Below are 110,788 nucleotides of genomic sequence, written 5' to 3'. Positions count from 1 at the left end.
ACTTTTTTTATGGAGTGAAAACTATTTTTGCTCTTGCTTTTTTACTTCAGCAACATACTTGGTCAGCTTTTTTCCGTAAAGTGATTGTGCTACTTTTGGTGTCATTGATTTTTGAATAGTATCAAGAAACTTCACGTTGATGTCGTAGATTTCGGCTAAAGCGATATAAGGTGCTATTTCGTAATCTTTATGGTTCATAGCAAAGTTTGTTGCATACAAGTATTTTCTTTTGATATTTGATTGCTGTTTTGCGTCAAGACTATCAATTGCTTTTTGGTCTTGTCTTTTGATCGCTTTAAATCTTGGTTCTACCATTGCAAGGTTTTCATCATTAAAACGAGAGTTTATTTTTTTGTATTCTTCGTATAATTCCTGATTTTTAGATCCAGTGATTTTAGCACCATAAATAAAATTATCCAAATTAGTTTCGATGTTGATGTTTCCTGGTTCTGCAAAAAACAGAATATTGTTATCCATTGAGTTTGTTACTCCGCGATCAAGGAATAAGTAAAGCATTTCTGGAGATTCTAATTTAATATCACGCTCAAAAGTTGAGTTTCCGTCGATTTTTACACTGTCTATTGCAACAAGTGAAGTGTCAACAATTCTTTGAATATATAAAGTTCCGTTTTTTAATCCTTTAATGTTTCCTGTGATGTGCAGGTTGTCAGCAGATTCTTTTTTGTCGCATGATGCTAGTAGTGCAAGTGCAACAAAGGCAATAATAGATTTTTTCATTGGTTTTTAGATTTTGGTGCAAAATAAAGAAAATAGTTTGAATGTAATGATTCGTACTTTAAATTTTAATAAAAAATAAAATCCCAATTTATTTCTAAATTGGGATTGCTGTATTTTTATAAAAATGAGCTTTTTACATTGATAAATTATAGCTTACTCCTGTTTCGTGAGTATAGGTGAATTTGTTGTCGCATTCGTTATTTCCGTAGTCAATAACTCCTTTAAGAAATCCGCCTTCTATTTTTAATTTTCCTTTTGAAACATAAATACAAGAATATTTTTTAACCAGGGCTTCCTGAACTGTCAACGTTAGTGTTGCACCTTTTTCTGTCGTTACAGTATGATTTCCTTCTGTCATTTCATAAACATTATCTTCTAAAACATAAGGAGTGTCAACACCTGCTGTTTGTTTTACAGTATGCATTCCTGAATTTGTATAAACTCTTCCTTGTAAATCTGTAAATTTTCCGTTTGTTACTTTTCTGCTCCATTGTGGTACAGTTGCCACAGTTGTTGTGTTGGTGTATTCAATTGTTCCTTCCAGTTTAATTCCGTTAATAGAATAATCGATTCTTTCGATAGTTAGTTTGCTTCCTGTAGTGATAATTGGTCCCGAAAGTGTGATTTTTAATTTCCCTTTCCTTGTAAGCTGACCATCTGCACAACCCGCTGTTCCAAAATCAACGGTGAATACCTTTGGATAAGTTGCTCCTGTTGGTGTAGTAATAGTGATTGTAGCACAAACTCCGGCTACATTTGTTGCTGGTTTTGCAGTTGGTGAACTGTTTGTTATTAGTAATCCCGTATTAATGTCCATTTCATCGGCCGCATCAATTGCAACGGAAGCCGCAACAGAAGTAGTGTCGGTTTGATTGACCACATTGTCATTAGAACAGGAAACATAAATTAATGCTGTAGCGCAAATACCCAGAAATAAAAAAGCTGTTTTTTTCATAGTAGTTTTAGTTTAAGATTAGATTAAAAGGCAATCAAATGTAATAAAAAAAACGAATTCCAATAAAAAAATCCTGTGAGTCTGACTCACAGGATTTTAAAAATTATTCTTTTTTGTAAAAAACCTTATTTGATCATTTCAAAACTTCTTTTTACGAAAGCAGTTAAAGCTTCGCCTTTTAATAGGTTTTGCGATAATTTTGCTAAATCTAAAGCTTGTTTTACCAAGTGTTCCTGATGTGTTTTGTCTTCTGTATTCAAAATACTTGTTGCCAAATCAGAATTTGTATTTACTACCAAATTGTACATTTCAGGCATATTGCCCATTCCGAACATTCCGCCACCACCTGACTGACTCATTTCTTTCATTCTACGCATAAATTCTGGTTGCGTTATAATGAAAGGAGCAGCCTGGCTATCCATAGCTTCTAGTTGGACAGAATACGCTTTTGGAATGTAAGCTTCCAATGAAGTTTTTAATGTTTCTTTTTCTTCATCAGATAATTTAGAAATGGTATTTTCGTCTTTCTTGATTAAGTTGTCAATATGATCAGAATCCACACGAACAAAAGTTACATCTTTATTATCGCCTTCAATTTTTTGGATTAAGTGCGAGATGATAGGAGAATCTAAAAGCAATACTTCGTATCCTTTTTCTTTTGCTGTTTCAATATAAGAGTGTTGAGCATCTTTATTTCCAGCATAAAGAACTACCAATTTTCCGTCTTTATCTGTTTGGTTTTCTTTTAATTTCTCTTTTAATTCTTCTAAAGTAAAGTAAGTGTCGTCTACTGTTGGATACAATACAAATGCACCTGCTTTTTCGTAGAATTTATCTTCAGAAAGCATTCCGTACTCTAAAACAATTTTAATATCGTTCCATTTTGCTTCAAAATCAGCACGGTTTTCGCTGAATAAAGCTTTTAGTTTATCAGCAACTTTACGAGTAATGTAGTTGGAGATTTTTTTCACTGCGCCATCAGCCTGTAAACCTGAACGGGAAACATTCAAAGGAATATCCGGAGAATCAATCACACCTTTTAACATGGTCAAAAACTCAGGTACAATTCCTTCTACGTTATCGGTAACGTAAACCTGGTTTTGGTACAATTGAATTTTATCTTTCTGAATTTGCATATCTGTACCCAATTTTGGGAAATACAAAATTCCAGTTAAGTTGAAAGGATAATCTACATTTAAATGAATGTTGAATAATGGCTCCTCAAACTGCATTGGATACAATTCTCTGTAGAAATTTTTGTAATCTTCCTCAGATAATTCAGACGGTTGTTTTGTCCATGCCGGATTTGGGTTGTTGATGATGTTGTCAACTTCAACAGTTTCGTTGATATAGTCTTCAGGAGCATCTTCCGGTTTTGGAAGTGTTTCTGTTTTTGTTCCGAATTTAATCGGAATAGGCATGAATTTATTGTATTTATTCAATAATCCAGCAATTTTAGAATCTTCTAAAAATTCAAGAGAATCTTCAGCAACATGAAGAATGATTTCAGTACCACGTGAAGTTTTGTCAGCTGGCTCTAAAGTAAATTCAGGACTACCATCGCAAGTCCAGTGTGCAGCTGGTTCGTCTTTATATGATTTTGTAATGATTTCTACTTTTTCAGCAACCATAAACGCAGAATAGAAACCAAGACCAAAGTGACCAATAATTCCAGAATCTTTAGCAGAATCTTTGTATTTATCAAGGAATTCTTCAGCTCCTGAAAAAGCAACCTGGTTGATGTATTTTTCAACTTCATCAGCCGTCATACCTAAACCCTGGTCAATAATGTGGATTTTTTTACCTTCCTTATCAACTTTGATTTCAATAACCGGATTTCCGTATTCAACTTTAGCCTCGCCAATGCTAATAAGGTGTTTTAATTTTAAAGTAGCATCGGTTCCGTTTGAAACGAGCTCACGCAAGAAAATTTCGTGATCGCTGTACAAGAACTTTTTGATTAAGGGAAAGATGTTTTCTACTGAAACATTAATTTTACCTGTTGTCATATTTTTTATTTTTTTAGTTTAATGAGATGATTGTCATTCCTTCAAATAGAATACCAATTGTTTTTGGTGTGACAAAATGACCGAAGTGTTAATTTTGAAAGAAAATAATTAGATTTTGGAACTGTTAATATTTCAATGAATCGTATATTTGTGGTACACTAATTGTTAAACGTGTAAGTATTAACTTAAAAAATGTATAAAATGAAGAAAATTCTTTTCATTTGCATGATCGCCATAATGGTATTTGCGTGTAAATCAGCTTCGTCTACAACAGCTTCAACAGAAGCACCAACGCTATCGACTAAACTTGACAAATCGACTCAAGTAGCGCTTAAAGGAAATTGGGTTCTAACCAATGTGTCTTATCCAGGGTCAGATTATATTAAAGTAACTTCATTTGATCTTGCCGATTCAAAATGTTTTATTGGCAGCACCTGGAATTTTATTTCTAATAATAATAAAGGTACTATGACTTTAACTGCTCCAAGCTGTACAGCATTTACTTCTCCAATAGTATGGAGTATTAATAATCAAGGACTTTTAGTACTTAAGATTGTTAATCCGGGAACAAAATCGAAAAACGTTAAAGAAGGCTATTTACTAAAAGTTGCAGGTGTAACAGATAATTCTTTTGAGTTAATAGACAACATTAATGTAGGTGGACAAACTAAAGATGTTACTTACCAATTTCAAAGAGCCAATTAATATTAAAATATATACACATGAAAAAGATAACAGTTTTAGGGTTGAGTAGTTTACTTGTATTAGTTAGTTTTTTTACAAGCTGCGATTCAGTTAAAAATGCAAATAACACACAAAAAGGAGCCGGAATTGGAGTAGTTGCCGGTGGTCTTATTGGTGGTATTTTAGGAAATAATTTAGGGCATGGCGGAAATGCTGCTTTAGGTGCTGCAATTGGTGCTGCCGTTGGTGGTGGAACAGGAGCACTTATTGGAAACAAAATGGATAAACAAGCTCGTGAAATCGATCAGGCATTACCTGGTGCAGATGTTGAAAGAGTAGGAGAAGGAATTCACTTAACTTTGAACGAAAATGCAGTTCGTTTTGATACTAATAAATCAACTTTGACAACTCAGGCGAAAGCTAATTTAGATAAATTAATTCCTGTATTCACAGAATACGGAGATACTAATATCGAAATTTTTGGTTACACTGATAATACAGGAAAACCAGAATATAATTTAACACTTTCAGGACAGAGAGCTGCATCTGTGCAATCTTATTTAGTGGCAAAAGGATTAAAATCAAGCCGTTTCAAAACTTCAGGTTTAGGTATTGCGGATCCAATTGCAACAAATGATACTCCGGAAGGAAGAACTCAAAACCGCCGTGTTGAGTTTGCAATTACTGCAAATGACAAAATGGTAAATGATGCTAAAACAGAGGCTGGAAAATAGTTTCTAATGCAATAAAAAATTTTAAAAGCTGTTTCTTAATTGAAGCAGCTTTTTTTTTGACTTTAGGATTTAAACATTGTAAATTTGGACTCTCAAATACAACCCATGCTCGACATTCAGAATATTTCTTTCTCTTATACCGATAAACCCGTTATTAAAGACGTTTCTTTTACTATAAATAAAGGTGAAAACATTGCTATTATTGGCGAAAGTGGCTGCGGGAAAAGTACGCTTCTTAAGCTACTGTACGGCTTGTTTGATCTAAATGAAGGTAAAATTTTTTATAATGAAAAACCAATTTTAGGTCCAAAATACAATTTGATTCCCGGAATGCCGTACATGAAATATCTGGCACAGGATTTTGATTTGTCTCCGTACGAAACAGTTGCTGAGAATGTTGGAAAATTTCTTTCGAATGGTTTTGCCAACATGAAAAAATTGCGTGTGCAGGAATTATTGGAAATGGTAGAAATGGAACAGTTTTCTAATGTTAAAGCTAAATTTTTAAGTGGAGGACAACAACAGCGAGTAGCTTTGGTAAGAGTTTTGGCTTTGGAGCCGGAAGTGATTTTACTTGACGAACCTTTTAGCCAAATTGATGCTTTTCGTAAAAATGCTTTACGCCGAAATTTGTTCCGATATTTAAAACAAAAAGGAATTACGTGCATCATTGCAACTCATGACAGCACAGATGCATTATCATTTGCAGACGAAGCGATTGTAATGCGTAATGGTGAACTTATTGTAAAAGATAATCCAACCAGGATTTATGAAGATCCTGAAACTAAATATGTCGCTTCGTTATTTGGTGAGGTAAATGAAATACCAACTCATTTGTTACTTGATTACGAAGATGAAACTCATAAAACATTAGTGTACCCGCATCAGCTTAAAATGCTTACCGAATCAAAATTGCCGGTTAAAATCAGAAGAACTTATTTTAGAGGAAATCATTTTTTAATAGAAACTGTCTATAAAAGGCAATTGGTCTTTTTTGAAAGCGAAATTGATTTGCCGCTTGAACAGGAAATTTTCTTGGGATTGAATTATTTGTAATTAGAAAGTGTGCCAATTAGATCATTTTCTGGACCGTTAAAAATAGTAAACCCGACAGTTTTTTTAAATCTTGTTGGGTTTTTTTATACATTTCATGATTAACGGTTTTTTAAAATACTTATCCAGGAACTTCTGTTTCTAAATATGGATAGAAATTGGAGCGGTAGTAATTAGTTGTTTTTTCATATTTTTTATTTTTTCAATGTAAAAACTGTTTTTTCAAAAGAGAAATAGTTTTAATCAACTATATAATTAAACTATATTAAATTGCTAATAACGAAAAAAATAGTAATTTGGGCGCTTATGTTTTAAAGTATACGTAAATTTGCAATCCAATTTTTTAACAAATAATAAAAGAATATGTATCATTCAAAAATAGCGGGCTTAGGATATTATGTTCCTTCAAATGTTGTGACCAACGATGATTTGTCTAAGATAATTGATACTAATGACGAATGGATTCAGGAACGTACCGGAATTCAGGAGCGCAGACACATCATTCGTGGAGAGGATACCACAACTTCAATGGGAGTAAAAGCAGCTAAAATTGCAATAGAACGTTCTGGCGTAGCCAAAGAAGATATTGATTTTGTAGTTTTTGCTACATTAAGTCCTGATTACTATTTTCCAGGTCCCGGAGTTTTAGTACAACGTGATTTAGGTTTAAGAACAGTTGGAGCATTAGATGTTAGAAACCAATGTTCTGGTTTTGTTTATGCAATTTCTGTTGCCGATCAATACATTAAAACCGGAATGTATAAAAACATTTTGGTAATTGGTTCTGAAGTGCATTCAACCGGATTAGATATGACAACTCGTGGACGTGGAGTATCGGTAATTTTTGGAGATGGAGCGGGAGCGGCAGTTTTGAGCCGTGAAGAAGATTTATCAAAAGGAATTTTATCAACTCACCTACATTCAGAAGGACAACATGCTGAAGAGCTAGCATTGCAGGCACCAGGAATGGGAGCACGTTGGGTAACAGATATTTTGGCTGATAATGATCCAAATGATGAAAGTTATTATCCATACATGAACGGGCAGTTTGTATTTAAAAATGCAGTAGTTCGTTTTGCTGAAGTAATTAACGAAGGTTTAGAAGCAAATGGTTTGCAGGTTTCAGACATTGATATGTTGATTCCGCATCAGGCGAATTTAAGAATCTCACAATTCATTCAGAATAAATTCAAATTGAGTGATGATCAGGTTCATAATAACATCCAAAAATACGGAAATACAACGGCAGCCTCTATTCCGATTGCTTTGACAGAAGCTTGGGAACAAGGAAAAATTAAATCTGGAGATACAGTTGTTTTAGCTGCTTTCGGAAGTGGATTTACTTGGGCGAGTGCTATTATTAAATGGTAATTTTATTCATCCTGCATTATATTTCAAACCTGTTCTGTTAAGAGCAGGTTTTTTTATAATTTAGTGTTCTATTATGCGGTTTCTGTCATTGCGAGGAACGAAGCAATCTCATTTGTTGAGTCTGTAGATGGTAGTGCGGTTGCTTCGTTCCTCGCAATGACAAACTTTGAGAAAATATAATTTAATCAAAATGAAAAAAAATCAACTCGAAATAGCCTGTTTCAATTATGAATCGGCAATTATAGCTCAGGAAGCGGGTGCGGACCGAATCGAATTATGTGATAACATGAAACTTGGCGGAACAACACCAAATCCAATCCTGGCAGTTAGAGTGCGCGAAAAGTTATCTATTAAAATGCATGTCATTATAAGACCTCGTGGTGGCAATTTTATTTATAGTGATGATGAATTTGTTGAAATGAAGCAAGACATCAAACAATTTAAAAAACTAGGAGTTGACGGTTTTGTTTTCGGAATTTTGAAGGAAAACGGAAATGTCAATAAAAGACGCAGTAAGGAACTGGTTAATCTGGCGCACCCACTTCCGTGTACCTTTCATCGTGCTTTTGATGTTGTAAAAGATGTCAAGAAGTCTCTCAAAGATATAATTGATTGCGGTTTTACAACTATTTTGACATCAGGACAGGGAATAAATGTTGAAGAAGGTATTTTTGCTTTGGAGAAAATTCAAAAATGGACAAAAGACAAAATCGAAATTATGCCTGGCGGAGGTTTAAGATCGTCTAATATTAAATTATTGCAGGATAAATTAGAACCAACATTTTATCATTCATCGGCCATAACGGATAATACGGAAACGGCAAATCCGGAAGAGATAAAAGAATTGCGCAATTTTTTGTAACCGTAATTAATAAAATAAAAAAGCCTGGAGTTGGCATACTCCAGGCTTTTCTTTTCTACAAGAACTATTAAAATCTACTAATAAAAGTGGGATTAAAACATTCCACCACCACCTTTGTTAGTGTTATCTTCTCTTTGTTTACGTTGAAGGTTTTTAATTTTTGCTCCTCCAAAGTTATAAGTCAATCCTACATAAACCGTTTGGCTTTCCCATGAAAACTGTCCTGTTTGCGGATAAGGATAAATTCCGTCAAAAGAATATTTCATGGTATTGAAAACGTCATTGAAACGTACACTGATATTCATTTTGTTGTCTAACAATGTATAACGTGAACCTATGTCCATTTTGTACATTTCATTTCTATGTTGTTGAATTTCGTCAACCGGACCTCTGAAAAAACCGAATAATAAAAAGCTTAAACGTTTTGTAGGTTTGAAGTTTGAGTTCATACGCGCATTAAATGCCGAAGTTGTAACACTTCTTTGAAGCGGTGAACTTGTACTTGTTGCCGGATCAAATTCAAAAACAACACCTTCCTGGTTTATGCTTGAGAAATCAATAGAAGGTTGAATGTCCCACCATTTTGCAATTTTATAGTTAAGAGAAACATCAAAACCATAAGCACTGTTGTGATCGTAATTCGTGAAACTTAAAATTTGTTTGTATCCTGAAGGATCATTAGGATCAGGACTTAAAGTTCTGCTGATTTGATCATTGATGCTTCTTACGAAAACTCCGGCAGTTATACTTCCTTTTTCAAGAGTTTTGGTGTAATTTACTTCTACAGAATTTGTAAACTGAGGTCTTAACTCAGGATTTCCGTATGATGTTACTAACGGAGTAGAAAACTCACGAATAGGTTTTGTTTGCTCTAAACTCGGGCGGTCTACACGACGGCTGTAGCTTAATTGCAATACATTTTTCTCATTCAAATTATACGTTAAATAGGCTGATGGATATAAGGTGATATAATCGTCATCAAATTTTGTTTCGCCATGATTTAAATTTGCAGCAACTTTATAACTCTCAAAACGAGTTCCTAATTGGTAACTAAATTTTTTGAATTTCTGACCAAAAGTTACGTATGCAGAATAGATATCGGTGTCATAAGTATAATTAGAAATTCTGTCTTCAGCAGCAACTAAAGGATTTCCGGTATTGTAATCATTATTTGATCTTGTTATTCTTGCTTCGGCACCAGCTTCAAGAGTTGTTTTGTCGTTTAACGGATTTACATAATCAACGTTAATTGTACTCAGTTTTCTTTTATCTCCAATAAAATCACTGTAAATGATATCATTCTTTGTATAGTCAGGTCTTGTTGTTTGCGTGTCAAAACTTGCATCTTGAGAAACTTTAGTATCACTGTAGTTTCCTTCAAAATCTAAAGTATGTCCTTCTTTTTTAAAGATATGTTTGAAAGCTAAATTATAAGTTCCGGTATTGCTTGGACCATGATATTTTGAATTTTGATAGATGTTCAAAATGTTTGGATCACCATTGTTATAATCAATATCTGTTAGTACAATTCCGGTTCCGGTAGATTTATTTTGATTGGTATAAAAAGATAAAGTATTGTGATCATTGATTAAATAATCCATACCAATTTTATACAAATAATTATCATTATCGTTCGAAATATCTAAATTTTGATTTACCGGTTGATCTAATCTTACGATGTGACCTTCATTTTGATAAGTACCAAAATTTTGCCCTGCGTTTCCAAAGAAATTTACTTTTCCGGTTTTGTAGTTCAAATCTAGTGATTGATTGTATTTTGCTGTTTTTCCGAAAGTGATACCACCACTGTAGCTTCCGTTAAAACCAGTGTTAGCGTTTTTGTGTAAAATAATATTGATGATTCCAGACATTCCTTCCGGATTGTATTTAGCGCTTGGGTTTGTAATCAACTCAATTTTTTTGATAGAAGTAGATGGAATTTGTTTTAGCAATTGAGCAGGATCAATATTAGATGGTCTACCGTCAATTAATACACGCACGTTGTCGTTTCCGCGAAGTGAAAGTTTTCCATCCTGATCTACGTTTACAGATGGAATATTACTCATAATATCAGATGCAGAAGCTCCGGCAGTTGTCAAATCTTTACCTACAGTAATTACTTTTCGGTCAATTTTTTGTTCCATTGTAGAGCGTTCAGCAACAATATTTACACCTTTAAGTTGTGTTGCTTCTTCTTCAAGAGAAACGTTAATAGTTGCCGTTTTTTTATTATCGCTTAAAATTACGGAGCCAATGTATTTTCTAAATCCAATGTATTGAACTTCGATGGTATAACTTTTTAAACCCAAATTTTTAATTGTAAAGTCTCCATTGTCATCTGTATTGACTCCTGAAACAACTTTTCCATTTTCTTTGATAGAAACTGTCGCATAAGAAATTGGTGCATTATTCGATTTTTCAGAGATTTTTCCAGACACTGTTCCGGTGTTCTGGGCCTGAGCTGTTGCGATTACTCCCAGTAATGCAAACAGAAAGAATTTTAATTTCATAATAGTGTTACTTGATTATTTTGATTTGATTGATGATGATTGTTCTTTTTGTTTTTGTTAGATTTTTTTGGCTTTAAATAAATTCAAAGTTCCTATTAAGACTCTTTTATTGTGAATATGTTACAGAAAAAAAATAAAAAAAATCATTTTTGATTCTATTTGCTCTGTTTTGTAAGAGATTAGCGTTTTAATTTTTTGATAATTTTAACATTCAAAACAAATGACTTTTTATGAAATTCTAAACGTTTTGTTCAATTTTATATGTTTTTCATTTTCTGTAATTGATGAATAAGCAGTATCTTTGCTCACTTTAAAATAAGTTTACATGTCATTATCACAAATTCTTACACCTTCTATACAAAGCGCCATTCAGGCATTATTTGATGTTACTGTTGATAAAATTGAATTTCAAACTACCAGAAAAGAGTTTGAAGGCGATATTACAATGGTGATTTTCCCATTATTAAAAGTGATTAAAAGTAATCCAGTGGAACTTGGAAATAAAATTGGAGATTATTTAGTTGAAAATGTTTCAGAAGTTGCTCGTTTTAATGTGGTTTCAGGTTTCCTGAATATCGTAATTGCAGATAGTTATTATTTGAATTTCTTTAATGAAATAAAAGACAATACAAAGTTTGGCTATGTAACGCCAAATCCAGAAGACAAAGCTATAATGGTCGAGTATTCTTCTCCAAATACCAATAAACCTTTGCACTTAGGTCACGTTCGTAACAATTTGTTGGGATATTCTGTTGCAGAAATTATTAAAGCATCTGGTAAAAAAGTATATAAAACACAAATCATCAACGATCGCGGAATCCATATCTGTAAATCGATGTTGGCCTGGGAGAAATTTGGAAACGGAGAAACTCCTGAAAGTTCAAATTTAAAAGGAGATAAATTAGTTGGTAAATATTATGTTGAATTTGATAAAGCCTATAAAGCTGAGATTAATCAACTAATCGAGACGGGTAAAACAGAAGAAGAAGCAAAAAAACAAGCACCGATTATTGTTGAAGCACAAGATATGCTGAAGAAATGGGAAGCTGGTGATGAAAAGGTAATCACGCTTTGGAAAATGATGAACCAATGGGTTTATGATGGTTTTGCGACAACTTACTCTAATCTTGGAGTTAATTTTGATCGTTATTACTACGAAAGCAATACTTATTTATTAGGGAAAGATGTTGTTCAGGTTGGATTGGATAAAGGTGTTTTTGAAAAAGATCCTGATGGGTCGGTTTGGATAGATTTAACAGATGAAGGTCTGGATCGTAAAATCGTATTACGTTCTGATGGAACTGCGGTTTACATGACACAAGATATTGGAACTGCAATTCAGCGTGTAAAAGATATGCCAGATGTTGGAGGTATGGTTTATACGGTTGGAAACGAGCAGGATTATCACTTTAAAGTGTTGTTCTTGATCCTGAAAAAATTAGGTTTTGACTGGGCTTCAAGTCTGTATCATTTATCGTACGGAATGGTTGATTTACCTTCCGGAAAAATGAAAAGCCGTGAAGGAACTGTTGTAGATGCTGATGATTTGATGCAGGATATGACGGATACAGCAAAACAAATTTCAGAAGATTTAGGGAAACTAGACAGTTATTCTGCTGAAGAAAAAGCGAAATTGTACAAAACGATTGGTCTTGGAGCATTGAAATATTACATCTTAAAAGTAGATCCTAAAAAACGTATCTTGTTTAATCCTGAAGAATCTGTTGATTTTGCAGGAAATACAGGCCCGTTTATTCAATATACTTACGCGAGAATTCAATCGATTATCCGTAAAGCTGATTTTGATTTTTCAGCAAAAACAAATACTGAAGAATTACACGAAAAAGAAAAAGAATTGGTAAAACAAATCGAACTTTTTCCTGAAGTAATTCAAAATGCAGCTCAAAATCACAGCCCGGCTTTAATTGCAAATTATACGTACGATTTGGTAAAAGAATACAATTCATTCTATCAATCTGTACATATTTTAGGTGAAATTGATTTGACTAAAAAGATTTTCAGAGTACAACTTTCTCAAAAAGTGGCAGAAGTTATAAAATCTGCTTTTACATTATTAGGAATTGAAGTTCCGGAGAGAATGTAAACGTTTAAATATAAAAAGTAAAGAGCCGTTAATTTTATTATCGGCTTTTTTTATGCTCAGATTTCTCATGAAGCTTGAGGTTTAAAGCTTAAAGAAGAGGAGATAATAAGGATATACTAAATTTGTTAAGAATTTGTTAGGCTGAATTTTCTTCTAAAAAAAGCAGCTTTAGATTTGTATATGGGATTATTATACTTATGTTTACAGTAAGAAAAAGATTTAAAAAAATCTTCTGAAAAGCCAATAAACAGAGGAGATCCCCAGATCTTTAATGATTTAAATAATCGAGGTAGCTGAAAATCGTAAGAGTAAGCAAAACCAAAAACAAGAACAAAATGATTAAAAAACCTTTTTTCGTACTGGCATTTTTATTTGCGCTTAGTACAATGAATGCACAAGATTTAGTTAATCCTTCTTATGGATTCTCTCACAGTAAAACAGCCTACATTACTTTGGCAGATGGTACAGAAATCAACGGAACTATCAAAGATATTGATAGAGAAAAAGGATTGATCGAGTATATTAAATTACAAGACGGAGCTGGAAAAAAACACAAACTAAAACCGGAAGATATTAAGTTTATGTACTTGCCACCAAGCGGATTGGATAATTTAACGAAAAGCTTAGATTTTATTTCTGATTATCAAAAATGGAGCGATGATAAATTGAATCAAGAGTACATAAAAGAAGGTTACGCCTATTTTGAAACTGCTGATGTACAAATCAAAAAGAAAAAAGAAAAATTATTAATGCAACTTCTAAACCCGGGATTTAGTAAAGAGTGCAAAATATACTGTGATCCACATGCTAAAGAAACTACTTCATTAGGAGTTGGTGGAGTTAAATTTGTTGGTGGAGATGCAAAATCTTACTATGTAGCTAAAAAAGATGCACCAGCGGTTTTATTAAAGAAAAAAGAGTATAAAAAAGAATTTGCACCATTATGGGGTAGCTGTGAAAAAGTAATTTCTGGAAACCCTGAGCCTAAATGGACAGATTTAACAAAACATGTTATTACGTACTCTGAGTGTGCAGAATCAAAATAATTGTTTGTTTAAAAAGATATAGAATAAGAAAAGCCGATAGCAGTAAACTATCGGCTTTTTTACAACTAGCACAAACTGTTTTTACTTTATGAACTTGTCGATAATTTTGTCTGTTTCTGCTTTTGAAGCGTCTGGTTTTAAATCAAACAAAAGAGAATACAACGCTTTTCTGTCCACTTTAGCTTCTAAGTTTAAGTCCTGGTGTCTGTCAAACAATGTTTGCCATTTATCACGAACATTTTTCCAAAGTGCGTTATTTTCTTTCCACCATTTTTGAGCGGCAGCACATTTAATATCCGGAACTTTAGTATAAACATCAAACCCTTTTTCTTGCGCTAACAATACATCTTTTCCGCTGTCATCTCTGACCAATTTGTCATTGTCTTGCTCATGATTCCATCCCGTAGAAGTGATTTCATGGATGTTTCTTCTTTTTAAAACATTATAATCATTACGTTTTGTTTGCTCTCTTCTTGGAAGCGGAGCATCAGCAACGTTTGCCCAGTAATCTTGTCCGTCAACATGAACCCATGTTGATGATCCTTCGTATCGTGGACTATCATCTACCTGATAAACTTTTTGAGTCCACTGTCCTTTAACAGCTTTCTTGTCTAATTTTTTGTATTTCCACGATGTTCCTTTATCGAAAGAATATAAGTCTGTGTTTTCGTAAAGCCAATCTTGTCTCCAGTGTTTGATAATCATATCATCACTTACTATTAATAAGTGCTGCATCACAATTTTGTTTGGTGTATCTTCTAGTAAATCAACCCATTCCAAAGCAGATTCATGCTTAGTTTCAGATGATTTATAAGTAAGAGAATCTTTTGGATATGAAAAAGTTTCAGTAAAATTAAATTTCACTTCATAACAACCACACATTGATTTAATTGATTTGATGTCTTGTTGTTTTTTATCCTGGCTGAAACCAAGAGCACAAGTCAAAGCCATTACGGCCGAAAAGAAGAGGCTTTTTGTAATCATAACTTATTGTTTTGTTTTAAAATTTTTTGCAAATATATAAATTTTATTTAGAACAAATAAAAATAGTTACTATATTTGCGCCATTATTAAGACTGAATAAAAATAATGAAAATTAAAATTACCCTTTTTGTACTGTTCGTTTTTTGTCAAATTTCTTTTGCGCAACAAGATAGTATAGCATCAAAAGAAAAGCTTTCAGAAGTAGTTGTGACAGGACAATTAGAGCCACAATCGATTAAGAAATCTGTATTTAATGTTCGTGTTATTTCAAAAGAAAATATAAAGCAGCTGGCCGCAAACAATTTAGCTGATGTTTTAAATCAATATTTGAATATTACAGTGACATCAAATGGTGATGATGGGCGTTCAAAGGTTTCAATGTTCGGATTAGATTCGCAGTATTTTAAGATTTTGGTTGATAATATACCTTTAGTAAGTGATACAGGTATGGGGACAAATGTTGATTTAACGCAGGTTAATCTTGATGATGTCGAGAGAATCGAAATCATCGAAGGATCAATGGGTGTAACTCATGGAGCAAATGCTGTAACTGGTATCCTAAACATTATTACGAAAAAAGGAGGAGGATATAAATGGCAGATTAGTGCCACTGTTCAGGAAGAGACCGTTGGAAAGGAATTTGCATTTTTTGATAAAGGCCGTCATATACAATCAGCTAAAATTGGTCATAATTTTAATGAAAATTGGTTTGTTAACATAGGCGGAAATCGCAACGCAATGTCTGGTTTTTATGATAATAGACAAGGTAAAGATTACGATAAAAATGACGGACTGAGAGGATATACACAGCTTCCGAAAGAACAATTGGTAGGAAATGCAGTTTTGGGTTACCAAAAAGATGCTTTTAGAATTTTTTACAAATTTGATTATTATGGTGAAGATGTTCATTACTACAATCCTCTTGTAAATATCCAAGATAATTATCCATTTCCAGACACCTATTTTTCGAGAGATAAAAGATATATTACCAATCGTTATTACCACCATTTAAACACCAGTGGAAATCTTTTCTCGAAGTTAAAGTACAATGTTTCGGTTTCTCAGCAAAAACAAGAACGTGATTTAGAGAATTTCGTTTATCATATAGATACAAAACAAGAGGTAGATAACAAGAGAGACACTTATCAATCAAAAAAGGTGTTTTATTCAACGGGTACACTGAGCAATTTCTTTGATAATAAAAATGTAGATTTTCAACTTGGTTATGAAATTACAAACGAGAATGGTTTTTATGATTCTTCAGTTGGAGCTTTTAGAGATGATAATCAGCAGGGTGTAGATATTAGAAAGAGATTGGAAAATTATGATATTTATTCGGTTGCTGAAATTGGTGTAAATGATAAATTTTCCATTCGTCCAGGGCTTCGATTTTCATTTCAAAGTGCTTTCGACAATCAATATGCAAGTTCTTTAGGTTTAAGATATCTTTTTGATAAAGGATTAGAAGCAAGAGTTTCTTTGGGGAAATCGTATCGTACTCCAAACTTTGATGAGCTTTATACTTATTTTGTCGACTCTAACCATAACATGCAGGGAAATGCAGATTTGATTCCAGAAACAAGTACTTCTTATGAGGTTAGTTTTAAGAGAGCCTGTAATTTTGATTCGGGTGCTCAAATCACAAACAACTTAGCTGTTACGTATCTGGATGTTGATGATAGAATTGACCTGGTTACAATTCAGGTAAATCCTTTGCATTATAAATACGTTAATATCAATAGATATAAAATGTGGAACATTTCAACAGTAGAGCAATATATTTACAAAAATTGGAATGTAATGTTAGGTGCCGCTGTAGTTGGAATTTCCAGAAGACTTGATTTAGCGGCTGAAAACTTAGTGTCTGATGATAAATTTTTCTACTCGTTCAGATTAAATTCAAGTATCTCTTATAATATTACAAAATGGAATACTTTGTTAGCTGTTTTCTATAAATATAACGGACAGCAGCAACAGTATGTTGCGGGGACAGGAAGTGATGGGAAAGCTGGTTTCTTTTTAAATGAATTGCAGCCTTATAGCTGGATGGACGCTTCTATTCGAAAAACATTCTTTAAAAATCAATTTGAAGTTACTGTTGGAGCCAGAAACCTACTTGATGTTACTAATTTACAATCTGTTCAAAATGGAGGTGGAGGCGATGCATCTGGAGGAGCGCATGGAGGAGGAACAAGTACTGATATGATGTTAGGATATGGCCGATCTTACTTCTTAAAACTTACGTATAATCTAAATTTTAATTAATATATAAATACCATGAAAAAAAACTTTATTTTAATACTATCTTTTGTATTACTAGCCATTGGGGCTTGTAGCAGTGATGATGATGTGGCGTTGCCAAATGCAGTAGCTTTTACTTCTACATCGTTAAATTTATCGGCAGAAACAACTCCGATCGAAATTAAATTTGCATCTCCAACTGCAGCAGCGGGATCTCTAACTTTAACTTACACTGAAACTGCAGTTGCAAATGGTATAGATTATAGTACTACACCAGCAATCGCTGCAAATAAGATTGTAGTTCCTTTTGAAAAAAATGTATCTACAGTATCTTTTACTTTTAAAAAATTAAAAGAAGCTATCGAAGGCCAGGTAAAAAATGTGGTTTTTACTATTAGTAGTATAACTATCAATTCTGTAATTTCTGATAACAAATCAATTCAGGTAAACTTTAATGAGACAGCTTCTTTAGGAAGTGCATTAGCTCCAGGAGTTGGAGGGCCAACAGAGCCAAATCAGGTTTTTGTTGATTTGAGCAGCGGAAAAATGACTGCTGTTCCTAGAGTATCGTGGGATTTAGGATTTTATTCTGGAACAGATTTTAGAGTAATAATAAACCACACTGTAAGAATGTCTGCTAAACAAACGACTAGTGTAAATATTGATGAAGTTCAATTGGAAGATGCAACCATGCTTGTTAATGGTAGTGGAAGTACTACTCAAGTTGATGACGCTGCAGGAGATATTACTAAAACTGCTATTGCAGCAATCTCTTCAACAGATGCTGATAACAAAGTATATGTAATCAATATGGGAAGTAATCCTGGGACAACTAATCCAGCTGTTGGATCTGAAGGTACAGGTACAGGGCCGTCTAGAGGATGGAAAAAAGTTAGAATTTTAAGAAGTGGTAATGATTATAAAGTTCAATATGCAGATATTGCAGCTACAACTCACGAAGAAATCATCGTTACAAAAAATGCAGCTTATAACTTTACATTCTTAAGCTTATTAGATAAAAAAGCAGTTAGTGTAGAGCCTCAAAAAGCACAATGGGATATTAGTTTCACAAGTTTTACTAATACAACTTCAATGGGAGCAGGTTTAGTTCCTTATAATTTTGCAGACTTCGTTTTAAATAACGTTAAAGGTGGTGCAAAAACTTACCAAGTACTTACAACAGCTTTTACATATGATGCTTTCACATTAGCAAATGTTGACAACACTAAATTTACAGAGGATCAAAGAAATATTGGTTCAAACTGGAGAGGAACTGTTTCAGGAACAGATGCAAACGGTAATCCAGTTTCTGGATTTGCGGCAAGGTCAGATCGTTTCTTTGTTGTTAAAGATCCTGCAGGAAATGTTTATAAAGTTAGATTTACAGCAGGTGTGAACGCAGCAGGTGAAAGAGGTAATCCTACCTTTCAATATGCTATCTTAAAATAATAAGTGCCAAAAAATATAAAAAATATTGGTATTGTTATACTCGATTATAACAATAGGGAAACAGCACCGAACTAAAAATTAGTTAATTCATAAGCTTTGTTTTTTTTATTTTTTTTGAGAGAGGTTAGATTTTATCTAGCCTCTTTTTTTGTTTTTTATTTTAATGTTAAAAAGGGTTGTAGATTAATGTTTAACCCTATCTTTGCACATGTTTTTTTAATATGGAATTAACAGGAAATTTTAATAATTTTTCCCTCGAAGCCATTCTTCAAATTATAAGTAATAAGTGAATACAAAGCCCTATTTTTTTCAGTCTTTTGCAATTGTCGCACTGGCATTTATCGCCTTTATTGGATTCAAACAAGTTTTACCGAATAAAATCTTTTCGGATAGTAAAATAGATTCTAAAAATGTATTAATCGACAGTATGCTTTTAGAGTCGGTTGCTAATGACTCATTGTCTCTTGAAAGCGATAGTATTGCCGAAGCGGAACAACAAGAAGCTCAAAAAGAAATTGTTTTTGAAAATACAGAAGGAATCGAATTTCCATCAGAAACTTTTGAAAATTATAAAGGATACCAATATCTGGTTTCGTTTTACGAGAAATTATATCAGCTAGAAAAAAATCCACAATCTAAAGTTCGAATTGCGTATTATGGCGATTCTATGACCGATGGTGATTTAATTGTTCAGGACGTAAGAACCAATTATCAGGAACGTTTTGGTGGAAACGGAGTTGGGTTTGTATCCATCACTTCAGAATCTGCAGCTTCCAGAGGCTCAGTAAAATCAGTTTATTCTAAAAACTGGAAGACACAATCCTACCTAAATGTCAAAAGACCAACAAGTCCTTTTGGAGTAAACGGTCATGTCTTTTTTGCAAACGATAAAACCAATCCAACCTGGGTTCAATACGAAGCAGGGACAAATAAATATGCAACGACTTTAGATAATCCAGTATTGTTTTATGGAAAAGCAGCCAAAAGAGGAAATGTGAATTTTATTATTGGAAAAGATACACTTAAGAAAAATCTTGTTCCAAGTAATTTGGTTAACAGTTTAAAAGTAACTTCAGGAAGTATAAAAGCATTCAAAGCTAATTTTGTGCATGCCGATTCTATTCCGATTTATGGTTTCAATTTTGATAATGGAAGCGGAGTTCACGTAGATAATTTTTCGCAAAGAGGAAACTCAGGATTACCAATTTCAATGTTTGATGCTGATGTTATGCGCGGTTTTAATAACAGTCTAAAATATGATTTGGTTGTTTTGCATTATGGAACCAACGTATTGAATTATGGTACCAAAAACTACTATTGGTATGAAAAAGGAATGAAAAAAGCCGTGAATAAAATAAGAGAATCATTTCCGGGAGTTTCTATTTTGATTGTTTCAACTGCTGATAAATCAACGAAATATGATTTGGAAATGAAAACGGATTCAGCTGTCGTTCCTCTAATGAAAGCGCAAAAAAGATATGCCTTAGAATCAGAATCCGGATTTGTCAACTTATACACTTTAATGGGCGGAGATGGATCGATGGTAAAATGGGTCGATGAAACGCCGGCAAGAGCCAATAAAGATTATACTCATTTTAATCAGCGTGGTGCAAAAGCAATCGGAAAATTATTGTACGATCAATTGAATAAAGGTTACGAAGAATACAAAATATTGCGAGAGAAACGTGATGTTGTTTCGCGTCAGCAAAGAGCCGCACGAAAAGCAAACACAGATTCTATTGCTGTAAAAAATGATAGCGTATATGAATAAACTAATTATTTTCTTTTGTTGTCTTTTTTTATCTGCAAATAATAAAGCACAAAAGACAGCCCCACTTCCAATAACGAAGCCTATGACTAGTAAAACGGATACCACTACAGTTGATTCTTTTTCTGAAGATAAGATGTATAATGCAAAAGTGTTGGAAAGCATTTTTAAGAAATTAAGTGAAAATGAGAGCCAGAAAAGTCAGAAGATAAACATTGTTCATATTGGAGATTCTCATATTCAGAGTGATTTAATGACCAATGAAATTAGAAAAAATCTACAACAACGATTTGGAAATGCGGGACGAGGGTTGGTTTTCCCTTATCAATTAGCCAAAACAAACGGATCTTATAATGAACGTTTTCGTTCCAACAGAACCTGGGAAAGTTATCGCAATATTCATCCTCATAAAAATTATCCTGTTGGTTTAAGCGGAATTGGACTTTGGAGAGATAGTGGCGGATTTGCAGTGGAACTGAATGTGAAAGATCCGGCATACAAGTTTAATTCGATTAAGATTATTACACCTCAAAATCAGAATATGTTTGATTTGGCAACATCATCTCAAACCAATATTATTCAATCGACAGAGCGAAAAGTAATTACGCATAAAATAAAAAAAGGAGAAGCAATCTCTACAATTGCCGACAAATACAATATCTCCGTTACAGATATTAAAAAAGCAAATGGTTTAAAATCCAATAACATTCGTGCCGGAAGAACATTGAAAATACCAACGAACGAGACAAAACCAAAAGCAATCAAGAGTTCGGCGTTTGTTTCTTTGGAGGTAGAATCAGATTCATTTTGCCATTATTATAATTCTGAAAAAGCATTAGATAAAATCTTTCTAATTCCAAATAAGGACGCTACAAAATTTGAACTAAACGGAATTGTTTTAGAAAAAGATACACCCGGAATACTTTACAGCAGCATTGGAGTAAACGGAGCCAAATTTTCAGATTATAATAAATATCCGTTATTTTTTGAACAGTTAAAAGCGTTGCATCCGGATTTACTGGTTTTTTCTTTAGGAACAAATGAAAGCTACGATCACATGGAAGCTTCGGCTTACATTAAAGAATTGCGCCAGTTTATAAAAAACATAAAAGATCAAAATATTAATGTTCCGATAATTGTAATGACGCCGCCACCTTCTTTTCTTAAAGCAAGAAGACCTAATATTTACGTTCATGAGTATGCGAAAAGTATTCTCGGAATTGCTAAAGAAGATGGTTTCGCCGTTTGGGATTTATACGATGAATTTGGTGGAATGGAAGGTGTCCGAAAATTAAAAGCAGAAAAATTAATTGGTCCGGACTATGTTCATTATTCCAAAAAAGGATACGAAAAACAAGGAAACTTGTTTACACAGGCGTTTTTTAAAGCATACGATAATTTTAAATTAAAAAATTAAGTTGATTACAATTGATAGCATAAATAATTGGTTTGTTCAAAACTTTGGGGAAGTTACTTTAGAACAGGCTAAAAGCTGGTTTATTTATAATCCAGACGAAAAATTATTATTTAATACCGGTTTGTTCCTGGGATTATTTCTGGTTTTTTATTTTGTGTATGGCTTTTTACGCAAGACATTTTATTTGAGATTAACCTATGTTATTCTCTTTTCGCTTTTCTTTTATTATAAGTCAAGCGGAATTTACTTTTTACTTTTGTTACTTTCCTCGGTGGTCGATTATGGCCTGAGCCAGATTATTTACAACACAGCAAAAGACAGTACTAAAAAAGTATATTTGGTCATAAGTGTAATCCTGAATTTAGGATTGCTGGGGTATTTCAAATATATGAACTTTATGATCGTGACCTACAATGATATGTTTAGCGGTCATTTTGCGCTTCATAATGTTTTTCTTCCGGTCGGAATTTCATTCTATACATTTCAGTCAATGAGTTATATTATTGAAATTTATCGTGAAGAGATTAAACCGACAAAAAATTATATCGAATATTTATTTTTCGTTTCGTTTTTCCCGCAATTAGTTGCCGGTCCAATTGTACGCGCAAAAGATTTCCTGCCTCAGATTTATCAAAAATTAAACCTGACCAAACAAGATGTAAACAACGCTTTGTTTTTGATTATTGGAGGTTTAATCAAGAAAACCGTAATATCAAATTACATTTCGATCAACTTCGTAGATCGTGTTTTTGATACACCGATGAATTATACGTCATTCGAAAATTTAATGGCTTCTTATGGATATGCCATTCAAATTTATTGTGACTTTTCAGGGTATTCAGACATGGCGATCGGAATCGCTTTATTATTAGGATTCAAATTGCCGGCCAACTTTAGAACACCTTATAAATCGGTTTCTATTACGGATTTCTGGAGAAGATGGCACATCTCATTGTCCACCTGGCTGAAAGATTTCTTATATATTTCAATCGGAGGAAATAGAGAAGGTTCATTCGCCGGATTCTTATTCCCAAGTTTATTCTTCTTCGGATTATTGCTTTGGGGAATTACCAACATCAATACCAGTTTCATTCCACTAACAATTGCCATTGGTTCAATTGTTGTTTTTTGTCTTTCGTTTTTGCTTTCAAAAAAGAAAAATCAAACGTTGGTCACCAATTTCAATTTGTTTACTACAATGCTTTTAGGAGGTTTGTGGCACGGAGCCGGAGCACAATTTATCGTTTGGGGAGCTTTACATGGATTAGCATTAGCCGTTCATAAAATTTTCATGGAACTTTTTCCTTCCAAAAAAGAAGGCCCAAGTTGGTTATGGAGATTCTTTTCGATCTTAATCACATTCCACTTCGTTGTTTTCTGCTGGATCTTTTTCCGCGCCAGAGATTTCGAAACAGCATTACAAGTTATAAACAATATTGGTCAATTAACTTTTGAGCCAGAAAATTGGAAAGCGATAGTTTTAGGATACAAAAATGTATTTTTATTAATGTTGTTCGGTTACGTTTGGCATTTCTTACCAGAAGTTATCACAGACAAAATGAAATTCGTTTTCGACAGAACGCCATTATTATTAAAAGCAGTAATTCTGGGCTTTGTTTACTGGATCGTTTACGCAACAGCAGTTGCGGGCTCACAACCGTTTATCTACTTTCAATTCTAATTATAGGTTCAAAGGAACAAGGTTACAAAAGCGCAAAGGTTTATTCTTTGCGCTTTTAGTTTATAGCCACGGATTAAATGATTTAAATGATTTTTTAAATCTGCTTAAATCTTTTAAATCTGCGTGAAACAAAAAAACTTTACGACTTCGCGACTTTGCGATCAAAAAACATTGCGAAACTAGTGTAGATCTTTGCGCACATTGCGGTTAAATGCCCTTAAATAAAAATTGCCTGAAATATCTAATTAGATTATCTTTGCACTTCAAATAAAGAAAATAGTATGTTTGATAATTTAAGTGATAAGTTAGATAAAGCGTTCCATATATTAAAAGGACACGGTAAAATTACAGAAGTAAACGTTGCCGATACCTTAAAAGAAGTTCGTCGTGCCTTATTAGACGCCGATGTTAACTTTAAAATTGCAAAGGATTTTACAACCAAAGTAAAAGAAAAAGCAATAGGTCAGGACGTTTTAACAACGCTTCAGCCAGGACAATTATTGGTGAAGCTGGTAAAAGATGAGTTGACCGAATTAATGGGTGGCGATGTTGCCGGAATTAATCTTTCAGGAACTCCATCTGTGATCTTAATGTCAGGATTGCAAGGTTCTGGTAAAACAACTTTCTCAGGAAAATTAGCCAACTTTTTAAAGACTAAGAAAAATAAAAAACCACTTCTTGTAGCGTGTGATATCTACCGTCCGGCGGCGATTAACCAGTTGCATGTTGTAGGAGACCAAATAGGTGTTGAGGTTTACTCAGAACCAGAAAATAAAAATCCTGTTGAAATTGCTCAAAACGCAATCAAACATGCAAAAGCAAACGGTTTCAATGTTGTTATTGTCGATACGGCTGGTCGTTTGGCAGTAGACAAAGAAATGATGGATGAAATTGCTCGTGTTCATAAAGCAATCCAACCTCAGGAAACTTTGTTTGTTGTGGATGCCATGACAGGACAAGATGCTGTAAACACAGCAAAAGCCTTCAACGATATTTTAAACTTCGACGGAGTTATCTTAACAAAATTAGATGGAGATACTCGTGGTGGAGCTGCAATTTCGATTAAATCGGTTGTAAACAAACCAATCAAATTTGTCGGTACAGGCGAGAAGATGGAAGCAATTGATGTTTTCTATCCAGATCGTATGGCCGAGCGTATCCTTGGTATGGGGGACGTTGTGTCTCTTGTAGAAAGAGCGCAAGAGCAATTTGACGAAGAAGAAGCAAGAAAACTTCAAAAGAAAATCGCTAAAAACGAATTTGGTTTTGATGATTTCTTAACGCAAATTCAGCAAGTAAAGAAAATGGGTAATATGAAAGACTTGGTCGGAATGATACCAGGTGCTTCAAAAGCCATGAAAGATGTAGAAATCGAAGATGATGCTTTCAAACATATTGAAGCAATCATTCACTCGATGACGCCAATCGAAAGAAGTAAACCTGCCATTATCGACGTAAAAAGGAAAGCCAGAATCGCTAAAGGTTCGGGAACCAAAGTCGAGCAAGTAAATCAGTTAATGAAGCAATTCGACCAAATGAGCAAAATGATGAAGATGATGCAAGGTCCGGGCGGAAAAAATCTGATGAAAATGATGGGAGGCATGAAAGGAATGCCAGGCGGAATGCCGAGATAATAAAATTAAAAGTTTCAAGTTTCAGGTCTCAGGTTTTGAGACTGAAATTTGAAACTTTTTTCAATAAAATATATATGCGTTTCGCGTTTAACGTGAAACCTGAAACTTTAAACTTGAAACAAGAACAATGCAACTACTAGACGGTAAAAAAACAGCAGAAGACATTAAAAACGAAATCGCAGCCGAAGTTCAATCCATAAAAGCAGCAGGAGGAAAAGTACCTCATTTAGCAGCGGTTATTGTGGGAAGCAATGGAGCAAGTTTAACTTACGTAGGAAGTAAAGTAAAATCTTGCCAGCAAATTGGTTTCGATTCAACTCTGGTAGCTTTGCCTGAAGATATTACAGAAGAAGCTTTATTAGCTAAAATTAAGGAATTAAACGAAGATGATAATCTTGATGGATATATCGTTCAGTTACCTTTGCCAAAACATATCGACGAGCAAAAAATTCTTTTAGCAATCGATCCTGATAAAGATGTTGATGGTTTTCACCCAACAAACTTTGGAAGAATGGCATTGGAAATGGAGAGTTTCATTCCTGCAACGCCATTCGGAATTATGGAATTGTTAGAGCGTTACAAAGTAGAAACTGCTGGAAAACATACCGTAGTTATTGGAAGAAGCCATATCGTAGGACGTCCAATGAGTATCTTAATGAGCCGTAAAGGAAATCCTGGAGACTCAACAGTTACGTTAACACACAGCCGTACTAAAAACTTAGCCGAATTCACTAAAAATGCTGATATCATTATTACGGCTTTAGGAGTTCCTGAGTTTTTAAAAGGAGATATGGTTAAAGACGGAGTTGTTATTATCGACGTTGGAATTACTCGTGTAGAAGATGCATCAAACGCAAAAGGCTACGTTATAAAAGGAGATGTTGCTTTCGACGAAGTAAGCAAAAAAGCCTCTTTTATCACGCCAGTTCCGGGTGGAGTAGGACCAATGACCATTGCGATGTTACTTAAAAATACATTGCTGGCTCGTAAAATGAGAAGCGCCAGAAAATAAGATTTCATAAAAATACCAATAAACAAAGCCTATTCGAAAGAGTAGGCTTTGTTGTTTTAATATATAATTAATACTTTAAAGTTTTTTGTCTTAAAAATAAAAGATACTTTTGCCACACTTAAAAAAAACTTCTCCAAATGGACGATTATTATTCGTTAGTATTTAATTAAAGCGGCTTTTGAAAATTTCAAAATGCTGCGATAACACCTGTATTTTTGAAATGAAAGCCTTTTACACAAACAATAACGGATTAATCGAAATCCCAAAATGGACGCCTAACTGTTGGATTAATATTGAAGATCCATCAGAAACCGAAAAAAAATACCTACTAGAAGAACTTCAAATTCCCGAAGCATTTTACAATGATATCGAAGATATCGACGAAAGACCACGTATCGAAATCGAAGACGGCTGGACGCTGATCATCATGCGTGTTCCCATAAAAAGTAATGATATTAAACTTCCTTTTCAGACCATTCCGCTCGGCGTGATTTTTAAAGGCGATATTTGTGTAACAATCACTTTTTACAAAACAGAAATCATCCATGATTTTATGCTGTATTCCAAACGGAAAAACATTCAGGTTAAGGATAATCTCGACTGGGTTTTGAGATTACTGCTTTCTTCAAGTGTCTGGTACTTAAAGTATCTGAAACAAGTCAATCAGAAAATAAAACTGGCCGAAGATAATTTGGAGAAATCCATTAAAAACGAAGAACTACAGGCCCTACTTCAAATCGAGAAATGTTTAGTATTCTTTATTACTTCGCTAAAAGCAAACGATGTTTTGTTTCAACGCATTAAAAATCTAAAAGCATACAAAGCAGATTATGATTTAGATTTGCTCGAAGATGTCGAAATCGAATTAAGTCAGGCACAGGATACAGCCAATATTTACAGCAATATCCTGACCGGAATGATGGACGCTTATGCCTCCGTAATTTCGAATAATATGAATAACATCATGAAGCAAATGACTTCAATTTCTATTATTTTAATGATTCCGACATTAATCGCCAGTTTATACGGAATGAATGTCCCAAATGGTCTTGAAGAAAGCAAATACGGCATTTGGATTCTTCTTTTAGTTTCTGTCGTGCTATCCGCTTTTGGAGTGTTTCTTTTCAAAAGAAGAAGATGGTTTTGATTAAAAATTGAAATAATAAAGTATAAGGCCTGTTCATTTGAATAGGCTTTTTTGTTTTATAATCTGGGCGTGACCGTATTTACAAAAGGCGCTACTTAACATACCGCTTATGTGCGCCTTTCGCAAATACGGTCGGGCTATCCATGCTACTTCGGTAGCTTACTCCTATCCCTCACGCGACTCTCCGTTAATAAGAAGTTCTAATTTTCTTTTCGGCTTTTTTAATTGAGAATGGAAATATATGTAGTCCCTTCAGGACAAAAAGAGTAGCTATAATTGTTTACTACCAATATCTAACTCCTAACGGAGTATCTCGTAGAGATTAAATGTTGGTAGAAAAAACATTCAAGAAACCGCAAATTATCCCTAGGGATTACAGATTTTAGATAAAGAAAACCTATTCAAAGGAAAAAAAAAAAGCACCATAAAAAAATCACCTTTTCTACTTGTCAATTCAAAATAAAATATAACTTTGCAATACAAAGTACTTTATTTATGAATCAGAAGCACCAAGAAGATTTAGCACATATTCGTTCCATGATGGAACGCTCTTCAAGATTTATATCCCTAAGCGGACTTTCAGGAGTTTTTGCCGGACTTTCTGCTTTAATTGGCGGATTGTATGTTTATCAATTGTTTAAGATAAACGGAGTTGATTATTTTGGTCAGGGAGGATATGATGAGGGAGGATATGATGAAGTAGTACGTACAATTCCATTTAAATTGGTTTCAGAACTAGTTGTGACCGGAATTGTTATTTTGGTTTGTGCATTTGTGTTTGGATTGGCATTTACAATCAGAAAAAGTAAAAAGTATAATTTACCTATTTGGACATCGGCTACAAAAAAAATGCTTTTTAATCTGGCAATTCCATTAACAGTCGGCGGTATATTTTGTTTGTCACTTTTATACCATCAAAACTATGGTTTGATAGCACCTGCAACTTTACTTTTTTACGGATTGGCACTTATTAATGCTGAGAAATATACTTTCTCGGATATTAAATATTTAGGATATTGTCAATTGATTTTAGGAAGTATTTCTCTTTTTTTTATTGGATATGGTTTAGTTTTTTGGATCATTGGATTTGGTATTTTGCATATCTTGTACGGATTAATAATGTTCAAAAAGTATAAATAATCCACGCAATGGGAATTATTGATAAATTAAATAAAGATTTTGAAAGCCGTGTCAGATTGGGAATTATGTCCGTTCTGATGGTGAATGAGTGGGTAGATTTTACCGAAATGAAAACCTTGTTAAATATTACAGATGGTAATTTAGCCAGTCATGCTTCAGCACTTGAGAAATCAGAATATATTGCAGTAAAAAAGGAGTTTGTTGGCAAAAAGCCAAAAACTTCGTACCAAGTTACACCTAGAGGACGTGCGGCTTTTAAAGAGCACTTATCATACCTTGAAAAATTAATGAAATCGTAATAACTATATTTTTTTATCTAAATACTTTGAAACACAAAGTACTTTTAAATCTTAAAACAATGAAAAAACACCAAATTATTCTAGCTTGCAGTTTGATTTTTACACTGCTTTTTTACAACGAGTCAATGGGAGTGAACCTCGCTATTTTTGGACTATTATTAACCGGATTTATCTGTTACTTCTTTCAGGATCGGTTCATAGATAGATCTCATTTGATTTTAGTTGTGACTTCGGTTCTGTCCTGTTTGGCTTTTGCCTGGTATGGAGATTTTGCTTCTTTTCTGGCATTGGCAATGTCAATTCTGTTTTTACAGTTTAAAACGCAGGATCCTAAACTGAAAATAGTTCAGATATTTCCACTTGTATTTTTAAACGGAATTACTTCATTGGGGCGCGTTTTAATGTTTAAACAATGGCTTCCGGAAAAGAAAATCCATAATAACTTTGCTAAGAAATTAGTTGCTTTCTTTGTTATCCCGGCTATTTTTTTAATCTTGTTTTTTATAGTGTATTCATTCGGAAGTGATCATTTCTCTTCTTTATTTACAGATTACACTTTAGATATCAATCTTGGAAACCTTATAATAATTGGTATTCTCGGGTTCTATATTTCATTTAGTTTCTGGAATTACTGGATTCCTGAAGTTTGTTATGAAAAAAATGAGCTGCTGGATAATGATTTTAAGAACATAATCGAAGTAAAGAATCAAAATACCTTTTCATTTCTTGATCTGGACTTCGAGAGAAAGAGTGGTGTAATTACTTTGATACTATTAAATTTCATGCTTGTGGTATTTATTGTAACCTACAATTACGAGCAATTTTTTGAAGTAGTAGAAAAATCTAATTTAAGTGCCGATACGCATCAAAGAGTAAATTCAGTAATCTTTTCAATTCTAATGGCGGTTGGGGTGATTGCCTTTTATTTCAAAGGCGGATTCAATTTTGATAAAAAAGCAGTTCACCTTAAAACACTGGCTAAAATTTGGATTGTCTTAAATGGTCTTTTGATCGTAAGTGCTTTTCTAAAAAATTCAGAATATGTTTCCTATTTCGGATTAACATATAAACGATTAGGAGTTTATGCTTTTCTTACTTTAGCTATTATTGGTTTGGTGTATGTGTTTTTTAAAATAAAAAAACAAAAAACAAATGCCTATCTCATCAACCAAATGGTATGGTATTTCTATGCGACAGTTCTTTTATGCAGTTATGTAAACTGGGGAAATTTAATTACGAATTACAATATTTCAGTAAATAAAACCGTAGAACCTGCATTTTTAAGCGATTTGAATTTTAATGATGAAGCCCGAAGAGCCTATTTTTTAAAGAACAATTTAGACGGACAAAAAACCGAAATCAGAAGAGAAGAAACCATTGAAGAATATCAAAACACTACGTTTTTATCGAAAGCGTTGTATTATGAGTTTTTAAATAGTAAAAGATAATAAAGATAAAAGATCCCATTAACTGTAGTTAGTGGGATTTTATTTTAGTTTAACGATTAAAATTCTTCAATAGAAGAAAATTTCTTACATTGTAATGTTTTAGAATATTTAATTTTAAACATAACTTATTATTGTGATTTCATGGTTTATAATTATGTCTTTCATTTTATATTAAAGCAACATCTTAAAGTACTGTAATACATAATGGAAGATTTGGAACATCAGATTAAGAATGAAAAAATTCGTCAAGAATGGATTGAATATAGGAATTCCGTACTTGATAATAAAAGCAAGAGCCAAGACGATTTTGAAAAATATATAAATATTTTAGCATCAGGAGGCCTTGTGCTTTCATTAACTTTCTTTGAAAAAATTGTCCCTTTAACACAAGCAATTTTTAAACCATTTGTTATAATCGGAATGTTTTTAATGGTTATAACTTTATTGTCAAATTTATATTCTCATTATAAATCTATTATTGATTCTGATTCAACAATAAAAGAGATTGATGAAGAAAAATATAATGATATTTTTAGAAACATAGATAAAAGAAATAGAAAAATTAACAGATTGAATCAGGTTTCAATTTGGGCGTTAATTTTTGGAATAATGTGTTTAATAATCTTTGTAGCAATAAATATATATCATATGAATAACGACAATCAAAAAGTACAAGAAAGGCCTAATCATCCCAGCCCGTCTATAGAAAGACAAGAGAAAGGAAGAACTACACCACCTCCTCCAAGAAATAATCCATCGCCAAATCCGAAAAAATAATATATGAACAAAGATGAATTAAATAAAAAAAGTAGAATTTTATCTGATATAGTAAAGAAATTAGATATTTCAGAAACAAGTCGAAATTTTGAGCAAAGGATAGTTGCAGGTCGCGCAACTCCAACGCCTTCGTTTTCAATAAAACCGAAGGAGGTAATTGTCAAACCTACAAAAGATGACGAAAAATAAGATTAAAGTGATTTATATTAGATATATTTTTTTAAATATAAACATAAAAAATCCCATATGCATTCATCTGCAGATGGGATTTTTGTATAATAATTAAATTCTAATAATCTCCTTTTTTCTTGAATCGGGGATCGTGTTTTGAAATAAATTCTGTTCTTCTGGTTGGAGCAGTTTTAGGACTTTCTACTTTTGGTAAACTCGCTTCCTCCGTTTTACTCGATGGCTCAATCAAATGATTCAATTCTTTGATTTCATCATCAGTCAAATCACGGTATCGACCTACAGGAACATCTAAAGAAATATTGATAATTCGGATACGTTTCAAAGCCGTTACATCATAACCCAGATATTCGGTCATTCTACGAATCTGACGGTTTAAACCTTGCGTTAGAATAATTTTAAAAGTGTATTTACTGATTTGTTCTACTTTACATTTTCTGGTTACAGTATCCAAAATCGGAACACCATCTCCCATTCTTTGTATAAAACGATCCGTAATTGGTTTGTTTACGGTAACTGTATATTCTTTTTCGTGATTATTTCTGGCACGTAAAATCTTGTTTACGATATCACCATCATTCGTCATAAAAATTAATCCTTCACTGGCTTTGTCCAATCTTCCAATCGGAAAAATACGTTTTGGGTAATTAATATAATCGACAATGTTATTTCGAACTTCTAAGTTGGTTGTACACTCAATGCCAACCGGTTTGTTGAAAGCCAGATAGACCAATTTTTCGTGTTTCTCTACGATCAATTTTCCGTCGATGCGTATTTCATCATCCGGCGAAACTTTAGTCCCCATTTCAGGTACAACTCCATTTATTGTTACGCGTCCTTCTTCAATTAACTTATCCGCCTCGCGACGAGAACAATAACCTGTTTCTCCAATAAATTTATTCAGACGTTTTAAATTCTCTTCCATACTGCAAAAGTAGGCAAAATTTAAATTTTAGACTTTAGATTTTAGATTTTAGATTGTGGGAGTTCTTAGAATTTTAGATTTTTATACAATATAGCTAAAGCTCCATCGGAGCACTACGTTTATAGCTAATTCACAAATTCAGTAATAAAAGCTCCAGCGGAGCGATACTTATATTATGCCAATATTAACATTTCGCCCCACTGGGGCTTGATAATTCGCTTTAATCATTTTCTATAAACATATTGTCCCGCGGGGACTTCCTTTTATTTCTATCCTATTTTGATCAAGATAAAAACCTTAGAATCTTAGTATCTCAGAACCTTAGAACCTTCTATCTATGAAAACCAGAACTATCGCTAGGCGTCTCCTTCCGATCAAACATCCCATAATCTCTCACAACATGAGCAATTCTCAACTGATAATCTTTAAAAACTTCATTTCGTCCCTTTGCCTGAGCATGACGATGCATTTCTAAATTTCGCCACTGCTGAATGCTTTGCTCATCTTTCCAAAAAGATAATGACAAAACTTTTTCAGGATTACTAAAACTCTGAAAACGCTCTATAGAAATAAATCCTTCAATGTGATCCAATTCTGGACGCAGACTTGCCGCGATATTTAAATATTCTTCTTTTTTTCCTTCGTTTGGAATAACTTCAAAAATTACAGCTATCATGATTTTTTATTTTAATTATTGAACTGAAAGCCAGATTTTTTTTGGCAATCTGGCATTTATTAGTGGTTCGTATTGAATTTGATTTTCTAACAACGAAATCGATTTGTAATTCTGAAACAAATACCAAAGTGCTTCAGTTGCCAAATGAATGGAAAAATATTTAGCCAGACACATATGACCGCCAATTCCGAAAGTTAGATTTTCGGTATTATTTATTCTTTCAATATCAAAATTCAGAGCGTTCTCAAACTTTTGAGGATCTCGGTTGGCAGAAGCCAAAATAATTAATATCGAATCACCTTTTTTAATTTGGCTTTCGCCGATGCAAAAATCTTCTTTAGCAATTCGTCTTGTATTATGAATTGGCGGATCAAAACGCAAAGTCTCAATAACCGATTTTTCTATTTCGATTCTATTCGAAAATGTTTTATGTTGAATAATTTGCAATAACGAATTACTCAGAATCCCACGGCCAGCATCAAAACTCTGAAGACATAAACCTATAAAATTACTGACTGCAATTGTGTTAATTTCTTCTTTTGAAAGATTATATTCATTCGAAAGTTTCATTAGTAAAGAATCATAGAAAGGTAGTGTAGAAAGATGTTTTTCAGCTATCAAATAAAGTTTTTCAGAAGTATTATTTATAAGCTCTATCTGTTCTTGTGTTTTCTGCGGAAGCATGATTTTGGTAAAAGACTCTATTTTCTCTGAAATAAATTCACAATCATTTTCTTCAAAACCCAAACTTTTTAAAAGGACAAGAATGGGGAGTTTTTTACAAACGGAGTCAACCCAGTCAATTTTATTTCCAATAAAACCATTTTTAAGTAAAGATGAAATGATTTCGCTCATATCAATTGTTTTCATATTTGAAAACAAATGCATTGCAATTTCTTTTGCAATGTCATGCTGCAGACCATTTGATAATCGGGTCAAATTACCAAGAATTTTTAAGCTATATTCGTTTAACTGCTGTTCGTTATTTGGATTTACAACCGGAATTTCGGTTTTTTCATTTTTCAGAATTGCAACGCAATATTCATAAGAATAAATCGCCCAGATTTTGTTGGTTTCGTCCCAATAAAAAGGGCTTTTATCCAACATGGCTTTATAAATGGAATAGGGATCCTGAACGTCGGACTGAAGGAATAAACTAGAGGTCATTGTGTTTGTTTTTAGCAAAGTTATTTAACTTTACAAGTGAATAGTTCAGTCTGTATTTAACTATGAAATAAAATGGAAGATCAGTTTATAAAAACGGCAACCTTAATTGGCGATGCAACCCGTGCGTCAATTTTATGGAATTTACTTGACGGAAGAGCGTTTACAGCAACCGAATTAGCCATTGCTGTTGAGACATCGGCGCAAAACATCAGCATGCATTTAGGGAAGCTTTTAGAGGCAGATTTAATTTGTGTTGAAAAACAAGGCCGTCATAAATATTACAGATTTTCGAATAAAGAAGTTGCCTACGCCGTTGAAGCAATGGCGAATCTTATTCCCAAACCTAAAGATCCTGTAAAAAAGAAGTCCGAAGAATATCCTCCAATAAAATATTGCAGAACTTGTTACGATCATCTGGCTGGAAAAATGGGTGTCGCCCTGGCAGATAGTTTATTAGAACAAAAGATAATTATTGAAAAAAATGGTGCTTTCGAAATTAGTATTGACGGAGAAAAATGGTTTTCAGATTTCGGAATTAATCTAGAAGAAGCCCAAAAACAAAAAAGAATCTTCTTAAAGCCATGCCTGGATTGGAGCGAAAGACGAAATCATATCGCTGGCTCGATTGGGGCTTTATTATTAGACAAAATGATAAATGAAGACTGGCTCCGAAGAACCAAAGATTCAAGAGCCATAGCCATTACAGGAAAAGGGGAAAAGGAGTTGTTGAAGAATTTTAAGATTGTTGTTTAAAAAATGTTAGTGCCTTAGCGACTTAGTAGCCCAGAACCTTTAGAGCTTTCAGAAAATAAAAACTCAAGAACCTTCTCATACAATTCATCGTCATGCATGCCGTGGCCCAAACCTTCGGTTTCAATAAATTGACTGTTCTTCCAGTGACTTGCAATTTTCTTTCCTTCTTCAAAAGCAACAATTTTATCTGAGGTGTCATGCGCAATTAAACCAGCAACATTAAATTCAGATGCAAATCGTTGTCCGGAGAAATCTTCGAGTTTAAAGTTAAAACGTTTCATGAATTTGCTTTCTAAAAGTGAAAGCATTTTAGTGTTCAAACTTAACATAGAAATATAATTGTCAATCAATGTTTTTAATTCTGAAGGCGCTCCCAAAATCACCATTTTATTAATGCTGGTATTCGGAAATAAATATTGATGATAAACACAAGCTGCGCCACCAATAGAGTGTCCAATAATAATTTCCGGCTGATATTTCTCAACCGCCTTATTTATAAATTCAGCGTAAAGCGGAACATTAAATTCTTTTCCACTGCTTTGCCCGTGCGCAGGTGCATCGATAGCAATTATGGTACTTCCTGATTTTTGAAGATGTGGCAAAGTTTTTTTCCAGCGCGAAGCATTGCTTTCCCAACCGTGAACGAGCAGGATTTTAGTTTCGTTTCCTTTCCAGATATAGGTTTGAAAATGATGTTCATTATGATGAAACGTTTCCGTTTCTGTATTTTTTAGAATTTTTGGTAAAGTCTCTTTTTGTAATCTTCCAATTCTTGGTTGGCTAAAAAGAGCGTATGAAAGTTCAACGGCTTTTTGAGGGCGAACATAACTCAGGAAGTTGATATATTGTCCGACTGATTTTAATGTAATGAAACGAATTCCTTTTTTAATTCCCACAACTTAATTTTTTTTAAAGGTAAAAAAATGAATGCTAAACTCGCTATAAAAAGTTTTGCCACAGATTAAAAGATTAAAAAGGATTTTATCTCAAGGCTTGAGTGACTTTCCATCTGTGTTAATCTTTTAATCTGTGGCAAAAATAATAAGCAAAAAAAAAGTCCCGATTAGATCGGGACTCTATTATTTAGAATTTAGAGAACAATTGTTCCATTTTTTCTTTTTCTTCTTCAGCTAATGCGCTGTCAACTAAAATTCTTCCAGAGTGCTCATCAGTGATGATTTTCTTTCTTGAAGCAATTTCTACCTGCGTTTGAGGTGGAATTGTAAAGAATGATCCTGCAGAAGCTCCTCTTTCGATAGATACTACCGCTAAACCATTACGAACACTACTTCTGATTCTGTTGTAAGCAGCTAATAATCTGTCTTCAATTTGACCTGAAAACTCAGCAGATTTCTCAGATAAGAAGATTTCTTCTTTTTGAGTTTCAGCCATAATAGCATCAAGTTCAGATTTTTTATGTTTTAAATGAGAACTTTTTGCGTCAAGTTTTTCTTTTAAGTTAGAAATAACTTCCTTTTTATGTTCGATAGAAGCTTTCATTTCTTTGATTTGCTTTTCAGCCAATTGAATTTCTAATTCCTGAAATTCAACCTCTTTAGTCAAAGAATTAAATTCTCTGTTATTACGAACTGATTCTTGTTGTTTTGTGTATTTTTTGATAACCTCTTTGTGCTCATCAATAGCATTTTTCTTTGCTTTGATAAGATCTTCAATCACTTCAAGTTCACTTTTCAGTTTCTCTGAACGAGTGCTCAAACCTGCAACTTCATCTTCTAAATCTTCAACTTCTAAAGGAAGTTCTCCTCTTACGTTTCTGATTTCGTCAATTCTAGAGTCAATAAGCTGTAAATCGTATATTGCTCTTAACTTGTCCTCAACACTTAATTCTTTCGTATTCGCCATATTCTATAAGTACTTAACTGGATTTGTATTTTCTTCTGATAAAATGATGGCAAAATTAAGGATTTTTTTTCGAAGATAATCAACAATATAGTTTTTTGTATAGCGTTCGCTCTCAAAATGACCAATATCTGCTAAAAGTAACTTGTTTTCGGCTTCATAAAACTGATGGTATTTTAAATCAGCAGTTAAAAAAGCATCGGCACCAGCCTGAATTGCATTTTTGATAGCAAAACTTCCAGAACCTCCCAAAACCGCAACTTTCTTTATTTTTTTTCCTCTAAAGGCTGAATGACGAATTCCGTTGGCAATCATTTTATCTTTTACGAAAAGCAAAAAGTCTTTTTCGTTCATTGCATTTTCAAATTCTCCAATCATTCCTAAACCAATATTTTGATGCGAATTTTGAAGTTCATAAATTTCATAAGCCACTTCTTCATAAAGATGATTGTCAAAAAGAGCTTTTAATACGCTGGATTGTAAATGTTTTTCAAAAGTAACTTCAATTTTTATTTCTTCGGTTTCGGTTAATTTATGACGTTTTCCAACAACCGGATTACTTTTAGCATTGCCTTTGTAAGTTCCAGTTCCGTTTGAGTTAAAACTACAATTATCGTAATTCCCGATAGTTCCGGCACCAGCATCAAATAGTGCCTGACGTACTTTTTGTGCATTTTCAGGCACAGTATAAGTAACTAATTTTTGTATAAAATTTTGCTTCGGAATTAAGATTTTTGTGTTTTCCAATCCTAATATATCGCAGAATATTTTATTAACTCCAGCCGAATGATTATCAAGAGCAGTATGAACAGCATAAATGGCAATATCATTTTTGATCGCCTTTAAAATGGCACGTTCGACATAATTTTTACCGGTAATTTTTTTGATTCCGGAAAATAAAATAGGGTGAAAACAAACTACCAAATTGCAGTTTTTCTTAATGGCTTCGTCAATTACATTTTCCAGAGCGTCATGACAAACTAAAATTCCTGTGCTTTTTGTTTCGGAATCACCAACTAAAAGTCCAACATTGTCAAAATCTTCGGCGTAAGCCAAAGGAGCCATTTCTTCCAGAACTGCAATTATATCCTTAATTTTCATCTTCTTTTTGTTTCAGGTTTCAAGTTTCAGGTTTTATGTTTTACGATGCGCCTGAAACTTGAAACAAATTAACGAAAAAAATTATACTTTCGTAAAATGAATGTACTTCGAAAAATACTTTTTCCGTTTGCCATTTTATACGGATTCATTACTTCAATTAGAAATTTTCTTTTCGATAAAGGAATTCTTAAATCAACTTCATTTGATATACCGGTAATCGCCGTTGGAAATTTAAGTGTGGGCGGAACCGGGAAAACACCTCAAATAGAATATCTGATTCGATTATTGTCTGATAAATATAAAGTGGCCACTTTAAGTCGTGGCTATAAGCGTAAATCTGAAGGTTTTGTTCTGGCTGATGGAGCTTCAAATGCTGAAATTCTTGGTGATGAACCTTTTCAGTTTTATCAAAAATTTCCAAAAATTCAGGTGGCAGTTGATGCAAACCGTACAAACGGAATAACGCAATTACTTTCGCAAAAAGAAAAACCAGAAATTATTCTGTTAGATGATGCTTATCAACACCGAAAAGTAAAAGCCGGATTTTACATTCTGCTAACTTCTTATGGGGATTTATACGCAGATGATTTTATGTTGCCAACCGGAAATTTGCGCGAAAGCAGAAGCGGAGCAAACCGTGCCAATATTATTGTTGTAACAAAATGTCCAAAAGATTTATCGGATCAAAAGCAGGAAGAAATTAGATTGAAATTGAACTTAAATTGTTCGCAACAAATCTATTTTAGTTTTATAGATTATGATGATGCGATTTATAATAAAAAGGAGAAAATTGCTGTAAATGATATTAAGGCAGAAGTAAAAATACTTTTAGCCGGAATAGCAAAACCAAAACCGTTTTTTGATTATTTAAAAAATGTAAATGATGAATGTCTGACTTATCCGGATCATCACCATTTTTCAGATTCTGATTTAGATGAAATTCAAAATAGAGCAACCGGCAAAAAAATCATTACTACAGAGAAAGATTACGTTCGCTTAAAGGATTCTAAACTGCTCCCACAATTGTATTATCTTCCTATAAAAAGCACTTTTATCAATCAACATCAAAATTTTGAAGCGACGGTTTTGGACTATATTAAGAAAACCTTAGAACCTTAGTGTCTCAGAGTCTTAGCCTCTTAAAAAAACTAATCAAAAAACTTCGCAATTATACTGTAGAATTCATCCGGAACAAAAGGTTTTGTGATTACATCGTTCATTCCGTAAGACAAAAGCATATCTCTGTTTTCATCAAGCGAAATAGCTGTTAAAGCAATTATTGGCGTGGTTTTGTCAAATTCCCTGATAAGTTTTGTTGCAGTTGTTCCGTTAATGCCTGGTAAATGTACATCCATCAAAACCATGTCAAAACGTTTCACTTTTAAAAGCTCTACGGCTTCTTCGCCATTATCGAGAATTTCACAGCAAATAGCCTTGTTTTCGAGCATTTTTCGCGTAATCATTTGATTGATTTTGTTGTCCTCGATCAGTAAAATTGATTTGTGTTTTAATTGCTTGTCGCTGTATGGTTTTGCTTCTTCAACCACTACTAATGGTTCGTTGTTAATGCTGAAATTTAATTTAAAAGTAAAGGTTGATCCTTTTCCAACTTCACTTTTTAGTTTTATTTCACCTCCTAAAAGTTCTATTAATTTTTTTACGATAGTAAGCCCTAAACCAGTTCCTCCATATTTTCGATTCACTTCGATAGAACCTTGCGAAAAACTTTCAAATACAGTTTGCAATTTGTCTTCAGGAATACCAATTCCGGTATCAACAATTTCAAAATAAACTGTAGCATTTTCTTCTTCTATAGCATATAATTTTGCAATAACATTGACATGTCCATTTTGAGTGAACTTGAGCGCATTATTAATTAAGTTTAATATGATTTGAGATAATTTTGTTGGATCTCCATTTAAATTATCTGGAATTGCCTCGTCAATTTCGAGATTAAAGTAGTTTTTGTTGGCGGTTGCCAATTCTTTTAAGGAGCTTTGAATATTGAATAAAAGTTCTTTTAAATTAAAACTTATGTTTTCAATTTCCACTTTAGTAGACTCGATCTTATTTATTTCAAGAATTTCGTTTATAAAAGTAGTAAGATAATTCCCTGAAAATTTTAAGGATTCTAAATACTTAAGCTGGGTTTTTTTCGGATTGTCTTCGAGTAGTAAATGTGTTATTCCGTTAATAGCATTCAATGGTGTCCGCAGCTCGTGACTTACCGTTGATAAAAATTCAGATCTTGCTTTTGATGCTTTTTCAGCTTTGTTTTTAGCAAGAATAAGCTCTTTGTTTTTTTCTCTCAAAAGTAAATTATTCTGATTTCGAATAATATTGTTTTTATATAAAGCCAGACTTAGAAGTGACAAAATTGAAATCAAAGCAATAGCCAGAATACTAACTAATTTTGAATATCGATAGGTTTTTAATTGTATTTTTTCTTCGCTTTCACGTTTAAGCGTGTTGTTTATAGACTGTGTTTTTTTGAATTTTTCATACTCATTAAGGTCTAGTTTGGCATTTTTTAACTTAAGAATATAATTTTCAATCTGGTAATGTTCATCAAGATAAGAGTAAGCAAGGTCAAAATTTTTCTGTTTTTTGTAGTATTGGCTTATAGCTAAAATGATCTTTGATTTTTGATCCAGATTATTGTTCTTAACGCTATAATCTAAGGCATTATCAAAATACACAAGAGCAGAATCATTTCGCTTAAGTTGTGTTTCAATTAATCCGAGTTGATAATACGAATCTGTTTTGGTTTTAATAATTTTTGGGCTATCCGGTTTTTTTATTATTTTTTGAAAAGTTTTAGCAGCAAGAGGCAGATTTTTTCCAGCCTTTAATGCCATTGCTTTCTGATAATTTAAAACTTCTGCATGGTCAACAAGTTTTAATTGTTTTAGCAGGTTGTCAGCCTTTTGGTAGTAAACATTAGCAATTTCATAATTGCCTTTGGCACTATTTGATGCGCCAATATAATGCAAGGCAAGAATCTTGGTGCAGGTTGGTTTTACTTTGTCAAATAAGGAAACACTTTTATGAAAGTTTTTTAGCGCTTCATCATATTTTTGCTGATTGTAGAAAATTTTGCCCAGCTTGAAAGTTTGATTGGCTAAATTTTCGTTTTTGCCATTTGTTTGACAAAAATCGATTGATTTTTTGGTGTAAAAAACAGCCTGATTGAATTTTTGCTTGTCAAGATTTGAGTTGGCTAACTTATTATAATAGGAAATGCTATCTGTATTCTTCTTTTGAGTTTGAGAATACAAAAATGAATTAAAAAAACAAACAAGAATAAGAAGGTGGTATTTCATGTATGGCAATGCTTTTACAATGAATTCTATGTTTTTCTTATCAGTAAAATCAAATCTATTAATCTTGATGAATAACCAATTTCATTATCGTACCAACCCACAACTTTGACCATTTTATCAATAACGGAGGTAAGTTGTGCATCGAACAAACACGAATGTGTATTGCCAATTACATCGACAGAAACAATAGGATCTTCTGTATAATCTAATATTCCTTTTAAATTTGTTTTTGAGGCTTCTTCAAATGCTTTATTAATTTCTTCAATCGTGACAGCGCGCTTTACATTAAATGTAATGTCTGTCAATGAACCGTCTGGAACAGGTACACGAATACCACAACCTCCGATTTTTTGATGCAATTTAGGAAAAATTTTTGTTAATGCCTTAGCTGCACCTGTAGTTGTTGGAACAATTGACTGACTTGCACCTCTTGCTCTGCGTAAATCCTTATGTGGTTGGTCATGAAGGCTTTGGTCCGTTGTGTATGAATGTATCGTTGTAATGTATGCTTGCTCGATTCCGCACAATTCTTCAATGATTTTAATCATCGGAGCAGCATTGTTTGTGGTACAACTTGCATTCGAAACAATTAGTTCATTTCCATCTAAAATACTATCATTTACCCCTAAAACAACTGTTTTTATTGTATCAACTTCTGAGGGGGCTGAAAGAATTACTCTTTTTGCTCCAGCTTCAATATGTGCATTTAACTCTTCATGCGTTTTGTATTTTCCTGTCGATTCTATTACAAAATCAATAGAATGGCTTTTCCAGTCTAAATTTGAAATGCTTTTTTCATGAAAAAAGGCCACATGTTTTTCGTCTACAATAATACCTTCTTCGTCGTAGCTTACTTTAAAAGGTAAAACTCCATGAATACTGTCGTATTTTATCAAATGCGACATGGTTTTATTATCAGCAATATCATTAATTGCAACTACTTCAATTTCTGGGTGGTTGATAAGAAGGCGAAATAAATTTCTTCCGATTCTTCCAAAACCATTAATAGCAATTCTTGTTTTCAAGCTAGTTGTTTATTCGGTAAATCGTTTATTTGTTTAATTGATTGAACAATTAAACAAATAAACGGTTAAACGTTTTTATAAAATATGTTTTTGTGCTTTATAAGAAGAACGAACCAAAGGCCCGCTTTCGACATGGCGGAAACCTAATTCCAGACCAAATTTTTCATATTTAGCAAATTGATCCGGTGTTATAAATTCTTTTACAGGTAAGTGTTTTTTACTTGGTTGCAGGTATTGACCAATGGTTACAACATCAACATTTGCATTACGCAAATCGGTCATGGTTTGAAAAACTTCTTCTTCAGTTTCACCAAGTCCCAGCATAATACCAGATTTAGTTCTGTTGATTCCTTTTTCTTTTAAATAACGTAAAACTTCCAGACTACGATCGTATTTTGCCTGAATACGCACTTCGCGTGTTAAACGACGAACTGTTTCAACATTATGCGATACTACTTCAGGATTTGCTTCTACAATTCGGTCAAGATTTCTTTCGATTCCCTGAAAATCCGGAATTAAAGTTTCAAGCGTAGTGTTTGGGTTCATTCTGCGAATTGCTTTCACAGTTTCAATCCAGATAATTGATCCGCCATCTTTTAAATCATCTCTGTCCACACTTGTAATTACAGCATGTTTGATGTTCATTATTTTTATTGAACGCGCTACTTTTTCGGGTTCGTCCCAGTCCACCGTTTCTGGTCTTCCGGTTTTTACACCACAGAATCCGCAAGAACGGGTACAAACATTTCCTAAGATCATAAAAGTGGCAGTTCCTTCTCCCCAACATTCTCCCATATTTGGGCAACTTCCGGAGGTGCAAATAGTGTTTAGGCTATATTTATCAACTAAACCACGAAGTTCAGTATATTTTTGTCCAATTGGAAGTTTAACCTTTAACCATTTAGGTTTTCCCGTTGGTATATTTTCAATGACTGTTTCCATATATCAAAATTCAAAGTACAAAGATAAGCATTGTAGTTTATTTGAGGATTTGTTTATAATTTAATTTGAAATTGTATTGTTACAATTTTGTGAAACTGTTTTGATGAATATTTTATTAAATTGTTAAATCATTGTTTTTAAAAAGTAAGATATGTTCAAAAGCTGTTGTTTTGTTTGTTTATTTTGTCAGAAAGGCTAAGTTATTGTATTCTTCCTACTTTAGCTCATTTAAAATTTATATCTTTATTTGTTAGAAAATGGACATTAAAGAAGTGTAAAAAGGAATATTGTTGTACTACATTTGTTGTTAAATTGAAATAATAAGAAATATGAAAAAGAAATTTATTGTATTAGGAGTTTTATTTGCCTTTTTTGGTTTTAATAAGATCAATGCGCAAATTAATTTTGGAGATAAAGCAATTGGTGCTGTTCAAAAAGGAGTTAGCGGTTTTACATTTAGCAATGCCGATGCTGCTGCATTATCTAAAGCGGCGGTAGATAAACTGGATACTGAAAATGAAATTGCCGGCCCGACAGACGGTTACACTATAAGATTGAATAAAGTTTTTGGAAAATACACTGCTGGAGAAGGTTATACATTAAATTATAAAGTATATAAATTAAAAGAAGTAAATGCTTTTGCAACCGCAGATGGTAGTGTTCGTGTGTATTCCGGATTAATGGATATCATGGATGATAATGAACTACTTGCAGTAATTGGCCATGAAATTGGTCACGTGGCAAATCATGATTCGCAAGATGCTATTAAGGCGGCTTATAAAAAAGAAGCTTTAATGGATGCAGCTGCTTCACAGTCAGCAACTGTTGCCAGCGTTACAGATAGCCAGTTAGGAAAAATAGGAAGCGCTATTATTGATAGTAAATTTAGCCGTAAACAAGAAGCGGAAGCCGATTTGTTTGCGTATAATTTTATGAAGAAGAATGGTTATAATGTAAATGCCGAGGAATCTGCGTTTAGAATTTTAGCGAAAATGAGCGAAGGTGCAGAAGCTTCTTTTATCGATCAGATGATGAGTTCGCATCCTGATTCAAAACAAAGAGCTGAAGATGCAAAAAAGAGAGCAGAAAAAGATGGTTTGTATAAACCATATGTACAGGGGAAAATTGTAAATACTGTTCCGGTTCCGGTTAAAAAAGCTACTACCACTAAGAAAACAACAACTAAAAAGAAATAGTCATTTCTTTTTAAAAAATAAAACCCGACAGATTTTCAAGATGTCGGGTTTTTGTTTTTTTATGATTAACCTAAAACGTGATGTGCTAATACTTTTTGCACTTCATATACGTTCACAGATTTAGTAAATTGTTTTACAATACTTGGTTGTAATTCGCTTGCAACCCAAATTTTTAATTCGGCATCTAAGTCAAAAGTTCCTGCTGTTTCTACACTAAAGCGGGTAATGCTTTTGTAAGCGATTGATTTATATTCTGTTTTGCTTCCTGTGATTCCTTGTACATCAACCAGAATTAATCTTTTATTAGTAAAGATAAAAGTGTCACGGATTAATTTAAAACCCATTTCAATTGATTCGTTATCAGTTAAAAGCTGTCCGTAGTTTTTTAGTAAATCTTCCTGACTTACAGAACCTGCATTACCAAGAAGTGCTGAAAATATTCCCATTTTTTAGTTTTTAATTTTAATAAAATGTTTCTCTTTTTATGAATGGTAAAAGTAATTAAAATAAAAAATAATCTTGTTTCTAAATGATAAGAGATTAAGAAAATTAAGCTTGTAACTCAATTTTCTTAATCTCTTAGTGCTTTAATAAAACATAAAAAAAGCANNTGCTTTTTTTATGTTTTATTCTACTTCCGTTTTTATTGTTATTGGAAGATTATAGGCTGTTCGTACTGTTTTTCCATTTAGTATTCCAGGAACCCATTTTGTTTTTATTGATTTCAAAACCCTGATAGCTTCTTTTCCTAAACCATAACCCGGATCATTTATTACCGTGATATCAGTAATAGAACCGTCTCTTTCAATTACAAAAGAAACATACACTCTAAGCGTTTTTTCAGCGTCCAATTCTGGTTTGTGAAAATTGTTTCCAACATAAGTATAGAATTTAGCCATTCCTCCAGGGAATTCTGGCATTTTGTCTAATACAGCAGAATTTACAGGGTCGTTAGTTGTCGGGGCAATTTCTGTACCGCTACCGTTCCCACCAGTTGTTGGTAGAGTATTTGTTACCGTGCCAGTTCCTGTTGTAGCATTATCTACAACCGGAGTGTTTTCGATATTAGTTGCAATATTGTCTACAGCCTGATCAGGAGTAACAATAACCGGATGTGACAATTGAGACAGATCTGTTGCCGGAGCCGCTGGCGCAGTTTGTTGCGGAGGCGCAATTGTTTCTGGTGTTTTTGGAACAACTGGATTGTTGTCAAATTGTGTAACAACTATAGGTTCCTCAAGAATAGGATCTGTTTCTACAGCGCCTTGTGTTTCTAATTTACTAATCAACATCGACGCAGTTCCCAGACTTGCCAATAATAGCAGTCCTATAAATAGCGCTGTTACTGTGGTTTTTGCATTCTCCTGGCGTAATTGATACGCGCCGTACTCTTTGTTCTTGTTTTCGAAAACAAGGTCGGTCCAATTGGTTTCGTAGATGTTTGATTTAGACATGATTAATGGATTTTAAGGTTAAGTAACATTAAATCATAAGCGACAAAGTTTTGGTTTTAGCAACAACGTAGGTATTGTTGTTTTAGTATGTGAATAATTGATTGTTTTAAGAAAAAATAAGATAATATTTTATTCTTTACCTAAAGATAATAAATTATCTATTACGTTCAATGATTTCTGCTAATAATTTTTTAGCGCGAAGAAGCTTTACTTTTACGTTGCTTAAAGGCTCGTCAATTTTAAGGGCAATTTCCTGATAAGTCATTTCCTGAAAATAACGTAACTGAATGACTTCCTGATAATGAGGTTTTAATTCTTTGATGCATAAAAGCAAACGAGATAAATTTTGCTCTTTAATTAAAGCATCTTCGGCAGATGGAGTAGGATCGGCAATGTTGTATGCCTGCTGATCTTCTGAGTCGGTAATTTCGATAAAAAGATTGGTTTTCTTTTTACGCAATAAATCAATATAGACATTTTTTGCGATCGCAATTAGCCAGGTATTGAATTGAAATTCGGAGTTGTAAGTAGCAATTTTATCGAAAGCTTTTGAGAAAGTTTCGATGGTAATATCTTCAGCAATGGTTTCGTTTTCAGTGCGTTTTAGCATAAATCCGTACACTTCATTCCAATAAAAATCTAATAAAAAAGTAAAGGCGATCTGGTCGCCTTTTTTTGCTTTTTCTATTTTAGAATTTATTTCCAATGTACAGGTTTTGAAAAGATATTAGTTATAAAGATATTAATTTGTGTGAATATAAGCACCATCTCTACAACCGGAAACCAAATTTTTAGATCATTTTCTTTTAATTTTCCAGCTGAAAATCCCATTACTGTCCACGCAACAGTATAGCGTGTTGCTAATATTGCCAGTACAGCAATCCATTGAAATTGGAAAGCCAATAAAAGTATAACCAATAAAAAGAATAATAATTGCGATGTATAAAAAACGCCTAACTGCATTTTATCAAAAAATTTATAAAACTCTGCAGTAGAAACATGTCTTCTTTTTTGCGTGAACCATTCTTTATAAGATTCTTTTGGTTTTGAATAAGTAAAACTTTCCGGATTATATGAAATGGTAGTATTGCTTTTGTTTGCGGCCTGATTAATAAACAAATCATCATCGCCTGAGCGAACCTGAATATGATCTATAAAACCATTAACGTTAAAAAATTCTTCTTTTTTGTAGGCTAAATTTCTTCCAACTCCCATATATGGAGCTCCAATTTTAGCCCATGAAAAATATTGTACAGCTGTTAAAACAGTCTCAAAACGAATAATTTTGTTTAATAAAGAACGTTCAATCTTTTCGTAGCCACCATACCCTAAAACAATGGTTTTGTTCATGGTAAATTGCGAAGTCATTCCAGTTATCCAATCTTTTGAATTTGGATAACAATCAGCATCTGTAAATAAAAGGTATTCTTTTTTAGAAGCTTTGATTCCTAAAGTTAAGGCGTATTTTTTATTACCCCAGAAAGCTTCATTATTTTGCACTTTTACCAGACGGATATTTGGATATAAGCTTTCAAATTCTTCAAAAACTTCTAAGGTTTCGTCACTTGATGCATCGTCAATTAATACAATTTCAAAATCAGGATAATCTTGTTCTGCTAATAACGGAATAAACTTTTTGACATTTTCCTCTTCATTTTTAGCGCAGACAATTACGGAAACCGGAAGTTTTTTTTGTGTAATTTCTTGTGGTTTACTGAAAGCAAACTTTCCAAAAATTCCTAAGTAGTAGAAAATTTGGATAAAAACAATAGCAATAAAGAAGTAAAATAAAGTTATAAGCATCTGATTTTAATGTCTTTTAATTTCTGAATCTTGCGCGTGCAAATGTACTTATGAATTCGTAATTTTCAATGGTTAAATCCAATTTACTTTCTGCATTTCAACATTTCTTTTGCAACAGCAATAGCCTGAGGGTTTTCGGTTTTTTCTAATTCCGATATTATGTTTTTATAATTGTGATCATCTCGATTTTGAGAGAGTTTTTTGGTTGCCTGGATCTCATCAATTTCTATTTCGAAACCAAATATGCCTCTTGCTTCTCGCATTGTTTTTGCTGACAAATTCTCAACGCGAACAGGATTCTCTGAAGTAGCTTCATATTTGTCAACTAATTTTTTTAATTGTTCTATAGAAGCCGCTTCATCAACAATTTTAATTCTTCCATAAACATGTACGGCTATATAATTCCATGTTGGTACATTTTCGTGATCGTACCAGGAAGAAGAAATATAACTATGCGGACCTGTAAACACAGCCAAAACCTGATCATTTTCTGAAAACCCTTCTGCTTGCGGATTCAGTTTGGAAATATGTCCCTGCAAAATTTCTTTATCATCAGCGTTTACTTCAAGTTCTATCGGGATATGAGTAGCACACAATTTTCCGTTAGTCTGATTGATGAGAATTCCAAAACTGTTTTCTTTCAAAAAAGTTCTGATCGATTCCGGATCTTCGTTTTTGTATATTTCTGGTGTATACATTTTATGATTTTATTTTAAAGATTTTCCAAAACAAATTGCTTCCGGTCGATCTGTATATTTTCCGTAATTCGGAATTACGTTATAATCTTGTTTTTTATAAAACTGACTAGCCTCTTGATTTTTTACCCGTGTTTCTAAAATTAAATCAGTGTAACCTGTTGCTTTAGCTTTGTTTTCTAGAAAGGCTAAAATTGTCTGGCCAATTTTCTTTCCCGGATATTTAGAATACATTCTTTTTACTTCTCCAATGTTTTCAGAAATTGGTCTAATCGCTCCGCAACCAACAATTTCATTGTCAATTTCGGCTATGGCAAAAATAAATTTCGAATCATTATATTCCCAATCAGTAAAAGAATTTTTTCCATCACTTCCAAAACGAAGATAAAGATTTGCCGACAATTCTTCGATAATTGCCAGAACTTTTTCATCATTTGGATTTGTGATTTTTATGGAAATATTTTCTGTCATGATTTGAGAAAGAAACGATTGTTTTAACGATGATACATTGAGCGCAGTTGAAATGTTTACAAGGACTTCGCTAAGTCTGACAATAGTAATAATTCGTGAAAATTTGTGACCTGAGCGATAGCGAACGGACGAAGTAAATCCGTGTTTTAGATCACATTCACTTCCGCTTCAATATGAATTCCGAAAGTTTCAAAAACAGTTTTTTGAACGTCTCGTGAAACGGCTAAAATTTCCTGACCAGTTGCATTTCCGTAATTAACTAAAACCAAAGCCTGATTTTTATGAACTCCGGCATCTCCAAAACGTTTTCCTTTAAAACCTGCCTGCTCAATTAACCAACCCGCCGGAACTTTTACTTCGGTTTCTGAAATTTCATAATATTTCATTTCCGGGAACTTCTGGTGAATTTTCTCAAAATCAGATTTCAATAAAATTGGATTTTTAAAGAAGCTTCCGCTATTTCCCAATTCTTTTGGGTCAGGCAATTTACTTTGTCTGATCGCGATTACAGCGTTGCTTACCTCTTTTAAAGTTGGAATAACAACATTGTTTTTAGCCAATTCAGCCGTAATATCTCCGTAAGAAGTATTGATTTTATGATTGCGTTTTGTCAGTTTGTAAATTACAGATGTAATGATATATTGATCTTTAATTTTATTTTTGAAAATACTTTCTCTATATCCAAAATTGCATTCGACATTCATGAAAGTTTTCATTTCCTGAGATTCAATATTGATCGCTTCGCAAGAAACAAAAGTGTCTTTAATCTCGGTTCCATATGCACCAATATTCTGAACCGGAGTTGTACCAACATTTCCCGGAATCAGCGACATGTTTTCTAAACCTCCAAAATTATGGTCAATTGTCCACAAGACGAAATCGTGCCAGGTTTCGCCGGCCTGACTTTCAACCCAGACAAAATCGTCATCTTCTTTAATAATTTCTTTGCCTTTTAAATCAATATGAATGACTAAAGCGTCTATGTCTTGGGTTAAAAGCATATTGCTTCCTCCGCCTAAAATGAATTTTTTCTCATTTTTGTTTTCTTCTAAAATTGTTTTCAATTCGGCAATCGAATGTACTGCAACAAATTGTTTGGCTTTGGCTTCAATACCAAAAGTATTGTAGTTTTTTAAAGAAAAATTGGATTTGATTTCCATAAATAAAAGGCTTTTATAATCTGAGTTCAAAAGTAAGGATTATAATTTTTTTTAACCGCAAAGTTTGCAAGGATTTATGCGAAGTCCGTAAATTTTATATATGTGTAGTATTAGAAAAAAGGCAAAGTTCACAAAGCTTTGTATTCATAAAGCTTTGTGAACTTCTTTGTGTTTATGCATATTCAATAGTTAAAAAACCTTGCGGACTTTGCGGTTAAATTACTTTCGAGAATCCAGTAACTCATGATATTTATTCGCAACAATCTTCATATTAAGATCATAATTCGCATTCTCTTCCACAAATTTTCGATTCTCTAAGATAGCATTATTTCGGGATTCAGTATTTTCAAAAGACCAAATCAATTCCTCTGCCAGCATTTCGACATCATCAATTGTAATTAATTGTCCGTTTTCACGATGTCTAATCCAGCTTTGATTTCCAGCGATATCAGAAACTACAGGATAACAACTACAAGCCATTGCCTCAAACAAAGAGGCCGAGACGCCCTCAGTAATAGGCATGCTGATGTAAATGTTGGATTGCTGTAATAATTTAGGAAGTTCTGTATTCGGAATTCTGCCTGTAAAAATCACTTTATTTTCGATTTGTAATTTTTTTGCCAAATCTTTCAAATAAAATAAGCGAGTTCCATCTCCCACAATGGTCAATGAAAAATCAATCCCTCTTTGGTTTAAAATAGAAAATGCCAGTAAAATAGAATCATGACGATATTCCGGTTGTAAAGATCGCGTTACAATGGCCTCAATTTTATTTGAATTATTAATAGAAGGAGTAAAAAGTGTCAAATCAATTCCTTTTGGGATAACCAAAACTTTACTCATGTCAACACCAATCGCTTTCATAGAAATAGTCATAACAGGTCCCCAGGCGTGAATTAAATCGGATTTTTTGAAAGCGTGTTTCTGAATGATTTTTTTAAATGGTAATAAAACAGAACCTTCCGGCCATAAATCAGTTCGTCCTTGTTGTGCAATAGCAATCGGATGCATTCCAGAAATTGCGGCAAGAAAACCGTAGCTGGTGGTTCTCTCGGCAATAATCATGTCCGGTTTTTCGCGTCTAATTGTTTTTCGAATAGAAATAGGAGAGAAGCAGTATTCTAAAATACGTTTGAATCGGTTGCCTTTTGAAGTATTTGGTGTTTGAAGTTCCCAAGTGCAAATTTCAAAATCGCCAAATTCCTTCAAACCTTTCATCCACGTAATAGCGTCCGCACGATACGATTCTCCCAGAAAAAGTATTTTCCTTTTTTTCATTCGGTAAACTTAGTAACTATTTGTGAAGCTATTTATATTTTTCCGCCACGAATTCACGAATTATTTTAAGCTAATTCGTGAATTCGTGGCGGAAAATAGGTAGGGATTGGTTAAAACTCATCTGTATCTAAAGCACGATTGATGAATTCGTTTAAAGGTTTTAGCGCAATTAATTTCTTGCTCATTTTGGCAACAAAACCTTTTTGAGTTACTTCGCTAATATCATATTTTTGAGTTGCCGTAAAGCTTTTTAATTTTAAAAATTCAATAGCCGGATGGTCTTTTTCATAACCTCTCGGTGGATTTTTAAGTGAATTGGTTTCGTTTATATCTAAACTTCCAAATTCTTTTTTGAAGTTTTTATCAGCCAAAATAGCTTCTAAATCATCATGAAAAAAGGCAATTTCTTTTCGTACTTTTTTCAAGTCTTCCGCTTCGGGCGAATAAAATCCACCAGCAATAAAACTCGCACCTTTTTCAATATGGACATAGTATCCCGCCCTGTTAGCCCCTTTTGCGCCGGTAGACATCCAAACTCCCAAATGCGCTTTATAGGGAGATTTGTCTTTAGAGAATCGAATGTCACGATTGATTCGGAATGTACAGTTTTTAACCTCCAATAATTCCAAAGAAGGATCAAGCGGTTTCATTACATCCAGAAAATCACTAACCAATTGATGATAATCTTTTTTGAAAATCTCGTATCGTTTTTTATTGTCCTGAAACCAATCTCTATTGTTGTTCTTTTTTAAATCGTCTAAAAATTGCAATGATTCTTTCGTTAGCATATTTAGTTTTTATTGCAGTTGTTCTTTTAAGTTTTGTTCAGAAGTAAGGCCTATTATTTTCTTTTGAACTGCCTTATTCTCGTAAATCAAAATAGTAGGAAGCGAAGTGATTTTCATCGTTGCTGCCAAAGATTTGTTTTTGTCCACATCAATTCGGATAATAACAACTTTGTCTGCCATTTCTTTTTGCATTTTCAGCATATATGGTTCCATTTGTTTGCAAGGTCCACACCATTCGGCATAAAAATCGACTAAAACTTTTTTGTCCGTATTTAATAAATCATTGAAATCATTCATCGTCATTCCGACCTGAGCTTTCGATGGATTCGATAATCCTTCTTCGCTCCAGTTTAAGAATCCGCCGTCTAGTTCATAAATTGTGGTAAAACCAAGTTCCTGAAGTTTTGCCGCTGCTTTTTTACTTCTTCCTCCGCTTAAACAATAAACGAAAACAGGTTTTGATTTATCATAAGATTCGGCTTTAGCTGTAAAATCATCACTATTCCAGTTTACGTTTACTGCATTGTCAATATGTTCCGATCCAAATTCTTCGGGAGTTCTAACGTCTAAAATTTGAGGATTTTCAGTTGTCTTAATTTTTTCTGCAAATTCTTTCGGCGCAATAGATTCAAAAGGTTTTGCTTTTTGGTCGTTGCAAGAGAACAATAGAATCGAAGTTATAAGCAATAAAATTTTGGGGAATTTCATGATATTTAATTTTAAAAATAAAGTATTGCTAAAGTAATGATTTTTCAATTTTGATTTCATAACAGAATGGTAAAATCAATTTAGAGATGAGGCTTGCAGTTTCAAACGTCATGCTTGGAAACCTGAAACTTGAAACCTGAAACTTGAAACTTGAAACCTGAAACAAAAACTACAAATTGAATATCTTATAACTCTGATGCGTAGATTTTACAATTGCTTCGGTACGCTCCGGATGTGTGTCTGAAATAAAAAGCTGGCCGAAAGTTTCGCTATTTACCATTTCGATAATTTTCGAAACACGGGTTTCGTCCAGTTTGTCAAAAATATCATCAAAAAGCAAAAGTGGTTTTACCCCGCTTTGTTTCTTTAAAAATTCAAATTGAGCCAGTTTTAAAGCAATCAAAAAAGATTTCTGCTGCCCTTGAGAGCCAAATTTCTTTATTGGATAAGAATCGATTTCAAAAGATAAATCATCTTTATGGATTCCGACACTTGTATAATGAAGTGCCCGGTCTTTATTAATATTTTCCTGTAAAAGAGTTAACAAGTCTTTTTCATACAAATGGCTTTCATAAACCAATTGAACGGTTTCTTCAGATCCTGTAATGGCCTGATGATGTACATTAAATATAGGTATAAACTGTTCCAGGAAATCTTTTCGTTTTTCAAAAATAGATTGTCCAAAACTATTTAATTGCTCATTATATATAGATAAGGTATCATTGTCGAAGGTATGGTTGAGAGCAAAATACTTCAAAAGCGCATTTCGTTGCACAATTATTTTTTGATATTGAATAAGCTGATGCAGGTAAGTAGAATCTAATTGAGAAATCACGCTATCCATAAATTTACGGCGCGTCTCGCTTCCTTCTACAATTAAATCGCGATCTGCAGGCGAAATAATTACAAGCGGAATGAATCCGATATGATCTGAGAATTTGTCGTAAGCTTTACCGTTTCTTTTTAAGACCTTCTTTTGTCCTTTTTTTAAACTGCAGACAATTTGTTCTGTTCTGTCATTTTTTTCTAATTCGGCATCAATCACAAAAAACTCTTCTCCGTGTTTGATATTTTGAACCGCTAGCGGATTAAAATAGCTTTTCCCATAAGCCAAATGATAGATTGCATCGAGCACATTAGTTTTGCCAATGCCGTTTTTACCAACAAAACAATTGATCTTGTGGTCAAAATCAAAACTGACTTCGGAGAAATTTTTATAATTGAATAAAGAAATTTTGTTTAAATGCATTTTTTAAGGAACTCTAAGGGTAAAATTTGAAGTTTTTATAGGCGAGATTTTGTTTTTTGCCACAGATTAAAAGATTTTAAAGGATTTTTTCTGCTAAATACTGTGAAAACCTTTTGCAATCTGTGAGAATCTGTGAAATCTGTGGCTAAAATTTGAGTATTAGCCTGGAAAATCTGCGTTTTGGAACATCAAAAAATTGAGGGTGCAAATTATCGAAAATTATTGATATAAAAGGCTTTTGGCGTGTTTCAAGATGAATTATTTTAGTGCTCAGAAGAAAGGACTTAGCATTCGGAAAAATATTTTTTTTAAAATAGTGATAAAATTGATTTTTTTTACCTCAGTTTCAATAAAAATTTTATTTTTGCCGTTCACTAAATTAATTTTAAATGGCTACTTACAATAAAAGAGGATATAAAGCACCAAAAGAGAAGGAAGTTAAAGAAGTAACTGAAGAAACACAGGTAATCATTGACGAAAAAGACAGTACAACTGCTGGAGTTTTTTCTAAATTAGATGAAACTGCTTCAAGAACTGAGGATTGGGTTGCTAAAAATCAAAAAATCATTATTGGTTTAGTTGCTGGTATTGCGGTTGCTACTATTGGATATTTGGCTTACCAAAAATTTATCGAAGCGCCTAAGCAAGATGAGGCTGCAAATGAAATGTTTGTTGCTCAACAAAATTTCCAAAAAGCTACAGACGGTGTTGCAAGTGATTCATTATATAAATTAGCATTGAATGGATCTGAAGGTAAATTCGGATTTGTGAAAATTGCTGATGAATATTCTGGAACAGATGCTGGAAACTTAGCAAATTACTATGCTGGTATGGCTTATTTGAATACAGGTAAATTTGATGACGCTATTAAATACTTAGGTAACTTTAAATCTGATGATATGATTTTAAGTGCTTTGGCTAAAGGTGCTATCGGAGATGCTTATTCTCAAAAAAATCAACAAAAAGAAGCTCTTGACTATTATGTAAAAGCGGCTGAATCAAATAAAAATGATTTTACAACGCCTCGTTTCTTATTAAAAGCAGGTAAAACGGCTTTGGCTTTAGGTCAAAAAGAAGACGCTTTGAAATATTTAACTGATATTAAAGAAAACTTCGATGCAACTCCGGAAGCAGCTTCTGTTGATGTATTGATTGGATTAGCACAATAAAAATTTTAGACTTTAGATTTAAGATTGTAGATTTGTAATTAAGAATTTAAATTCTGAAATCAAAAATCTAAAATAGTACAGATGGCTACCGAAAATAAAAATTTATCAGAATACGATAAAAACACGATCCCAAATGCGAAAGACTTTCGATTTGGGATTGTTGTTTCTGAATGGAACGAAACCATTACAGAAGGACTTTACAATGGCGCTTTTGATGCCTTAATTGATTGTGATGTTCCAGCACAGCAAATTATTCGCTGGAATGTACCAGGAAGTTTTGAGCTGATCTATGGCGCAAAGAAAATGTTGCAAACACAAAATGTTGATGCGGTTATTGTAATTGGATGTGTAATCCAGGGAGAAACAAAACATTTTGACTTTGTATGCGAAGGTGTTACACAAGGAATTAAAGACCTAAATGTTCAAACAGATATTCCGGTTATTTTTTGTGTTTTGACAGATAATAACATGCAACAATCAATTGATAGAAGTGGAGGAGTTCACGGAAACAAAGGAACTGAAGCGGCAATTGCAGCAATTAAGATGGCGTATATTCGTCAGCAGGCTTCGATGTCACATCCTTTTAACCAGCCTCTATTAGCTTCAGGTGCAATCCAAATTGAAGAAACACCAATAAAAATCGAGAACGAATAAAACACAATTGTTTTAAAAAAAACTAAAACCTATACTGTGTAAAATAGTATAGGTTTTTTGTTTTTTTTATGACAGTACTTATTCAAAAAGCCAATGGAAATTCATTAAATTTGTACACCTTGGTTTAGATTTCAAATCAAATCTTAAATCGTTAATCTACAATCTAAAATTTTAAATGTCGAGTATAATTCAATTACTTCCTGATCACGTTGCTAATCAAATTGCTGCTGGAGAAGTGGTTCAAAGACCAGCTTCAGTCGTAAAAGAGCTTTTAGAAAATGCTGTTGATGCTGACGCAACCGACATTAAATTAATTATTAAAGACGCCGGAAAATCATTAGTTCAGGTTATCGATAATGGTAAAGGAATGAGTGTGACCGATGCACGTTTGTGCTTTGAACGTCATGCTACTTCAAAAATCCGCCAGGCAGAAGATTTGTTTTCCTTATGTACAAAAGGTTTTCGCGGAGAGGCTTTGGCTTCTATTGCTGCGATTGCGCACATGGAAATGAAAACCAAGCAAGATCAGGAGGAACTGGGAACTCATATTATAATCGAAGGGAGTAAATTTGTTTCGCAAGAAGTGGCCGTTTTGCCAAAAGGAACTTCATTTGCGGTTAAAAATCTGTTTTTTAATATTCCTGCCCGTCGTAACTTCTTAAAATCAGATACAGTTGAATTTCGTCATGTTATGGATGAATTTCAGCGTGTAGCTTTGGCGCATCCAAATATTCATTTTACATTTTATCATAACGGTAGCGAAATGTACAATTTACCCGCTGCTGGTTATCGCCAGCGCGTTGTTGGAATTTTCTCCGGAAAAACCAATGAAAAATTAGTTCCGGTTAATGAAGATACCGAGATTATCAATGTTCAGGGATTTGTTTGCAAGCCTGAATTTGCCAAGAAAAATAGAGGAGAACAATTCTTTTTTGTAAACGATCGTTTCATCAAAAGCGGTTACTTGCATCACGCGGTAATAGCGGCTTATGACGGACTTTTAAAAGACGGTTCGCAACCGAGTTATTTCCTATATCTGCAAGTTCCGCCAAACACTATTGATATCAATATCCACCCAACTAAAACGGAGATTAAGTTTGATGATGAACAAGCTTTGTATGCTATTTTAAGAGCTTCTATAAAACATAGTTTAGGGCAGTTTAATGTAGCTCCGGTTTTAGATTTTGATCGAGATGCCAATTTAGATACGCCATACCATTATAAAGATTTAGAGGCTGAAACACCTACAATTCAGGTTGATGGTACTTTTAATCCGTTTACGGATGATAAAACGAATCAGCATTATACAAAATCGGGTTCTTCTGGATCTGGATCTTCTTCTGGTTCCAGTTTTAGTTCAGGATCAAATTCTTATTCCGGATATTCAAAAAGAGTAGAGCCAACCACAAGTTGGGAAAGTTTGTATGTAGGTTTGGATACCGAAAGTATCGAAAGCTCGCCTTTTAATTTTGAAAATGAAGAAGTAACTTCGTCTCTATTTAATGATGATGAGGTTGAAACAGCAAGTCAGAAAACGTATCAAATTCATAAAAAATATATTGTTTCGCCAATAAAATCAGGAATGGTTATCGTTGATCAGCAACGGGCTCACCAACGTGTTTTATACGAACAATTTTTACTAAATATGACGGTAAATCAAGCTTCGAGTCAACAATTATTATTTCCTTTGAATTTGTTTTATTCTTCAGATGAAATGACATTGATTGAAGAATTGAAACCTTCATTAGAAACAACAGGTTTTGTTTTTGAAGATGCACAGACCGATCATATAGTAATTTCAGGAATTCCTGTAAACATTACAGAAAGCGAAGTTTCCTTAGTAATCGAACAATTATTAAGTGATTTGCAAGACGGAATTCCGGCGAGTAGTTACAGTCAGAATGATACTATTGCTAAATCAATGGCTAAAAGTTTAGCGGTTAAAACAGGATCTTATTTAACCGAAAAAGAACAAGATAATTTGGTAAACGGATTGTTTGCCTGTAAAGATCCAAATATTTCACCTTTTCAAAAACCTACTTTCATCACAATGCGTGTTGAAGATATAGATAAAAAGTTTGCCATATGATGAACATGACTCCAGTTGTAAAACAACTATTAATAATCAATATTATCTTTTTTATTGGTTCACAGCTTGTGCCGGTTTCTTACGAATATTTAGCAATGTTTTTTCCTGAAAATCCTCATTTTGGAGCTTGGCAGCCTATAACCCATATGTTTATGCATGGTGGTATTATGCATATTGCTTTTAATATGTTTGCCATGGTTTCTTTTGGATCTGCTCTTGAACATTTTTGGGGCGGTAAAAAATTCTTGTTTTTTTATATTTCCTGTGGTTTGGGTTCAGCACTGTTGCATACAGCCGTGAATTATTATTCTTTTCAGGATACTTTAAGCACTTTAACGGCCAATGGTTTTCAAAAAGAGGAAATTTTGAAACTTTTAAGTGAAGGTAAAATAGATACAAGATGGCAGGATTTAGTTTCTGTTTCACAATTTAGTGCTTTTACTGATGCGTATATGGGAACAGTTGTGGGTGCTTCAGGAGCTATTTATGGTTTGCTTACTGCTTTTGCTTTTATGTTTCCTAATGCTGAATTAGGTATAATGTTTATCCCAATTCCAGTTAAGGCCAAATATTTTGTTCCGGGAATTTTAGCAATAGATTTGTTTCTAGGATTTAGAGGAAGTTCTCTATTTGGAAGTGGAGGTACCGGAATTGCCCATTTTGCACATATTGGAGGAGCTCTAACTGGTTTTTTAATTATGTGGTACTGGAAAAAAAATCAGTTTAATAGTAATCGTTGGAATTAATTTTTAACTTTAATATCGGAAACTAAAAAACAAAGGAAACTTTATGAATATTTTAGATGATTTAAAACTACAATATAAAATAGGAGGAATTGCGCTGCGTGTTATTTACTGGAATATTGCGTGTTTCCTGATTTCTTTGGTGTTTTTCTATCAATATTCGGGTGGCGGTTTTGCTTATCCGGATTGGTTGGCTTTATCATCAGATCCAAATAGTTTTTTATTCAGACCCTGGACACTTTTAACCTATGCCTTTTTTCATTCGTCATTTTTACATTTGTTGTTTAATATGATGGTTTTGAATTTTGCGAGCCAGCTATTCCTGACCTTTTTCACGCAAAAACAATATTTAGGATTGTATATCTTAAGTGCTATTTTCGCAGGAATTGTTTTCGTATTAAGTTATTACTTTTTAGGCTATTCCGCATCCATAGTTGGTGCTTCTGCCGCAATTATGGCTATTTTGGTGGCAGCAACAACCTATCAGCCCCTAATGAGTGTTCGTTTGTTATTAATCGGGAATGTAAAATTGTGGCATATTACGGCTGTAATTTTAATTCTGGATTTAATGCAGCTTCGTTTAGAAAATATGGGTGGCCATATTTCGCATTTAGCCGGCGCTTTGTTCGGATTTATTTACATCAAATTGCTTCAAAACGGAACCGATTTGAGTATTGTGATTTCCAGAACCCTCGATTTCTTCGCAAATCTATTTAAAAAATCCCCTTCGACCCCATTCAAAAAAGTTCATAAAAATTATCAAAAACCTACAGAAAAAGTGACGTCAAGAATTGTTACGAAAGACAAAACGCAGCAACAAATTGACGAAATTTTAGACAAAATCAGCCAGTCTGGTTATGATTGTCTGACAAAAGAAGAAAAAGAGTTTTTATTTAAAGCTGGAAAATAATCCTTTTAGCAAGAAAATATGAAAAACCTTTCATGGTTTAATAAGATAATGTTCTTTTTGAATATAGTGCTGACTGTGCTTACATTTAGCGTCTATATTTTACCTTTTCTAGCACCTAAGAGCTTTCCGCTTTTATCGGTGCTTACATTGTTTATGCCCGCTTTTTTTGTGCTGAATGCGCTCTTCTTTATATATTGGGCTATTCAGTTTAAAAAACGTCTTATATTATCTGGTTTGGTTCTCTTGACTGGAATTACCTTCATCAGTAAGTTTTACAAATTCTCGGCAAAAGAGTATGTCAAGGACGAAAAAGATTTCTCTGTAATGAGTTATAATGTACGTCTTTTTAATGTTTTTAAATGGCTGGATCGCGATGATATTCCATCCAATATTAAAGCCTTTATTGATGAAAAAGATCCGGATATTTTGTGTATTCAGGAATATTCGAATTCAGCTCATATAGATTTGAAAGTGTACCCGCACCGTTATATATTTATTGATGGAAATCAGATTAAAACGGGTCAGGCCATTTTTTCTAAATTTCCAATTTTGTATGAAGGGAATATTATTTTTCCCAATTCAGATAATAATGTGATATATGCTGATATAAAACGTGGTAAAGATGTGATTCGTGTCTATAATATGCACCTGCAGTCTATTAAAATTTCTCCTGATGTTGCTAAAATTTCAAATGATATTGATAATGTAAATCAGCAAAAATCACAGCTAATTTATACCAGAATCAGTAAAGGTTTTAGGCAACAGCAAGAACAAGCCGAAATGTTTAAAGAAAATATTAAGCAGTGTAAAAATCCAATTATCATTTGTGGAGATATGAATAATAGTCCGTTCTCCTATGTATACCGAAATATAAAAGGAAAACTGAAAGATACTTTCGAAGAGGCAGGGGGAGGCTTTGGAGCTACTTATAAATTCCGTTATTACCCAGCACGAATAGACTATATTTTTGCAGACAGTAAAATGAAAGTCAAACAATTTGAAAGCTTTTCTGATTTCGAAAATTCAGATCATTATCCAATTATGACGAGACTTTCGATTGAGTAAGTTCTTCAGTTTAACTGTAAAGAAAGCAAAGGTTTTACGCAAAAGCCCACAATGTTGAAGAATAAACTTTAGGAGTTTTAGATGAACCTTAGAGCTCTCTTTGGATTTAAGGGATGATTTGACATATTTAAAGAACAGAACAATTACTAAACCAACTGAACCATGATTAAAAAACGTTTTTTATTACTTCTTTTTGTTTGCTCAAGTATATTGGCTCAGAAAGATATTGACATTAATGAATTAAAATGGCTGCCAAATTCGCATTCGTTTTGGATAAATTCGGGAGAGAAAATTGTGGTTTATGACGTTGATAAATTAAATCAGGGCAGTACTGTTTTAACGGATAAACAACTAAAAGATGCTGGCTTTAATGGCGAAGTAGAAGATTTAGTATGGAATCAAAATAAAACAAAAGTTTTGCTTTATACTAATTCAAAAAAAGTTTGGAGAGCTAATACAAAAGGAGATTATTGGTTTTTTGATTTAACAACGGGAAAAGGTAAAAAGCTAGGTGCCAACTTAGAAGAATCATCTTTAATGTTTGCTAAATTTTCTAATGACAATGAAAATGTTGCTTATGTTTCAAAACATAATATTTATTTGGAAAATCTGGTTTCGGGAAAAATAACTCCACTAACAACTGATGGAACGGATAAGGTTATAAACGGAACTTTTGACTGGGTTTATGAAGAAGAACTTGCCGCCAGAGATGGCTTTCGCTGGAGTCCTGACGGAAAAAGTATTGCTTATTGGCGGGTTGATGCAACAGAAACTAAATTTCATTTAATGATCAATAATACAGATGCTCTGTATCCGTTTGTAGTTCCGGTAGAATATCCTAAAGCCGGAGAAAAACCGTCATCTGTGAAAATTGGCGTTATCAGTATTGCTTCTTTAAAAACGAATTGGCTCAATATTCCGGGTGAACCTGACAATAATTATTTGGTTCGAATGGAATGGGTTGCTGCAAATGACGTAATGGTGGTTCAGCTTAACAGACATCAAAATCAGGCTTCTATTTATAATTGCAATGCTCAATCAGGAATAGCTAATTTAATCTACCAGGAAAAATCGGCAGAATGGATTGATGTTTTTGATATTTCTTCAGGAGTATATGATGGTTTTCCATGTCAATTTGTTGACAATGGAAAAGCTTTTTTATGGAGCTCTGATGCCGATGGATGGATGCACATTTATAAAATTAGTAAAGATGGAAAAAAGAAAGAGCTAATTACAACTGGTAAATTTGATGCTTATTTTAAAGCGTATAATGATAAAACAAAATCAATCTATTATATCTCAAGTCCAACAGATGCAACTCAGCGGTATTTGTATGAAACCAATTTGAATTCCCGTAAGACAAAAAGAATTACTCCGGAAATATTTGAAGGTACAAATGAATATGAATTCTCAACAGACGGGTCGTATGCAAAACACACCAATTCTAATATCAATCGAGATCTAAATACGAGATTGGTTTCGGTTTCAGATCATAAAAAAATAGTACCAAAAGAGGCTGATGTTTTTACAGCTCCTACACGTAATTTCTCTTTAGAGAAATTTAAAGTAACTACCGTTGATGGTATTGAAATGGATGGAATAATGGCAAAACCACTGGATTTTGATTCCTCAAAAAAATACCCATTGTTTTTTTATGTTTATGGTGAGCCAATGGCTACTGTGGCGAATGATATGCCGTATTTTAACGGTTTTATAGATTTGTTAATTCCAAAAGGTTATATCGGAATTGCAATGGATAACAGAGGAACTCCCTCTCTGAAAGGAACAAAATGGAGGAAATCGATTTATAAAAATATTGGAATTATCAATACTCGTGACCAGGCAATGGCGGCAAAAGAAATTTTAAAATGGAATTTTATTGATAGCGACAGAGTGGCTGTTCACGGATGGAGTGGAGGTGGTGCTGTTACTTTGAATTTAATGTTTCAATATCCTGATATATACAAGACCGGAGTGGCAATTTCTGCGGTTACGGACCAGCATTTTTATGATAACATATATACAGAGCGGTATATGGGATTGCCAAGTGAAAATGAAGCAGCGTATGTTGAGGCATCACCAGTAACACATGCGAAGAATTTAAAAGGAAATTTACTTTACATTCACGGAACAGGTGATGACAATGTGCACTATAAAAATGCCGAAGTTTTGATTAATGAATTGATTAAATATGACAGAATGTTTAATTTAATGATTTATCCAAATCGTTCGCACAGTATCTACGAAGGTGAAGGTACAAGAAGGCATTTGATCGACACTTTTATAAAATTTATTGAACAAAAAGCACCTCCGGGAGCAAAATAAAATAACTAAATAAAAAAGGGAGAATTTCATTTTACAGAAATTCTCCCTTTTAATTTTTATTAAAATGATCTACAGTATATTTTGATTCTTTAAATAATCCATCGCAAATTTACCTTCGTTAAAAAGCAAATCCAGAACACTCAGGTTGTTTATAAAGCCATGTTTGTCATCAAATACTTGTGGATATTTTTCGAACGAATTAGGATCTTTTTTGCCATTTGCTAAATATCTAAAATCAGAGATGCCTTCTGTTTCCATGAAATATTCTGTTGTGTGGCTGAATTCTAATTTCATTCTCAAACATTTGGTCACAATGTTCAGAACTTCCATGTTTAAATCCATCAAAAAAGTATGTTTCTTTTCGAAAACAGGTCGAATATCATCTTCAAAAAATTCAAAAAAAGGCGAACTTCTGTAGCCTGCTTCTAAAGATTTAAAATGCTGTTTTTGCCAATCAAATTCATTTTCAATAAAAACATCTTTTGTTTTTTGATGCATTGTTTTAGAATGTTTGACAGGGATATTCAATAACTGAATACCGTTTGGACTATAGATATAGGTACGGTTTCTGTTAGTTTGTTTCTGAAAATTATCTTCCATTTCAAAAGTAATATTTTCAGACTGAGCCATAACTGCAAAGTGGCTAATCGATGGAAAATAAGTAGGAAGTATTAACGAATTCATTTTGTTTTAGTTTCAGATTTCAAGTTTCAGGTTTCAGGTTCGCACTAGACCGTGAAACCTGAAACTTGAAACAAAAAAACTTTATTTATGCTTTATTTTCTTTTCTCTTTCTCCAGAAATATTCCCCAACAAAATAGGCAGCTAGCACCATTAAGAAATATTTAAAGTAAGATTGTGGTTGTCCTTCACCATCAACTGTTGTGAAAACTCTTTCCCAACGAATTTTGTTGATTCCTTTTCCGTTAGTATCCCAACTCAACCAAATAAATACCGGTTTCCCTACAATGTGATCTTCCGGAACATATCCCCAATAACGGCTATCTTCAGAGTTATGGCGATTATCTCCCATCATCCAATAATAGTTTTGTTTGAAGGTATAGGAATTTGTTTGTTTTCCGTTGATTATAAAATGAGCGCCATCTATTTGCAATGTATTATGCTCGTAATTGGTAATGATTTCTTTGTAAAATGGTAATGACTCATTTGTCAAAGCAACTGTTTTTCCTGCTTCAGGAATATAAATTGGGCCGTAATTATCTTCGTTCCATTTATTAATGTGTGGAAAAACTCTGTCGTCGTTTCCTTTTGCAATTTCTCTAATTACAGCCGTAATACCAGGAATCGTTTTCATACGTTCAGCATTAGTTTCTGTTAAGGCACCAATAAACAAAGTATCTCTTTTATTTTGATCTCTAAAACCTCTTACATCAACAAGGTTGACATTAAGCTCTTTTAAAAGTGCTTCCAGATCTATTGGAGTTTTTTCATCTAAAGCTATTTTATAGGAGTATTGAGGTTTTGCTCTTTCAGGTAAAACTAACTTTTTCCCGTTAATGAAAACGTACCCATCTCTTACCGATAAACTGTCTCCGGGAATACCAACACATCTTTTAACGTAATTAGATCTTTTGTCGATTGGTTTAATTACGCCTGGTCTTCCTTTAGGTTCGTAAAAATAATGAACTGTGTCAACAGGCCAGTTAAAAACAACAATATCTGTTCGCTTTATTTTTTCGAATGCCGGTAATCTGAAATAGGGTAATTGCGGCCAGCTTAAATACGATTTTCTTTTTGTTAGTGGTATAGAGTCATGAACCATTGGAAGAGCAACGGTAGTCATAGGAACTCTAGGTCCGTAGTTTAGCTTGCTCACGAATAAAAAGTCTCCAATTAATAATGATTTTTCCAATGAAGAAGTTGGAATCGTGTATGGTTGCACTACATACGTATGCACTAATGTTGCTACGATTATAGCAAAGAGTAATGAACTTACAGTATCGGCAGTTTTGTTTTCAGGAGTTAATGATCTGTTGGCGTTGTATTCTAGTTTTTGAGTATAGTTTACATAGTAAATGTAAAAACCAAGAGAAAAGATTCCCAGGAAAGTATCTAAAGTTGATTTTTTACCAAATGTTCTTAACGTTTCTACCCATACAACCGGAAACATAATCAGGTTAATAATCGGAATGAAAAGTAATATTGTCCACCAGGTTGGTCGCCCAATGATCTTCATTAAAACTATTGAATTATAAACAGGAATGGCAGCTTCCCAACTTTTTCGGCCGGCAGCCTGATACAATTTCCAGGTTCCCAGAAAATGAATAATTTGAACGCCTAAGAAAAAAAGGAACCAAAGATATAGTGTCATAATATTTTGTTTAAAGTTTTAAAGTTTAAAGTTGCTTTTTTGAATTGACCTTACCCTTTATATTTGTTTATTTTAAGTTTAAAACATCTTTCATGTTGTAGATTCCCTTTTTGCCAGCTAACCATTCTGCTGCAATTACAGCCCCTAAAGCAAAACCTTCACGATTATGAGCGGTGTGTTTTAATTCGATACTATCTACAATTGAATCGTAAGTTACGGTATGAGTTCCGGGAACATCACCAATTCTTTTTGCTTCGATATGAATTTCGTTTGTTTTAGCCTCATCTAATGTCCAATTTGCATAATTACTATTTTCAATAACGCCTTTGGCTAATGAAATTGCAGTTCCGCTTGGAGCATCTAATTTTTGAGTATGGTGAATTTCTTCCATTGTCACTTTGTACGAATCAAATTGTGACATAATTTTAGCTAAATATTCATTTAGTTCGAAGAAAATATTAACTCCTAAACTAAAGTTAGAACTCGAAATGAATCCCCCTTGTTTTTCGTTGCAAAGCGCAACCATTTCATCAAAATGTTCCAACCATCCTGTTGTTCCTGACACTACAGGTACATTGGCATGAAAACAATTGGATATATTATCTACGGCAGCAGTAGGAACACTGAAATCTATTGCGACATCAGCAGTCGAAAGCCCGTCAAAAGTATTCGTTTCATCTTTCTTTAAAACAATTTCATGACCTCTTTCTAAAGCAATTCGTTCAATTACTTTACCCATTTTTCCGTATCCTAAAAGTGCAATTTTCATTTTATGTGTGTTTTTGAATTTTTAAATAGTGACAAGAACTATTTAAAAGTGGTAATTAAAAGTTAGTCCAACGTTGGGTTTAAAAGTTACATCTGCCGGATATATTTCAGGGCGAACGGATAATCTTTCGTTTACGTTAAACTGAATTAAGGCAGCATCAACATTGGCATCGATAATGTTTAAAACATAAAATCCGACAACAAACAAAGCTGATAAATCTCTGTTTCGTTGATAAAATTTTTGTCCTGCAATAAGTCTGCTATCATCTAAAAATTTGTAATCATCATCATCATACCCTTCTAATCTTCTTTTGTAGGCGTCACGATAATCGTGGTATTTTTTATTATTGTCAATATAAAAATATAAACTGGTACCAATTGCTCCGTAGACTAACGGGATTTTCCAGTATTTTTTATTGTATGCCTGACCTAAACCTGGTAAAATTGCAGAGTAAAAAGCTGCTTTTGCTGGGGTAAGCGGGTCTATTTCCTGATACTTAGTAGTGTCTTTAACAACCAAAACCGTGTCTTTTTTTGCCTGGGCAAAAAGAGAAACGGTTCCTATAAGAAAGAACAATAGACTTATGGGGACAATTTTATTCACTATCCGTTTATTAATTTTATAATTCTGTCAAAGTCGGCTTGAGAATTAAAAGGAATTGTAATTTTTCCTTTTCCATTGCCAGCGACTTTTATATCAACTTTCGCACCAAAATAATCGTTGAAAGAGTTTTTTTGCGTTTCTTTAACTAAGAATGAAGATTCTGCTTTTGCTTTTGCTTCTCCTTCTGGTTTTGGTTTTACGCCTTCGTGATAATTTTTTACTAAAGCCTCTGTTTCACGAACAGATAAATTTTCACTTACTATTTTTTGATAGATATCCGTCTGAGCATCTAAATCTTCAATATTTATAATAGCTCTACCGTGCCCCATACTAATAAAACCATCACGAATACCAGTTTGGATAATCGGATCTAATTTTAAAAGACGTAAATAATTGGCAATTGTAGAACGTTTTTTCCCAACTCGTTCGCTCATTTGTTCCTGAGTCAACTGAATTTCATCAATCAAACGTTGGTAGGATAATGCAATCTCAATCGGATCTAAGTCATGACGTTGAATGTTCTCTACCAAAGCCATAACCAATGACTCATTGTCATTTGCAATACGGATGTAAGCTGGAACATGTGTTAATCCAACTAAAGTCGAAGCACGTAAACGACGCTCTCCTGAGATTAACTGATATTTATTGAATTCTAATTTTCGAACAGTAATAGGTTGAATCACACCAAGTTCCTTGATAGAAGTGGCTAATTCACGTAAAGATTCTTCATTAAAATTGCTTCTAGGCTGAAACGGATTTATTTCGATAGCACTTATTTCAAGCTCTATGATATTTCCAACAACTTTGTCAGCATTTTTATCTTCTACTGATGTAATGTCGTTTTCCGGATCTTTTAATAATGCTGATAATCCTCTTCCTAAGGCTTGTTTTTTAATTGCTTTTGTCATAAAAACTATTTGCTGTTTTTCTTTATAATTTCCTGAGCTAAATTAATGTAATTGACAGCTCCTTTGCTGGTTGCGTCATAGTTTATGATGCTTTCTCCAAAACTTGGCGCTTCACTTAATTTTACATTTCTCTGAATAACGGTATCAAAAACCATATCGTTAAAGTGTTTTTGAACTTCTTCAACCACCTGATTAGATAAACGTAATCTTGAATCATACATTGTAAGTAGTAAGCCTTCAATATCAAGATCGGGGTTGTGTATTTTTTGAATACTTTTAATAGTGTTCAATAATTTTCCTAAACCTTCAAGTGCAAAATATTCACACTGAATAGGGATAACTACTGAATCTGCTGCAGTTAAAGCATTCAGAGTTAATAAACCTAAAGAAGGTGCACAGTCAATAATAATAAAATCATACTCGTCTTTAACACTTTCTAATGCTTTTTTAAGCATGTATTCTCTGTTTTCTTTGTCAACCAATTCGATTTCGATGGCTACAAGGTCAATATGAGCAGGGATCACATCAACATTTGGAGCTGAACATTTCACGATGGTTTCCTTTGGGGTGTGGCTATGTTCAAGTATTTGGTAGGTACCAATCTCTACTGATTCAACATCAATCCCAAGGCCAGACGTGGCATTTGCTTGAGGATCAGCATCAATCAATAATACTTTCTTTTCTAAAACACCTAATGAGGCTGCAAGATTTACAGATGTAGTAGTCTTTCCAACGCCTCCTTTTTGATTAGCAATCGCAATGATTTTGCCCATTTATTTTCTGAATTTTGAACCGTAAAAATACAATTATTTATGGTTTTTGAAAATCTATTTTGTTAACATTTGTGAAACTTCAGTTAATCGTTGTATGGTGCGTGTTTTGAAGATTTTTATTTTTGTAATAATAAAAAATAGTAGAGAAATTTCGTTTTGCTTTATTCTTGTTTTAAGTGCAAAAAGCTGAAAGCGATTGCTGGATTAAAAAAAGCAATTCTGGCTTAAAATTAAGTTTTTTAATTTTTTAAAACTTCAATTTTTACTTTCATTGAGCCGCTTCCTTTGTTTGAGGCGATTTTCATAAAAGCTTTTTTAGTAAGATCAATTTCTCTTTTTTTACTAAAGGGCCCCCTGTCAATAACCTCTACAATAACCGATTTATTATTTCGTTCGTTTGTAATTCTTAGTTTTGTTCCAAAGGGGAATTTTTTATGAGCGGCAGTTAGTTTGTTGTTATTGAATCTTTTACCGCTCGCTGTTCTTTTTCCGTTAAATTTATTGTTGTAATAAGAAGCGTGGGCGTGAGTTTTATATAAGATGTATTTTTCAGTATTTTTTTTCGAATTATCATTTCCTGAATTCTTCTGCGCAAAGGCGAATGTAGAAATTATTAAAATAATGTAGAGTGTTATTTTTTTCATCTATAGATTTTCTAGGGGTTACAAAAAAAAGCTTATTTGAAAAAACAACCAAATGGATTGGCTAATATTTATCATATGAATTTTTAAATGGTATAGAATATCTAAATTTCTAGAAGTTTTTTTTGGCAGCCATAGATTTTGAACCTACGACCTTCCCGATCTCAATCGGGACGCGTTAACCGTTCTGTCTCTATATTTTATGATTTAGCTTAAAGGAAAAAAAAAAGTCTTTTCAAATAAATGAAAAGACTTTTGTATGTAATGATAATATAAGCTTTAAAATTATAATTTGAATGAATGGTTTAAAAATTACTTTATCTTCTGTCCAATTATTCTTTGATAATAAATTCTAAAGTTTTTTCAATATGTTTCGCTTTAATTATTCCTTTTGCATATTTAATATTGTGATCTGTATTGTATTTTGTTAAGTAAGCATTGTTTATTGCTGAAGTTAAGTTGTTTTTGTCAATGGGAACAATTGCTTTAATATTGAAAATATTTTCTCCACATTTTATTTGTCCTTTTGAGTCTTGTAAAAAACTATTATACCAACTTTTTTCAGCTAAGCCCCATGACCTGGCAAAAATTCTGTCATTAACAACAATCATCCAAATGTCTAAAAAGGTTTCCCTGTTCAAGCCTGCTTTTATACCTATGAGGTTGTGTGTTTCTATATAATTTATTGCAATTTCTTTTTTCATATGATGAGATTTTTATCGAAATTAGAACGAATAAAAATGTTTCGAAATTTTATTATTTACTTTGTTGGTTATATTATTTACTTTGACTTCTCTTTTATATACTCGCTTACATCATTATCTTATTAATTGCATTTACAAAACAATCTTTATAACTTTTTGCTACTGTAATTTTTAAATCTTTTATTACAATTTGATTGTCTTCAAAATATTCAATGTTGGTCAAATTTACTATATATGAATTATGAACACGCATAAACTCATTGGGTAAACTTTGGATTAAGTCCTTTAACGTTTTGTAATAGAGATATTTTTTATTGAATGTTGTGTGAATTTCTACATAATTTCCTAATCCTTTTATAATAGTAATGTCGTTAAAGAAAATTTTAATTAATTTTTTGTCTGTCTTTATAAAGGCAAAATTATTGTGTTCCATGGGTGATTTCTTAAATTTTATGCTTCTAAAATTATTAGAGAGAATCAATTTTTATTAATAGGAAAAAAATATTTGTTATTCTGTGATACTAAAATTTCTTGTAAAACATTCTATGATGGAATTAAAAACAAAAAAAGCCGAACATTTCTGTTCGGCTTTTTGTCGGGGTGGCAGGATTCGAACCTGCGGCCTCCTGCTCCCAAAGCAGGCGCGATAACCGGGCTACGCTACACCCCGAAGATGTATTTGTTGTACTGCCCGTAAGCGGATGCAAATATAGTAATAAATTCTGTTTACAAAAGGAAAATCTCAAAATAAATAAAACTTATTTTGAGATAGTTATTTAGGATTTAATTTGGTGGTAATTTTTTATAATAAAGTTTACATTTGCATCTCTAAAAACTACACATATTATGTCAGATACAATCGAAAAAATTAAATGCCTTATTATTGGTTCTGGTCCAGCGGGTTATACTGCTGCAATTTATGCTGCCAGAGCAAATATGAATCCAGTATTATATCAGGGTATGCAGCCAGGTGGTCAGTTGACTACGACAAACGAAGTAGAGAACTTTCCAGGTTATGTTGATGGAGTAACGGGACCAGAAATGATGATTCAGTTGCAGGAACAAGCAAAACGTTTTGGTGCTGATATTCGTGATGGTTGGGCTACTAAAGTTGATTTTTCTGGAGATATTCATAAAGTTTGGATTAACGATAGCATCGAATTGCACTGTGAAACAGTTATTATTTCAACAGGAGCTACGGCTAAATATTTAGGATTGCCATCAGAACAACATTATTTAAATATGGGCGGAGGAGTTTCTGCCTGTGCTGTTTGCGACGGATTTTTCTACCGTAATCAGGAAGTTGTAATTGTTGGAGCAGGAGATTCTGCTTGTGAAGAAGCACATTACTTATCTAAACTTTGTAAAAAAGTAACGATGTTGGTAAGAAGCGAAAAATTCAGAGCTTCAAAAATTATGGAAGATCGTGTTCGTAAAACGGAGAATATCGAGATTTTAATGAACCACGATACTGTTGAAGTTTTAGGAGATAGTAATGTTGTTCATGCTATAAAAGCGTTGAATAAGACTACTGGTGAAGTTCTTGAAATTCCTGCAACAGGATTTTTTGTGGCAATTGGTCACAAACCAAATACAGATATCTTTAAAGACTATATTACGCTTGATGAAACAGGCTATATCATCAATACTCCAGGAACATCTAATACAAATGTACCAGGTGTTTTTGTAGCCGGAGATGCTGCTGACCATGTTTACCGTCAGGCAATTACTGCTGCCGGAACAGGTTGTATGGCGGCTCTTGATGCAGAGAGATATTTAGCGTCTAAAGAGTAAAAACGGTCTCGGTCTCAGTTTTCAGTTTGCTGGAAGGTGAATGCAAAAAAAAGTCCCATTCTATACAGAATGGGACTTTTTTTATATAACTTTTAGATTTTAGTTTATCTGAAATTTGTTTTATAAGGTTGTTGCTTTTGCTTTTTCGCCACCTGGTTTTTTAATCAGTTTAGCTTCTCCACTAAAGCGTGTAATTTCAATTTTTGGGTTACCAAATAATGAAATTTCCGATTTGTCTCCGGCTGCGATTGATAAAGTAGTATCAACTAAAATAGTAGCAACCGCAGAACCTTCACCAGTAATATTAGCATCTTTCAAAGTGAATTTGGTTCCGGTAAAAGTTGAATTATTGTCTAAGCGAATAGTTGCTTTTTCGGCAATTCCTTCAAGGGTGGCAATCGCTTTTTGATATAAATCACATTTGAATTTAGTTGCTGCAACTAATGATTTTATAGTTGAATTTTTGCTCAATTGAAGTGTAGCTTCATCTGCTTTTAAGTTTATTTCCGATTTAGATTTGTCATCAGCGAATAAACTGAATTTTTTAGCATTTACATTCAAATATAATTTTGAAAAATCGAAGCTATTAAAAGTAATGTCATCCAGCTGAAGTTCCTGAATGGCATAAACAACAGCTTCATTTTTTGTAATGACTTTGTTAAAAGTATTGGTGTAAGTTACGTGTACAGTAAGTTTTTTGAAAATGGTACTCTCTTTTGAGGTATATAATCGGAGTGTTTTCTCTCTTAAATCCATTCCGATAATATCGTGTAAATTATCATCGGCTTCAATTTTAATTTCGTTTTTTTCTCCGCGTTCTAAATAAACTTCAATATTATCATCAACTTCAAGAGCATCAAAATTTCCTGATTCTTTTATTGAAGTAGTTACAATTTTAGATCCTTTTAATTTTTCTCTTTTTTGGGCAAAAGTTAAGGTAGTGACTAATAATAATAGGAGTAGGGTTGTACTTTTTTTCATTAATTCTAGATTTGATTTTGACAAATATAAAAAAATCATCCACTTTTGATGAATGATTTCTTTTATATTTAACAGATAGAGATCGTTTACCCCTGACTAATACTTCCTCCTGAATTCGAAGTTTTCTCGATAGTTTTTGGTGTTACATCATAATTAATGCTACCACCGCTACTTGCTTCAGCTTTTAAGCTTACTATTGGATGAACATTTACACTTCCTCCACTTGAGGCTTCTGCATGAACTTCATTGGCAAATAATTTATGAGCATTTATGTTGGATCCGCTAGATGCAGAGGTTTTAATTCTTAATGCTTTTCCTTCAATACTTATTGTACTTCCGCTTCCCGAATCTGCAGTAATAGCATCAGATTCTACATTAACATTCATTGTTGCGGCACTTGAAGTTTCCAGATCGATATCTTCACCAAGAATAACTCCTTTACTTAATATTGTCGAAGCGCTTGAAGCTTCTAATTTATTAATTTTGGGCATTTTTACAGTTACTCTTTTTGTAACATTTCCAAAAGAATTGTATTTACATTTAATGATCAAAGTTCCATTTTCGACGTTTGTAGTTATTTCTTTTTGTAAATTATCATCAGCTTCAACAACAATTTCAGTGGCATCAGCTTGTTCGATTACCAAATCGATTGCATTGCTGACAGAAACTTTATTAAAATCTCCCTGAACAATTCTTTTTTCCTTCGTAACATTTCCACTTCCTTCAATCGATTTTACGTTAAAGTTACATGAGGCAAACAATAATGCAATAACAGTTGCAATAATGAATTTCGTAATATGAATGATTATTTTTATCATGGCTTAGTTTATTTTGATTATAACTCCGTTTTTATCAGTGGTTAGCTTTCCGTTAGTTTTTTTTCCGTTTAAAACTTCTTTTCCATTAATTTTAATTGAAACTTCTTTTACTGTATCAGTTTCAACATTATTGTCCTCGTCTACATCATTAAAGTCATTTTCATCGGCAGGACAATCTAAACATTTGATTTTAGAACCTTGAACTTTGTAATTATAGTTTCCACTAAAGTGTAAGTTGAAAAAATCATCTTCAGAATCATCGTAATCTTGTACTGATGTATCTGGTTTAAATAATTGACCTTCTGGTAGGTACAAATATACATCAACTTCCTGACCTCTAAATTTATTTTTTACGTCTGTAAGAAAATAGTTGTCTAATACTAAGTGATTGCCATTTACCTGAATTTTGTAGTCGATTTTTTCGGCTCTTTGCTTTGCAGCTATAAACGAATTCCCTCTTGCTGTTTTTTCTATTTGCAGGTAAGGAGCAGCTTCGTCTGTGTGTAAAACATGTAAGCGAACATCGTTTGAATAAATTAATTGATTGTTGGCCGAATCTTGTACAAATTCAAATTCTCTATGGTGATTCAAATCTTTGGCATAGTAATCATTGTATCTGAACTTTACATACAATGTATCTTTTGGTGAAATAGTAAGTGCTTTTTTCTCAATTGTTTTATTGTCATATGAAATTTCAGTCGCTTGTTTGATTCCGATACTAATTGCAATTGCAACAGCGATAATCCAAATGGCCAACAAAGTATATTTTGTAATATTCCCTATCGATTTTAAGTTTGGCGATAATAATTTGAAACCTAAAAGTGTCAAAAAGAAAAACGGAATTCCAACAGCAAAGAACATCAATAACCCAAATGACCAAATAGGATATTCTGTAAAGTTTCCTGCTTCAACAAAATTCTGCCAAGGAAAATCGATAAAAATATTTGTTCCTAAAGTAAACACTCCAATTAATAATAGTATCAAAGTACTAATACCGGCCATGATCAAAATTATGCCTAAAAATTTTGCGAAGATTTTAAAAACTGTCATGACAAAGTCTCCAAATGAACTACTTATTCTCTCAGCTCCCGACTTTACCTGGTTTCCCATTTTATCATAATCTGCACTTTTAAATTTATCAGATAATGATTCTATTTCTTCACGAACTTTTTTTTCGATGTTTGAAATTGTTACCGGTTCACCTGTCATCTCTAATTTCTCAGAAGTTGTAATCGCTTCCGGAGTTACAATCCAAAGAACAAAATAAGCTAAAATTCCAGTTCCAAAACCTGCAAAAACAAATACTAAGAATACAATTTTGATCCAGACAGCTTCAATTCCAAAGTAATGTCCTAAACCTGTTGCAACACCACCAATCATACCTTTCTCCTTGTCACGGTATAATTTTTTATGTTTTCTTGTTCCGTAATCGTTAAAAGACTGATTTGATTTTTCTTCATCTTCAATGATGTAATCTTCAGGTTGTCCCATAACGGCAATCACTTCATCAACGTCTTTCAGTCCAACAACATGTTTCTCGCTTTTTTGTTTTTCTGTTAATAATTCAGAAACACGCATTTCGATATCTTTAATAATTTCGTCTTGTCCAGATGAGCTGTTAAGTGATCGTTTTATTGCGTCAAAATAGCGGGTTAATTTTAAGTACGCATCTTCATCGATGTGGAAAAACATACCTCCTAAGTTAATATTTACTGTTTTGTTCATGACTATTGATTTTGATTGGTGATTAGATTTACGGCGTCAGATAATTCTGTCCAGGTACCGCTAAGTTCGTTTAAAAAAGTTTGTCCTATTTCGGTTAATCCATAATATTTTCGTGGCGGCCCTGAGGTCGATTCTTCCCAACGATAATTTAGCAAACCGTCGTTTTTCAGCCTAGTTAAAAGTGGATAAACTGTTCCCTCAACAACTAGTAATTTTGCGTTTTTTAAAGTGTCTAATATTTCTGATGTGTATGCGTCTTTTTCTTTTAGTACTGATAAGATGCAAAACTCAAGAACACCTTTGCGCATCTGTGCTTTTGTGTTTTCAATGTTCATAATTTCATTTTGTTTTTTTTAGATTGAACAATTCGTTTTTTGATTGATGATGATTGCTGCGCCAGTTCGCCATTCTGGCTCGGGTGATTGATGATGATTGATTTCGAATTTATTCTGTTAGAATTATTTCGTATAACTTTTAACCTTTTTGAGGATTACTTTATAAAGGGAATCGTTAACGGATATTTGTAATATTCTCCGTTTGAAGCTTTTATTGAAGCATAAATCACTAAAAAGAATTCAACAAATTTTAGTAATCCAAAAAGTACGACTGCAGTTGCACCTATCGTTATTAATCCGATGTTGCCTTGAAAATCAAAATTTCTGATTACAAAATCATGATCGTTAAAAATAGCTTCCATTGGCAGATTTTGAAGAAAAACTGTTACAAAAGCCGGAATTGCGATTAAAGCCAAAACTAAAGTATAAAGCAATAAACTCAATTGAAAGTTTAAGGTCTGTTTTCCGTGGTGATTTACAAATTCTGATTTGTCTTTGTAACTCGTCCAGATCAAAATTGGAAAAATATAATTTCCAAACGGAACGATGTACTGTGTTAAAGTACTTAAGTGTGTGAACGTTGCAGTGTTCTTTTCTGATGTTTTTTCCATGATGAGTGGTGTTGATGTTTCCATGATTAAAAGTATATAGTAATTTCTTATACAAATATATGGCTAAAAGACAGTATCTTGTTTTGCATAGTACCAAATATTAACAAAATTTTAACAAAGTTAATATTTTAAATTAAGTTATAAAGAACTGAAAATCATTCCGAAGTACTGATTTTGTTGCTGTTTTACGAAAGTAATCTCAATTTATTGTGCGTGCATAGTTTTTTTGTATTTTTACATAAAAAAATAAATCACATGGCAGTTTCAGTTTCCAAACTCAATAAATTTGTATTATTCAAATTACCTTCAGCATACTTTTGTGGTGTGCGTGTCAAAGCAATTGATAAAGACAGCTGTGTCGTAAGCGTTAAGCACAGATGGATTAATCAGAACCCGTTTAATTCGATGTATTTTGCTGTTCAGGCTATGGCAGCCGAATTGACAACCGGGGCTTTGGTCATTTCGCAAATACAGGAAAGCGGAAGAAAAATCTCTATGTTGGTAGCAAACAATAAAGGAAACTTTACTAAGAAGGCGACTGGAAGAATAACTTTTGTTTGTAATGATGGTCATTTAATTGCCGAAGCAATTCAAAGAACAATAGAAACAGGAGAAGGACAAACTTTCTGGATGAAATCGATTGGAACAAATGAAGAGGGAGTTCAGGTTTCTGAAATGGATTTTGAATGGAGTGTTAGATTGAAATAATTTTTTTGCCACAGATTTCGCAGNNCTGCGAAATCTGTGGCAAAACAAAACATAAAAAAGACCTCAATTGCTTGAGGTCTTTTTTATTGAAATAGAATTTCATTTATTTTTTAACGCAACAAGATTTTTTGTCTTTTTTATCTGTTGCCGTTTTTTTGCAACAAGATTCTTTTTTTGCTTTTTCTTTTTCAACTGGTTTTGTTTCTTGAGCAGTTACTCCAATTGAGAATACAGCAGCCATTAAAAAGGTAATTACTTTTGTCATTTGATATAATTTATTGTGTTAGAAATATTGCTTTTGGTGCATCAAATATAACAACATTTCTTAGAGTTGATTCTTACAATTTGTTAATGTTTTTATAATAATATGTCATTGAAAATTAAATGGAATATCTTCTTAATAATTCAGGTTTACCCCAAAACCAATTCCCATATCACTATCATAATGGGTTGTGATTCCGAAGTTTCTTCCGGCTACATATTTTAAACCGGCCATATATTCCTTATCGGTATTCCACATTAGGTTCATTCGTAAACGTCTTGCGATCGGAATGTCTTTTCGTTCAAATTGAATTCTCACATTTCCGTCAGTATATACCTCAACCTGAGCTTTTACCAACATGGGTAACGTATATTCAAGTCCGGCACTAAAAACAGAACGATTGTCTTTAGTATTGGTTTGCCCAAAAAGATTTTGTTCCTGTTCATCCATTCCCATTTTTCGATAGCGCCAATCGAAACCTATAAAAGGCATCAGCCATTGCATTTTTCCAATGTATCGGCCAATATGTGTTTCAGTTTCATAACCGTGTTTATCGTTATAACCCAAACGCCATTCTGTTCCAATGCTCCAGCGCGTATTGCTGTACATGGCTTCTCCATCATTTCCGTTTGTAGTAAAATCATTTTCAGCCATAAAATGAAACATACGATCGTCCATTTTTAGCATTTTGTACGCCATTTCAGGATGATGAATTAACGGATTTGGTGCTGAATTTTCATAACTAAAAATCCTTCCCATTCCGGCCATCATATGATATAAAATATGACAATGAAAAAACCAGTCGCCATCAGCATTTGCCTGAAATTCTATGGTATCAGTTTCCATCGGCATTATATCAATCACATTTTTAAGTGGAGCATAATCACCATGTTCATTCAAAATTCTAAAATCGTGCCCGTGCAAATGCATTGGGTGGCGCATCATCGAACCATTATATAGTACAATCCGAACGTTTTCTCCTTTTTTGATTAAGATTTTATCCGTTTCAGAAATCACTTTATTGTCCAGACTCCATACATAACGATTCATATTTCCTGATAATTCAAAGCGCAATTCTTTTACTGGTGCATCTTTTGGAAGTGTTGTTTTGGTTGGAGATTTTAGCATTCCATAATTCAAAGTCGTAATCTCCGCAGTTTCTGTCGTGTCGTTAGTCATTTGCATGCCTTCCATATTGTGACCAGAATGATCTTCAGTTTTTGCAGATTCTTCTTTGCCTGAAATTTCCGGATACATAACGGCATTCATATCCATTTTATTCAAAGACATATTCATGCCCATATCGTTCATTTCTCCGTTCATCTTCATCATATCGTTCATCATTTTCATCCCTTCAAGATATTTTAATTTCGGAAGATGAGCAACAGGCTGTTTAGCTCCCTGTCCTAGAAACAAAGAAGCTGATCCCGTTCTGTCTTCGGCTGTAGCCAAAAATGCAAAAGATTTTTTATCTTCAGGAATGGTTACGACTACGTCATAGGTTTCAGAAACGGCAATAATTAAGCGATCCACTTCTACAGGCTCAACATCGTTTCCATCACTTGCCACAACGGTTATTTTTCCGCCGCCGTAAGTGAGCCAGAAATAACTGGAGGCACCGCCGTTTGCGATTCGTAATCGGACTTTGTCTCCGGCTTTAAATTGTGAAAGCTGATCTTCATTTTTACCATTCAGTAGAAACTTCTCATAATAAACATCACTGACGTCCATGGCATTCATGCGTTTCCATTCGTTGGTCACTTTTGTAGAAAACTGACCTTTTTTGATGGCTTCGGCATAACTTTGAGTCGTTCCTTTTTTTATGGCAAACCAATCGTTGGCGTTGTGTAGCATTCGCTGAACATTCTCCGGTTTCAAATCGGTCCATTCGCTTAAAATAACCGGTACTGTTGGTAAATCGTCAATGCCTTTTCTAAAAGTAGTATCATCTTTCTTTTTGTTGATGATAAAAAGTCCGTACAAACCTATTTGCTCCTGCAAACCAGAATGACTGTGATACCAATACGTTCCATTTTGAATAATAGGAAAACTATATTTATGAGTTGTTCCTGGTTTAATAGGCATTTGTGTTAAATACGGAACTCCGTCTTCTTTATTAGGAAGAAATAACCCGTGCCAATGTAAAGCAGTATCTTCTTTATCCAGCTTGTTGTGCACATAAATTTCGGCAACATCGCCTTCGGTAAATGTCAGAGTAGGCATCGGAATTTGTCCGTTAACGGTAAGAGCCCGTTTTTCTTTTCCGGAAAAATTGACAATAGTGTCGCGAACGTATAAATCGTAACGAACGATTTTTTGAGCCTTTGTACTAAAAGCAATCAGAAAGACAAGTAGTATAGTATGTAATTTCATGTTGCTTATTTAAAGTTTTAGATTTCGTAATCGCAAAGCATTTACAATAACTGAAACGGAGCTTAGACTCATAGCTAATGCTGCTAACATGGGCGAAAGCAGAATTCCAAATACCGGATATAATATGCCGGCCGCAATTGGAACGCCTAATACATTATATATAAAAGCGAAAAATAGATTCTGTTTGATGTTTTGCATTACGGAATAACTTAGTTTTTTTGCTTTTACAATTCCGTTTAAATCTCCTTTTACCAATGTTATTTTAGCACTTTCAATGGCAACATCAGTTCCGGTTCCCATCGCGATTCCAATATTTGCCTGCGCTAAAGCTGGAGCATCGTTAATTCCGTCCCCCGCCATAGCGACAATTTTACCTTCTGCCTGCAAACGCTGAATTTCTTTTAGTTTATCTTCCGGTAGACAATCCGCTTTGAACGAACTTAAATGTAAATGATCTGCAACCGCTTTTGCAGTATTGCTATTATCACCTGTCATCATAATCACTTCAACACCCTGATCAATTAAATCTTTGATTGCTTTTGCACTAGTTGCTTTTATGGCATCTGTAATTGTTACATAGCCCAAAACGATTTTATCAACTGCTATATAAGAAACCGTTTTACCTAAACTTTGTTCGGCAACAATTTTATTCTCAATATCTTCCGAAATAGAAGCGCCAACCTGAAGCATAAGTTTTTTATTTCCTAAAGCTACTTTCGAATTATTTACAGTACCTATAACTCCTTTTCCGGCAACAGCTTCGAAATCTGGAACTTCAATTAAACTTTGATTTTTATCTTTAGCGAAGTTAACAACGGCTTGCGCCAAAGGATGTTCACTATGCTGATTGAGCGAAGCTATATTTTGAAGTAGAACATCTTCATCATTATGGATGGCGTAGATTTTTTCGACAGATGGTTTTCCTTCCGTAATCGTTCCGGTTTTATCGGTGATCAGCACATCAATTTTGCTCATGTTTTCTAAGGCTTCTGCGTTTTTAATCAGGATGCCAAATTGCGCTCCTTTGCCAACTCCAACCATAACCGACATTGGAGTTGCAAGTCCTAAGGCACAGGGACAGGCAATAATTAAAACGGCAATGGCATTAATTAATCCGTAAATGTAAGCAGGTTTGGGACCGAATTGTGCCCAGACAAAAAAGGTTATTATCGAAATGATAACCACTGTTGGGACAAAATATTTAGCTACGCGGTCTGCCAGTTTCTGGATTGGTGCTCTGGAACGGCTTGCATCATTTACCATTTGTATGATTTGGGAAAGTAAAGTTTCTGATCCTACTTTTTCGGCAATCATAACAAACGATCTGGTTCCGTTGATAGTTCCAGAAATAACAGTGTCCCCTGTTTTTTTATCAACCGGAATAGGCTCACCGGTAATCATGGCTTCGTCAATGCTGCTTTCCCCGTTAGTTATTTTTCCATCAACAGGAATTTTTTCTCCTGGTTTTACACGTAGTAAATCTCCTTTTTTGATATTGTGAATCGAAATTATTTTGTCATTTCCATTTTCAACCAAAGTCGCTTCTGTAGGCGCCAATTTCAATAATGCTTTTATGGCTCCATTGGTCTGCCCGTGTGCTTTTGCCTCTAACAACTGTCCTAACAGGACCAACGTTATAATAACAGTCGCAGCTTCAAAATAGAGATGAATGGTTCCGTGATGCGATTTGAATTCCGCTGGAAAAATATCCGGAAAAAACATTCCGGTAATACTAAATAAGAAAGCAACGCCAGTTCCTATTCCGATTAGCGTAAACATATTTAGATTCCAGGTTAGAATCGATTTCCAGGCACGAACAAAAAACATCCAACCCGCGTAAAAAATAACCGGAATTGAAAATAAGAACTGAACCCAATTCCATTTTTCAATAGGCATTATAGTAAAGAGAGGGTTATTCGGAATCATTTCTGACATTGAAATAATAAAAATGGGAAGCGTAAACAATACGGCAATCTTCATTTTCTTTACTAAATCTATGTAAGTTTTGTTTTCATTGCCTTCCGAAATTGCAACAGGAACTAAATTCATTCCGCAAATTGGGCAATCACCGGGTTCGTTTGAAACGACTTCCGGATGCATAGGACAAGTATATTGCGTATTGCTAATGTTAACTTCCTGAACTAAATCCATTCCGCAAACTGGGCAATCTCCTGGTTTATCATATGTTTTGTCGCCTTCACAATGCATTGGGCAATAATAAACTCCGGTTGCATTTTGATGGTTGTGACTATGAATATGATTGTGCAGATCTTTTACAGCGGTTTCTTTTTTATGATCGTGAACAGCATGATTTTCTTTATTGTTACTTGAACAACAAGATTTAATTGCTGGTTCTGAAGATGTTTTAGAAGATGTCATCTCAATAGAATACTTTCCGGCCTTTGATAAAACTTCCTGAAATTTTTCAGTCGTAATATGTTTTTCCATTGTAATAGTTGCCAATGGAGGATTTAATGTTACCTCGGCCTGAATTCCTTCAATAGTATTTAACGTTTTCTCGACTTTGGTGCGACATCCATCACACGACATCCCTGAAATTATATATTGATGTGTCATTGTTTTATCTTTTAAAGTATTACAATGCAAATTTCCGAAGTAACCATTACTTCGGTTTGTATAATTTTGTGAATGATTTGTAAGATTTACAAATTCATCTGAATTATTGAAATTCAAAAATAGGATTGAATTTAAGCAATTTACATGAATAATTATGTTTGGGTTAAAGATTTGTATGATAATAAAATAGTATGATTTTTGTATCTTTGTAATAATAAATATTTAAAATTATGACAACTATAACCATTAACGAGCGAACAAAAGCGGGTAAAACATTGCTTGAACTTGCAAAGTTGTTAGCTGTTACAAATAAGGGAGTGAAAATAGAGGAAGAAGAAAGTCCGTATAATCCTGAGTTTGTCGCTGAGATTCAAAAAAGATATGCAGATTATAAAAGTGGAAAATCTAAAAGTATAACAGTTGATCCTAATGATGTATGGGGAAGTTTAGGGTTGAAGTAATTCCGGAAGCTCAGGTAGAGATTTCTAAACACTTAAAATCAGGTAATAAAGCTAGTATAAAAAAATCGGTAAAATTTTAGAAGAACTTAGTGAAACTCCATTTGAAGGAGTAGGTAAACCTGAAGCACTCAAACATAATTTTTCAGGATTTTGGTCCAGAGAAATAAATAAAAAAGATAGACTAATGTATAGTGTTGAAGAAGAAATTGTAACCGTCGTGGTAATTTCTGCAATGGGACATTATTCAGATAAATAAAAAACGTGCTAACTATTAGCACGTTTTTTTATGGTATAAAATGAATTACAAATTCTCTATCTGAATTCGTTTTTTATCCTTCAATTGTTTGAAATAAGTAGGAGTGAAGCCCGTAATTTTCTTGAACTGATTACTTAAATGCGCCACATTGCTATAATTTAAGATATCAGCAATTTCGCTTAACGAAAGCTCATTGTAAATTAAAAGCTCTTTTACTTTTTCTATTTTCTGACTAATGAAATATTTTTCGATTGTTGTGTTTTCGACTTCTGAAAATAAATTGCTTAACGTATTATAATCCTGATTTAGGTTTTGAGCCAGATAATCAGATAAATTAATTTTGAGTTCATTATTTTTATGATGAACCAAATCAACAATGAGATTTTTTATTTTCTCAATAGTTTTACTTTTTTTATCATCAATTAAGTCGAAACCTAGAACTTGCAGGTTTTGAAGCAGAACTTTCTTTTGATTTTCTGTGATAGCGTCTTGTAGTTCGACTTCTCCCAGTTCAACAGAAATAGTCTGAAGTCCGAGCTTTTCAAACTCGGACTTCACAACCATTTTACATCGACCGCACACCATGTTTTTGATGTATAGTGTCATATTTATTTGATAGTTTCTACGACGTTTCCGCAAGTCAACATTGAAGAACCATAATACGGATTTTTAACGGCTTTTTCTTTACTTAACCAATCAGCATCTGCCATTGGACAATATTGTTTATAAACCACTTGTGCAGATTTTGAAACTTTAATAAGATCATAAGTGTTTTTTGAAAGTGATTTGAAAGTTTCACGTTGTTTTTTTAAATCTGTAGTTGCAGAAATACTTTTTGCATCAGCAGTTAGTTTTTTCATAACTTTCATCCACGCTGTATGCTCATCGCTTTTAAGCTTGTCCATTTTTACAGCCGAAATTGCGGTTAATAGATCTTTGGCTTTCGCCGAAGTTAATTTACTGTCACTTTTAATAAGTGCATCTTTTACAGTAAAATAATCATCATAAACAGGTTGCAATTGATTTGAATCTACAATTTCAATTGTAATTGCTTCTGTTTTGAATGTATTTGCCTGAATGATATTTGCAGTAAATAAGGTAATTACTGCTACTATAGTTGCTATGGATTTTTTCATTTTATTGCTATTTAAGGAATTTTAAATTCCAAATTATTGTTGAATTTTTCTTTGCGTGTCTTGCATAAATATTAGCGCACTTTGCGGTTAAATTTTAACCCACTTATGGCTAAACGAAATATAATTATTTTATTTTTGGAGGTAACCAAATAGAAGTAAAACCATCTGAAACAGAGGCTTCAGTGTAATATAAAAAAGGTTTCTCAAGAGAGAAATTAAAAGTAGTAGTACTGAAATCAAATTCATTTTCTGAAATCAGACTAAACTGTAGACCAGAAGTTGTGCAACCTGTATGATCACATTTTCCGTTGCAACCGTGTTGGTCTTTTTTTGAAGTATGACCTTTTTTGCAACAATCTTTTTGACAAGAATCTGAATTTGTTTTTATTGAAGTTTCTCTTTCGCAGGAAATTTTTTCGGAAGATTTACTACATGCAAAACCCTTAGTTGGCATCAAAAAGAAACCAAAACTTAAAACGAGAAATAATATGTGTACTTTTTTTGCCAAGGAAAATAGGTTAATGATACAAATTTAAGTTTTTTTTTCAAGTGCCAAGATTATTTAAGATTTCGCTAACTACAGTTTTTTATAATCTGTAGGTTTCATGTTTTTTCTTTTTTTGAAATAATTTGACAAATGACTTTCATCAGTAAAACCAAATTCATGAGCGATTTGTTTAATAGGCAATTGATTATTGTGGAATCGTTTTTCTATTAGCGTTGTTCTCAGATTATGAATATAATCACGATAACTAATGGCAAAAGTTCTTTTGAAATAAGCACTAAAATAAGTTTCAGCGATATTAAAGTGATTGGCAATAACTTTTATCTGAACTAATTTTGGATTGTAAATATGCTGATGAATATAAGACGTTATTTGTTCGTTATCAATGGAATTTCCTGTTACAACAAGATTCAGACCGCGCATCGTTTCTTTGATTAATCCAAAAATCGAAAGAATCTGATAAAATACAATGGGTGAATTTGAAACATCTGTATTGCAATTGTAAGCGGCAATATTTTCGATCGTATTTTTTAATATAGTTTTACAGGGATCATCTAATTTAAGAACGGTTTCTTTTAATGTTTTATTCCTCATGAAGCTTTCCGGAGTGTGAATTAAAAATTCGTCGCAGGTAAGGTTCTGTTTAGAGTTAAAATAACTGTCTGTAAACTTTATGAAAAAAAATCGAGTACTTTTTTTAATGTCGAAATAATGCTCATCTTCTGGTGAAATTACAAATAAATCGCCTGTTTTATACGGCAGTAAATTGTTATTTAGGTGATGAATTCCGCTTCCCTTTTTGATATAGATGATTTCATAATAGGTATGAGAATGCAGCGGAAGATGAAATTTCTCATCTTCAAACTCATCAATCATCAGTGTCTTGAATTGATTTAATTTCGGCATAACTTAAATTTACAAGTTTATATCACAAATGTACAATTTATTTCTTGTAGTATTGATGTAAATTTGTGTCATAGAAAATCTATTCCTTTCTTAATAAAACAAATGAAAAAAAGTCTTATTGCCTTGTCTTTAGGAGGCTTAACTATTGGGATAACCGAATTTGTCATGATGGGTTTATTGCCTGATATTGCTTCAGATATGAAAGTTTCCATTCCGGTTGCCGGGTACTTAATTTCGGCTTATGCTTTGGGTGTTGTTATTGGTGCACCTTTATTAGTAATTATCGGAAGAAATTTTCCTCCAAAAAAAATGCTTTTAATATTAGCTTTGATGTTAACGGTTTTCAACGCTCTTTCGATCATTGCTCCAACTTATAATTTTCTGTTTGCTTCACGATTTCTCTCCGGATTACCCCATGGTGCTTTCTTTGGAGTAGGAGCCGTAGTTGCTAGCCGTTTGGCTGATAAAGGAAAAGAAGCGCAGGCAATTTCAATAATGTTTGCTGGTTTAACCATTGCCAATTTAATTGGTGTGCCCATTGGTACCTATATAGGACACCATTTTATCTGGCGCTATACTTTTATATTAATTGCAATTGTGGGAATGCTTACGTTTCTGTTTATTTCATTATGGATGCCAAATTTGGAAAAAAGTGGTGATGTCAACATGAAAACGCAACTATTATTTTTCAAAAAAACAGAAGCCTGGTTAATCATCGGAATTACGGCGATTGGTTTTGGAGGATTATTTGCCTGGATCAGTTATATCGCTCCTTTATTAATAAATGTATCTAAGTTCTCGCCAGAAGATGTTTCCTATATTTTAATATTAGCTGGATTCGGGATGGTAGTCGGAAATTTCCTTGGAGGGAAATTGGCGGATAAATTCTCTCCGGCACCTACTGTTCTGGCATTATTGTTTGTAATGGTAATCGATTTGATTATGGTTTATTTTTTATCTTCAAATCAATATATATCATTATTCTTTACGTTTTTGACTGGCGCAATTTCGTTTTCTGTAATTGCACCAATTAATATGTTAATGATTAAAACAGCCAAAGATGCTGAAATGATTGCCTCTGCAGCGCTTCAGGGGAGTTTTAATATAGGGAATGCTTTAGGAGCCTTCTTGGGAGGATTACCTTTAATAGCTGGTTATAGTTATGCTTCTCCAAACCTTATTGGTGTCGGAATGGCTTCTGTCGGAATGGTTATAACTTTGATTTTAATGCAAAAACATAAAACTTCTTTACAGTTGCAAAATGCATAAATAGGATCTTTATAAAGTTGCAGAAGCCCTTAAGCTATATTTTAGTTTAAGGGCTTTTTTGTGCGCAATATTGTTTGTTTTTTAACATTCGTTAATGATCTGAGTGATGCCAATGAAGGTCGTTGTATTATAAAAGCGTGCTATTTTCTTACTTCATTTCATGATTTTTTTTAAGCGCACTTATTATTTTAAGTGTGATTTTTACACCTGATAATCTTTTAAATTATGTTTATGTAATCGATTGTTTTTTTAGCAAATAGGAAACATTAGTATAAATAATAAAAATATATTTAATATTTATTCATAACATAAATTACACATGTCGTATAAAAAGTCGTCTTTATTTTTCATATGTAATTTTTTTTAGGAAATTTTTATGAATTTTAATTTTTTATATAAAAAAAATATTTATGTTTGTGTAATCGATTACATGATGTTGCACATATAGTAAAAACTAAGATTTATACTTTAAAAAAATTCGCTATTCCTGAGTCGACAAGAATTTACCACCTATAAAAGAGCGTATATAAAAATAAAAAACCACTTAAAATAAAAACCAATTAATAACTTAAACACTAAACCATGAATTTTAAAGATTTATTTAATAAAAGAACAAATTGTTGTTTTGCAGTTGTTTTCTTATTGTGCTTGTTCATGAGCAACCAAGTAAGTGCGCAAAATGTAACACTGGAGGGTACAGTAAATGATGCCACGGGGATGAGCCTTCCAGGAGTAAACGTACTGGAAAAGGGCACAAAAAATGGTACCTCTACAGATTTTGACGGGCATTATAAATTAAAACTTACTAATCCTAAAGCGGTTGTGATTTTTTCTTTTATAGGTTTTAAAACGAAGGAAGTTGCTGTTGCAGGAAAGACTAAAATTGATGTTGCATTAGGTGAAGACGCAAATAGCCTGAATGAGGTTGTTGTTGTTGGATATGGAACAACAAAGAAATCTGATTTAACAGGTGCAGTTTCTACTATTTCTGGTAACGATTTGAAAAAAGTCCCGGTGGCAAATGTCGCTGAAGCTTTAACAGGTCGAATTGCCGGTGTGCAGGTAACTTCTGCAGAGGGTTCTCCGGATGCGGATATAAAAATTAGAGTTCGTGGAGGTGGTTCTCTTACTCAGGACGCTTCACCTTTAATTATTGTAGATGGATTTCCGGTAAATAGTATGAATGATATCTCTTCATCTGATATTGACTCAATGACTGTTTTAAAAGATGCTGCATCAACTGCCATATATGGATCACGTGGTGCAAATGGGGTAATTATCATCACAACAAAACGTGGTAAAGATGGTAAAGTTGCTGTAAACTTTAATATGTTTTACGGTATGAAAACAATGGCCAATCAAATTGATGTTTTGTCTCCTGATGATTATACTAAATGGCAATACGAATATGCTTTACTTTCTCAAACAGGGACAAAAGTAGCTTCTGATCCGTCTTCGTATACTAAGTATTTTGGAAATTGGCAAGATCACGATATGTACAAAGGTTTAAAGGGAGATGATTGGCAAAAACAAATTTTTGGACGTACAGGAGAGGTTCAAAGTCGTGATTTAGGTATTAGAGGAGGAAGTGATAAGATCAATTATAATTTTAATTACGCTCATTATGATGAAAAAGCAATTATGATTGGTTCTGATTATAAAAGAAATAACCTTTCCCTGGCTTTAAATAGTAAAATAAGCGATAGAGTTGATGTTGGTTTTACCATGCGCTATTCAGATGCTGAGATTAATGGTGGTGGTGTAAATGAGCAAAATGAAAAATCTTCATCAGATTCACGTATGCGTACTATTGTTGGTTATGCACCGCTTCCGGTAGCAGGTTTAACTTCAGAAGATACAACTGGAGACGGTTCAGAAGTATTGGTAAACCCTTTTGCATCTGTTTCTGATAATGATCGTCAGCAATTTCGCAAGAACTTTAATATGTTAGGAAGTTTTGGATGGGAGATTGCAGAAAATTTAAAACTGAAAGTAGATTTAGGTCTTGATAATTTTAACACTTTAGATTATCGTTATTACGGGTTAACTACTTATTATATAGCGAATGCTCCGGTAAGCACATTACAGGGTATGCCAGCAATGATTATGACGGATACTAAAGACAGACGTTTTAGAAATGCAAATACACTGAATTATGATTTCAAAAAAATAATGGGAGAAGATCATCATTTGACTGCTCTTATAGGAGAAGAAAACATTACATATAATTCAAATGCTGTAACTACAACTATTCATGGATATCCTAAGTTTTTTGATTTTGATAAAGCAAAAAAATTAACAACTCAGGGAACACCACAATCTGTTGATAACTATTACAGCCCGGATGATAAATTATTGTCATTCTTTGGACGTGCAAATTATGATTACAAAAATCGCTACATATTATCGGCTACTTTTCGTGCAGATGGCTCGAGTAAATTCTTAGAAGAGAATCGTTGGGGATATTTCCCGGCTTTTGCAGCAGGATGGAAAATTTCTGAAGAGAATTTCTTAAAAAGTCAAAGTTGGATAGATCTTTTAAAAGTAAGAGCTAGTTACGGTGAAGCGGGAAATAATAACATACCTGTTGGCCAACAAATTCAGATTTTTCAATCTACAGCAACGACATGGATCAATGGAGTTACTAGTGTTTGGGCGCCTTCAAAAACAATGCCCAATCCTGATTTGAAATGGGAGACAACAGTTACTCAAAATTTTGGTTTGGATTTTGGGTTTTTCAAAAATCGCTTAAATGGTAATTTTGATGTTTATAAAAATATTACTAGTGACTTGTTAATTAATTTTCCTGTTCCGGGATCTGGATATGATTTTCAGTACCGTAATATGGGAGAAACGCAAAACACAGGTTTCGAGGCTACTATTAATGTAGTTGCAATTGAAAAAGCTAAATACGGATTGAATTTTTCATTCAATATGGGAATAAACAAAAACCGTATTAACTCATTAGGAGTTATGAATAATTTTGGAGCAGCTACTGGTTGGGCTTCTTCACAAATTGGAGATGATTATCTAATCGAGGTTGGTTCTTCTTTAGGAACTATGTACGGTTACAAAAATGATGGAAGATATGAAGTTTCAGATTTTGATTATGCCGCAGGAAAATATACTTTAAAAAGTGGCGTAGTTAGTACTGCTACTACTTTAGTTGGTGACGGAAGTTCTATTAAACCTGGAGACATGAAATTAAAAGATATTAATGGTGATGGTAAAGTAGATATAAACGACAAAACCGTAATTGGTAATGTTAATCCTAAAAGTTCTGGTGGTTTTGTAATCAATGGAAATGCTTATGGATTCGATTTAATGGCAGCTTTTAACTGGAGTATTGGTAATGAAGTATATAATGCTGATAAAATTGAATTTTCGACATCTACAGCTTCTGGACAATATAAAAATTTAAATTCTACTATGGCTGATGGAAAGAGATGGACGAATTTAGATCCTGTTTCAGGTCAATTAGTAACTGATCCTGTTGCCTTAACAAGTCTTAATGCTAATACAACTATGTGGTCTCCTTATATGCGTAGCGCTATCTTTACTGATTGGGCAGTTGAGGATGCATCATTTTTAAGATTAAATACTTTAACGTTAGGGTATACAGCCCCTCAGATGTTTGTGTCTAAACTTGGAGTTTCTAAGTTGAGATTCTATCTGACAGCAAGCAATGTTTTTGTTTGGACTAACTATTCAGGTTCTGATCCGGAAGTTTCAACAAGAAGAAAAAATCCACTTACACCTGGGGTTGATTCAAGTCCTTATCCAAGAAGCAGACAAATGGTTTTTGGGATGAATCTTAATTTCTAATTTTAAATTATTACAAAATGAAACATAAAATAATAATAGCTGGATTGATAATTTCGGGTTTATTCAATTCTTGCCAACAATTTGAAGATGACTATTTAGATGCACCCGCAGAATCAACATTAGATGCGTCTTTGATTTTCTCTACAGCTGGACTTGCATCAGGCGCGATTGATGGAATAAAAGTACCATTTGCTGAGACTAACTCTTATAGAGGACGTTTTTTACCTTATTATGGATTAAATACGGATGTAGAATGGTATAATACTTCGCAAACGGCAGGTGATAAAGCAGATTTGTGTGTTTACGATGCCAAGCCAACTAATACGGAAATGAATACTACGAATAATGCTTATTCAATGATGTTTTCAGGTATTGAACGTGCTAACATTTGTATTAAGGGTATTCGCCAGTATGGAAATCCACTACCTGGAACAGAAATGGGTCAGTTATTAGGAGAAGCTTTAACACTAAGAGCTATTTACTACGCTGATTTAGTTAAATCTTGGGGAGATGTTCCGGCTCGTTTTGAACCTATAAGTACGGCCACTTTATACTTACCTAAATCAAGTAGAGATGTTATCTATAAGCAATTAATTGCAGACTTAGGAGAAGCATCAACATTGGTTGCGTGGCCTAACCAAACTGCCTATACAAGTACTGTAGAACATGTAAATAAAGCTTTTGTAAAAGCATTCAGAGCGCGTTTGGCTTTGGCAGCAAGTGGTTTTCAACAATATCCTGACGGAGTTAGAAGAAGTACTGATCCGGAACTTTCAGTTGGTAATATGTATGCATTAGCATTAAGAGAATCTCGTGAAGTAATTCAAAGTGGTTCTGCTCGTTTAGAATCTACTTTCGAAGGATTATGGAGAAAATACAATGAGGAAAATACTACTGCCGGAGGAGAATCGCTTTGGGAGCTTCCTTTCGCTGACGGACGTGGTAGAATGTTATTTACTTTCGCTGTAAAACACACGGCTGCTAGTGATCAGTTTCAGGCAAACGGAGCTAACCGTGGAGGTGTAGCAGGTCCGTTACCATTTGTTTTCTATGACTATGATCAAGTTGATACTCGTAGAGATGTTACTTGTGTTCCTTATAAATATGGTGCAGCAGTTAATAATATCGCTAAACAAGAAATAGGAACATTAGATACCTGGTATTTTGGTAAATATCGTTACGAATGGATGAAACGTTATGTGACTTCTACTAATGATGATGGAGTTAATAAAATGTATATGCGTTATGCTGAGGTTCTTCTTATTGCTGCTGAAACAGCAAACGAATTAGAAGGTCCTGGTGCAGCTGCGCCTTATTTGAAAGAAGTTCGTAGAAGATCTTTCCCGTCAGCAGCTCAGGCTGTAAAAGTTGACGCTTACGTAAGTGCATTAACAAGTAAAGACGCGATGTTTAATGCTCTTGTTGAAGAAAATAAATTTGAGTTTACTGGTGAGATGGAACGTAAGCAAGCCCTTATTCGTTGGAATTTGCTTAAAGTAAAATTAGATCAGGCTAAACAAAAAATGACAAACTTATCTGCACGTACAGGTGAATACGCTACTGTACCGACAACTTTGTACTATAAACTAAAAGCTGATAATGTATCTCTTGATATTTACGGATTAAACAGAGGTGAAAGCACAAATCCGGGAGCAACCTATTCAGCTGCTGTCTGGACATGGACAGGAACAGCAGCAGATGCTAAGATAAACTCATTGTATAAAGCAGGTGTAAATCCTGACAACAGACAATTCTGGCCAATCTGGCAAGTATTTATTGATGGAAGTAATGGGCAATTAACTAATGATTATGGTTATTAAGATCTTAGAAAAAATTAATAAAGTTATTATGATGAAAACAAAATATATATTAAAAGGATTAATAGCCACATTACTACTTACAATTGCAGTTTCAAGCTGCGAAAGTTATAATGAAGGGTTGCTGGATGGTATAGGTAATACAAGAGAATTTTCTCCAATCGCACTTACCGCAAAAGTCAAAAACCAAACTGTGGTTGAGCTTAACTGGACAGTAAATCCAGCTGCAGATCATTATACGGTAGAATTTAGTGCTGATGATACTGAATTTAAAACAATCTATAAAACACTACAAGTTACTGCTTCTCAATTGCCGCTATCTGTAGCGTTAGAAGGAGAAACTGTTTATGCTATACGTGTTAAAGCAGTGACAAATGGTTTAGCAGATTCAAAATGGTCTGTAACATCTGCAACAACTTTATCAGAGCAACTTTTCTTTCCAGTGCAACCAGCAGATATCGATGCTAAACAAGTTACTCTAAGATGGGTACCAAATAGTAGTGTGACTCAAATTACAGTTGCTCCCGGGAACATAACGCATGTAATAACGGCTGCAGAAAAAACAGCAGGTGTTGCAGTAGTAACCGGACTTACTGGTGAAACAGCTTATACTGCTACTTTATTAAACGGAACGAAGAAAAGAGGTGTAGTGACTTTTACTACAGGAATCGATATTGGAACAGGTATTTTGGTTAAACCAGAAGATAATTTATTCCAAAAGATTACTGATGCGCCTTCTGGTTCTGTTTTAGTTTTTATGCCGGGTGATTATACAGCTCAAACCGGATTAATAGCTATAAATAAAACATTAACACTAAGAGGTTTGAGAACAGCTGACAAATCAAAATTAAAAGTGAATTTCACTTTGGCTAATAATCCTAACAATGCAGCTGAAGTGGTTAGTTTTTCTCTAATCGATTTAGATTTAAATGGAACGGGTTTAGCCGGTGGGGCAATAGCAATTAGTGCAGCGGCTACGACACAATTAGGAGATGTTTTAATAAGCAACTGTAATGTTCATGATTTTCCTTCTCAATTAATGTACGGAAATGCATCTGCAAAATTAAAATCATTTACTGTTGACAATAGTGTTGTTAAAAATGTAAATACTGCAGGATCAGCTGATTTTATCGATTTTAGAACTACTTATGTTGCAAGTATTTCTTTGACAAAAAGTACATTTGATACTTGTTCATCACGTGACTTTATTCGTTTAGATGCTGCAGCTGGATTGACAGGAACTGGTCTAACAAGTAATGTATTAATTGACGCATGTACTATATATAGTCCTGCATTACCATTGGCAAGTAGAATTTTGTATTTGCGTTTTATTTCAAATACATCCACAGTGCGAAATACATTGCTTGCGGTGGGATCAGCAGTTTATACAAACTCAACTGCAACTGCTGCGCCGGTGTTTTCAAACAATAATAATTTTAATTCGCCTAATTTACAGCTAGCAGGTAGTAACAATAGACCTGATACTTCAGCAACTGTATTAGATCCACAATTTGCAAGTGCTGCTACTGGTGACTTTACAGTTAAAAATCAAACGATTATTGATAAAAAAATTGGTGATCCACGTTGGATAAAATAAGAAAATTGTAATATTTAGATTTAGTTGAAAAAGGGGTGCAATTTTGCATCCCTTTTTTATTGTTTTAAAACAAAATAACATTTAAATCTGCCTCTGTCTGTATTCATTTAATGGTCAGAGTTAAAAGAATTTTACTCAATATCCAAATCAAATTTCTCCAATAATCCAGCAAGTGCAGCATGTGAAACTTTTGTTCTTTTGATTTTATTTTCAGAAGGATCAAAAGCATAATTTCTCGAAGAACGAAAATCTGTTTTTTCCAGGATACATTCCACGAAAGTGGCATTGGCCAAATCACAATTTTTAAAAATGGCAAGTGATAAATCCGTATTTGAGAAATCGACGTCTTTTAAAGAACAATCGATAAAGTTAGTTTTCTTTAGTTTTTTGTAAATGAAGGTAGAATAATCCAAAAGGCAGTCCTGAAAACGCATTGAAAATAAAAAGCTATTGCTGGCACTGAAATCTAATCCCATTAATTTGCAGCCAATAAATTGAATGTTTTTAAGTCCGGTATTCTTAAGGATTGCTAACGAAAGATTACAGTTCTTAAATGTACAATCTAAGAAATCAATAGCACTAAAATCACTTTTGGAAAAATTGCAGTTGATGAATTCACAATTTGCAAATTCGTTATCTGATAATTTTTGTTCCGAATAATCAATTGTGTCAAAAGTTTTGTTTTGGTGTACGGTAGTTTCCATAATAATGAGATGAGGTTTTGGGCGGATTTGAATGTAGTTTATTCTAATTCGATACAATCAAAAATGTTATTTTGTAATACTGTTTCAGAAATTTCCTTTTCGCTATCAATTCGTAAAATGTTATCACAGTCCTCAAGATCAAAATTCCATTTGGCATGTGGTAGTAATTCCGTAAGCAATGCTGTGGCAAATTCTAATTTCGATTTTGTATCAACTGAAGTTTTAAAAACATGAATCATAAATCGGTTTTTTTATGACGCAAATTTCATGAAATGCTTTAGGAGTTGATAGGATTTCGCAATCAATAATTAGGATTTATCAATCATTTTTCGGTACTGAACAGGAGTTGTACCTTCATGTTTTTTAAAGAATCTGCTGAAGTATGACTGATCCTCATGACCCACCTGCATCGCAATTTCACTGACAGTAAATGTAGTTTGATAGAGTAGGTATTTTGCTTCAAGCATTATGGTTTCATCAATCCATTTGGTTGCCGACTTACCTGTAGCTGCTTTAATAGATTTATTTAAATGATTAGGTGTTACATTCAAAAGCGAAGCATAATAATTTACCTGATGATTTATTTTAATGTGATCGTAAATAAGTGCTTTGAATTTCGACGAGAGTGCCGTTGCAGCACTAGTGTCCTTTGTTGTTTTGATGTTGTTTTTATTCATTTCGCAGAACAAAGCCATCAAATACGATTGAACGATTTCTAAATTGGCTTTTTCGCTCGTAACATATTCATGTTGAAGGCGATTGAATAAATTGATAAAAAAAAGAAAGTCAGTTTCTGAAACAGGAATTTTTGGATTACCGCCAATTTTTAGAAAGTCAAATTCATTAATCATTTCGCTTCCACCATATTTTCCAATTAAAATATCAGGATGAAATTGACAGACAAAACCAACATGTTTATTATTTAAATGTTCTAATGAAAAAATCTGACCCGCCGGAACTACTATAATTCCGTTAGAATACGTATAGTACTCTTCAAAACCAATTTTGATACTATGAATTCCTGAAGTTATGAAAATAATAGTGTGACAACTGTGTTTAGAAGGCGGAACAGGAAATTGCAGCCCCATCATTTCTTCGATTTTCAAGCAAAAAAAATGGTCTGAATTTGATTTGAATAATAAATGTATTGGATTCTCTTCGCCAAGAAATCGTTCCCGAAATCCTTTCGCTCCGTATGTTTTTATTTTTTCGTTTGCCTGTTTTTTCATCTTTAATAATAAAGTCTAAAATCAAGCAATTGACAAAGGGCGTAATGTTTTTGGTACAATTCTTCAACAACTTCAGTAAGGTCGTCATTGTCCTGATACAAGCTAAAGAAAGCTTTATCAATAGTGCTGCTACTAGCTATTTTGTTGTAAGTCGATCCATAGCCCGAAATCGCACGGGCACCGGTAATATCAAGAAAATATTGTGCTTCGTCTTCTTTCAGGTCTAATATCTTTTTATTAGCAAAATGAATTATTTTACCTTTCATTTTACCTTCAAAAAGTTCTGCTATTTCTTCGAGACTATAATAATAGTCATGAAGGCAGATGTTGTTAGGTTCGCCGGGCATTACCAAATAAATGATTTCATAATCCTTAAAATTATGATCTTCATAAAGCAGCACATTTAAGCTTTCCTCCAGCCCTTCGATGGTGTCACAGGTTTTATAGATGCTGGCAATGCCTTGATCAATGGCAATTTCTTCTAAGTTTTTAACTACTTGAGTCTCCAAATAAGTATCAACATCAGGAACACCTTCCAGACAGAAAATAAATTTATCATGCTCCATAACAGTACACTTTCAGGTTCAGGGTGAGTGGTGAAAAGACGCTCTTTGTTTTCGTTTTGACAAATGTATTTTTTTATGTGGAAAAACTGTTACACGTTAGCAATTTTAACGTGGTTTTTGCAATCTTGTTTGTTTATCGAATACATATCACTTTTTTCTCAGACAAAATGAGAATAAAAGTTTTGGAAATACATAAAATAGATACAATTTAGAACAACAAATTTCATCCCTTTTTTCTATCAAACGACTAATTTTGAAGTACTGAATTTACACTTCCAAATTAAATAAAAACAAGTCAAAATGGTAAACGAGAGAGTGATGGAGAAATTGGCAATCTTAGCCGATGCTGCGAAATATGATGTTTCATGTTCCTCTAGTGGAAGCAAACGTGAGAATAAAGATAAAGGACTTGGAGATGCTAAAGGATATGGTATCTGTCATGCTTATACAGAAGATGGCCGTTGTGTGTCGTTGCTAAAAATTTTATTGACGAACCATTGCATTTTCGACTGTGCCTATTGCGTCAGCAGAAAAAGCAATGATGTAAAGCGCGCTGCTTTTACAGTGCAGGAAGTGGTTGATCTTACAATCGGTTTTTACAGACGAAATTATATTGAGGGATTATTTTTAAGCTCCGGTATTTTTGACAATCCCGATTATACAATGGAACGTTTGGTTCGAATTGCAAAGAAATTGCGTTTGGAAGAAAATTTCAATGGATATATTCATCTAAAAGCTATTCCGGGCGCGAGTGAGGAATTGATGAAACAAGCTGGAATATACGCAGATCGGTTAAGCGTAAATGTTGAAATGCCAACGGAACAAAGCTTGAAATTATTGGCACCAGATAAAAATCATATTGATGTGATTAAGCCAATGGAATACCTGAAAAATGAAATTGTTGGTCATAAAGAAGAAAAGAAACTGAATTATAAAGCGCCCACTTTTGCTCCGGCAGGTCAGAGCACCCAAATGGTTATTGGCGCAACAAAAGAAAGCGATTTGGAAATTCTGGGCATGGCAGATTATTTTTATGAAAAGATGAATATGAAGCGTGTTTATTATTCCGGTTACGTGCCTATTAGTTATGATAGCAGACTTCCAGCTATTGGAACACCTGTTCCTATAATACGTGAAAATCGCTTGTATCAGGCGGATTGGTTAGTTCGTTTTTACGGATTTAAAGTAAATGAAATTGTGGGTCACAACCAGCCCAATCTTGATCTTGATATCGACCCAAAACTGGGTTGGGCCTTGCGAAACCTCAACCAATTTCCGGTTGATGTTAACACTGCTGATTTAGAACTTATAAAGCGTATTCCGGGAATAGGATATTTGAGCGCCAAAAAAATTGTTGCAGCGAGACAATATAAAAAACTACTTCCGGACGATTTAAAAAAATTAGGAATTGCTTATACACGTGCCAAATTTTTTCTGGCGTTTGCTACTCCATTTCAATTACAGCGGGATTTAACTTCGATTCAAATCAAAGATCAAATTTTAAATCTGCAAAACAGTAAATATAAAAATGACTTCTCGAATCAACTTGCTTTATTTTAAACAAAATGATACAGGTAATTTACGACGGAACTTTTGAAGGCTGGCTTACAGCGGTATTTGAAATTTATGAATATAAATTTGATGATGTTGTTTTTGCCAAAAATGAGGCTTCTGCGGCTTTGCTTTTTGCAACGCACCATAATGTAATGACCGATTCCGAAAAAGCAAACCGGGTTTTAAGCGGACTGAAAAAACGCCTTTCGGCAGGAGGATTTTCAGATTTTTATAAAGCTTTTTTTTCTGATATGGATGAGATTGAACAGATCCTATTTCAATTTGCCAAATATGCCTTGGCAAGTTCAAAAAATATTGAAGGAGATTTTAGCAACAGTGCGGTATGGGATTTAAGAAAAGCAGCCAGATTGACCAGAAGAGAAGCACATCGAATGGAAGCATTTGTTCGTTTTAAACTCACAAAAGATAATTTATATTATGCCATCGTTGAGCCGGATTGCGATGTTTTGCCCGTTATAGAAAACCATTTTAAAAAACGCTACGCCGACCAGCGTTGGTTAATATATGATGCAAAGCGTAAATATGGTATTTATTATGATCTCGAAAATGTTTCGACTATAGAATTGCAATTTAATGCTGAATCAAATTCTTCTAAATTCTTAGCTGAAATATGCGATGAACAAGAAGAATTTTTTCAGAATCTGTGGCGTTGTTTTTTCAATAGCGTGAATATCGAGTCAAGGAAAAATATGAAACTTCATATGAAGCATATGCCAAAAAGATATTGGAAACATCTGATTGAGAAAATTCCAAATTTGAAATAATACAGAGAAAATTATATTTAAGAATGAATCACTTTTTCTTCTTCAAGATCTAGATAATACATCTCTTTTCTAATGATGGATTCGTCAAGTGTTTTATCTTCTTTATTTTTATTGAGCAACCATTGTCTTTGATGATCTAATAAGTCAAGGTAAATAATTTTGAGCTCGGTTCCTATGGATTCGTCATCGATGCCTTTACTGTGATGCTCTAATTTTTGAATAAGCTGCTGCAATGAAGTGTTCGTTTCTAATTTATCGTTATAATTTGTTTTTAAATAATCAATTGCATATTCTGCCAAATCTTTTCGCAAAATAGTAGATGCTTCATCGCGAGGTATTGGATCATAAATATCTGTCAAGTTAATTTTTCTGATGAAATATGGCAAGGTCAATCCCTGAATTAGCAAAGTCAAAAGAATCACAATAAATGTGATAAATAAAATCAGGTTGCGTTGCGGAAAACCATTTCCGTTATTCAAATACACCGGAATTGATAATGCAGCTGCTAATGAAACAACACCTCTCATTCCGGTCCAGCCCAATATAAAAGGAGTTTTGTAGCCTGGATGTCTTCTGTCTGCAACAGTAATAAAATTACGGGCAATTAATGTTACAATCACAGCGCCGTATGAGGATACGATTCGGCTTATGATTAAAACAAAAGTGATTAAGACGCCATATCCAATTGCCTTTATAAGGCTGACACCTTCTAATCCGGCGGTGATTTGTGGTAAATCCAACCCGATTAACATAAAAACCAACCCGTTTAAAATGAAGCAAAGGCTTTCCCAGACATTTATTCCTTGTATGCGAGATCTGCTACTCAGAAATCGGTGCCTGTTATTCGCTAAAAGCAAACCGCCGCTTACTACGGCCAATACTCCTGAACTGTGCACTTCTTCAGCAGCGAGATATATAATGTAAGGCGTAAGAAGAGACAAAACAATGTCGACATTCGCATTGGTCGGCAAGTATTTGTGGGCTTTCATAAAAAGAAATCCAATTAACAATCCAATAGCAACTCCGCCAAAAATCATCCAGCTAAAACTTATTGCTGCTTTGTAAAATATAAATTGTTCTGTTGCAACAGCTACCATTGCAAATCTGAAAATAATCAAAGAAGAAGCGTCATTCAACAAACTTTCGCCTTGGAGGATAGATGAAATTGTTTTGGGAACTTTGACGAATTTTAAGATTGCTCCGGCACTTACCGCATCTGGCGGAGATACAATTCCACCCAATAAAAATCCTAACGCAAGTGAAAATCCCGGAATAATATAATTCGCAACCAAGGCAACAGAAAGTGCCGAAAGAAATACGACAACAAAAGCAAAGCTGGTAATAATACGACGCCAGCGCCACATTTCTTTCCAAGAAACAGTCCATGCGGCTTCATACAAAAGCGGAGGAAGAAAGATGAAAAATATCAGGTCAGGCTCAATTTGAATAATTGGCACTTTTGGAATAAAACTGATCGCCAATCCAGCCAATACGAGGAGTACAGGATAAGCGACTTTTATTTTATTAGCCAACATAATCAGTAATAAAATAACTATAATAATACCCAAATAAAAAGGAAAGTTGTCCAGCATCTGTCTAATGTACAATTAAAATTTTTAATTTAAGCTTCGGTATTCATTAGGCGTATAACCTGTGTTTTTTTTAAACATTCGATTAAAATGCTGCGGATATCTAAAACCGAGTTCAAATGCTATTTGACTAATCGATTTATCGGTATCAAAGATTCTTTCTTTTGCCAAATTAATTAATTTTAACTGAATGTGCTCCTGTGGAGTTTTACCCGTTTCTTTTTTGATTAAATCCCCAAAATAATTTGGGGATAAATGCAAGCAATCTGCAAAATATCCAACAGATGGTAGGCCAGTTTCCTGAACGCTTTCAGTCGCAAAATACTCTTTTAGCAAATTTTCAAATTTCGATAATATATCAGTATTGATATTTTCGCGTGTGATAAACTGCCTGTCATAAAAACGAACACAGTAATTAAGCATTAATTCAATATTGTTGCTTATAATGCTTTTGCTGTGTTTGTCAATGGATTGACTTAATTCGTATTCTAACTTATGAAGTAAATCTATAATAATCTGCTGTTCTTTCAAAGATAGATGAAGCGCTTCAAATGAATCATATGAAAAAAAAGAATAGTGACTTATTTGTTTTCCTAAAGATGTCCCTTTTATTAAGTCAGGATGAAAAAGAAGCGCCATTCCTGTTGGCTGATAATCATCCTTGTTATTAACTTCTATAACCTGTCCAGGCGCAATGAAAACCATTGTTCCATCATCATAATCATAATTATTGCGTCCGTATTTTAATTCGCCGCATTTTCCACCTTTCAAGAAAACAGCATACAATTCCAAATGCATGCGACAATTGTTGGGCAATGCTTTTGTGTTAGAATTATCGAAAACACTTATTAATGGATGTTGTGTTTCAATGCCTTTAAGATCATTGTATTGCGAAACTTTTTCAACTTTTATAATGTGTTCCATTTTTGGATTCTTTAAATTTATAACACAAATATAGTATTCAGATTATTAAGAAGTTAGTGTGATTGTTCAAATCAGTAAAAATGGTAATAATTACAGTAATATGTATTACGGAAAGTATTCAATATAAAAGGAAATTTGTAGTGTCATTATTTTCTTGATGCAAGAATTTAGGATTAAAAAAATAATTCGCGATTGAAATACGGTTTAAAGAATTAAAATATAAAATTATGGAAAAGAGAAGACTAGGAACACAGGGATTAGAAGTTTCTGCATTAGGATTAGGTTGTATGGGATTAAGCTTTGCATATGGTACTGCGATGGACAAACAGCAAGCGATAAAAATAGTTAGGGAAGCTTACGAACAGGGAATTACATTTTTTGATACGGCAGAAGCTTATGGTATTGCCAACGAAGAATTGGTTGGAGAAGCTTTGAGTCCTTTTAGAAAAGAAGTGACCATCGCGACTAAGTTTGGTTTTAAAGATGGAAACGCTCTTAACGGACAAGATAGCCGACCAGAAAATATTAGAGCTGTAGCGGAGGAATCTTTAAGACGCTTAAAAACAGATGTTATTGATTTATTTTATCAACATAGAGTAGATCCAAATATTCCTATCGAAGATGTTGCGGGAACTGTTAAAGATTTGATACAGGAGGGAAAAGTAAAATATTTTGGACTTTCAGAAGCGGGTGTTGAATCTATTCGCAAAGCACATTTGGTTCAACCGGTAACTGCTTTGCAAAGCGAATATTCAATTTGGTGGCGCGAGCCTGAGTTGGAAATTTTACCAGCACTTGAAGAATTAGGAATTGGTTTTGTGCCTTTTAGTCCATTGGGAAGAGGTTTTTTAACGGGTGCAATTACTGAAAATACAAGTTTTGAAAGTACGGATTTCAGAAATAATTTACCTCGTTTTAGTGAAGACAACAGAAAAGCAAATCAAAAATTGATTGATTTACTATCTGTAATTGCTTCTCAAAAAAATGCCACTCCCGCACAAATTGCACTAGGTTGGCTTTTAGCACAAAAACCATGGATAGCACCAATTCCAGGAACAACAAAATCACACCGATTAACAGAAAATATTGGAGGAGCTTCAATTCATCTAAGTGCAGATGATGTCAGAAAAATTGACGATGCTTTTTCTCAAACTACTATACAAGGAGATCGTTATCCTGCTCATCTTCAAAAAGCAGTAGGGAAATAATTTAAAATTTTGAAAAACAAATCAGTTATTGTAGTTGTTTATTGATAAAAAGATCTAAAGGTCAGGCAATAAACAACTACAGTAAATTTTTTATTGTAAAATGTATTACCATTGAATTATCCTAAAACAATTCCAATTGATTATTTGGATTTGAAGGTTTGCTTTTGGGAGGTTTAGCCTCTCCAAAAATAGTTCTTCCGCCATATTTGTGTGATTCGTCGCGCTCTCTTTGAATCAAGGCGTCAAAATTAGTGTTGGGTGTAAAACTTTCTTCTGCTTTTCTTGAGATTTCAGATAATTTGCGAATAGCTTCTATTTTATCATTATTTCCAATTTTAGCTCGATTAATGGCTCTTTGCAAAGTATCGATTGTTTCATCATAAATTTTTATCGGAACAGGAAACGGATGTCCGTCTTTTCCCCCATGAGCGAAAGAAAAACGGGCAGGATCTTCAAAGCGGGTAGGAGTGCCGTAAATGATTTCACTAACCAATGCTAACGATTGCAGGGCTCTCGGTCCCATTCCTTTTAAAAGCAAAAGTTCCTGAAAATCTTCGGGTTTGTTTTCATGAGTTGTCCAAAGCATTGCGCCGAGCCTTTTCATATTAACATCTTCCATTCTAACATCATGATGCGCGGGCATAGAAAGATGCTGCATTTCTTTCATGATTTTTGTTGGAGATTCTTTTGATAATTCTAAAATACCTTCTCGAGATTTTGTCGCCGCCTCAGCGGTAAGATTTAAAATAGTACCTTGATTTTCGCCATAAATAAAGGTATGGGGTTCGTTTATAAAAGACTTTAAATCCTGCGAATGCCAGTGATATCTCCTTGCCGTTTTTGAGTTAGGGTTCATTCCTTGTTGAATAACGGCCCATTGTCCTTTATTGTCAACAATAAAATTATGCTGATACAGTTGAAATCCATCCTGAATGGCTGTATTGTCTACTTTGGCTGTAAGTCTGCTACAATTCGCAAGATTATTTCCATCAAGGCCTGTTTTTTCGCCAACAAATAGAAGTTCTTGTGGGGTGGCTATGGAATGCTTGCCTTTACCTCCGCAGATATAAATTCCGAGTTCTTTTGAATGTGGATTTACAGATTTTTTTAATGCCCCAAGTACAGAAGTTGTAATTCCCGATGAGTGCCAGTCCATTCCCATCACAGCGCCAAAACTTTGAAACCAAAAAGGATTACTTAGTTTACTGATTACTTCGGATGTGGAAAATTCCATAGCAATCGTTTCTACAATGGCAAAGCCAAGTTTCGACATACGTTCAGCAAGCCATAATGGAACATGACCATAGTGTAATGGAAGATCTGCTGTGCCGGAACGCTTCATTTAGTGGGATTTGTATTTATACAAAAATAACTAAAATACGTTTAAATGCCGGTTGGGTTGAAAAGATGTTACAAATTGGAACTGTTTATTTATCCTGTTCTAAATTGTCAACAGCCGAAATCTGATCCAATATATTGGTCTGGTTAGGCGAAATGTAGTTTTTTACTTCTTGCGGAGTTTCTTTCTTAAAAAGAATATCTAAGGCATGGTATAATTTTAATAAAACATCTTTGTCTTCTTTTGCAATGTCTAAAGCAGTATTAAAATTAAAAACATAATTATTAGAATTACGTACTTCTACTTTTATAGTTTTTGATGTGATTTTAAATTTAACTATGTCCATATTTATAACGTGTTAACTTTTTAGATTTTTCTATTATGAAATTTCGGGATGCTAATTTTCCGAACATTCTACTAAAAAGTATTAAAGATATTTAATTATTTAGAGTTATGGCTTAATTATTTACTGTAATTTTTTATATAGTAAGAAAATAATTCCAATAAAAAAACCTAATAAATTGATGATTAGGGTTTTGTTTTTTGTAGCCCTAAAGGGACAATTTTCGAACCATTTTTTTGATGATTTAAAAAATATATCCGCAGGGCAAATGTCGAATTTTTAAATGAAATTACTTAATTTACTTAAAAAATAATTAAGAGATTAGAGATTCATATATTTCAATTTTATAATACATAATTGAAATGTTCAAAAAATTAAAATGCATTGTCTACTTTTTTTAAGAAAGTTTTTTTATCTGACTCTATTCACTATTATCCTCCCTTTTGATGACCAACATATCTGGGGTTGAACTAGATGAATGGGGTTATGATTGTGAGAGTTTTATAAAACATCTGCAAAATAGATCGGCGAATGTTTTCCATATAGATTATTTGTAGAGAATTAAAGTCACATTGGTTAGATTCACGTTCCTGCTACTACAAAAGTCAAAGGATACTAACAAATATTTATAAGTTATTATAAAGTATCTATTTTAAACCCAACACAACATTTTACTAAGTATTACTTATTATCGAACAAGAATCGAGCTGTAATTAATCCCTAAATTTTGTAAATAACATAGAAGTCAAATAGCTTGAATTATAGGATTTGTGCATCTACAACTTGGCATGGTTCCAATTTATAATGCTACTTATCAATTTGTATCTTGCTTGTACTCAAATGCATTATAAATATCTAAGAAATGGAAATTAATTTGATGTAATATTAATCTATTCTTTACCGACTTTAAGGTATGAACTCAAATGGACTCTATTCTTTTTCTCGTCCAAAACGTTCAAAAACATTTACATAAGTATTAAAAATAATTTTGTGTTTTTCGTATAATGTTATGTCTTTGTTATGTTCCATAACTTGTAAAAGACTTCTGTAGCGCTCAATATCAGTGATAATATCCATTGCTAAATCGGTTTGATCTCCTGTCGTCAATGTTGCGTAATAATTTAAATTCTCTTTATATTTTTGAACTAGTTTATTAAGCAAGTCATGTGCTTTTGCAGTTTCTCCAACTTTGTAATATCCATTTGCAAACGGTGCTACCAATGAATAGTATCCGTATTTATCCACAGGTAATTTTGTCATTGCTAAATTAATTACATTTTTAGCTTTGTCTATTTTGCCCTCTGCAATTAATTGATCGCTTAAACGAGATAAATTAGTGCGATAGTTTATACTGTTTCTTCTTGTTTCAGGATCATGGTATATTTTATCACTATCACTGTTACCCCAATCCCATTTCATTACAATATCATACATTTTGTCGGCATCAATTTGTCCCATATCCATTGGTCCGCCATCTTTTGAAGGAACATTTCTAACAGGGACTAATTTGTATACCATTCCATCTAATTGTAAGTAATCTTTTAACCATAAATAATCTTCATCGTCAAAAGCACCACCACTAAAGTAAATTGGTCTTTTCCAGTTATTGTTTGCTAATATATCAAGCATCATCAAACGATTTTTGTAGATCGCACTTCCTTTAATGTCAATATCCATATAAGGTACAATAGAATCATTGTATTTAGGATTAACAACCTTATTTTGTATGATTAGTTTTTTATCAACGGGAACTCTGATTTTATTGGTTGGATAAAAATGGATTTCTTGTCCGTTTTGTAAACCTACAGTCGATTTTGGATTTTTAATAAAACTAATAAAGTCATTGATATTCCAGCGTGTTTCAACTTTTGGAAGGTGCATTACGTAATCAAGTTTATCGCCCACATATTCATCATGAGTGAATGATATTGGTAATGGATCTGATTCATATGATTTTGCTTTCATCTGGTCAATATACCAATCAGTCATAAATAAGCTTGAGTTTACCATTTTAACATCTGTTCGAAAGCCTTCGATTTCTTGGGCATACCATAATGGAAAGGTATCATTGTCTCCAATAGTAAATAAAATAGCGTCTTTGTCGCAAGAACTTAAAAGAGATTTCGCAAATGCAACAGCAGTATATCGATTTGATCTATCGTGATCATCCCAGTTTTGAGATGCCATTAAAATAGGGGCTGCTAACAAACTTCCGGCAATAATAATTAGTCCGGCAATTTTTGGAGTAATAAATTTCTGGATACTTTCGTATAAGGAGTAAACTCCAAAACCTATCCAGATCGCAAACACATAAAAGGATCCTACAAGTGCATAATCTCTCTCCCGAGGTTCAAAAGGTCTTTCGTTTAGATAAATTTTCAATGCAATACCAGTAAATAAGAACAAGGCTAAAAGCACGTAAAAGCTTTTAAGGTCTTTATTAGCGTGATACATTATTCCAATAAGTCCTAAGATAAAAGGAAGGAAGAAGTAAACATTTCTTCCTTTGTTGTTTAAAACATCTGAAGGTAAATTGTCTTGAGAACCAAGGTGTAAGGAATCAAGAGCTTTGATTCCGCTGATCCAGTTTCCGTCAAGATTATCATATTTACCCTGCTCATCGCTTTGACGTCCTACGAAGTTCCACATTAAATATCTCCAGTACATGTATCCAAATTGATATTCGAACATAAAACTGAAATTGTCTACAGTGGACGGTTTTTCTATTATTAAATATTTGCTATAGCTTCTTAAGAATTTAACATAGCCTTCGTTGTCAATTTGTTTTTGAGCGTAAGCTTTTCTAAATTCAGAAACCGTTTTTTCAACTTCATTACGCAATTGTGCAGTCGCTTTGTTGTATTCTTCTTCACTTAACTGACTAGCATCAATTCCATATTCGGCTAAATCCTCTTCATAAGCATAATTTGGATTTATTTTAAACGCAGGAGGATTTGTAAAATTGATATAGTTTTGAATGTGTCCCGTTTCAGTACTCCACATTCTTGGTAGAATCGTTTTTTGATTGTCGTCAGAATTTTGATCTGCGTTTTTATAATTGTTGGTAATGATGTATTTACCTGTTTTATAATCTCTTTCGTAGTTAGGTTTTTTGTCCAAATACGGATTTTTTTCGTCAAGTCCAGCAAATACTTCCGTGTATTGAGGTCCATAAAACAATGGATTAACGCCATATTGTTCACGATTGTAATAAGCTAAAACCTCTGTAGCATCTGATGGCTTATTTTCGTTAATTACAGTGTTTGCGTTTGCACGAACAGGCAGCATCATCCAAGTAGAGAATCCAATTAAAATAAATAAAACACAAAGAATAATAGTGTTATAGAAAATTAATCCTTTTTGTTTCGTGTATTTTAATCCAAAATAAAAGAAAGCAATAAAAAGTAAAGCAACAAAAATGGTTCCTGAGTTAAAAGGAAGTCCCAAACTGTTTACCATAAATACTTCGGTTTTTCCAAAGAAAGCCATTGTTAACGGTAAAAGTAATTTGAAAATGAATAATAAAATCGCGATTACTACAGCATTCGCAATAATAAAATTTTTAAGAGTAACTTTTTCGTAATGTTTAAAATAATATAGAAACCCAATTGCAGGAATTGTTAGCAAAGCCATAAAGTGAACTCCAAAAGAAAGCCCAATAACAAGTGAAATGATTAACAACCATCTATTTCCTTTAGGCTGGTCCATATCTTGTTCCCAACGAAGACCAAGCCAGAAAAGCAATGCAATTAATAAAGATGCCATCGCGTAAACTTCGGCTTCAACGGCATTAAACCAGAAACTATCAGAGAAAGTATAGGCCAATGCACCAACAAATGAACTTCCTAAAATAACAATTGAATTGTTTTGGTCGATTTCTGCAAAACGAGCTACAATTTTTTTCAAAATCATAGAAGATGACCAAAACATAAAAAGAATAGTAAAGGCGCTAGAAAAAACAGACACCATATTTACCAACAATGCGACATGTTGATTATCAATAGCAAACATGGCGAAAAAAGCTCCCATCATCTGGAATAAAGGTGCTCCCGGTGGGTGACCAACTTCTAGTTTAGCGGCTGTAGCGATATATTCGCCACAATCCCAAAAGCTCATAGTAGGTTCAACAGTCAGTGTGTAAGTAGTTAAAGCGATTGCAAATGCAAACCAACCAATAATTGTATTCCATTTATTGAAATTGAATTGTGTCATATTTTGATGTTAAAAATTTTGTATATTTTCTATTCTACAAAGAAAATGTTTTATTGTTTCAAGAAATGAGCATTAACATAAAAGTGAAGATCAGTAAAAAGACTAAAGAAGGTAAATTTTATTGATATTTTGGAATACAAAAGTGAATCGTTTAATTTTTGATGGAATATTAGCCTAAATTTCTATAGAAAGTAATTCCGTTGCAAAACCAGCTTATATTGCTTACGGTTGGTCTCGTGATCCATACTGCACTTTGGACAATTCAGCAGATTTACCAGCTTCACCGTTTAAAATGGCATTGAACGCTTAGAAAGAGTTAAAAATTATCGAAGATTCTTTCATTCAATACGGCGGAAAAAGTAGCATTAATTCAGGCTCATCAACAAACTTAAAAGTGGGACAAATTGATGGAATCGAAAATCAATCATTTTTAAAAATTGATTTGAAAGACTTAGACTTTACTAGGATTGAGAATGCGAAATTGAGGTTGACTGCAAGCACAGCTGATTTTGCTACCTTATCTGCCCATATCACTACTGCCGATTGGAAAGAAAGTGAAATTAATGGAATCAACGCACCGCAATTAGACGAGCAAATAGGAACAATTTCGATTAATAAAGGAGCTACGACGTATACTTTAGATATTACTACTGCAATTAAAGAGGTAATTGCAAATGATAATGATTTCTTGTCAATTGCCTTAAAAAGTGAAAATGGTTCGGTTAGTTTTTTTAGTAAAGAGAATGCTACAGATCAACCCGTACTAATTTTAAACGAAGAAGAGACGAATTTAGGAACGGATCAATTTGCACAATCAGAAGAATTTTTTTTGGTTTATCCAAATCCAGTTAAAAACAATATATTAAAAATTCATTCTAAAAATTTAAGTGAAAATTTGACAAAAATTAGCATGGTAAGTTTATCAGGACAATCGTTTCCTTTCCCTAGTTTTTCTGGTCGAGAAGAACAACAATTGGATTTGAGCAGATTGTCATCAGGAACTTATTTTTTAGTTATAGAGTCGTCTGATAATCAGAAATTCAATAAAAAGATAATTGTTCCTTAAATAATAGGCTTTAAGTTTTCTAATAACATAACTATTTCAATAAATGTTGACCATAGCAGTTTAAGCTCCCTAGGGGCGTACTATTTATAGCAGTATTGCCAAATCAATAATAGATCCATCTGAGCGATTTTTTTTATAAAAATTTAATATGAGTTAGAATAAAATGAGAACAAACACCTTGAAATTTATTTGTTTTTTAGTGGTAGCTTTCTTTTACAATTGTGAGGTAAGTTCGGCACAAGATACAATTGGAAAAGCTAAAATCATGAGCATGATTAGTAATCCGTTACAATTGAATAACGGAAAAATTGTACAGTCGAAAAAAGAGTGGTTTAAAAAACGCCGACCAGAATTACTCGATTTTTTCACCACACAGGTGTATGGTCAAATGCCTGATAAACCAGCTAATATGCGCTTTGTCATTACCGAAGATAATAATTCAGTTTTCAATGGTCTTGCTACACGAAAACAAATTAAAGTATTGTTTGAAGGAACAGAAACGGGCCAACAAATGAGCATTTTACTTTACACACCAAATGATATAAAATCTGCGCCAATTTTTCTAGGTCTCAATTTTAATGGCAATCAAGCAGTTAGTGACGACAAAAATATTGCAATTACAACTGATTGGGTAAATAGTAAAACTAAAGGCGTTATAAATAATAAAGCGACATGTTCTACACGAGGAATTGCTTCCAAACAATGGCCGTTAGAAATGATTTTGAAAAACGGTTATGGTGTGGCGACCATTTACGCAGGTGATATTGCACCAGATTTTAAAGAAGGATATAAAACTGGCGTTCAAACCTTGTATCCCGAATTGATGAATAGACCTGATAATTTGAGTACGATGGGAGCATGGGCGTGGGGTTTGAGTCGTGCTATGGATTATTTAGAAACCGACAAAGATGTTGATGATAAAAAAGTTATTGTAATGGGAACTTCTAGAATGGGGAAAGCCGCTTTGTGGGCAGGAGCAACCGATAATCGCTTTGGTATGGTAATTAGCAATGAATCTGGCGCGGGTGGCGCAAAATTGTACCATCACGTATATGAAGAAGACATCGCTCAAATTTGCCGTGTTTTTCCGCATTGGTTCAGCACTAATTTTCAGCAATTCAATCACAAAGATACTACGATTCCTTTTGACCAACATTTAATGATGGCCTTGATTGCACCACGACCTTTGTTGGTTGCAAGTGCTAAAGAAGGTTATGTTTGTGATCCATATGGGGAGTTTTTAGGAGCAGTAGCGGTTAGTCCTGTTTATGATTTTTTAGGTAAAAAACCATTGCCCATCCAGTTACTTCCAAAAGAAAATGAACCTGCTTTTGGGACATTAGGATATTATATGCGTTCGGGTAAACACGATATTTTCCCTTATGATTGGGAACAATTTATAGCATTTGCCAATTTGAATTGGAATAAGAAGTGATGCACTTATTATTTATATCGAATTAATGCCTTTAAAAAAAGATTAAATTTCAATTACGGATAACTTCTAGATTCGTGTTCTATTAATAACTTTACACTTTTCAAAAAAGAGTTAATCAGGTAATGTAAATTATTTTCTGTAGGTAATTTTAAAAATTACTCAATTCACGCTATTTCTTCTTCAGCATAAATTGAAAATTTAACTCAACTTTAAATTTAGCACAAGGTATTGATAAAATAATACCACGGTTAACGGAAATCATACTATATTTTTACGATTCTTAAATTTCATAATTTTCACTACATTATTCGATTGTAGTAAAAAAAGATCTTTAAATTTAGAAATAAGAAAAAAAATAGTTTTATGA

98 protein-coding genes and 1 tRNA gene are annotated in these 110,788 nt (G+C 33.4%); 43 read left to right on the top strand and 56 right to left on the bottom strand.

Annotation, left to right across the window (positions count from 1 at the left end; genetic code table 11):
* Positions 1-21 precede the first annotated feature (21 nt).
* The 3 genes from B0A65_RS05855 to htpG all read right to left on the bottom strand — a co-directional run bounded on the left by B0A65_RS05855 (position 22) and on the right by htpG (position 3,702).
* Positions 22-738, bottom strand: coding sequence for a DUF4369 domain-containing protein (locus tag B0A65_RS05855; RefSeq protein ID WP_074659461.1), 717 nt, complete (start codon positions 736-738; stop codon positions 22-24).
* 133 nt (positions 739-871) lie between these two features.
* A complete protein-coding gene (locus tag B0A65_RS05850; protein ID WP_074659462.1) occupies positions 872-1,693 on the bottom strand; it encodes a hypothetical protein in 822 nt (273 codons plus the stop codon).
* A 125-nt stretch (positions 1,694-1,818) separates the two neighbouring features.
* A complete protein-coding gene (gene htpG / locus B0A65_RS05845) occupies positions 1,819-3,702 on the bottom strand; it encodes a molecular chaperone HtpG (RefSeq protein ID WP_074659463.1) in 1,884 nt (627 codons plus the stop codon).
* A gap of 201 nt (positions 3,703-3,903) precedes the next feature.
* Here htpG and B0A65_RS05840 point away from each other — a divergent pair, with 201 nt between their 5' ends.
* The 5 genes from B0A65_RS05840 to B0A65_RS05820 all read left to right on the top strand — a co-directional run bounded on the left by B0A65_RS05840 (position 3,904) and on the right by B0A65_RS05820 (position 8,406).
* A complete protein-coding gene (locus B0A65_RS05840; protein WP_074659683.1) occupies positions 3,904-4,407 on the top strand; it encodes a lipocalin family protein in 504 nt (167 codons plus the stop codon).
* A 17-nt stretch (positions 4,408-4,424) separates the two neighbouring features.
* A complete protein-coding gene (locus tag B0A65_RS05835; RefSeq protein ID WP_074659464.1) occupies positions 4,425-5,120 on the top strand; it encodes an OmpA family protein in 696 nt (231 codons plus the stop codon).
* Between the two features lie 105 nt (positions 5,121-5,225).
* Positions 5,226-6,176, top strand: a complete 951-nt coding sequence (locus B0A65_RS05830) for an ABC transporter ATP-binding protein (protein WP_074659465.1) — start codon at positions 5,226-5,228, stop codon at positions 6,174-6,176.
* A gap of 360 nt (positions 6,177-6,536) precedes the next feature.
* On the top strand, positions 6,537-7,544 hold the full coding sequence (locus B0A65_RS05825; protein WP_074659466.1) for a 3-oxoacyl-ACP synthase III family protein: 1,008 nt from the start codon (positions 6,537-6,539) through the stop codon (positions 7,542-7,544).
* 190 nt (positions 7,545-7,734) lie between these two features.
* On the top strand, positions 7,735-8,406 hold the full coding sequence (locus tag B0A65_RS05820; RefSeq protein ID WP_074659467.1) for a copper homeostasis protein CutC: 672 nt from the start codon (positions 7,735-7,737) through the stop codon (positions 8,404-8,406).
* 92 nt (positions 8,407-8,498) lie between these two features.
* On the opposite strand, the gene B0A65_RS05815 is transcribed toward B0A65_RS05820, so the two are convergent.
* On the bottom strand, positions 8,499-10,916 hold the full coding sequence (locus B0A65_RS05815) for a TonB-dependent receptor domain-containing protein (RefSeq protein WP_074659468.1): 2,418 nt from the start codon (positions 10,914-10,916) through the stop codon (positions 8,499-8,501).
* A gap of 325 nt (positions 10,917-11,241) precedes the next feature.
* Here B0A65_RS05815 and argS point away from each other — a divergent pair, with 325 nt between their 5' ends.
* A complete protein-coding gene (gene argS, locus B0A65_RS05810; RefSeq protein WP_074659469.1) occupies positions 11,242-13,020 on the top strand; it encodes an arginine--tRNA ligase in 1,779 nt (592 codons plus the stop codon).
* A 335-nt stretch (positions 13,021-13,355) separates the two neighbouring features.
* Positions 13,356-14,066 (top strand): hypothetical protein, encoded by a 711-nt coding sequence (locus B0A65_RS05805; protein ID WP_123890282.1) that lies wholly within the window; start codon positions 13,356-13,358, stop codon positions 14,064-14,066.
* Between the two features lie 81 nt (positions 14,067-14,147).
* On the opposite strand, the gene B0A65_RS05800 is transcribed toward B0A65_RS05805, so the two are convergent.
* On the bottom strand, positions 14,148-15,050 hold the full coding sequence (locus B0A65_RS05800) for a DUF6607 family protein (protein ID WP_074659471.1): 903 nt from the start codon (positions 15,048-15,050) through the stop codon (positions 14,148-14,150).
* Between the two features lie 105 nt (positions 15,051-15,155).
* Here B0A65_RS05800 and B0A65_RS05795 point away from each other — a divergent pair, with 105 nt between their 5' ends.
* The 13 genes from B0A65_RS05795 to B0A65_RS05735 all read left to right on the top strand — a co-directional run bounded on the left by B0A65_RS05795 (position 15,156) and on the right by B0A65_RS05735 (position 31,252).
* A complete protein-coding gene (locus B0A65_RS05795; protein WP_074659472.1) occupies positions 15,156-17,315 on the top strand; it encodes a TonB-dependent receptor plug domain-containing protein in 2,160 nt (719 codons plus the stop codon).
* A gap of 12 nt (positions 17,316-17,327) precedes the next feature.
* On the top strand, positions 17,328-18,740 hold the full coding sequence (locus tag B0A65_RS05790) for an HmuY family protein (RefSeq protein ID WP_083370427.1): 1,413 nt from the start codon (positions 17,328-17,330) through the stop codon (positions 18,738-18,740).
* Positions 18,741-19,026: 286 nt separating this feature from the next.
* Positions 19,027-20,511, top strand: a complete 1,485-nt coding sequence (locus B0A65_RS05785) for an SGNH/GDSL hydrolase family protein (RefSeq protein WP_074659473.1) — start codon at positions 19,027-19,029, stop codon at positions 20,509-20,511.
* Between the two features lie 82 nt (positions 20,512-20,593).
* A complete protein-coding gene (locus tag B0A65_RS05780; RefSeq protein ID WP_242670241.1) occupies positions 20,594-21,925 on the top strand; it encodes a GDSL-type esterase/lipase family protein in 1,332 nt (443 codons plus the stop codon).
* Between the two features lies 1 nt (position 21,926).
* A complete protein-coding gene (locus B0A65_RS05775) occupies positions 21,927-23,606 on the top strand; it encodes an MBOAT family O-acyltransferase (protein ID WP_074659475.1) in 1,680 nt (559 codons plus the stop codon).
* Between the two features lie 281 nt (positions 23,607-23,887).
* Entirely contained in the window at positions 23,888-25,240 is a 1,353-nt protein-coding gene (gene ffh, locus B0A65_RS05770; protein ID WP_056195625.1) for a signal recognition particle protein, read from the top strand.
* 127 nt (positions 25,241-25,367) lie between these two features.
* The gene (locus tag B0A65_RS05765; RefSeq protein ID WP_074659476.1) at positions 25,368-26,252 is read left to right on the top strand and encodes a bifunctional 5,10-methylenetetrahydrofolate dehydrogenase/5,10-methenyltetrahydrofolate cyclohydrolase; all 885 of its coding nucleotides are present in this window, start codon (positions 25,368-25,370) and stop codon (positions 26,250-26,252) included.
* 220 nt (positions 26,253-26,472) lie between these two features.
* Positions 26,473-27,399 (top strand): magnesium transporter CorA family protein, encoded by a 927-nt coding sequence (locus B0A65_RS05760; protein ID WP_074659477.1) that lies wholly within the window; start codon positions 26,473-26,475, stop codon positions 27,397-27,399.
* Positions 27,400-27,894: 495 nt separating this feature from the next.
* Positions 27,895-28,539, top strand: a complete 645-nt coding sequence (locus tag B0A65_RS05755) for a hypothetical protein (RefSeq protein WP_074659478.1) — start codon at positions 27,895-27,897, stop codon at positions 28,537-28,539.
* 8 nt (positions 28,540-28,547) lie between these two features.
* On the top strand, positions 28,548-28,838 hold the full coding sequence (locus tag B0A65_RS05750) for a winged helix-turn-helix domain-containing protein (RefSeq protein WP_074659479.1): 291 nt from the start codon (positions 28,548-28,550) through the stop codon (positions 28,836-28,838).
* A gap of 59 nt (positions 28,839-28,897) precedes the next feature.
* A complete protein-coding gene (locus B0A65_RS05745; RefSeq protein ID WP_074659480.1) occupies positions 28,898-30,286 on the top strand; it encodes a DUF4153 domain-containing protein in 1,389 nt (462 codons plus the stop codon).
* Positions 30,287-30,490: 204 nt separating this feature from the next.
* Positions 30,491-31,063 (top strand): hypothetical protein, encoded by a 573-nt coding sequence (locus B0A65_RS05740; protein ID WP_074659481.1) that lies wholly within the window; start codon positions 30,491-30,493, stop codon positions 31,061-31,063.
* A 3-nt stretch (positions 31,064-31,066) separates the two neighbouring features.
* Positions 31,067-31,252: a hypothetical protein gene (locus tag B0A65_RS05735; protein WP_074659482.1), complete on the top strand. Its 186-nt coding sequence runs from the start codon at positions 31,067-31,069 to the stop codon at positions 31,250-31,252.
* Positions 31,253-31,352: 100 nt separating this feature from the next.
* On the opposite strand, the gene rluF is transcribed toward B0A65_RS05735, so the two are convergent.
* The 3 genes from rluF to B0A65_RS05720 all read right to left on the bottom strand — a co-directional run bounded on the left by rluF (position 31,353) and on the right by B0A65_RS05720 (position 34,020).
* Complete coding sequence (rluF, locus tag B0A65_RS05730) at positions 31,353-32,177, bottom strand: 23S rRNA pseudouridine(2604) synthase RluF (RefSeq protein ID WP_074659483.1); 825 nt, start codon at positions 32,175-32,177, stop codon at positions 31,353-31,355.
* Positions 32,178-32,508: 331 nt separating this feature from the next.
* Entirely contained in the window at positions 32,509-32,853 is a 345-nt protein-coding gene (locus tag B0A65_RS05725; protein ID WP_074659484.1) for an antibiotic biosynthesis monooxygenase family protein, read from the bottom strand.
* Positions 32,854-32,868: 15 nt separating this feature from the next.
* Entirely contained in the window at positions 32,869-34,020 is a 1,152-nt protein-coding gene (locus B0A65_RS05720; protein WP_074659485.1) for a cytochrome P450, read from the bottom strand.
* Between the two features lie 72 nt (positions 34,021-34,092).
* Between B0A65_RS05720 and B0A65_RS05715 the strand changes: the two genes are divergently transcribed.
* Complete coding sequence (locus B0A65_RS05715) at positions 34,093-34,773, top strand: ArsR/SmtB family transcription factor (RefSeq protein ID WP_074659486.1); 681 nt, start codon at positions 34,093-34,095, stop codon at positions 34,771-34,773.
* A 14-nt stretch (positions 34,774-34,787) separates the two neighbouring features.
* Here the strand turns inward: B0A65_RS05715 and B0A65_RS05710 are convergent, their stop codons facing one another.
* From B0A65_RS05710 to B0A65_RS05700, 3 genes are all read right to left on the bottom strand, one after another.
* On the bottom strand, positions 34,788-35,669 hold the full coding sequence (locus B0A65_RS05710; protein WP_074659487.1) for an alpha/beta fold hydrolase: 882 nt from the start codon (positions 35,667-35,669) through the stop codon (positions 34,788-34,790).
* Positions 35,670-35,856: 187 nt separating this feature from the next.
* Positions 35,857-36,636, bottom strand: coding sequence for a zinc ribbon domain-containing protein (locus B0A65_RS05705; protein WP_074659488.1), 780 nt, complete (start codon positions 36,634-36,636; stop codon positions 35,857-35,859).
* Positions 36,637-36,639: 3 nt separating this feature from the next.
* The gene (locus B0A65_RS05700; protein ID WP_074659489.1) at positions 36,640-37,734 is read right to left on the bottom strand and encodes a Nif3-like dinuclear metal center hexameric protein; all 1,095 of its coding nucleotides are present in this window, start codon (positions 37,732-37,734) and stop codon (positions 36,640-36,642) included.
* A 96-nt stretch (positions 37,735-37,830) separates the two neighbouring features.
* On the opposite strand from B0A65_RS05700, the gene lpxK reads away from it, so the two are divergent.
* On the top strand, positions 37,831-38,853 hold the full coding sequence (gene lpxK / locus B0A65_RS05695) for a tetraacyldisaccharide 4'-kinase (RefSeq protein WP_074659490.1): 1,023 nt from the start codon (positions 37,831-37,833) through the stop codon (positions 38,851-38,853).
* 29 nt (positions 38,854-38,882) lie between these two features.
* Here the strand turns inward: lpxK and B0A65_RS05690 are convergent, their stop codons facing one another.
* The 3 genes from B0A65_RS05690 to lipA form a co-directional block, all read right to left on the bottom strand.
* Positions 38,883-41,057, bottom strand: coding sequence for a tetratricopeptide repeat-containing hybrid sensor histidine kinase/response regulator (locus B0A65_RS05690; protein WP_074659491.1), 2,175 nt, complete (start codon positions 41,055-41,057; stop codon positions 38,883-38,885).
* A gap of 26 nt (positions 41,058-41,083) precedes the next feature.
* Entirely contained in the window at positions 41,084-42,082 is a 999-nt protein-coding gene (gene gap / locus B0A65_RS05685) for a type I glyceraldehyde-3-phosphate dehydrogenase (protein ID WP_074659492.1), read from the bottom strand.
* Positions 42,083-42,157: 75 nt separating this feature from the next.
* Positions 42,158-43,024, bottom strand: coding sequence for a lipoyl synthase (gene lipA / locus B0A65_RS05680; RefSeq protein ID WP_029272210.1), 867 nt, complete (start codon positions 43,022-43,024; stop codon positions 42,158-42,160).
* Between the two features lie 329 nt (positions 43,025-43,353).
* On the opposite strand from lipA, the gene B0A65_RS05675 reads away from it, so the two are divergent.
* Complete coding sequence (locus B0A65_RS05675; protein ID WP_074659493.1) at positions 43,354-44,220, top strand: M48 family metalloprotease; 867 nt, start codon at positions 43,354-43,356, stop codon at positions 44,218-44,220.
* A gap of 65 nt (positions 44,221-44,285) precedes the next feature.
* Here the strand turns inward: B0A65_RS05675 and B0A65_RS05670 are convergent, their stop codons facing one another.
* From B0A65_RS05670 to recF, 11 genes are all read right to left on the bottom strand, one after another.
* Positions 44,286-44,666: a PH domain-containing protein gene (locus B0A65_RS05670; protein ID WP_026982827.1), complete on the bottom strand. Its 381-nt coding sequence runs from the start codon at positions 44,664-44,666 to the stop codon at positions 44,286-44,288.
* Positions 44,667-44,846: 180 nt separating this feature from the next.
* Entirely contained in the window at positions 44,847-45,674 is an 828-nt protein-coding gene (locus B0A65_RS05665; protein WP_074659494.1) for an energy transducer TonB, read from the bottom strand.
* A gap of 154 nt (positions 45,675-45,828) precedes the next feature.
* Positions 45,829-46,380, bottom strand: a complete 552-nt coding sequence (locus tag B0A65_RS05660; RefSeq protein WP_074659495.1) for an RNA polymerase sigma factor — start codon at positions 46,378-46,380, stop codon at positions 45,829-45,831.
* Complete coding sequence (locus B0A65_RS05655) at positions 46,371-47,477, bottom strand: glycosyltransferase (RefSeq protein WP_074659496.1); 1,107 nt, start codon at positions 47,475-47,477, stop codon at positions 46,371-46,373. Before B0A65_RS05655 ends, B0A65_RS05660 begins: the two co-directional genes overlap by 10 nt.
* Before the next feature lie 83 nt (positions 47,478-47,560).
* Complete coding sequence (locus tag B0A65_RS05650) at positions 47,561-48,175, bottom strand: FMN-binding negative transcriptional regulator (protein WP_074659497.1); 615 nt, start codon at positions 48,173-48,175, stop codon at positions 47,561-47,563.
* A 9-nt stretch (positions 48,176-48,184) separates the two neighbouring features.
* On the bottom strand, positions 48,185-48,643 hold the full coding sequence (locus B0A65_RS05645) for a GNAT family N-acetyltransferase (protein WP_074659498.1): 459 nt from the start codon (positions 48,641-48,643) through the stop codon (positions 48,185-48,187).
* A gap of 146 nt (positions 48,644-48,789) precedes the next feature.
* A complete protein-coding gene (gene murB, locus B0A65_RS05640; RefSeq protein ID WP_074659499.1) occupies positions 48,790-49,803 on the bottom strand; it encodes a UDP-N-acetylmuramate dehydrogenase in 1,014 nt (337 codons plus the stop codon).
* Positions 49,804-50,022: 219 nt separating this feature from the next.
* Complete coding sequence (locus B0A65_RS05635) at positions 50,023-51,081, bottom strand: glycosyltransferase (RefSeq protein ID WP_074659500.1); 1,059 nt, start codon at positions 51,079-51,081, stop codon at positions 50,023-50,025.
* Between the two features lie 110 nt (positions 51,082-51,191).
* Positions 51,192-51,869 carry a DUF2461 domain-containing protein gene (locus B0A65_RS05630; protein WP_074659501.1) on the bottom strand — a complete coding sequence of 226 codons (678 nt, stop codon included), beginning with the start codon at positions 51,867-51,869 and terminating at the stop codon, positions 51,192-51,194.
* A 9-nt stretch (positions 51,870-51,878) separates the two neighbouring features.
* Positions 51,879-52,577, bottom strand: a complete 699-nt coding sequence (gene trxA / locus B0A65_RS05625) for a thioredoxin (RefSeq protein ID WP_074659685.1) — start codon at positions 52,575-52,577, stop codon at positions 51,879-51,881.
* Positions 52,578-52,746: 169 nt separating this feature from the next.
* Positions 52,747-53,826 (bottom strand): DNA replication/repair protein RecF, encoded by a 1,080-nt coding sequence (recF, locus tag B0A65_RS05620; protein ID WP_074659502.1) that lies wholly within the window; start codon positions 53,824-53,826, stop codon positions 52,747-52,749.
* A gap of 389 nt (positions 53,827-54,215) precedes the next feature.
* Between recF and B0A65_RS05615 the strand changes: the two genes are divergently transcribed.
* The 7 genes from B0A65_RS05615 to B0A65_RS05585 all read left to right on the top strand — a co-directional run bounded on the left by B0A65_RS05615 (position 54,216) and on the right by B0A65_RS05585 (position 62,781).
* The gene (locus B0A65_RS05615; RefSeq protein ID WP_074659503.1) at positions 54,216-54,995 is read left to right on the top strand and encodes a tetratricopeptide repeat protein; all 780 of its coding nucleotides are present in this window, start codon (positions 54,216-54,218) and stop codon (positions 54,993-54,995) included.
* Between the two features lie 81 nt (positions 54,996-55,076).
* On the top strand, positions 55,077-55,649 hold the full coding sequence (gene ribH / locus B0A65_RS05610; RefSeq protein ID WP_074659504.1) for a 6,7-dimethyl-8-ribityllumazine synthase: 573 nt from the start codon (positions 55,077-55,079) through the stop codon (positions 55,647-55,649).
* Between the two features lie 175 nt (positions 55,650-55,824).
* Positions 55,825-57,738 carry a DNA mismatch repair endonuclease MutL gene (gene mutL / locus B0A65_RS05605; RefSeq protein WP_074659505.1) on the top strand — a complete coding sequence of 638 codons (1,914 nt, stop codon included), beginning with the start codon at positions 55,825-55,827 and terminating at the stop codon, positions 57,736-57,738.
* The gene (locus B0A65_RS05600; RefSeq protein WP_083370428.1) at positions 57,735-58,484 is read left to right on the top strand and encodes a rhomboid family intramembrane serine protease; all 750 of its coding nucleotides are present in this window, start codon (positions 57,735-57,737) and stop codon (positions 58,482-58,484) included. The genes mutL and B0A65_RS05600 overlap by 4 nt, the downstream gene beginning before the upstream one ends.
* A gap of 43 nt (positions 58,485-58,527) precedes the next feature.
* Complete coding sequence (locus tag B0A65_RS05595) at positions 58,528-59,391, top strand: rhomboid family protein (RefSeq protein WP_074659506.1); 864 nt, start codon at positions 58,528-58,530, stop codon at positions 59,389-59,391.
* Positions 59,392-59,409: 18 nt separating this feature from the next.
* A complete protein-coding gene (locus tag B0A65_RS05590; RefSeq protein ID WP_074659507.1) occupies positions 59,410-60,456 on the top strand; it encodes an endonuclease/exonuclease/phosphatase family protein in 1,047 nt (348 codons plus the stop codon).
* A gap of 162 nt (positions 60,457-60,618) precedes the next feature.
* Positions 60,619-62,781 (top strand): S9 family peptidase, encoded by a 2,163-nt coding sequence (locus B0A65_RS05585; RefSeq protein ID WP_074659508.1) that lies wholly within the window; start codon positions 60,619-60,621, stop codon positions 62,779-62,781.
* 69 nt (positions 62,782-62,850) lie between these two features.
* Here the strand turns inward: B0A65_RS05585 and B0A65_RS05580 are convergent, their stop codons facing one another.
* The 10 genes from B0A65_RS05580 to B0A65_RS05535 all read right to left on the bottom strand — a co-directional run bounded on the left by B0A65_RS05580 (position 62,851) and on the right by B0A65_RS05535 (position 70,181).
* Positions 62,851-63,465, bottom strand: coding sequence for a WbqC family protein (locus tag B0A65_RS05580; protein ID WP_074659509.1), 615 nt, complete (start codon positions 63,463-63,465; stop codon positions 62,851-62,853).
* Positions 63,466-63,550: 85 nt separating this feature from the next.
* Complete coding sequence (gene lepB / locus B0A65_RS05575) at positions 63,551-65,113, bottom strand: signal peptidase I (protein WP_074659510.1); 1,563 nt, start codon at positions 65,111-65,113, stop codon at positions 63,551-63,553.
* A gap of 67 nt (positions 65,114-65,180) precedes the next feature.
* On the bottom strand, positions 65,181-65,882 hold the full coding sequence (gene dapB, locus B0A65_RS05570) for a 4-hydroxy-tetrahydrodipicolinate reductase (protein WP_074659511.1): 702 nt from the start codon (positions 65,880-65,882) through the stop codon (positions 65,181-65,183).
* Positions 65,883-65,924: 42 nt separating this feature from the next.
* Positions 65,925-66,485 (bottom strand): DUF5683 domain-containing protein, encoded by a 561-nt coding sequence (locus tag B0A65_RS05565; protein ID WP_074659512.1) that lies wholly within the window; start codon positions 66,483-66,485, stop codon positions 65,925-65,927.
* Positions 66,485-67,393: a ParB/RepB/Spo0J family partition protein gene (locus B0A65_RS05560; RefSeq protein ID WP_074659513.1), complete on the bottom strand. Its 909-nt coding sequence runs from the start codon at positions 67,391-67,393 to the stop codon at positions 66,485-66,487. The genes B0A65_RS05565 and B0A65_RS05560 overlap by 1 nt, the downstream gene beginning before the upstream one ends.
* A 5-nt stretch (positions 67,394-67,398) precedes the next feature.
* Complete coding sequence (locus B0A65_RS05555; protein WP_026982801.1) at positions 67,399-68,166, bottom strand: ParA family protein; 768 nt, start codon at positions 68,164-68,166, stop codon at positions 67,399-67,401.
* 239 nt (positions 68,167-68,405) lie between these two features.
* Complete coding sequence (locus B0A65_RS05550) at positions 68,406-68,810, bottom strand: septal ring lytic transglycosylase RlpA family protein (RefSeq protein ID WP_074659514.1); 405 nt, start codon at positions 68,808-68,810, stop codon at positions 68,406-68,408.
* Positions 68,811-69,139: 329 nt separating this feature from the next.
* The gene (locus B0A65_RS05545) at positions 69,140-69,511 is read right to left on the bottom strand and encodes a DUF2255 family protein (RefSeq protein ID WP_074659515.1); all 372 of its coding nucleotides are present in this window, start codon (positions 69,509-69,511) and stop codon (positions 69,140-69,142) included.
* A 106-nt stretch (positions 69,512-69,617) separates the two neighbouring features.
* A complete protein-coding gene (locus tag B0A65_RS05540) occupies positions 69,618-69,944 on the bottom strand; it encodes a LytR/AlgR family response regulator transcription factor (RefSeq protein ID WP_074659516.1) in 327 nt (108 codons plus the stop codon).
* Between the two features lie 162 nt (positions 69,945-70,106).
* A tRNA-Pro gene (locus B0A65_RS05535) sits at positions 70,107-70,181 on the bottom strand.
* 176 nt (positions 70,182-70,357) lie between these two features.
* On the opposite strand from B0A65_RS05535, the gene trxB reads away from it, so the two are divergent.
* Positions 70,358-71,305 carry a thioredoxin-disulfide reductase gene (trxB, locus tag B0A65_RS05530; RefSeq protein ID WP_074659517.1) on the top strand — a complete coding sequence of 316 codons (948 nt, stop codon included), beginning with the start codon at positions 70,358-70,360 and terminating at the stop codon, positions 71,303-71,305.
* Positions 71,306-71,425: 120 nt separating this feature from the next.
* Here trxB and B0A65_RS05525 read toward each other — a convergent pair whose 3' ends face one another.
* From B0A65_RS05525 to B0A65_RS05505, 5 genes are all read right to left on the bottom strand, one after another.
* On the bottom strand, positions 71,426-72,286 hold the full coding sequence (locus B0A65_RS05525; RefSeq protein WP_074659687.1) for a GIN domain-containing protein: 861 nt from the start codon (positions 72,284-72,286) through the stop codon (positions 71,426-71,428).
* An 86-nt stretch (positions 72,287-72,372) separates the two neighbouring features.
* Complete coding sequence (locus B0A65_RS05520) at positions 72,373-73,104, bottom strand: head GIN domain-containing protein (RefSeq protein ID WP_074659518.1); 732 nt, start codon at positions 73,102-73,104, stop codon at positions 72,373-72,375.
* Positions 73,105-73,107: 3 nt separating this feature from the next.
* Positions 73,108-74,829 carry a PspC domain-containing protein gene (locus tag B0A65_RS05515; RefSeq protein ID WP_074659519.1) on the bottom strand — a complete coding sequence of 574 codons (1,722 nt, stop codon included), beginning with the start codon at positions 74,827-74,829 and terminating at the stop codon, positions 73,108-73,110.
* A gap of 2 nt (positions 74,830-74,831) precedes the next feature.
* Entirely contained in the window at positions 74,832-75,164 is a 333-nt protein-coding gene (locus B0A65_RS05510) for a PadR family transcriptional regulator (RefSeq protein WP_008464689.1), read from the bottom strand.
* Positions 75,165-75,319: 155 nt separating this feature from the next.
* Positions 75,320-75,799 (bottom strand): DUF4870 domain-containing protein, encoded by a 480-nt coding sequence (locus tag B0A65_RS05505; RefSeq protein WP_083370430.1) that lies wholly within the window; start codon positions 75,797-75,799, stop codon positions 75,320-75,322.
* Positions 75,800-76,030: 231 nt separating this feature from the next.
* Here B0A65_RS05505 and B0A65_RS05500 point away from each other — a divergent pair, with 231 nt between their 5' ends.
* Positions 76,031-76,483: a DUF4442 domain-containing protein gene (locus B0A65_RS05500; protein WP_074659520.1), complete on the top strand. Its 453-nt coding sequence runs from the start codon at positions 76,031-76,033 to the stop codon at positions 76,481-76,483.
* A gap of 103 nt (positions 76,484-76,586) precedes the next feature.
* Here B0A65_RS05500 and B0A65_RS23230 read toward each other — a convergent pair whose 3' ends face one another.
* The 3 genes from B0A65_RS23230 to B0A65_RS05490 form a co-directional block, all read right to left on the bottom strand.
* On the bottom strand, positions 76,587-76,748 hold the full coding sequence (locus B0A65_RS23230) for a hypothetical protein (RefSeq protein ID WP_207556409.1): 162 nt from the start codon (positions 76,746-76,748) through the stop codon (positions 76,587-76,589).
* Positions 76,749-76,880: 132 nt separating this feature from the next.
* Positions 76,881-79,118: a multicopper oxidase family protein gene (locus B0A65_RS05495; protein ID WP_074659521.1), complete on the bottom strand. Its 2,238-nt coding sequence runs from the start codon at positions 79,116-79,118 to the stop codon at positions 76,881-76,883.
* A 9-nt stretch (positions 79,119-79,127) separates the two neighbouring features.
* Positions 79,128-81,695 (bottom strand): heavy metal translocating P-type ATPase, encoded by a 2,568-nt coding sequence (locus B0A65_RS05490; protein ID WP_074659689.1) that lies wholly within the window; start codon positions 81,693-81,695, stop codon positions 79,128-79,130.
* Between the two features lie 230 nt (positions 81,696-81,925).
* Here B0A65_RS05490 and B0A65_RS05485 point away from each other — a divergent pair, with 230 nt between their 5' ends.
* Together B0A65_RS05485 and B0A65_RS05480 are read left to right on the top strand one after the other, a co-directional pair.
* The gene (locus tag B0A65_RS05485; RefSeq protein ID WP_074659522.1) at positions 81,926-82,156 is read left to right on the top strand and encodes a DUF2683 family protein; all 231 of its coding nucleotides are present in this window, start codon (positions 81,926-81,928) and stop codon (positions 82,154-82,156) included.
* Positions 82,157-82,220: 64 nt separating this feature from the next.
* Entirely contained in the window at positions 82,221-82,412 is a 192-nt protein-coding gene (locus tag B0A65_RS05480) for a Txe/YoeB family addiction module toxin (RefSeq protein WP_317044597.1), read from the top strand.
* Between the two features lie 45 nt (positions 82,413-82,457).
* On the opposite strand, the gene B0A65_RS05475 is transcribed toward B0A65_RS05480, so the two are convergent.
* The 4 genes from B0A65_RS05475 to B0A65_RS05460 all read right to left on the bottom strand — a co-directional run bounded on the left by B0A65_RS05475 (position 82,458) and on the right by B0A65_RS05460 (position 84,959).
* Entirely contained in the window at positions 82,458-82,976 is a 519-nt protein-coding gene (locus tag B0A65_RS05475; RefSeq protein WP_242670239.1) for a helix-turn-helix domain-containing protein, read from the bottom strand.
* 44 nt (positions 82,977-83,020) lie between these two features.
* Positions 83,021-83,548, bottom strand: coding sequence for a DUF3347 domain-containing protein (locus B0A65_RS05470; RefSeq protein WP_074659524.1), 528 nt, complete (start codon positions 83,546-83,548; stop codon positions 83,021-83,023).
* Positions 83,549-83,672: 124 nt separating this feature from the next.
* Positions 83,673-84,056 carry a hypothetical protein gene (locus B0A65_RS05465; protein ID WP_074659525.1) on the bottom strand — a complete coding sequence of 128 codons (384 nt, stop codon included), beginning with the start codon at positions 84,054-84,056 and terminating at the stop codon, positions 83,673-83,675.
* 69 nt (positions 84,057-84,125) lie between these two features.
* Entirely contained in the window at positions 84,126-84,959 is an 834-nt protein-coding gene (locus B0A65_RS05460) for an AraC family transcriptional regulator (RefSeq protein ID WP_074659526.1), read from the bottom strand.
* Positions 84,960-85,061: 102 nt separating this feature from the next.
* Between B0A65_RS05460 and B0A65_RS05455 the strand changes: the two genes are divergently transcribed.
* The 4 genes from B0A65_RS05455 (at position 85,062) to B0A65_RS05440 (ending at position 93,467) form a co-directional block, all read left to right on the top strand.
* Complete coding sequence (locus tag B0A65_RS05455) at positions 85,062-86,228, top strand: MFS transporter (RefSeq protein WP_074659527.1); 1,167 nt, start codon at positions 85,062-85,064, stop codon at positions 86,226-86,228.
* A 654-nt stretch (positions 86,229-86,882) separates the two neighbouring features.
* A complete protein-coding gene (locus B0A65_RS05450) occupies positions 86,883-90,053 on the top strand; it encodes a SusC/RagA family TonB-linked outer membrane protein (protein WP_242670238.1) in 3,171 nt (1,056 codons plus the stop codon).
* A 17-nt stretch (positions 90,054-90,070) separates the two neighbouring features.
* Positions 90,071-91,873: a RagB/SusD family nutrient uptake outer membrane protein gene (locus B0A65_RS05445; RefSeq protein ID WP_074659529.1), complete on the top strand. Its 1,803-nt coding sequence runs from the start codon at positions 90,071-90,073 to the stop codon at positions 91,871-91,873.
* Positions 91,874-91,901: 28 nt separating this feature from the next.
* Positions 91,902-93,467 (top strand): DUF5123 domain-containing protein, encoded by a 1,566-nt coding sequence (locus tag B0A65_RS05440; protein WP_074659690.1) that lies wholly within the window; start codon positions 91,902-91,904, stop codon positions 93,465-93,467.
* A gap of 131 nt (positions 93,468-93,598) precedes the next feature.
* On the opposite strand, the gene B0A65_RS05435 is transcribed toward B0A65_RS05440, so the two are convergent.
* From B0A65_RS05435 to B0A65_RS05420, 4 genes are all read right to left on the bottom strand, one after another.
* Positions 93,599-94,171 (bottom strand): pentapeptide repeat-containing protein, encoded by a 573-nt coding sequence (locus tag B0A65_RS05435; protein ID WP_074659530.1) that lies wholly within the window; start codon positions 94,169-94,171, stop codon positions 93,599-93,601.
* 38 nt (positions 94,172-94,209) lie between these two features.
* Positions 94,210-94,410 (bottom strand): hypothetical protein, encoded by a 201-nt coding sequence (locus B0A65_RS05430; protein ID WP_074659531.1) that lies wholly within the window; start codon positions 94,408-94,410, stop codon positions 94,210-94,212.
* A gap of 69 nt (positions 94,411-94,479) precedes the next feature.
* The gene (locus B0A65_RS05425) at positions 94,480-95,400 is read right to left on the bottom strand and encodes a helix-turn-helix domain-containing protein (protein ID WP_074659532.1); all 921 of its coding nucleotides are present in this window, start codon (positions 95,398-95,400) and stop codon (positions 94,480-94,482) included.
* 2 nt (positions 95,401-95,402) lie between these two features.
* Positions 95,403-95,966, bottom strand: a complete 564-nt coding sequence (locus B0A65_RS05420; protein WP_074659533.1) for a DUF6642 family protein — start codon at positions 95,964-95,966, stop codon at positions 95,403-95,405.
* A gap of 300 nt (positions 95,967-96,266) precedes the next feature.
* Here B0A65_RS05420 and B0A65_RS05415 point away from each other — a divergent pair, with 300 nt between their 5' ends.
* Both B0A65_RS05415 and B0A65_RS05410 read left to right on the top strand, forming a co-directional pair.
* Positions 96,267-97,526 carry a putative DNA modification/repair radical SAM protein gene (locus B0A65_RS05415; RefSeq protein WP_074659534.1) on the top strand — a complete coding sequence of 420 codons (1,260 nt, stop codon included), beginning with the start codon at positions 96,267-96,269 and terminating at the stop codon, positions 97,524-97,526.
* 5 nt (positions 97,527-97,531) lie between these two features.
* A complete protein-coding gene (locus B0A65_RS05410; RefSeq protein ID WP_074659535.1) occupies positions 97,532-98,305 on the top strand; it encodes a TIGR03915 family putative DNA repair protein in 774 nt (257 codons plus the stop codon).
* 17 nt (positions 98,306-98,322) lie between these two features.
* Here the strand turns inward: B0A65_RS05410 and B0A65_RS05405 are convergent, their stop codons facing one another.
* Together B0A65_RS05405 and B0A65_RS05400 are read right to left on the bottom strand one after the other, a co-directional pair.
* Positions 98,323-99,897 carry a Na+/H+ antiporter gene (locus B0A65_RS05405; RefSeq protein ID WP_074659536.1) on the bottom strand — a complete coding sequence of 525 codons (1,575 nt, stop codon included), beginning with the start codon at positions 99,895-99,897 and terminating at the stop codon, positions 98,323-98,325.
* A gap of 24 nt (positions 99,898-99,921) precedes the next feature.
* On the bottom strand, positions 99,922-100,818 hold the full coding sequence (locus B0A65_RS05400) for a helix-turn-helix domain-containing protein (protein WP_074659537.1): 897 nt from the start codon (positions 100,816-100,818) through the stop codon (positions 99,922-99,924).
* Positions 100,819-101,045: 227 nt separating this feature from the next.
* Between B0A65_RS05400 and B0A65_RS05395 the strand changes: the two genes are divergently transcribed.
* Positions 101,046-102,026 carry an aldo/keto reductase gene (locus B0A65_RS05395; RefSeq protein WP_074659538.1) on the top strand — a complete coding sequence of 327 codons (981 nt, stop codon included), beginning with the start codon at positions 101,046-101,048 and terminating at the stop codon, positions 102,024-102,026.
* A 121-nt stretch (positions 102,027-102,147) separates the two neighbouring features.
* Here B0A65_RS05395 and B0A65_RS05390 read toward each other — a convergent pair whose 3' ends face one another.
* The 3 genes from B0A65_RS05390 to B0A65_RS05380 form a co-directional block, all read right to left on the bottom strand.
* A complete protein-coding gene (locus tag B0A65_RS05390; RefSeq protein ID WP_074659539.1) occupies positions 102,148-103,368 on the bottom strand; it encodes a DUF763 domain-containing protein in 1,221 nt (406 codons plus the stop codon).
* Positions 103,369-103,453: 85 nt separating this feature from the next.
* Positions 103,454-103,711: a hypothetical protein gene (locus B0A65_RS05385; protein WP_074659540.1), complete on the bottom strand. Its 258-nt coding sequence runs from the start codon at positions 103,709-103,711 to the stop codon at positions 103,454-103,456.
* A 927-nt stretch (positions 103,712-104,638) separates the two neighbouring features.
* Positions 104,639-107,920, bottom strand: a complete 3,282-nt coding sequence (locus B0A65_RS05380) for a glycosyltransferase family 117 protein (protein ID WP_074659541.1) — start codon at positions 107,918-107,920, stop codon at positions 104,639-104,641.
* A 322-nt stretch (positions 107,921-108,242) separates the two neighbouring features.
* On the opposite strand from B0A65_RS05380, the gene B0A65_RS05375 reads away from it, so the two are divergent.
* Both B0A65_RS05375 and B0A65_RS05370 read left to right on the top strand, forming a co-directional pair.
* Positions 108,243-108,986, top strand: coding sequence for a CBM96 family carbohydrate-binding protein (locus B0A65_RS05375; RefSeq protein ID WP_083370431.1), 744 nt, complete (start codon positions 108,243-108,245; stop codon positions 108,984-108,986).
* A gap of 163 nt (positions 108,987-109,149) precedes the next feature.
* On the top strand, positions 109,150-110,421 hold the full coding sequence (locus B0A65_RS05370) for a glucuronyl esterase domain-containing protein (protein WP_083370432.1): 1,272 nt from the start codon (positions 109,150-109,152) through the stop codon (positions 110,419-110,421).
* The last annotated feature ends 367 nt before the right edge of the window (positions 110,422-110,788 follow it).

The organism is Flavobacterium frigidimaris, from assembly GCF_002217275.1.
GTDB classification, from domain to species: Bacteria; Bacteroidota; Bacteroidia; order Flavobacteriales; family Flavobacteriaceae; genus Flavobacterium; species Flavobacterium aquidurense.
This window is presented reverse-complemented; position numbering and strand designations above follow the sequence as displayed.

Bases quoted from the DNA above. Each gene is read 5' to 3' on its own strand.
- B0A65_RS05475 (WP_242670239.1), bottom strand. From the start codon at position 82,976: ATGGTTGTGAAGTCCGAGTTTGAAAAGCTCGGACTTCAGACTATTTCT.
- B0A65_RS05745 (WP_074659480.1), top strand. From the start codon at position 28,898: ATGAAAAAACACCAAATTATTCTAGCTTGCAGTTTGATTTTTACACTG.
- trxB (WP_074659517.1), top strand. From the start codon at position 70,358: ATGTCAGATACAATCGAAAAAATTAAATGCCTTATTATTGGTTCTGGT.
- B0A65_RS05615 (WP_074659503.1), top strand. From the start codon at position 54,216: ATGGCTACTTACAATAAAAGAGGATATAAAGCACCAAAAGAGAAGGAA.
- B0A65_RS05555 (WP_026982801.1), bottom strand. From the start codon at position 68,166: ATGGGCAAAATCATTGCGATTGCTAATCAAAAAGGAGGCGTTGGAAAG.
- B0A65_RS05400 (WP_074659537.1), bottom strand. From the start codon at position 100,818: ATGGAACACATTATAAAAGTTGAAAAAGTTTCGCAATACAATGATCTT.
- B0A65_RS05835 (WP_074659464.1), top strand. From the start codon at position 4,425: ATGAAAAAGATAACAGTTTTAGGGTTGAGTAGTTTACTTGTATTAGTT.
- B0A65_RS05690 (WP_074659491.1), bottom strand. From the start codon at position 41,057: ATGAAATACCACCTTCTTATTCTTGTTTGTTTTTTTAATTCATTTTTG.
- rluF (WP_074659483.1), bottom strand. From the start codon at position 32,177: ATGGAAGAGAATTTAAAACGTCTGAATAAATTTATTGGAGAAACAGGT.
- B0A65_RS05590 (WP_074659507.1), top strand. From the start codon at position 59,410: ATGAAAAACCTTTCATGGTTTAATAAGATAATGTTCTTTTTGAATATA.
- B0A65_RS05510 (WP_008464689.1), bottom strand. From the start codon at position 75,164: ATGAACATTGAAAACACAAAAGCACAGATGCGCAAAGGTGTTCTTGAG.
- B0A65_RS05430 (WP_074659531.1), bottom strand. From the start codon at position 94,410: ATGATTCATGTTTTTAAAACTTCAGTTGATACAAAATCGAAATTAGAA.
- B0A65_RS05395 (WP_074659538.1), top strand. From the start codon at position 101,046: ATGGAAAAGAGAAGACTAGGAACACAGGGATTAGAAGTTTCTGCATTA.
- B0A65_RS05585 (WP_074659508.1), top strand. From the start codon at position 60,619: ATGATTAAAAAACGTTTTTTATTACTTCTTTTTGTTTGCTCAAGTATA.
- B0A65_RS05520 (WP_074659518.1), bottom strand. From the start codon at position 73,104: ATGATAAAAATAATCATTCATATTACGAAATTCATTATTGCAACTGTT.
- B0A65_RS05755 (WP_074659478.1), top strand. From the start codon at position 27,895: ATGAATCAGAAGCACCAAGAAGATTTAGCACATATTCGTTCCATGATG.
- B0A65_RS05630 (WP_074659501.1), bottom strand. From the start codon at position 51,869: ATGCTAACGAAAGAATCATTGCAATTTTTAGACGATTTAAAAAAGAAC.
- B0A65_RS05725 (WP_074659484.1), bottom strand. From the start codon at position 32,853: ATGATAGCTGTAATTTTTGAAGTTATTCCAAACGAAGGAAAAAAAGAA.
- B0A65_RS05550 (WP_074659514.1), bottom strand. From the start codon at position 68,810: ATGAAAAAAATAACACTCTACATTATTTTAATAATTTCTACATTCGCC.
- B0A65_RS05450 (WP_242670238.1), top strand. From the start codon at position 86,883: ATGAGCAACCAAGTAAGTGCGCAAAATGTAACACTGGAGGGTACAGTA.
- B0A65_RS05495 (WP_074659521.1), bottom strand. From the start codon at position 79,118: ATGAAATTACATACTATACTACTTGTCTTTCTGATTGCTTTTAGTACA.
- B0A65_RS05740 (WP_074659481.1), top strand. From the start codon at position 30,491: ATGGAAGATTTGGAACATCAGATTAAGAATGAAAAAATTCGTCAAGAA.
- B0A65_RS05600 (WP_083370428.1), top strand. From the start codon at position 57,735: ATGATGAACATGACTCCAGTTGTAAAACAACTATTAATAATCAATATT.
- B0A65_RS05580 (WP_074659509.1), bottom strand. From the start codon at position 63,465: ATGAATTCGTTAATACTTCCTACTTATTTTCCATCGATTAGCCACTTT.
- B0A65_RS05460 (WP_074659526.1), bottom strand. From the start codon at position 84,959: ATGCCGAAATTAAATCAATTCAAGACACTGATGATTGATGAGTTTGAA.
- B0A65_RS05765 (WP_074659476.1), top strand. From the start codon at position 25,368: ATGCAACTACTAGACGGTAAAAAAACAGCAGAAGACATTAAAAACGAA.
- B0A65_RS05645 (WP_074659498.1), bottom strand. From the start codon at position 48,643: ATGACAGAAAATATTTCCATAAAAATCACAAATCCAAATGATGAAAAA.
- B0A65_RS05490 (WP_074659689.1), bottom strand. From the start codon at position 81,695: ATGACACATCAATATATAATTTCAGGGATGTCGTGTGATGGATGTCGC.
- B0A65_RS05815 (WP_074659468.1), bottom strand. From the start codon at position 10,916: ATGAAATTAAAATTCTTTCTGTTTGCATTACTGGGAGTAATCGCAACA.
- B0A65_RS05435 (WP_074659530.1), bottom strand. From the start codon at position 94,171: ATGGAAACTACCGTACACCAAAACAAAACTTTTGACACAATTGATTAT.
- B0A65_RS05840 (WP_074659683.1), top strand. From the start codon at position 3,904: ATGAAGAAAATTCTTTTCATTTGCATGATCGCCATAATGGTATTTGCG.
- recF (WP_074659502.1), bottom strand. From the start codon at position 53,826: ATGCATTTAAACAAAATTTCTTTATTCAATTATAAAAATTTCTCCGAA.
- ffh (WP_056195625.1), top strand. From the start codon at position 23,888: ATGTTTGATAATTTAAGTGATAAGTTAGATAAAGCGTTCCATATATTA.
- B0A65_RS05390 (WP_074659539.1), bottom strand. From the start codon at position 103,368: ATGAAGCGTTCCGGCACAGCAGATCTTCCATTACACTATGGTCATGTT.
- B0A65_RS05820 (WP_074659467.1), top strand. From the start codon at position 7,735: ATGAAAAAAAATCAACTCGAAATAGCCTGTTTCAATTATGAATCGGCA.
- B0A65_RS05750 (WP_074659479.1), top strand. From the start codon at position 28,548: ATGGGAATTATTGATAAATTAAATAAAGATTTTGAAAGCCGTGTCAGA.
- dapB (WP_074659511.1), bottom strand. From the start codon at position 65,882: ATGAAAATTGCACTTTTAGGATACGGAAAAATGGGTAAAGTAATTGAA.
- B0A65_RS05790 (WP_083370427.1), top strand. From the start codon at position 17,328: ATGAAAAAAAACTTTATTTTAATACTATCTTTTGTATTACTAGCCATT.
- B0A65_RS05850 (WP_074659462.1), bottom strand. From the start codon at position 1,693: ATGAAAAAAACAGCTTTTTTATTTCTGGGTATTTGCGCTACAGCATTA.
- B0A65_RS05830 (WP_074659465.1), top strand. From the start codon at position 5,226: ATGCTCGACATTCAGAATATTTCTTTCTCTTATACCGATAAACCCGTT.
- B0A65_RS05515 (WP_074659519.1), bottom strand. From the start codon at position 74,829: ATGAACAAAACAGTAAATATTAACTTAGGAGGTATGTTTTTCCACATC.
- B0A65_RS05470 (WP_074659524.1), bottom strand. From the start codon at position 83,548: ATGAAAAAATCCATAGCAACTATAGTAGCAGTAATTACCTTATTTACT.
- B0A65_RS05405 (WP_074659536.1), bottom strand. From the start codon at position 99,897: ATGCTGGACAACTTTCCTTTTTATTTGGGTATTATTATAGTTATTTTA.
- B0A65_RS05855 (WP_074659461.1), bottom strand. From the start codon at position 738: ATGAAAAAATCTATTATTGCCTTTGTTGCACTTGCACTACTAGCATCA.
- murB (WP_074659499.1), bottom strand. From the start codon at position 49,803: ATGGAAATCAAATCCAATTTTTCTTTAAAAAACTACAATACTTTTGGT.
- argS (WP_074659469.1), top strand. From the start codon at position 11,242: ATGTCATTATCACAAATTCTTACACCTTCTATACAAAGCGCCATTCAG.
- lpxK (WP_074659490.1), top strand. From the start codon at position 37,831: ATGAATGTACTTCGAAAAATACTTTTTCCGTTTGCCATTTTATACGGA.
- B0A65_RS05705 (WP_074659488.1), bottom strand. From the start codon at position 36,636: ATGGCGAATACGAAAGAATTAAGTGTTGAGGACAAGTTAAGAGCAATA.
- B0A65_RS05485 (WP_074659522.1), top strand. From the start codon at position 81,926: ATGACAACTATAACCATTAACGAGCGAACAAAAGCGGGTAAAACATTG.
- B0A65_RS05670 (WP_026982827.1), bottom strand. From the start codon at position 44,666: ATGGGAATATTTTCAGCACTTCTTGGTAATGCAGGTTCTGTAAGTCAG.
- ribH (WP_074659504.1), top strand. From the start codon at position 55,077: ATGGCTACCGAAAATAAAAATTTATCAGAATACGATAAAAACACGATC.
- B0A65_RS05380 (WP_074659541.1), bottom strand. From the start codon at position 107,920: ATGACACAATTCAATTTCAATAAATGGAATACAATTATTGGTTGGTTT.
- B0A65_RS05795 (WP_074659472.1), top strand. From the start codon at position 15,156: ATGAAAATTAAAATTACCCTTTTTGTACTGTTCGTTTTTTGTCAAATT.
- B0A65_RS05420 (WP_074659533.1), bottom strand. From the start codon at position 95,966: ATGGAGCATGATAAATTTATTTTCTGTCTGGAAGGTGTTCCTGATGTT.
- B0A65_RS05385 (WP_074659540.1), bottom strand. From the start codon at position 103,711: ATGGACATAGTTAAATTTAAAATCACATCAAAAACTATAAAAGTAGAA.
- B0A65_RS05635 (WP_074659500.1), bottom strand. From the start codon at position 51,081: ATGAAAAAAAGGAAAATACTTTTTCTGGGAGAATCGTATCGTGCGGAC.
- lipA (WP_029272210.1), bottom strand. From the start codon at position 43,024: ATGGAAACAGTCATTGAAAATATACCAACGGGAAAACCTAAATGGTTA.
- B0A65_RS05440 (WP_074659690.1), top strand. From the start codon at position 91,902: ATGATGAAAACAAAATATATATTAAAAGGATTAATAGCCACATTACTA.
- B0A65_RS05650 (WP_074659497.1), bottom strand. From the start codon at position 48,175: ATGTATACACCAGAAATATACAAAAACGAAGATCCGGAATCGATCAGA.
- B0A65_RS05595 (WP_074659506.1), top strand. From the start codon at position 58,528: ATGAATATTTTAGATGATTTAAAACTACAATATAAAATAGGAGGAATT.
- B0A65_RS05665 (WP_074659494.1), bottom strand. From the start codon at position 45,674: ATGTCTAAATCAAACATCTACGAAACCAATTGGACCGACCTTGTTTTC.
- B0A65_RS05500 (WP_074659520.1), top strand. From the start codon at position 76,031: ATGGCAGTTTCAGTTTCCAAACTCAATAAATTTGTATTATTCAAATTA.
- B0A65_RS05655 (WP_074659496.1), bottom strand. From the start codon at position 47,477: ATGCTTATAACTTTATTTTACTTCTTTATTGCTATTGTTTTTATCCAA.
- B0A65_RS05800 (WP_074659471.1), bottom strand. From the start codon at position 15,050: ATGATTACAAAAAGCCTCTTCTTTTCGGCCGTAATGGCTTTGACTTGT.
- B0A65_RS05825 (WP_074659466.1), top strand. From the start codon at position 6,537: ATGTATCATTCAAAAATAGCGGGCTTAGGATATTATGTTCCTTCAAAT.
- B0A65_RS05370 (WP_083370432.1), top strand. From the start codon at position 109,150: ATGAGAACAAACACCTTGAAATTTATTTGTTTTTTAGTGGTAGCTTTC.
- B0A65_RS05505 (WP_083370430.1), bottom strand. From the start codon at position 75,799: ATGGAAACATCAACACCACTCATCATGGAAAAAACATCAGAAAAGAAC.
- trxA (WP_074659685.1), bottom strand. From the start codon at position 52,577: ATGAAATTCCCCAAAATTTTATTGCTTATAACTTCGATTCTATTGTTC.
- B0A65_RS05675 (WP_074659493.1), top strand. From the start codon at position 43,354: ATGAAAAAGAAATTTATTGTATTAGGAGTTTTATTTGCCTTTTTTGGT.
- B0A65_RS05410 (WP_074659535.1), top strand. From the start codon at position 97,532: ATGATACAGGTAATTTACGACGGAACTTTTGAAGGCTGGCTTACAGCG.
- B0A65_RS05700 (WP_074659489.1), bottom strand. From the start codon at position 37,734: ATGAAAATTAAGGATATAATTGCAGTTCTGGAAGAAATGGCTCCTTTG.
- B0A65_RS05560 (WP_074659513.1), bottom strand. From the start codon at position 67,393: ATGACAAAAGCAATTAAAAAACAAGCCTTAGGAAGAGGATTATCAGCA.
- B0A65_RS05525 (WP_074659687.1), bottom strand. From the start codon at position 72,286: ATGAAAAAAAGTACAACCCTACTCCTATTATTATTAGTCACTACCTTA.
- B0A65_RS05455 (WP_074659527.1), top strand. From the start codon at position 85,062: ATGAAAAAAAGTCTTATTGCCTTGTCTTTAGGAGGCTTAACTATTGGG.
- B0A65_RS05805 (WP_123890282.1), top strand. From the start codon at position 13,356: ATGATTAAAAAACCTTTTTTCGTACTGGCATTTTTATTTGCGCTTAGT.
- htpG (WP_074659463.1), bottom strand. From the start codon at position 3,702: ATGACAACAGGTAAAATTAATGTTTCAGTAGAAAACATCTTTCCCTTA.
- B0A65_RS05445 (WP_074659529.1), top strand. From the start codon at position 90,071: ATGAAACATAAAATAATAATAGCTGGATTGATAATTTCGGGTTTATTC.
- lepB (WP_074659510.1), bottom strand. From the start codon at position 65,113: ATGACACTATATCTTTGGTTCCTTTTTTTCTTAGGCGTTCAAATTATT.
- B0A65_RS23230 (WP_207556409.1), bottom strand. From the start codon at position 76,748: ATGACAAAAGTAATTACCTTTTTAATGGCTGCTGTATTCTCAATTGGA.
- B0A65_RS05760 (WP_074659477.1), top strand. From the start codon at position 26,473: ATGAAAGCCTTTTACACAAACAATAACGGATTAATCGAAATCCCAAAA.
- mutL (WP_074659505.1), top strand. From the start codon at position 55,825: ATGTCGAGTATAATTCAATTACTTCCTGATCACGTTGCTAATCAAATT.
- B0A65_RS05720 (WP_074659485.1), bottom strand. From the start codon at position 34,020: ATGACCTCTAGTTTATTCCTTCAGTCCGACGTTCAGGATCCCTATTCC.
- B0A65_RS05780 (WP_242670241.1), top strand. From the start codon at position 20,594: ATGACTAGTAAAACGGATACCACTACAGTTGATTCTTTTTCTGAAGAT.
- B0A65_RS05545 (WP_074659515.1), bottom strand. From the start codon at position 69,511: ATGAAAAAAGAAATTGCAATAAATTATATAGAAACACACAACCTCATA.
- B0A65_RS05540 (WP_074659516.1), bottom strand. From the start codon at position 69,944: ATGGAACACAATAATTTTGCCTTTATAAAGACAGACAAAAAATTAATT.
- B0A65_RS05425 (WP_074659532.1), bottom strand. From the start codon at position 95,400: ATGAAAAAACAGGCAAACGAAAAAATAAAAACATACGGAGCGAAAGGA.
- B0A65_RS05415 (WP_074659534.1), top strand. From the start codon at position 96,267: ATGGTAAACGAGAGAGTGATGGAGAAATTGGCAATCTTAGCCGATGCT.
- B0A65_RS05715 (WP_074659486.1), top strand. From the start codon at position 34,093: ATGGAAGATCAGTTTATAAAAACGGCAACCTTAATTGGCGATGCAACC.
- B0A65_RS05735 (WP_074659482.1), top strand. From the start codon at position 31,067: ATGAACAAAGATGAATTAAATAAAAAAAGTAGAATTTTATCTGATATA.